The organism is Corallococcus exiguus (genome assembly GCF_009909105.1).
GTDB lineage: Bacteria > Myxococcota > Myxococcia > Myxococcales > Myxococcaceae > Corallococcus > Corallococcus exiguus.
In genome coordinates this window covers 112,035-226,369 of the sequence record NZ_JAAAPK010000003.1, presented here as the reverse complement: position 1 = coordinate 226,369, position 114,335 = coordinate 112,035, and the positions used below count along the sequence as shown (strand labels likewise).

The 114,335-nt window shown below is 70.1% G+C and carries 98 protein-coding genes (2 of these 98 cut by a window edge); 59 read left to right on the top strand and 39 right to left on the bottom strand.

What is annotated here, in order from left to right; all coding sequences use genetic code 11:
* The 7 genes in view from sctQ to GTZ93_RS12395 are tightly spaced (at most 4 nt apart) and all read left to right on the top strand, a layout consistent with a single transcriptional unit that may run on beyond the window.
* Positions 1-919: the 3' portion of a type III secretion system cytoplasmic ring protein SctQ gene (gene sctQ, locus GTZ93_RS12425; protein ID WP_261778308.1), read on the top strand. Its footprint begins 188 nt before the window's first position; only the last 919 of its 1,107 coding nucleotides appear in the window; its start codon lies off the left edge, out of view; the stop codon is at positions 917-919.
* Positions 916-1,401 (top strand): flagellar biosynthetic protein FliO, encoded by a 486-nt coding sequence (locus tag GTZ93_RS12420; protein ID WP_257979293.1) that lies wholly within the window; start codon positions 916-918, stop codon positions 1,399-1,401. Before sctQ ends, GTZ93_RS12420 begins: the two co-directional genes overlap by 4 nt.
* Entirely contained in the window at positions 1,398-2,123 is a 726-nt protein-coding gene (gene sctR / locus GTZ93_RS12415; protein WP_139919704.1) for a type III secretion system export apparatus subunit SctR, read from the top strand. Before GTZ93_RS12420 ends, sctR begins: the two co-directional genes overlap by 4 nt.
* 4 nt (positions 2,124-2,127) lie before the next feature.
* Complete coding sequence (locus tag GTZ93_RS12410) at positions 2,128-2,397, top strand: flagellar biosynthetic protein FliQ (protein ID WP_120579524.1); 270 nt, start codon at positions 2,128-2,130, stop codon at positions 2,395-2,397.
* Complete coding sequence (locus tag GTZ93_RS12405) at positions 2,394-3,188, top strand: EscT/YscT/HrcT family type III secretion system export apparatus protein (RefSeq protein WP_139919703.1); 795 nt, start codon at positions 2,394-2,396, stop codon at positions 3,186-3,188. The genes GTZ93_RS12410 and GTZ93_RS12405 overlap by 4 nt, the downstream gene beginning before the upstream one ends.
* On the top strand, positions 3,185-4,231 hold the full coding sequence (locus GTZ93_RS12400; RefSeq protein ID WP_139919702.1) for an EscU/YscU/HrcU family type III secretion system export apparatus switch protein: 1,047 nt from the start codon (positions 3,185-3,187) through the stop codon (positions 4,229-4,231). Before GTZ93_RS12405 ends, GTZ93_RS12400 begins: the two co-directional genes overlap by 4 nt.
* Positions 4,231-6,306, top strand: coding sequence for a flagellar biosynthesis protein FlhA (locus GTZ93_RS12395; protein WP_139919701.1), 2,076 nt, complete (start codon positions 4,231-4,233; stop codon positions 6,304-6,306). Before GTZ93_RS12400 ends, GTZ93_RS12395 begins: the two co-directional genes overlap by 1 nt.
* Before the next feature lie 3 nt (positions 6,307-6,309).
* Here the strand turns inward: GTZ93_RS12395 and GTZ93_RS12390 are convergent, their stop codons facing one another.
* From GTZ93_RS12390 to ligA, 6 genes are all read right to left on the bottom strand, one after another.
* Positions 6,310-6,660 carry an HU family DNA-binding protein gene (locus GTZ93_RS12390; protein ID WP_043321998.1) on the bottom strand — a complete coding sequence of 117 codons (351 nt, stop codon included), beginning with the start codon at positions 6,658-6,660 and terminating at the stop codon, positions 6,310-6,312.
* 125 nt (positions 6,661-6,785) lie between these two features.
* Positions 6,786-8,150 (bottom strand): YhjD/YihY/BrkB family envelope integrity protein, encoded by a 1,365-nt coding sequence (locus GTZ93_RS12385; RefSeq protein WP_167548094.1) that lies wholly within the window; start codon positions 8,148-8,150, stop codon positions 6,786-6,788.
* A gap of 389 nt (positions 8,151-8,539) precedes the next feature.
* A complete protein-coding gene (locus GTZ93_RS12380; RefSeq protein ID WP_139915250.1) occupies positions 8,540-11,239 on the bottom strand; it encodes an Rne/Rng family ribonuclease in 2,700 nt (899 codons plus the stop codon).
* Positions 11,240-11,814: 575 nt separating this feature from the next.
* Positions 11,815-12,258: a DUF3052 family protein gene (locus GTZ93_RS12375; protein WP_014398919.1), complete on the bottom strand. Its 444-nt coding sequence runs from the start codon at positions 12,256-12,258 to the stop codon at positions 11,815-11,817.
* Positions 12,255-12,542, bottom strand: coding sequence for an acylphosphatase (locus tag GTZ93_RS12370; protein WP_120575454.1), 288 nt, complete (start codon positions 12,540-12,542; stop codon positions 12,255-12,257). The genes GTZ93_RS12375 and GTZ93_RS12370 overlap by 4 nt, the downstream gene beginning before the upstream one ends.
* A gap of 10 nt (positions 12,543-12,552) precedes the next feature.
* Positions 12,553-14,577: an NAD-dependent DNA ligase LigA gene (ligA, locus tag GTZ93_RS12365; RefSeq protein WP_139915249.1), complete on the bottom strand. Its 2,025-nt coding sequence runs from the start codon at positions 14,575-14,577 to the stop codon at positions 12,553-12,555.
* 497 nt (positions 14,578-15,074) lie between these two features.
* Between ligA and rho the strand changes: the two genes are divergently transcribed.
* Together rho and GTZ93_RS12355 are read left to right on the top strand one after the other, a co-directional pair.
* Complete coding sequence (gene rho, locus GTZ93_RS12360; RefSeq protein ID WP_139915248.1) at positions 15,075-16,688, top strand: transcription termination factor Rho; 1,614 nt, start codon at positions 15,075-15,077, stop codon at positions 16,686-16,688.
* Between the two features lie 26 nt (positions 16,689-16,714).
* A complete protein-coding gene (locus GTZ93_RS12355) occupies positions 16,715-17,035 on the top strand; it encodes a hypothetical protein (RefSeq protein WP_139915247.1) in 321 nt (106 codons plus the stop codon).
* A gap of 22 nt (positions 17,036-17,057) precedes the next feature.
* On the opposite strand, the gene GTZ93_RS12350 is transcribed toward GTZ93_RS12355, so the two are convergent.
* From GTZ93_RS12350 to GTZ93_RS12330, 5 genes are all read right to left on the bottom strand, one after another.
* Positions 17,058-19,625: an ATP-binding protein gene (locus GTZ93_RS12350; RefSeq protein WP_139915246.1), complete on the bottom strand. Its 2,568-nt coding sequence runs from the start codon at positions 19,623-19,625 to the stop codon at positions 17,058-17,060.
* Between the two features lie 120 nt (positions 19,626-19,745).
* Positions 19,746-20,963 carry an AI-2E family transporter gene (locus GTZ93_RS12345; RefSeq protein WP_139915245.1) on the bottom strand — a complete coding sequence of 406 codons (1,218 nt, stop codon included), beginning with the start codon at positions 20,961-20,963 and terminating at the stop codon, positions 19,746-19,748.
* 154 nt (positions 20,964-21,117) lie between these two features.
* Positions 21,118-21,579, bottom strand: coding sequence for a hypothetical protein (locus GTZ93_RS12340; protein WP_126933191.1), 462 nt, complete (start codon positions 21,577-21,579; stop codon positions 21,118-21,120).
* 3 nt (positions 21,580-21,582) lie between these two features.
* Positions 21,583-22,413: an esterase/lipase family protein gene (locus GTZ93_RS12335; RefSeq protein WP_139915244.1), complete on the bottom strand. Its 831-nt coding sequence runs from the start codon at positions 22,411-22,413 to the stop codon at positions 21,583-21,585.
* 148 nt (positions 22,414-22,561) lie between these two features.
* A complete protein-coding gene (locus tag GTZ93_RS12330; RefSeq protein ID WP_180945988.1) occupies positions 22,562-23,320 on the bottom strand; it encodes a glutamine amidotransferase in 759 nt (252 codons plus the stop codon).
* Between the two features lie 88 nt (positions 23,321-23,408).
* Between GTZ93_RS12330 and GTZ93_RS12325 the strand changes: the two genes are divergently transcribed.
* From GTZ93_RS12325 to GTZ93_RS12310, 4 genes are all read left to right on the top strand, one after another.
* Positions 23,409-24,896 carry an aldehyde dehydrogenase family protein gene (locus GTZ93_RS12325; protein ID WP_139915243.1) on the top strand — a complete coding sequence of 496 codons (1,488 nt, stop codon included), beginning with the start codon at positions 23,409-23,411 and terminating at the stop codon, positions 24,894-24,896.
* A gap of 67 nt (positions 24,897-24,963) precedes the next feature.
* Positions 24,964-26,427: a glutamine synthetase family protein gene (locus tag GTZ93_RS12320; protein WP_180945987.1), complete on the top strand. Its 1,464-nt coding sequence runs from the start codon at positions 24,964-24,966 to the stop codon at positions 26,425-26,427.
* Positions 26,428-26,440: 13 nt separating this feature from the next.
* Positions 26,441-27,625, top strand: a complete 1,185-nt coding sequence (locus GTZ93_RS12315; protein WP_139915242.1) for an iron-containing alcohol dehydrogenase — start codon at positions 26,441-26,443, stop codon at positions 27,623-27,625.
* A 160-nt stretch (positions 27,626-27,785) separates the two neighbouring features.
* A complete protein-coding gene (locus tag GTZ93_RS12310; RefSeq protein ID WP_139915241.1) occupies positions 27,786-28,202 on the top strand; it encodes an ATP-dependent DNA helicase in 417 nt (138 codons plus the stop codon).
* Between the two features lie 80 nt (positions 28,203-28,282).
* On the opposite strand, the gene GTZ93_RS12305 is transcribed toward GTZ93_RS12310, so the two are convergent.
* Positions 28,283-28,807, bottom strand: coding sequence for a hypothetical protein (locus tag GTZ93_RS12305; protein WP_233596732.1), 525 nt, complete (start codon positions 28,805-28,807; stop codon positions 28,283-28,285).
* 190 nt (positions 28,808-28,997) lie between these two features.
* On the opposite strand from GTZ93_RS12305, the gene GTZ93_RS12300 reads away from it, so the two are divergent.
* On the top strand, positions 28,998-29,402 hold the full coding sequence (locus GTZ93_RS12300; protein ID WP_139915240.1) for an ATP-dependent DNA helicase: 405 nt from the start codon (positions 28,998-29,000) through the stop codon (positions 29,400-29,402).
* Between the two features lie 80 nt (positions 29,403-29,482).
* Here the strand turns inward: GTZ93_RS12300 and GTZ93_RS12295 are convergent, their stop codons facing one another.
* The 7 genes from GTZ93_RS12295 to GTZ93_RS12265 all read right to left on the bottom strand — a co-directional run bounded on the left by GTZ93_RS12295 (position 29,483) and on the right by GTZ93_RS12265 (position 37,152).
* Entirely contained in the window at positions 29,483-30,049 is a 567-nt protein-coding gene (locus GTZ93_RS12295; protein WP_120575441.1) for a hypothetical protein, read from the bottom strand.
* Between the two features lie 148 nt (positions 30,050-30,197).
* Complete coding sequence (locus GTZ93_RS12290) at positions 30,198-32,036, bottom strand: ArnT family glycosyltransferase (RefSeq protein ID WP_139915239.1); 1,839 nt, start codon at positions 32,034-32,036, stop codon at positions 30,198-30,200.
* Positions 32,037-32,056: 20 nt separating this feature from the next.
* Positions 32,057-33,007, bottom strand: coding sequence for a hypothetical protein (locus GTZ93_RS12285; protein ID WP_139915238.1), 951 nt, complete (start codon positions 33,005-33,007; stop codon positions 32,057-32,059).
* On the bottom strand, positions 32,994-33,506 hold the full coding sequence (locus GTZ93_RS12280; protein WP_139915237.1) for a zinc metalloprotease: 513 nt from the start codon (positions 33,504-33,506) through the stop codon (positions 32,994-32,996). The genes GTZ93_RS12285 and GTZ93_RS12280 overlap by 14 nt, the downstream gene beginning before the upstream one ends.
* Positions 33,507-33,589: 83 nt before the next feature.
* Positions 33,590-34,549 (bottom strand): CarD family transcriptional regulator, encoded by a 960-nt coding sequence (locus tag GTZ93_RS12275; protein ID WP_139915236.1) that lies wholly within the window; start codon positions 34,547-34,549, stop codon positions 33,590-33,592.
* A 78-nt stretch (positions 34,550-34,627) separates the two neighbouring features.
* A complete protein-coding gene (locus GTZ93_RS12270) occupies positions 34,628-34,843 on the bottom strand; it encodes a hypothetical protein (protein WP_120575436.1) in 216 nt (71 codons plus the stop codon).
* 95 nt (positions 34,844-34,938) lie between these two features.
* A complete protein-coding gene (locus GTZ93_RS12265) occupies positions 34,939-37,152 on the bottom strand; it encodes a serine/threonine-protein kinase (RefSeq protein ID WP_139915235.1) in 2,214 nt (737 codons plus the stop codon).
* Positions 37,153-37,375: 223 nt separating this feature from the next.
* Between GTZ93_RS12265 and GTZ93_RS12260 the strand changes: the two genes are divergently transcribed.
* Complete coding sequence (locus GTZ93_RS12260; protein ID WP_139915234.1) at positions 37,376-38,098, top strand: hypothetical protein; 723 nt, start codon at positions 37,376-37,378, stop codon at positions 38,096-38,098.
* Positions 38,099-38,278: 180 nt separating this feature from the next.
* Positions 38,279-40,087 carry an acyl-CoA dehydrogenase family protein gene (locus GTZ93_RS12255; protein WP_139915233.1) on the top strand — a complete coding sequence of 603 codons (1,809 nt, stop codon included), beginning with the start codon at positions 38,279-38,281 and terminating at the stop codon, positions 40,085-40,087.
* A 33-nt stretch (positions 40,088-40,120) separates the two neighbouring features.
* Here the strand turns inward: GTZ93_RS12255 and GTZ93_RS12250 are convergent, their stop codons facing one another.
* Complete coding sequence (locus tag GTZ93_RS12250) at positions 40,121-40,831, bottom strand: PilZ domain-containing protein (RefSeq protein WP_139915232.1); 711 nt, start codon at positions 40,829-40,831, stop codon at positions 40,121-40,123.
* A 238-nt stretch (positions 40,832-41,069) separates the two neighbouring features.
* Here GTZ93_RS12250 and mraZ point away from each other — a divergent pair, with 238 nt between their 5' ends.
* The 18 genes from mraZ to ftsZ all read left to right on the top strand — a co-directional run bounded on the left by mraZ (position 41,070) and on the right by ftsZ (position 68,609).
* Positions 41,070-41,522, top strand: coding sequence for a division/cell wall cluster transcriptional repressor MraZ (gene mraZ / locus GTZ93_RS12245; RefSeq protein ID WP_120566798.1), 453 nt, complete (start codon positions 41,070-41,072; stop codon positions 41,520-41,522).
* Positions 41,523-41,570: 48 nt separating this feature from the next.
* Positions 41,571-41,954: an STAS domain-containing protein gene (locus GTZ93_RS12240; protein ID WP_139915231.1), complete on the top strand. Its 384-nt coding sequence runs from the start codon at positions 41,571-41,573 to the stop codon at positions 41,952-41,954.
* Positions 41,955-41,977: 23 nt separating this feature from the next.
* Complete coding sequence (gene rsmH, locus GTZ93_RS12235) at positions 41,978-42,883, top strand: 16S rRNA (cytosine(1402)-N(4))-methyltransferase RsmH (protein WP_139915230.1); 906 nt, start codon at positions 41,978-41,980, stop codon at positions 42,881-42,883.
* Positions 42,880-43,272: a cell division protein FtsL gene (locus GTZ93_RS12230; RefSeq protein WP_120575430.1), complete on the top strand. Its 393-nt coding sequence runs from the start codon at positions 42,880-42,882 to the stop codon at positions 43,270-43,272. Before rsmH ends, GTZ93_RS12230 begins: the two co-directional genes overlap by 4 nt.
* Positions 43,269-45,290, top strand: coding sequence for a penicillin-binding protein (locus GTZ93_RS12225; RefSeq protein ID WP_139915229.1), 2,022 nt, complete (start codon positions 43,269-43,271; stop codon positions 45,288-45,290). The genes GTZ93_RS12230 and GTZ93_RS12225 overlap by 4 nt, the downstream gene beginning before the upstream one ends.
* A gap of 49 nt (positions 45,291-45,339) precedes the next feature.
* The gene (locus GTZ93_RS12220) at positions 45,340-46,878 is read left to right on the top strand and encodes a UDP-N-acetylmuramoyl-L-alanyl-D-glutamate--2,6-diaminopimelate ligase (RefSeq protein ID WP_120575428.1); all 1,539 of its coding nucleotides are present in this window, start codon (positions 45,340-45,342) and stop codon (positions 46,876-46,878) included.
* A gap of 25 nt (positions 46,879-46,903) precedes the next feature.
* Positions 46,904-48,304, top strand: a complete 1,401-nt coding sequence (locus GTZ93_RS12215) for a UDP-N-acetylmuramoyl-tripeptide--D-alanyl-D-alanine ligase (protein WP_139915228.1) — start codon at positions 46,904-46,906, stop codon at positions 48,302-48,304.
* The gene (mraY, locus tag GTZ93_RS12210) at positions 48,304-49,482 is read left to right on the top strand and encodes a phospho-N-acetylmuramoyl-pentapeptide-transferase (RefSeq protein WP_120575426.1); all 1,179 of its coding nucleotides are present in this window, start codon (positions 48,304-48,306) and stop codon (positions 49,480-49,482) included. The genes GTZ93_RS12215 and mraY overlap by 1 nt, the downstream gene beginning before the upstream one ends.
* 32 nt (positions 49,483-49,514) lie before the next feature.
* Entirely contained in the window at positions 49,515-50,885 is a 1,371-nt protein-coding gene (murD, locus tag GTZ93_RS12205) for a UDP-N-acetylmuramoyl-L-alanine--D-glutamate ligase (protein WP_139915227.1), read from the top strand.
* Positions 50,886-50,890: 5 nt separating this feature from the next.
* On the top strand, positions 50,891-52,054 hold the full coding sequence (gene ftsW / locus GTZ93_RS12200; protein WP_139915226.1) for a putative lipid II flippase FtsW: 1,164 nt from the start codon (positions 50,891-50,893) through the stop codon (positions 52,052-52,054).
* Positions 52,051-53,202 (top strand): undecaprenyldiphospho-muramoylpentapeptide beta-N-acetylglucosaminyltransferase, encoded by a 1,152-nt coding sequence (gene murG, locus GTZ93_RS12195; RefSeq protein ID WP_139915225.1) that lies wholly within the window; start codon positions 52,051-52,053, stop codon positions 53,200-53,202. The genes ftsW and murG overlap by 4 nt, the downstream gene beginning before the upstream one ends.
* Entirely contained in the window at positions 53,199-54,623 is a 1,425-nt protein-coding gene (gene murC, locus GTZ93_RS12190) for a UDP-N-acetylmuramate--L-alanine ligase (RefSeq protein WP_139915224.1), read from the top strand. Before murG ends, murC begins: the two co-directional genes overlap by 4 nt.
* Positions 54,624-54,626: 3 nt before the next feature.
* Positions 54,627-55,559 carry a UDP-N-acetylmuramate dehydrogenase gene (gene murB, locus GTZ93_RS12185; RefSeq protein WP_139915223.1) on the top strand — a complete coding sequence of 311 codons (933 nt, stop codon included), beginning with the start codon at positions 54,627-54,629 and terminating at the stop codon, positions 55,557-55,559.
* The gene (locus GTZ93_RS12180; RefSeq protein WP_120575420.1) at positions 55,556-56,512 is read left to right on the top strand and encodes a D-alanine--D-alanine ligase; all 957 of its coding nucleotides are present in this window, start codon (positions 55,556-55,558) and stop codon (positions 56,510-56,512) included. Before murB ends, GTZ93_RS12180 begins: the two co-directional genes overlap by 4 nt.
* Before the next feature lie 134 nt (positions 56,513-56,646).
* On the top strand, positions 56,647-57,504 hold the full coding sequence (locus GTZ93_RS12175) for a cell division protein FtsQ/DivIB (RefSeq protein WP_120575419.1): 858 nt from the start codon (positions 56,647-56,649) through the stop codon (positions 57,502-57,504).
* A gap of 41 nt (positions 57,505-57,545) precedes the next feature.
* Positions 57,546-58,781, top strand: a complete 1,236-nt coding sequence (gene ftsA / locus GTZ93_RS12170) for a cell division protein FtsA (protein ID WP_120566811.1) — start codon at positions 57,546-57,548, stop codon at positions 58,779-58,781.
* 341 nt (positions 58,782-59,122) lie between these two features.
* Complete coding sequence (gene agmC / locus GTZ93_RS12165; protein WP_306464173.1) at positions 59,123-67,036, top strand: adventurous gliding motility protein AgmC; 7,914 nt, start codon at positions 59,123-59,125, stop codon at positions 67,034-67,036.
* 340 nt (positions 67,037-67,376) lie between these two features.
* Positions 67,377-68,609 carry a cell division protein FtsZ gene (gene ftsZ, locus GTZ93_RS12160; RefSeq protein ID WP_120580454.1) on the top strand — a complete coding sequence of 411 codons (1,233 nt, stop codon included), beginning with the start codon at positions 67,377-67,379 and terminating at the stop codon, positions 68,607-68,609.
* A gap of 16 nt (positions 68,610-68,625) precedes the next feature.
* On the opposite strand, the gene GTZ93_RS12155 is transcribed toward ftsZ, so the two are convergent.
* On the bottom strand, positions 68,626-68,970 hold the full coding sequence (locus GTZ93_RS12155) for a hypothetical protein (protein ID WP_233601545.1): 345 nt from the start codon (positions 68,968-68,970) through the stop codon (positions 68,626-68,628).
* 173 nt (positions 68,971-69,143) lie between these two features.
* On the opposite strand from GTZ93_RS12155, the gene GTZ93_RS12150 reads away from it, so the two are divergent.
* The 3 genes from GTZ93_RS12150 to GTZ93_RS12140 are packed head-to-tail and all read left to right on the top strand — an operon-like array spanning position 69,144 to position 71,510.
* Positions 69,144-70,493, top strand: a complete 1,350-nt coding sequence (locus tag GTZ93_RS12150) for an acetyl-CoA carboxylase biotin carboxylase subunit (RefSeq protein WP_139915222.1) — start codon at positions 69,144-69,146, stop codon at positions 70,491-70,493.
* Between the two features lie 27 nt (positions 70,494-70,520).
* On the top strand, positions 70,521-70,733 hold the full coding sequence (locus GTZ93_RS42725; protein ID WP_014398873.1) for a biotin/lipoyl-binding carrier protein: 213 nt from the start codon (positions 70,521-70,523) through the stop codon (positions 70,731-70,733).
* Between the two features lie 12 nt (positions 70,734-70,745).
* Positions 70,746-71,510 (top strand): enoyl-CoA hydratase/isomerase family protein, encoded by a 765-nt coding sequence (locus GTZ93_RS12140; RefSeq protein WP_139915221.1) that lies wholly within the window; start codon positions 70,746-70,748, stop codon positions 71,508-71,510.
* Here the strand turns inward: GTZ93_RS12140 and GTZ93_RS12135 are convergent.
* On the bottom strand, positions 71,507-72,100 hold the full coding sequence (locus GTZ93_RS12135; RefSeq protein ID WP_014398871.1) for a response regulator: 594 nt from the start codon (positions 72,098-72,100) through the stop codon (positions 71,507-71,509). The two genes, GTZ93_RS12140 and GTZ93_RS12135, sit on opposite strands and share 4 nt — an antisense overlap.
* Before the next feature lie 71 nt (positions 72,101-72,171).
* Positions 72,172-74,049 carry an FHA domain-containing protein gene (locus tag GTZ93_RS12130; protein WP_139915220.1) on the bottom strand — a complete coding sequence of 626 codons (1,878 nt, stop codon included), beginning with the start codon at positions 74,047-74,049 and terminating at the stop codon, positions 72,172-72,174.
* Positions 74,050-74,277: 228 nt separating this feature from the next.
* On the opposite strand from GTZ93_RS12130, the gene GTZ93_RS12125 reads away from it, so the two are divergent.
* Positions 74,278-75,729 (top strand): rhomboid family intramembrane serine protease, encoded by a 1,452-nt coding sequence (locus GTZ93_RS12125; RefSeq protein WP_315967322.1) that lies wholly within the window; start codon positions 74,278-74,280, stop codon positions 75,727-75,729.
* A gap of 9 nt (positions 75,730-75,738) precedes the next feature.
* On the opposite strand, the gene GTZ93_RS12120 is transcribed toward GTZ93_RS12125, so the two are convergent.
* Entirely contained in the window at positions 75,739-76,596 is an 858-nt protein-coding gene (locus GTZ93_RS12120; RefSeq protein ID WP_139921521.1) for a hypothetical protein, read from the bottom strand.
* A 7-nt stretch (positions 76,597-76,603) separates the two neighbouring features.
* On the bottom strand, positions 76,604-77,908 hold the full coding sequence (locus tag GTZ93_RS12115) for a hypothetical protein (protein ID WP_139921523.1): 1,305 nt from the start codon (positions 77,906-77,908) through the stop codon (positions 76,604-76,606).
* 297 nt (positions 77,909-78,205) lie between these two features.
* Here GTZ93_RS12115 and GTZ93_RS12110 point away from each other — a divergent pair, with 297 nt between their 5' ends.
* The 4 genes from GTZ93_RS12110 (at position 78,206) to GTZ93_RS12095 (ending at position 83,516) form a co-directional block, all read left to right on the top strand.
* A complete protein-coding gene (locus GTZ93_RS12110) occupies positions 78,206-80,518 on the top strand; it encodes an ArnT family glycosyltransferase (protein WP_139921524.1) in 2,313 nt (770 codons plus the stop codon).
* Positions 80,515-81,474 carry an ABC transporter ATP-binding protein gene (locus tag GTZ93_RS12105; RefSeq protein ID WP_126934216.1) on the top strand — a complete coding sequence of 320 codons (960 nt, stop codon included), beginning with the start codon at positions 80,515-80,517 and terminating at the stop codon, positions 81,472-81,474. Before GTZ93_RS12110 ends, GTZ93_RS12105 begins: the two co-directional genes overlap by 4 nt.
* Positions 81,475-81,476: 2 nt before the next feature.
* On the top strand, positions 81,477-82,277 hold the full coding sequence (locus GTZ93_RS12100; protein ID WP_120579436.1) for an ABC transporter permease subunit: 801 nt from the start codon (positions 81,477-81,479) through the stop codon (positions 82,275-82,277).
* Positions 82,278-82,472: 195 nt separating this feature from the next.
* The gene (locus GTZ93_RS12095) at positions 82,473-83,516 is read left to right on the top strand and encodes an SPFH domain-containing protein (protein ID WP_139921526.1); all 1,044 of its coding nucleotides are present in this window, start codon (positions 82,473-82,475) and stop codon (positions 83,514-83,516) included.
* 68 nt (positions 83,517-83,584) lie between these two features.
* On the opposite strand, the gene GTZ93_RS12090 is transcribed toward GTZ93_RS12095, so the two are convergent.
* Both GTZ93_RS12090 and GTZ93_RS12085 read right to left on the bottom strand, forming a co-directional pair.
* Positions 83,585-84,127 (bottom strand): FHA domain-containing protein, encoded by a 543-nt coding sequence (locus GTZ93_RS12090; RefSeq protein ID WP_139921527.1) that lies wholly within the window; start codon positions 84,125-84,127, stop codon positions 83,585-83,587.
* Between the two features lie 64 nt (positions 84,128-84,191).
* Positions 84,192-85,925 carry a chromosome segregation protein SMC gene (locus GTZ93_RS12085; RefSeq protein WP_139921529.1) on the bottom strand — a complete coding sequence of 578 codons (1,734 nt, stop codon included), beginning with the start codon at positions 85,923-85,925 and terminating at the stop codon, positions 84,192-84,194.
* Positions 85,926-85,954: 29 nt separating this feature from the next.
* Here GTZ93_RS12085 and epmA point away from each other — a divergent pair, with 29 nt between their 5' ends.
* From epmA to GTZ93_RS12070, 3 genes are read left to right on the top strand one after another with little or no spacing between them, the layout of a single operon-like run.
* Positions 85,955-86,968 carry an EF-P lysine aminoacylase EpmA gene (epmA, locus tag GTZ93_RS12080; RefSeq protein WP_139921531.1) on the top strand — a complete coding sequence of 338 codons (1,014 nt, stop codon included), beginning with the start codon at positions 85,955-85,957 and terminating at the stop codon, positions 86,966-86,968.
* A complete protein-coding gene (locus GTZ93_RS12075) occupies positions 86,968-87,705 on the top strand; it encodes a lysophospholipid acyltransferase family protein (RefSeq protein ID WP_233597283.1) in 738 nt (245 codons plus the stop codon). The genes epmA and GTZ93_RS12075 overlap by 1 nt, the downstream gene beginning before the upstream one ends.
* A complete protein-coding gene (locus tag GTZ93_RS12070; RefSeq protein ID WP_139923958.1) occupies positions 87,702-88,427 on the top strand; it encodes an inorganic pyrophosphatase in 726 nt (241 codons plus the stop codon). The genes GTZ93_RS12075 and GTZ93_RS12070 overlap by 4 nt, the downstream gene beginning before the upstream one ends.
* An 84-nt stretch (positions 88,428-88,511) precedes the next feature.
* Here the strand turns inward: GTZ93_RS12070 and GTZ93_RS12065 are convergent, their stop codons facing one another.
* Positions 88,512-89,174 (bottom strand): MmcQ/YjbR family DNA-binding protein, encoded by a 663-nt coding sequence (locus GTZ93_RS12065; RefSeq protein ID WP_139923960.1) that lies wholly within the window; start codon positions 89,172-89,174, stop codon positions 88,512-88,514.
* A 199-nt stretch (positions 89,175-89,373) separates the two neighbouring features.
* On the opposite strand from GTZ93_RS12065, the gene GTZ93_RS12060 reads away from it, so the two are divergent.
* Positions 89,374-90,819 carry a nicotinate phosphoribosyltransferase gene (locus GTZ93_RS12060; RefSeq protein WP_120579429.1) on the top strand — a complete coding sequence of 482 codons (1,446 nt, stop codon included), beginning with the start codon at positions 89,374-89,376 and terminating at the stop codon, positions 90,817-90,819.
* Between the two features lie 42 nt (positions 90,820-90,861).
* The gene (locus tag GTZ93_RS12055; protein WP_139923764.1) at positions 90,862-91,830 is read left to right on the top strand and encodes a cysteine hydrolase family protein; all 969 of its coding nucleotides are present in this window, start codon (positions 90,862-90,864) and stop codon (positions 91,828-91,830) included.
* Positions 91,831-91,843: 13 nt separating this feature from the next.
* On the opposite strand, the gene GTZ93_RS12050 is transcribed toward GTZ93_RS12055, so the two are convergent.
* The 3 genes from GTZ93_RS12050 to GTZ93_RS12040 all read right to left on the bottom strand — a co-directional run bounded on the left by GTZ93_RS12050 (position 91,844) and on the right by GTZ93_RS12040 (position 94,935).
* Positions 91,844-92,959 carry a glycerate kinase gene (locus GTZ93_RS12050; protein WP_139923766.1) on the bottom strand — a complete coding sequence of 372 codons (1,116 nt, stop codon included), beginning with the start codon at positions 92,957-92,959 and terminating at the stop codon, positions 91,844-91,846.
* Positions 92,960-93,041: 82 nt separating this feature from the next.
* Positions 93,042-93,536, bottom strand: coding sequence for a YkgJ family cysteine cluster protein (locus tag GTZ93_RS12045; protein WP_139923768.1), 495 nt, complete (start codon positions 93,534-93,536; stop codon positions 93,042-93,044).
* A 64-nt stretch (positions 93,537-93,600) separates the two neighbouring features.
* Positions 93,601-94,935 (bottom strand): class I SAM-dependent rRNA methyltransferase, encoded by a 1,335-nt coding sequence (locus GTZ93_RS12040; protein ID WP_186820049.1) that lies wholly within the window; start codon positions 94,933-94,935, stop codon positions 93,601-93,603.
* A gap of 110 nt (positions 94,936-95,045) precedes the next feature.
* Between GTZ93_RS12040 and GTZ93_RS12035 the strand changes: the two genes are divergently transcribed.
* Together GTZ93_RS12035 and GTZ93_RS12030 are read left to right on the top strand one after the other, a co-directional pair.
* On the top strand, positions 95,046-95,546 hold the full coding sequence (locus GTZ93_RS12035) for a hypothetical protein (protein WP_139919715.1): 501 nt from the start codon (positions 95,046-95,048) through the stop codon (positions 95,544-95,546).
* A 92-nt stretch (positions 95,547-95,638) separates the two neighbouring features.
* Positions 95,639-96,205: an FxsA family protein gene (locus GTZ93_RS12030; RefSeq protein ID WP_139919716.1), complete on the top strand. Its 567-nt coding sequence runs from the start codon at positions 95,639-95,641 to the stop codon at positions 96,203-96,205.
* Here the strand turns inward: GTZ93_RS12030 and GTZ93_RS12025 are convergent.
* Positions 96,177-98,165: a FecR domain-containing protein gene (locus GTZ93_RS12025; protein WP_139919717.1), complete on the bottom strand. Its 1,989-nt coding sequence runs from the start codon at positions 98,163-98,165 to the stop codon at positions 96,177-96,179. The genes GTZ93_RS12030 and GTZ93_RS12025 overlap by 29 nt on opposite strands.
* Positions 98,152-98,820 (bottom strand): RNA polymerase sigma factor, encoded by a 669-nt coding sequence (locus tag GTZ93_RS12020; RefSeq protein ID WP_121754983.1) that lies wholly within the window; start codon positions 98,818-98,820, stop codon positions 98,152-98,154. The genes GTZ93_RS12025 and GTZ93_RS12020 overlap by 14 nt, the downstream gene beginning before the upstream one ends.
* 235 nt (positions 98,821-99,055) lie before the next feature.
* On the opposite strand from GTZ93_RS12020, the gene GTZ93_RS12015 reads away from it, so the two are divergent.
* Positions 99,056-100,264 (top strand): Dickkopf N-terminal cysteine-rich domain-containing protein, encoded by a 1,209-nt coding sequence (locus GTZ93_RS12015; protein WP_139919718.1) that lies wholly within the window; start codon positions 99,056-99,058, stop codon positions 100,262-100,264.
* Positions 100,265-100,281: 17 nt separating this feature from the next.
* Here the strand turns inward: GTZ93_RS12015 and GTZ93_RS12010 are convergent, their stop codons facing one another.
* A complete protein-coding gene (locus tag GTZ93_RS12010) occupies positions 100,282-101,268 on the bottom strand; it encodes a class I SAM-dependent methyltransferase (protein ID WP_121780931.1) in 987 nt (328 codons plus the stop codon).
* Positions 101,269-101,319: 51 nt separating this feature from the next.
* On the opposite strand from GTZ93_RS12010, the gene GTZ93_RS12005 reads away from it, so the two are divergent.
* The 4 genes from GTZ93_RS12005 to GTZ93_RS11990 all read left to right on the top strand — a co-directional run bounded on the left by GTZ93_RS12005 (position 101,320) and on the right by GTZ93_RS11990 (position 105,727).
* Positions 101,320-102,081 carry a crotonase/enoyl-CoA hydratase family protein gene (locus GTZ93_RS12005; RefSeq protein ID WP_139919719.1) on the top strand — a complete coding sequence of 254 codons (762 nt, stop codon included), beginning with the start codon at positions 101,320-101,322 and terminating at the stop codon, positions 102,079-102,081.
* A gap of 63 nt (positions 102,082-102,144) precedes the next feature.
* Positions 102,145-103,290 (top strand): cystathionine gamma-synthase, encoded by a 1,146-nt coding sequence (locus tag GTZ93_RS12000; RefSeq protein ID WP_120578610.1) that lies wholly within the window; start codon positions 102,145-102,147, stop codon positions 103,288-103,290.
* An 87-nt stretch (positions 103,291-103,377) separates the two neighbouring features.
* Positions 103,378-105,207, top strand: coding sequence for a discoidin domain-containing protein (locus GTZ93_RS11995; RefSeq protein ID WP_139919720.1), 1,830 nt, complete (start codon positions 103,378-103,380; stop codon positions 105,205-105,207).
* A gap of 70 nt (positions 105,208-105,277) precedes the next feature.
* Positions 105,278-105,727: a MaoC family dehydratase gene (locus GTZ93_RS11990; protein ID WP_120578608.1), complete on the top strand. Its 450-nt coding sequence runs from the start codon at positions 105,278-105,280 to the stop codon at positions 105,725-105,727.
* 4 nt (positions 105,728-105,731) lie between these two features.
* Here GTZ93_RS11990 and GTZ93_RS11985 read toward each other — a convergent pair whose 3' ends face one another.
* Positions 105,732-106,328, bottom strand: a complete 597-nt coding sequence (locus GTZ93_RS11985) for an FHA domain-containing protein (protein ID WP_139919721.1) — start codon at positions 106,326-106,328, stop codon at positions 105,732-105,734.
* A 51-nt stretch (positions 106,329-106,379) separates the two neighbouring features.
* On the opposite strand from GTZ93_RS11985, the gene GTZ93_RS11980 reads away from it, so the two are divergent.
* The 3 genes from GTZ93_RS11980 (at position 106,380) to GTZ93_RS11970 (ending at position 107,793) form a co-directional block, all read left to right on the top strand.
* The gene (locus tag GTZ93_RS11980) at positions 106,380-106,838 is read left to right on the top strand and encodes a hypothetical protein (protein ID WP_120578607.1); all 459 of its coding nucleotides are present in this window, start codon (positions 106,380-106,382) and stop codon (positions 106,836-106,838) included.
* A 151-nt stretch (positions 106,839-106,989) separates the two neighbouring features.
* Positions 106,990-107,388, top strand: a complete 399-nt coding sequence (locus GTZ93_RS11975; protein ID WP_120578606.1) for a hypothetical protein — start codon at positions 106,990-106,992, stop codon at positions 107,386-107,388.
* 3 nt (positions 107,389-107,391) lie between these two features.
* On the top strand, positions 107,392-107,793 hold the full coding sequence (locus tag GTZ93_RS11970; RefSeq protein WP_120578605.1) for a hypothetical protein: 402 nt from the start codon (positions 107,392-107,394) through the stop codon (positions 107,791-107,793).
* Positions 107,794-107,891: 98 nt separating this feature from the next.
* On the opposite strand, the gene GTZ93_RS11965 is transcribed toward GTZ93_RS11970, so the two are convergent.
* Positions 107,892-109,259, bottom strand: a complete 1,368-nt coding sequence (locus GTZ93_RS11965) for a pyridoxal-phosphate dependent enzyme (protein ID WP_120578604.1) — start codon at positions 109,257-109,259, stop codon at positions 107,892-107,894.
* 296 nt (positions 109,260-109,555) lie between these two features.
* Here GTZ93_RS11965 and GTZ93_RS11960 point away from each other — a divergent pair, with 296 nt between their 5' ends.
* A complete protein-coding gene (locus GTZ93_RS11960) occupies positions 109,556-110,596 on the top strand; it encodes an aminoglycoside phosphotransferase family protein (RefSeq protein WP_139919722.1) in 1,041 nt (346 codons plus the stop codon).
* Positions 110,597-110,600: 4 nt separating this feature from the next.
* Entirely contained in the window at positions 110,601-111,629 is a 1,029-nt protein-coding gene (locus GTZ93_RS11955) for a nucleotidyltransferase family protein (protein ID WP_139919723.1), read from the top strand.
* 12 nt (positions 111,630-111,641) lie between these two features.
* On the opposite strand, the gene GTZ93_RS11950 is transcribed toward GTZ93_RS11955, so the two are convergent.
* The 3 genes from GTZ93_RS11950 to GTZ93_RS11940 all read right to left on the bottom strand — a co-directional run.
* A complete protein-coding gene (locus GTZ93_RS11950) occupies positions 111,642-113,135 on the bottom strand; it encodes a hypothetical protein (protein WP_139919724.1) in 1,494 nt (497 codons plus the stop codon).
* A gap of 75 nt (positions 113,136-113,210) precedes the next feature.
* Complete coding sequence (locus tag GTZ93_RS11945; protein WP_120578600.1) at positions 113,211-113,975, bottom strand: Stp1/IreP family PP2C-type Ser/Thr phosphatase; 765 nt, start codon at positions 113,973-113,975, stop codon at positions 113,211-113,213.
* A 144-nt stretch (positions 113,976-114,119) separates the two neighbouring features.
* Positions 114,120-114,335: the 3' portion of a DUF192 domain-containing protein gene (locus GTZ93_RS11940; protein WP_139924265.1), read on the bottom strand. Its footprint extends 153 nt past the window's final position; the window shows 216 of its 369 coding nt (coding positions 154-369); its start codon lies off the right edge, out of view — the gene reads right to left on this strand; it ends in the stop codon at positions 114,120-114,122.

Sequence of the window (114,335 nt, the reverse complement as noted above, 5' to 3'; positions counted from 1 at the left end):
GCTGGCGATGGGAATGGTGTTCGCGCTGGTGGAGCTGTCCGCGGTGGGGGGCACCGCCATCGTGGAGCTGGAGGTGCCGCTGGTCTTCGCGGCGCTGGCGAGGCTGGCGGGGACGGGACCGCGGCCGGCTCCCGTGGCGGAGCTGACCCGGTTGGAAGAGTCCACGCTGGTGTATCTGCTGCTGTCCGCCCTGGCCGCGATGCGCGGGCAAGGCGAATGGGTGCGACGGCTGGGACCTCGTTTGTCCGCGGTGTCGATGCGGCGCGGTGACGTGCTGACGCGAATCGACCCGAGACAGCCCTACGTGGCGGTGTTGCTGACGGCGACAGTGGAGGGCGCGACGGTGGGAGGCCGGGTGCTCCTGCCCTCCCGAGCCGTGCAGACCGCGTTCCAGGAACTGCCTACGGAGTCAGGAGGCGCGGTGGCGCCCCAGGTGCTGGCGGCATCGGTCCCCGCGCGCTGCCTCATGGGGCGCAGTCCACTGCAGGCCTCGGCGGTGGATGCGCTGTCCGCGGGAGACGTCGTGCTCTTCGATGGCGTGCGTCTCCGGGACGGCCGGGTGGAGGGACAGGGACAGCTGATCACCCGGGGCTTCGCGCTCCGGGGCGAGTTTCTCGCGGAAGGTTTTTCGACAGGGAGCGTGCACTCGCGCGCGGCCCGACAGGAGTCGGACATGGTGGCGACGAACAAGCGGAGCGAGGCGATGCCGCCGCTCCCTGTGGATGTGGAGATCGAACTGACGCGGTTGATGTTGCCCCTGGCGGAGTTGGCCGCGCTGAAGCCGGGCACGTTGCTGCCCCTGCACGTGAACGCGAGCAGCCCCGTGCTGCTGCGCGTGGGTGACCGCGTGGTCGCGCGTGCGGAGTTGGTGGAGATCGAAGGCGAAGTGGGCGCCCGCATCCTGGCGTTGCTGCCGTGAGCGCACCCGTGAACACGCTGCTGTCCTCGTTCTCGCCACGCGGCAGGTTGCTGTTCGCGTCGGCTCTGCTCGTGGGGCTGGCGACGCTCGCGCCCCTGGGGGGCCTGTCGCTGGTGGGCACCTCGCGTCTGTTGATTGGCGCGATGGCGCTGGCCGGACTGGGCTGGGTGTTGCTCCGCAAGGGAGGCATGGCTGGGAGTGCCGATGCGGCCGCTCCGGAGCCCCTGCGCGTCGTCTCGCGGACGGGGCTTTCCCAGCGCTGTGGCCTCGCGCTCGTGGAGGCGGATGGACGGCGCTACCTCGTGGCCTACGGCGACACCTTCGCGGAGATCCATGAGACCCGGGCCATGGCGGTCATGCCCGGCGCTATGCCCAGGCCGACGGTGAAGCCCCGGTTCGACCTGGCGCCGACGGTGCTCTTTCCCCGCGCGCGGCAGGCCCAGACGGCGTGTGGCGCACTCCGGAAGCGAGGCGGGGGATGAAGGCGCTCGGATTGGGATGCGGTGTGTTCCTGCCCGCGAGTGCATTCGCCGCGGAGCAGTCCCTGTCGCAGGCCTCCTATGCCGGCAGTCCGCTGGCGATGATGGGGATGCTCGCGCTCTTGTCGCTGCTGCCGTTCGCGGTGCTGATGCTGACGAGCTTTTCGAAGATCGCCGTGGTGCTCTCCCTGGCCCGCTCGGCGATGGGCACGCAGCAGGCACCGCCGACCCTGGTGCTCACGGGGCTCGCGGTGGTGCTGACAGGGCACATCATGGCGCCGGTGATGGAGCGCATGTACGACGCGGGGCAGGCGGCGTACGACGAGGTGCATTCCGGAGCGCAGATCCTCACCGCCGCGAAGCAGGTGACGGAGCCCCTGCGAGCCTTCCTCATGAAGCATGGCGGTCCGGAAGAGCGGGCCCGCTTCGTGGACCTGGCTCGCGAGCTTCGTCCTCCAGAGGACTCCGAGCAGGTGCAGGAGACGGACCTCTTCGTCGTCATCCCGGCCTTCGTCATCACCGAGCTGAAGGAAGCCTTCCAGATTGGCTTCATCGTCTTCCTGCCCTTCCTGGTGCTCGACATGGTCATCGCCAACGTGTTGCTCGCGTTGGGCATGCAGACGTTGTCGCCGGGCCAGGTGAGCCTGCCCTTCAAGATCCTCCTCTTCGTCGCCGTGGATGGCTGGGCCCTGCTCGCGCGGGGCCTCATCCTCGGCTACCGGTGACACCATGAGCCAGGACGTCCTGCTCACCCTGGGGCGTGAGGCCCTGCTGTTGATGGTGCTCGCCTCGCTGCCGCCCATCGGCGCGAGCCTGTTGGTGGGCTTTCTGATGAGCCTCTTCCAGGCAACGACCCAGTTGCAGGAGAGCACGCTGTCGGTGGTGCCCAAGCTGTGCGCCGCGGTGTTGTCCCTGGTGCTCGCGGGGCCGTGGATCGCCGGACAGCTCACGCGCTTCACCCAGCACCTCCTCATGCTCATCGCGGAGGTGGCGCTGTGAATCCGGACGCGCTGGGCGAACAGCTCCTCGCCCTGGGACCGCACGTGGTCGCGGTGGCGCTGTGCGCGGCGAGGCTCGTGCCCATCGCGTTCCTCTGCCCATTGCTGGGAGGCCAGGCCGCGCCGACGACGGTCCGACTGGGATTGGTGCTCGCGCTCTCGCTCTTCCTGCACGTCGAGGCGGGCGTTGAGTTCAGCGGCACGGTGGAGACGCCGGTGGTGATGGCGGCGCTCGTGGTGCGAGAGCTGGCCTACGGTGTCTCCGTGGGGCTCGTGGCCGCGCTGCCCTTCGATGCGGCGAGGATGGGTGGCCGGTTCATCGACCTGTTCCGGGGAACCTCCGCGGAGGCGAGCCTGCCGCAGGCCGGGAGCCGTGAGTCGGCCACGGGCGACGCGCTGTACCACCTGCTGGTGGCGAGAGTGGTGTCGGGCGCACTGTTCCCCGTGGTGCTCTCCGCCCTGCTGCGCGGCTTCGGCGTGGTCCAACTGGGGGCCTTCGTGCCCACGGAGGCCTCGGCCCTGCACGTGGTTGTGATGGTGGGAGGCGCCATGGCCACGGGACTCGCGGTGGGCGCCCCGGTGGCGGCTGCATCGCTCGCGGTGGACTGCTTCCTGGGCATGGCGTCGAGGGCGGCGGCCCAGGTGAACCTCCAGGAGCTGGGGGCTCCGCTGCGCATCCTCGGAGGGGGCGCACTGCTGTGGTTGGGCGTGGGCCTGCTGTGTGAGCGGCTACTCGCGGGAGTGGCGTCGACGGAGGGCGCGCTGGCACTGCTGGGCGAGGTCTCCCGATGAGCGGCGAGAAGACGGAGCAGCCCACCGCGAAACGGATGCGGGAGGCCCGGCGCAAGGGCCAGCTTCCGCGCAGCCGGATGTTGACCTCCAGCGCGACAACGCTGGGCGGGCTGCTGGGCTTCATCGCGTTCGCGCCAGATGGCTTTGCTCGGCTGAGGGACTGGACCGCGCGGTTGATGCTGGAACAGACCGCCGCTGGCGCATGGGAGGAGGGGGCCTGGGTCGCCGCCCGGCTGTGTGGCCCTGCCTTGGGCGGAGCGCTTGCGGCCTCACTGGCGGTCTCCGTGGCCACCGTAGGCTTCGAACTGGACGCTCGCCATGCCGCGCCGAAGCTCGAGCGCATCAACCCCGCCGCGGGCCTCAAGCGCCTCTTCAGCGTCCGGCCATGGGTCGAGCTGGGCAAGGCGCTGATTGTGGCCGCACTGCTGGGCCTCATCGTCTGGAACGAGGTGGAGGCGGTCGGCCCCGATGCCTTGCGGACCGCGTGGCTCGAAGGAACCCGGGGAATGGAGTTCCTGCTCGGCCGGCTGGCTGCGCTGGTGACGCGGCTGGCGTGGGTGGTGCTGGGGTGCGGTGTCGTGGACTACGCGCTCGCCCGTCGCAGTCACCGGCGCGAGCTGATGATGACCCGCGAAGAGGTCAAACGGGAGCACAAGGAGAGCGAGGGCGACCCGCGCCACAAGGGCCAGCGGCGCGCCCTGCACCGCCAACTGGCGCAGGGCGGTCCGGCACGTGGAGTGCAGAAGGCCACCGCCGTGATCGTCAACCCCACGCACATCGCGGTCGCGCTCCGTTACGACGCGGGCGAATGCGACGCGCCCTACCTCGTGGCCAAGGGCCGCGAACAGGACGCGCTCGCGCTCAAGGAGGAGGCGCGCCGGCAGGGCATCCCCGTACTTCGGGACGTGCCGCTGGCCCGCAGCCTCATCCACTTCGACGTAGGGGAGTCCATCCCCGAAGAGCTGTACCAGGCGGCGGCCGTCGTGTTGCGGACCGCGATGGAGCTTCGCGAGCCGGACGACCGTCCAAGGAGACAGACGTGATGCCCCCATTCCTGAAGGTCTTGCTGAAGGCCCGTCAGTCCTCGGAAGTCGTGCTCGCGGTGGCGATGGCGGCGGTGCTGGGGGCGCTCATCATCCCGCTGCCGGCGTGGCTCCTCGACATGGGGCTCGCGGTGAATCTGGCCGCGGCGGTGGCACTGCTGGTCGCCGCGCTGAACGCGAAGGACGCGCTGCGGGTGACGTCGTTCCCCACGTTGCTGCTCTTCACCACGCTGTTCAGGTTGTCGCTCAACGTGTCGTCCACTCGGCTGGCGCTCTCCGAGGGCCACGCGGGCGAGGTCATCCAGGCCTTTGGCGAGTTCGTGGTGCGAGGCGACTACGTGGTGGGCGCGGTGGTGTTCGCCATCCTCACGTTGGTGCAGTTGCTGGTGGTGACCAAGGGCGCGGAGCGGGTCGCGGAGGTGTCCGCCCGATTCACGCTGGACGCCATGCCCGGCAAGCAGATGTCCATCGACGCGGACCTGCGCGCGGGTGCCATCGACCAGACCCAGGCCCGGCGCAGGCGGCGCGATCTGGAGCGCGAGTCCCAGATGTTCGGCGCCATGGACGGCGCGATGAAGTTCGTGAAGGGGGACGTCATCGCGGGGCTGGTCATCGTCGCGGTGAACCTGCTGGGCGGCACCCTCATCGGCGTGTTGCAGAACGGCCAGTCCTTCTCCGAGGCCGCCGCCACCTTCGCCCTCATCGCCATCGGCGACGGGCTCGTGTCCCAGGTGCCCTCGCTGTGCATCGCGGTGGCCGCGGGCCTCGTCGTCACACGGGTGGCGTCGGAGAAGGAAGAGGACTCGCTCGGGGCGGAGATCGGCTCCCAGTTCTTCGGCGACTTCCGCACCTTGCTCACCGTCGCGGGCCTGTGTGTCGCGCTGGCCTTGATGCCGGGCATGCCGCACCTGACCTTCCTCGCGCTGGCGGCAGGCCTCGGCGGGCTCGGGTATGCGCTGCGGCGCAAGGCGCAGGCGCCGGAGAAGTCACCCTCGAAGGATGGCGCCTCCTCGGAAGCCGCGGTGCCCGCCGGAGCCGCGGGCAAGCCGCCGGAGAGCGCGAAGGCACCCGTCGGGGTGACGCCGCTCACGTTGGACCTGTCCGCGCAGCTGACACCGCTCGCGGAGGCCGACGGAGGCGCCTTCGTGCACTCCGTGCTGAACGCCGTGCGTGACGAGCTGTTCTTCGAACTGGGCGTGCGCATCCCCGGCATCCGGGTGCGGACCCATGCCGCCTACCTGGGCCCGGGCGAGTACCGCATCCTCCTGGACGAAGTGCCCGCCGGTGGCGGCGTGGTGCAGCCCGGCGCCCTGTACGCGCTCGTTCCTCCCGGCGAGCTGGCCTTCCTGGAGGTCCAGGCGGAAGCGGCGGTGGAGCCCTCCAGCGGGCGCCCCATCAGCCGCGTGGGGGAGGGGGGCCGCTCCCGGTTGGAGCTGGCCCAGGTGCCGGTGCGCAAGCCCTCGGAGCTCATCGCGGACCACCTGCGGGCCGTGCTGCGCCTGCGCGCCGCCGCGCTGCTGGGACTCCAGGAGGTGCAGGGACTGCTGGAAGGGCTGGAAGCCCAGTCGCCCGTGCTGGTGAAGGAAGCGCTCCAGAAGGTGCCGCTGCCGCTGCTGGTGGACGTGCTGCGGCGGCTCGTGCAGGAGCAGGTGAGCATCCGCGACCTGCGCGCCATCCTGGAGGCGCTCGTGGCGCCCACCACGGAAGGCGACGCCACGGCCCTGGCAGAGCGCTGCCGTCAGGCCCTGCACCGCTACCTGAGCCACCAGTTCGCGCCCACGGGCCCGCTGTACGCGTACCTCGTGGACCCGGACGTGGAGGAGGTGCTGCGCGCCAGCGGTCCCCGGGGGCACGCGCCGGAGCCGGAGCGCATCATGGAGATCCTGGAAGGGGTGCGAGTCATCGCCAACGGGGGCCGGGCGGTGCTGCTCACGGCTCCGGACATCCGTCGTCCGCTGCGCAAGCTGTGCGAGGGCCCGTTCCCGGACGTGGCGGTGCTCACCTACGGTGAACTGGACGGGGACCTGCAGATTCGCCCCATCGGCCGGCTATCGCCGGTCGCCGTGGGGCGGTGAGGCCTAGAGGGTGCCGGTGCCGCTGCTGCCCTTGAACTCGGAGGAGGGCGGCAGGTCCGACTGGGCCTGCAGCGGCGCGGGGCGGTTGACCCGGTCGCGGAGTTCCTTGCCCGTGCGGAAGAGCAGGCCGCGCTTGGGCTTCACCGGGATGACCTGGCCCGTCTTCGGGTTGCGGCCCTGGTAGCCCTGGTAGTTCTTCACGTGGAAGGCGCCAAGCCCGCGGATCTCGATGTTCTCCCCGCGGCAGAGGGCGTCCTTCATCGACTCGAAGATCGTCTCGATGGTCGCCTCCGCCTGCTTCTGGGTCACGCCTCGTTTGGCAACGAGGATGTTGATCAGATCAGACTTGAGCATCGGACGCTCCCGCAAACCCCGTGACCCCTTGGTAACAGGGCTCTCTGGCCCGTTGTCGAGACCCGAATACATAACAGAACACCTCCTCCTTGCAAGCCGGGTGGGCTTCCAACCCTCTAAAAACGTTACGGATTTCCGCCGCTGGCCGCTGCCTTGGGGGCCGCGGGGGCGGGCGGGGCGACCAGCCCCGGGCGCAGCGGCGTGACCAGGTCCAGCCACCGGGTGCGGCGCAGCAGGTCGACCCCGGCACAGTCGGCCGCTTGGAACAGGGGTTCGAACTGTTCGAAGCCGGGGGCCTTGGGGCTCGTCCAGGTATCGGGGCCGCCGGTGATCATCACTCCGTGCACTGCGAGCGTGGTGTCGGCGAGCGTGATTTCCGCGGGGTCCCGCGTGGGGCGCAGGCCACCCCGCCGTCCCCGCTCCAGCAGGCGGGCATCCACCATGCGGTCCACGACCTCGTGTACCAGTGACTCCGGCACGCGCAGCCGCGTGGCCAGCTCCCGGGGCAGGGGCGGGGTGGCGCCATCCACCCAGCACAGGGTGACGTCCTGGGCGACGCGCGCGGCCACCAGCTCGTGCGCGCGCGGGTGTGTGCCGAAAGCGAAGAGCGAGTCGCGGAAGGAGACGTGCTCCACCGCGTAGGACAGCCGGGCGCCGAACAGCATCACCAGCCAGCTGACGTACACCCAGGCGAGGAACAGGGGCAGGGCGCCCAGCGACGCGTAGAGGGGGTTGTAGAGGAAGCTGCGCGCGGCGAACTCGGCGTACACCTGCTTCGCCAGCATCCAGCCCAGGCCCGAAACCAGCCCGCCCGCAAGCGCCGAGCGCACGCGCACGTGGGCGTAGGGCGTCCACAGGTACAGCAGCGTCAGGCTGCCCATGGCGATGAGCATGGTGCCCACCCCGATGAAGAACGGCGCGGAGGGGGCGTAGGTCTGCAGCAGCACGCGGACCCGGCCGGTGCCGGAGAACGAGATGGCCATGAAGATGGGGCCCAGGAGCAGCAGGCCCGCGTAGATGGACAGGCGCGTCAGCCACGGGCGCTGGCGCCGGATCCCCCACAGCTCGTTCACCGCGCCGTCGATGTGGCGCAGCAGCGAGCCCGCGGACAAAAGCACCGCGAGGAAGCCCACGCTGCCCACCGCGATGGAGTCGCCCGGGTGCAGGAACCGGTCGAGCAGGGTGGCGGACTCCTCGCTGACCCCCGGCGCGAGCACCTCGGAGATGACGAAGCGCAGCTTCCGCTGGAACTGGTCCTGGTGGAGCGTGCGCAACAGCACGATGCCCACGGTCAGCAGCGGCACCAGCGAGAACATGCTGATGTACGTGAGCGCGGCGGCGCGCAGGCGCAGGTTCTCGCCCATGAAGCCGCGCGCCACGGTGCGCCCCGCGAAGAAGATGTCCGCCGCGAAGCGGCCCGCTGACGTGGCCCCGATGGGCGCCCACACGCGGGCCGCTGTCTGGACCGCCCAGGCCCGTGCACGCACCAGCGAGCGCCGCGCGCGCCAGGACAGCTTCCGGAGCCTCACGACTCCCTCCCGGTGTGCTTCCAGCCCGGTGCGGCCGGGGCGCGGGAGTCCAGGAGCGTGCGAAGGCGCGAAGGCGAGCGGTTCATCCCAGGCGATTCAGATGGGCCAGGGACTCGACGACACCCCCGGCGTGGAAGTGCCACCGTAGCCAAACCCCGCCCCGCTGAACCAGCCCTCCCACCCCAACAGAGCGGACGTTGTCAGCACCTGCACGGGCCTCGGCCGCCTGGTCGGTCACCATGCGGGAGGCCGTATTCCAGCTCCAATGCAGAAGGCCCGGCGGGATGTACCCACCGGGCCTTCGCGGTCACTCACGGTCCGGACTCAAGGGTCCGGCGTCACTCGAGCGCTCAGCCTTCGCTGCTCCCACTGGACGGCTCGGACGAGCCCCCGCCGGACGCCGCGGGAGGCGCGCCGCCGCCATTGCCACCGTTGTGGCCTCCGCCGGAGCCTCCTCCGGACCGCTCGCCGCGCTCCCCGCCACGGCCCTCGCCACCGCCGCGACGCTCACGGTCGCCACCCCGGTTGCGGTCACCGCCGCGCTCGCCGCGCTCGGGACGGCGGCCCTCGCGACGGTCACCGCCGCCGCGCTCGCCTCCGCGTTCCCCGCCACGGCTCTCTGCGCCACGGCTCTCTGCGCCACGGCTCTCTGCGCCGCCACGGCTCTCACCGCCGCCGCGCTCACCACGGTCGCGGTCCCGGCCACCGCCACGGCGGCCCTGGTCCTGACGGCCACCGCCGTAGTTGCTCTCCGGGCGGCGCTGCTGCATCGCCAGCTCGCCGTCACCGGAGCCCGGCGACGAGGCCACCTTGTGCTCGGGGCCCGTGGCCGACCGGCCGTAGATGTCGTACTGCTCGCGGTGGTAGTTCTGCTGCGCCTTCACCTGGATGGACTTGTTGTAGCGGTCCATCAGGTGCCGCAGCTCGTTGCGCTCCTCGCCCTGCAGCAGCCGCGCGACCTCCGCGTTGCAGTTGATGACGAGCGTGGAGTCCTTGTAGCCCGGCGCCTCGCGACGGATCTCCCGGAAGATTTCGTACGCGACCGTGGTGGCCGTCTTCACGAAGCCCTTGCCGTCGCAGTACGGGCAGTCCTCGTGCAGCACGCGGCCAATGGACTCGCGCACGCGCTTGCGCGTCATCTCCACCAGGCCCAGCTCGGAGATGCGCAGCACGTTCGTCTTGGCCTTGTCCCGGCCCAGCGCCTCCTGCAGCGACTTGAAGACCTTGTCGCGGTTCTGCGCCTTCTCCATGTCGATGAAGTCGCAGATGATGATGCCGCCGATGTTGCGCAGCCGGAGCTGGTAGACGATCTCCTTGGCCGCCTCGACGTTGATCTTGGTGATAGTCTCCTCGAGGCTCTTCTTGCCGACGTAGCGTCCCGAGTTGACGTCGATGGCGGTGAGCGCCTCTGCCTGGTCGATGATCAGGTAGCCGCCGCTCTTCAGCCACACCTTGCGCTGGGTGGCGCGCTGCAGCTCCTGCTCGATGCCGTAGGCGTCGAAGACGGGCTCGTCGGTCTCGTGCAGCACCACGCGGTCGCGCAGCGCCGGGTCCTGCGCGGTGACGAAGCCCTGGATGCGCTCGTACTCCTCCGCGTCGTCCACGACCAGCTTCTCCACGTCGTGGGCGAACAGGTCGCGCGTGGCGCGCAGGATGAGGTCCAGGTCCGGGTGCAGCAGGCCCGGTCCGCCGCGCTTCTCGTTGCGGCGCACCACCTGGTTCCACACCTCGATGAGGAACCGGATGTCGCTCTCCAGCTTCTCCTGGGGAACGTTCTCCGCCACGGTGCGCACGATGAAGCCCGTGCCGGGCGGCCGCAGCCGGTCCACGATTTCACGCAGCCGGCGGCGCTCCTTCTCGTTGGAGATGCGGCGGCTGATGCCCACGTGGTCCACCGTGGGCATGAACACCAGGTGACGGCCGGGGATGGAGATGTGCGAGGTGAGCCGCGCGCCCTTCGTGCCGATGGGGTCCTTGGAAATCTGGACCACCACCTCCTGGCCCACCTTCAGCAGGTCTTCAATCTTGTCCGTCTTGCGCTGCTTGGGCTTCTCCTTCTCCTCGTCGCGCTTCTCGCGGCGGGGCGGCTCCTGGCGGCGCTTGTCCTTGTCCTTGTCCTTCTCGCGGCCTTCCCGGTTGCGCGGCTCACGGGCCTCGCGCGCCTCACGCGGCGTGCGGCGCTCGCCGGAGACCTCGGCGGGACGGGCGTCGGCGGCGGGGGAGGGGATGAGCTCGCCCAGGGCGGCCGCGTGCGGCGGCGGCTCGGCGGCGCTGCCTTCCGTCGCGGGCGCCACGCCGGACTCGGCGACGGCTGCGACGGCGGCGCTCTCCGCGGGCGTCTCCTGCACCACCGCGGGGGCTTCCACCGAAGGCGTGCTGTTCTCCGTCAGCGGCACCGCCACGGCGGCGGTGGACACCTCGACCGGGGACTCCTGCGTGGCACCTTCGGCCGGGGTCTCCACGATGACGGCCACGGATGACGCGGGCTCGGCCGGCTCGGACGAAGCCTGGGCCTCCACCGGGGCCGGCGCGGCCTCCAGCGCCGGCTTCACGGCCTCGGGCGTCGCGTCATGCGACGCTTCCGGGGACTCCACCTGGGGGGCGGCCTGGGTCTGGACGTCCAGCGCCAGCGCGCCGTCGTGCGCCAGCACCGGCTCCGGAGCGCCCGTGGGGGCTTCCGTGCCAGCGGGCAGCGCGTGCGTGGCGTCCGGGACGTTGGCGGCCGCGAACTCCACGGCGTCGGCCTCGGACTCGGTGGGGACGTCCGGGGCGTCCTCGTGCTCGCCCTCGGTCAACTCGAACTGCGCGCGAGCGAAGTCCGGGTCGTAGACGACGTCGCTGACGTACAGGAAGGCGGCCTTCTCCAACCCGATGTCCACGAAGGCCGCCTGCATGCCCGGGAGCACCCGGACGACGCGACCCTTGTAGATGTTTCCGACGACGCCCTTGTCCTTCTTACGCTCGAGGTAGAACTCCGCGATATGGCCGCCCTCGACGAGGGCGACCCGGGTCTCCCGACCCGCGGCATTGATGACGAGCACACTGCTCATGGATGAATCCTGGTAGCGCGCGCGGTAGGGGGGACCTCACCGGACGGGAGGCGGCGAGACGCCACACCTCCGAGCACGCCGCGAGGGGAGAGGCGGCCAGCAGCCCCCCGGCGTGTGGACGCCTTCCGGTAGACCCGGAGGGAGAACGCAACACCTGGGTGGGGGCCGAGGACATCGCCGCCTGCTCCTCCGAGTTCATGTCGCCCCGCATTGCGACCGGCACCGTGCCGGGCGGGGCTGCTTCTCTTCACGCGCTCGAGGCTTCCACCACGCCCGTGCCGTCCGCCCCCTCTTCCGCACCCGGTCGGTGCCCGTCATGTGGGCCACCTTGGGGGGGTGTCTGGGGGCCCCGGAGCAGCAGGGGCATCCGGAGGAAACCGGAAGCGCAACCCGTCGAAATTCCTGCCTGGGCCTGATGTCCCGCCAACGCGGGGCGTCACACAACCACCCAGAAACACGGAGAGTTTTCCACGCCCCTCCAGGTGTGTAAAGGCCCGATGCACCCGTTCATCCACTGTCGGGCAGATGGAGGGCGGGCCCGCCCGCCGGGTGCACGGGCGCTCGGAAACGGACGTTCAGGCCTGGGCGGGGGCCTGCTTGCGCCCTTCCGGCTTGTCCAGCTTCCCTCGCGGACGCCGCACCAGCCGCAGGCCGGTCCAGGTCTCGTCGATGATGCAGATCTTGTTGTCGACGAGGCCGATGTCGAGCGCCGCCTGGCGCACGAAGTCCTCGGACAGGCGCGTCTTCACGCCCTCGCCAGCGGGCCAGCAGACCCAGATGCCGCCGTTGAGGGTGGTGGCGCGCGACAGCGCGGGCAGCCGCTGTACCAGCTCCGTGGCGTCGGAGGTGAAGAAGAGGATGACGTCCAGCCCCGTCTGGGCCGTGACGAGGAACTCCACCCCGTCCGGCAGCGGGTTGAGCTTCTGCACGAAGCCCCGCGGGGGGTTGATGACGGAAACCTTGGTGCCGGACCGGATGCCCAGCATGGCCGGCAGGGAAGCCAGCGCGTAGGGCGTCATGATGTGCGCTCCACGGTGAAGGTGCGGAATTCGCCAGAGGCCTGCCCGTCCGTGCGCGCCACGTCCGTGACGCGCGCCATGCGGGGACCCGAGTGACACCAGCGGATGAAGTCTTCCAGCGCGCCCGGTTCGCCTTCCACCGTGGCCTCCACGGAGCTGTCGCTCCGGTTTCGCACCCAGCCAGACAGGCCGAGGCGCAGCGCCTCCTGGCGGGCGCTCTCCCGATAGGAGACGCCCTGGACCATGCCCTGGATGCGCAGGGTCACCCGGCGCTGCGTGCTCATGCCTCTGGCCTCATGCTCTGGCATCCCCTTCTAGCAGCTTCAGGAACGCCTGCTCATCCAGGATTCTTACGCCCAATTCCTGAGCCTTCTTCAGCTTGGTACCCGCGTCCTCGCCGGCGACGACGAAATCGGTCTTGCGCGAGACACTTCCGGAGACCTTACCGCCGCGCCGTTCGATTTCCTCCTTGGCCTGCTCGCGCGCAAGCCGCTCCATGGTGCCGGTGAGCACCACCGTCTTGCCCACGAAGGGGCCGCCCGTGGCGACCGCCGGGGGGGCCGGGTGGACTCCCGCGTCCAGGAGGGCCTGGATGGCGGCCTGGTTCTGGGGCTCCTGGAAGAAGGTGTGGATGACCTGCGCCATCACCGGGCCCACGTCCTTCACCCGGCTGATGTCCTCCAGGCTGGCCGTGAAGAGCGACCTCACCTCCGGGAAGGACTCCGCCAGGGCGCGCGCCGTGGAGTCGCCCACGTGGCGGATGCCCAGCGAATACAGGAAGCGGCGCTGGGTGGTGTCCTTGCTGCCCGCGATGGAGGCCAGCAGGTTGTCCGCGCTCTTCTCCCCCATGCGCTCCAGCTTGAGCAGCGAGTCCCGGGTGAGCGCGAACAGGTCCGCGAACGCCTTCACCTGCCCGGACGTCACCAGCTGCATGGCCAGCTTGTCCCCCAGGCCTTCAATGTCCAGGGCGAGGCGGCTGGCGAAGTGGCGCACCTTCTCCACCAGCTGCGCGGGGCAGGACGCGCCCGTGCAGCGGATGATGGCGCCGTCCTCGTCCTTGGCGGCCACCGCGCCGCACACCGGGCAGTGGGTGGGGAAGGTGAAGGGCTGGGAGTCCTCCGGGCGCTTGGACAGCACCACGGAGACGATCTCCGGAATCACGTCACCCGCGCGGCGCACGAAGACGGTGTCGCCCTTGCGCACGTTCTTGCGGCGCAGCTCGTCCTCGTTGTGCAGCGTGGCGCGCGACACCGTCACGCCGCCCACCTTCACCGGCTTCAGGTGCGCCACCGGCGTGAGCGCGCCCGTGCGGCCCACCTGGATGCCGATGTCGTCCACCGTGGTGGACTCCTCCTCCGGCGGGAACTTGTAGGCCACCGCCCAGCGCGGGCTCTTGGACACCTGGCCCAGGCGGCGGCGCAGGTCCTCGTCGTCCACCTTCACCACCATGCCGTCGACTTCGAAGGGCAGGGCGTGGCGGCCCTTCAGGGACTCGTCGTAGCGCTGGCGCACGCCGTCCGCCCCGTCCGCGTGCTGGTAGCGGTTGATGGGCAGGCCCAGCGTCTTCAGGTACTCCAGCTTCTCCGTGTGCGTCTTGAAGGCGGGCACGCCGTCGCCGGGCACGCACTCGTACAGGTAGACGGACAGGGGCCGGGCGGCGGTCTCCTTGGGGTCCAGCTGGCGCAGGCTGCCCGCGGCGGCGTTGCGCGGGTTGGCGAAGAGCGACTCGCCCGCCTCTTCGCGCTTCTCGTTGAGCTTGCGGAAGTCCTCCTTGCGGATGAAGACCTCACCGCGGACCTCCAACCGCCTGGGCACCTTCACGCCGTCCTGGGGGAACAGCTCCAGGGGCAGGCTCTTGATGGTGCGCAGGTTGCCCGTGACGTCCTCGCCGGTGGTGCCGTCGCCGCGCGTGGCGCCCTGCACGAAGCGGCCGTCCTCGAAGCGCAGGGAGATGGCCAGGCCGTCCAGCTTGGGCTCGCACACGTAGCCCACCTGCGACAGGCCCGTCAGCTTGCGGACGCGGTCGTCGAACTCCGTCAGCCCGGCGTCATCGAAGATGTTCGCCAGCGACAGCATCTGCGTGGTGTGCACCACCTGCCCGAAGTCGTCCACCGCCGCGCCGCCCACGCGCTGGGTGGGCGAGTCCGGCGTCATCAGCTGGGGGTACTGCTCCTCCAGCCCCTGGAGTTCACGCATCAGCGTGTCGTATTGGGCGTCGCTGATTTCCGGCGCGTCCAGCACGTAGTAGCGGTGGTTGTGGTGGGCCAGCTCCTGACGGAGCGCTCGGGCGCGGGCTTCGGCTTTCGGGAAGGTGTCCACGGGGTGTGTCCTTACCCCAATTCAGGGGCGCGGCCAGTTGCGCACGCCCCGCGTTGGAGGAGGAGCACTCTACCGGCACCACCTGACAGGGCCGCCTCACGCACTCGGGAAGGGGAACCCGGGGACGCGTGTTCACGGCAAGAGAGCGCATCCGCCGCCCCAGTAGGCCCGAATTTCAGCTACATAGCGGATTCCCTGTTCGCAATACCCCCACCCTCCAGTGCAACCCCCTGAAAAACGGGACAGAGCCAGGCACGGATGCCTTGACAGCTCTGGAGTCGGTCAATAGTTTCCAGCGCGGTTCCTGGCGCAGGGGTTCCCCCGGCGCCGTCTCTTCCCAACCACAGGCCCACGCGCCCTCCGGTCCGCTCCCAGGACTTGGGTGGTGCTGCCCCCTGGAAGGTGCTTCCGAGCGCCGCGCGGACGGATCGCCGTCCCGCGTACAGCCTGCCCGAGCCTTCGGGCGCTTCCCCCCCTACTTCCGTACGCAGACCGTCATGGCCAAAGCCCGTTCCCCCCGAGAGAAGGTAGTCCAGCCGGTGTTCACCGAGGAGAAGCCCCGGCGCAAGCGCGCGGCGGCGAAGGAGGCGGAGAAGCCCGCTCCCCGGACGCGTCGTGCGCCGGCTCGTCGTGAAGAGGCTCCCGCCGAGGAGGCCGAGGCCCCCGAGGTCGCCGCGGAAGCGCCCCGTCCGGTGCTCACTCCCATCTCCCGTCCCGTGCGCGACGACGAACTCCAGGAGCTGCGCGGCACGGAGGAGGAGACGCCCGCCGAGGAGGCCGCTCCGGCCGCCCCGCAGGAGTCCGCCGAGTCCCCCGCCATCACGGAGGTCGAGCGCGACGGCACCCCGATGCAGGTCATCAAGCTCAATGACCTGAAGCGGATGAAGATCGTCGACCTGGCGAAGATGGCCCACGACACGGGCATCGAGGGCTACCAGGGTCTGAAGAAGCAGGACCTCATCTTCGCGCTGCTGGGCGGCATCGCCGACAAGCGCTTCGAGGTCCACGCGGAAGGCGTGCTGGAGCTCCTGAGCGACGGCTTCGGCTTCCTGCGCAGCGCGGACAGCGACTACCAGCCGTCCCCGGACGACATTTACGTGTCTCCGTCGCAGGTGCGCCGCTTCAACCTGCGGCCCGGCGATACCGTGACGGGCCCCATCCGCCAGCCCCGCGAGGGCGAGCGCTTCTTCGCGCTCCAGAAGGTGGACAAGGTCAACTTCGCGGACCCCATGTCGGACGCGGCGCGCGAGCGCATCCTGTTCGACAACCTCACGCCGCTCTATCCGACGCGCAAGCTCAAGCTGGAGCACGAGTCGTCGGAGATGACCACGCGCATCATCGACATGTTCTGCCCCATTGGCCTGGGCCAGCGCTGTCTCATCGTGGCGCCTCCGAAGGCCGGCAAGACGGTGCTGCTGCAGAACATCGCGCACGCCATCAGCCGCAACCACCCGGACGTCTACCTCATCGTGCTGCTCGTGGACGAGCGCCCGGAGGAAGTGACGGACATGGAGCGCAGCGTGCGCGGCGAAGTGGTGTCCTCCACCTTCGACGAGCCCGCCACGCGCCACGTGCAGGTGGCGGAGATGGTCATCGACAAGGCCAAGCGCCTGGTCGAGCAGAAGTACGACGTCTGCATCCTGCTGGACTCCATCACCCGTCTGGCGCGCGCCTACAACACGGTGGTGCCCGCGTCCGGTAAGATCCTCTCCGGCGGCGTGGACGCCAACGCGCTCCACAAGCCCAAGCGCTTCTTCGGCGCGGCCCGCAACATCGAAGAGGGCGGCAGCCTCACCATCATCGGCACGGCGCTCATCGACACCGGCAGCCGCATGGACGAGGTGATTTTCGAGGAGTTCAAGGGCACGGGTAACTCCGAAATCGTCCTGGACCGGAAGTTGATGGAGAAGCGCATCTTCCCAACGCTCGACATCAACAAATCCGGCACCCGCAAGGAGGAGCTCCTCTTGTCTCAGGCGGACCTGGTGCGCATTACGGCGTTGCGCCAGGTGCTCCACCCCTTCACCCCCATCGACGCGATGGAGTTCGTGCTCAAGCACATGCGTCCGACGGCGGCGAACGCGGAGTTCCTGGGCTCGATGAACCGGTAGTTCCCTTCCGGCCCAAGGAGCCCCCCATGCGTCGTGCCCGCCTCCCTCCTCTTGTCGCCCGCGCTGTCGCGGGCCTCACCCTGGGGCTGTTGGCGGGCTGCGACCTGGGGGTAGAGGACCTGCCCATTGGAGACACCCCACCGGTGCTCTCCAGCCAGGTCTGCTACGACGACTCGGACTGCGTCGCGAACGCGTGCTGCGGTGAGGGCACCGCCATCACCCACCGCGACGTGGGACCGGACTGCACGAACGTGCGGTGCGACGGGACGTGTACTCCCAACAGCGTGGACTGCGGCCGGTGCATCCCCACGTGCCGCAACGCGCGCTGCGCCGCCGCCTGCCAGTAGCGGGCGGCCGCACGTCCGGATTTCAGCTGGCCAGCCCGGTGGCCACGTCCACCGGCGGGTCCCTCAAGGGCAGCGTCACGCGGAAGGTGGTGCCGCCGCCCGGCGTGTCCTCCACGTCGATGCGGCCCTGGTGCGCTTCCACCACCTGACGCGACACCCAGAGCCCCAGGCCCAGGCCGCCGTAGTGGTGCGTGGACACTGCGCGCTCGAAGCGGTCGAAGATGCGCTCGCGGTCCTCCGGCTTGATGCCGATGCCGTGGTCCACCACGGACAGGCGCACGACCTCTCCATCCGGCTGCAGCGTCACGTCCACCGGACGGCCCCGGCCGAACTTCAGCGCGTTGGCGACCAGGTTGTGCACCACCTGCGAGATGCGTGACGGGTCGAAGGTGCCCATCACCGGGCCCTTCACGTCCACGGTGAGCGGCGTGCCGTCACGGCGCGCTTCTTCTTCCGCGAAGCGCGTCACCTCCACCAGCAGGTCACCCAGGTCCACGTCCGTGCGGGTGATTTTCAGCCGGCCGCTGGTGATGAGCGACACGTCCATCAGCACGTCCACGAGCATCGCCAGCCGGCGGATGAAGGACCGCGCCTGCTTCAGGCGCTCCAGCGCCTTGGGCGGAGCATCCTTGCCCAGGCCGCGCTCCACCAGCTCCAGGTGCAGCTGGAAGGCCGCCAGCGGCGTGCGCAGCTCGTGCGCCGCCACGGAGAGGAAGTCGTCGCGGGCGCGCAGGGCTTCCGTCAGGTTCTCCGCGCGGACGCGCTCGTTGGCCATCTCTCCGCGCATCCTCGCGAGCTTCAGGTTGGAGGCGATGCGCGCGAGCAGCTCACCCGCGGAGAAGGGCTTCACCAGGTAGTCGTCCGCGCCAGACGTCAGGCCCTGCACCGTGGCCTCTTCTCCGGCCTTCGCGGACAACAGCAGGATGGGCAGCTCGCGGGTGGTGGGCGCGGCGCGCAGGGCCCTCAACAGGCCCATGCCGTCCAGCTTCGGCATCATCACGTCCGACAGCACCAGGTCCGGTGGCCGGATCAGCGCGGCCTCCAGGCCTCTCTCGCCGTCCGTCGCCACCTCCACGTCGTACTCGGTGGAGAGCACGCGCTGGATGTAGTCGCGCATGTCCCGGTTGTCGTCCACCAGCAGGATGCGCGCGCGGGGCGCCGGGGCCACCGCGAGGCCGTCCGCGGACGCCGGGTGCTGGTGGTGCGAGGACTGCGTGCGGTCCTTGGGCTTCGCGCTGCCCCACAGCAGCGCCTCCTCGACGTAGGCCGACGTGGCCTCGCGCGCCGCGGAGCGCTGCCGGGCGGTGGTGCGGATGCGCTCCTGCGGCAGGTGCGCATGGCCCAGGGGCAGCTCCACGCGGAAGGTGCTGCCTTCGCCCTCCGTGCTGCTCGCGGACACGGTGCCGCCGTGCAGCCTGGCGAACTCCTGCACCAACGCGAGCCCGATGCCGCTGCCCTCCACCGTGCGCGATGGCGAGCCCGTCACGCGGTGGAAGCGCTCGAAGAGGCGGGGCAGTTCGTGCGTGGGGATGCCCGAGCCGGTGTCCTCCACCTCCAGCGACACCCGCTGCCCGTGCTCGCGCAGGCGCAGCGTGACGCCGCCCTGGAGCGTGAACTTGAACGCGTTGGAGACCAGGTTGAGGACGATCTGCTCCCACAGGTCCGGCGCCACGTAGACGGGCTGGGACAGGGGAGGGCAGTCCACCGTGAGCTTGAGGCCCGCGCGCTCCATGGCGGAGCGGAAGCTGGACGCCGCGTCCTTCGTCAGCGCGGCCAGGTCCGTGGGCGCGAAGCGCTCCTCCTTGGGGCCCGCCTCCAGCTTCGACAGGTCCAGCAGCGCGTTCACCAGCTTGAGCAGGCGCCCGGCGTTGCGGTGCACCCGCTCCATCTCCTTGCGGACCTCGTCCGACAGCGGGCCCGCTCGCCCGGCGAGCAGATCCTCCGTGGGGCCCAGCATCAGCGTCAGCGGCGTGCGGAACTCGTGGCTGACGTTGGCGAAGAACTCCGACTTGAGCCGGTCCAGCTCGCCCAGTTGCTCGTTCGCCACGCGCAGCTGCTGGTTGGCCTCTTGAATCTGCTGGGCGCGCCGGAAGATTTCGCCCTCCATCTCGTCCGCGCGGGCGCGGAGCTCGGCGTGCTGGCGGCTCTGCTCCTCGTCCAGGTGCTTCAGGCGGATGAAGTCGGTGACGTCCTCCACGCGGTGGATGACGTAGCGCACCGCGCCATCCTCGCCGCACACCGGGGTGTTCAGCGGGCTCCAGTAGCGCAGCTCGAACCCACCGCCTGCCTGCTCGGGCCGGGGAATGTCGTACTTCTGGACCGCCATCGCGTCCGGAGTGTGCGTCTTCACCGCGCGCTCCAGCGACGCGCGCAGGTTGGTCACCCCGCTGGCCCGTGGGTCCCGCGGGTTGTCCGGGAAGACATCGAAGATGTTGCGGCCCAGGATGTCCTCGCGCCGCGTCCGCGTGGCGCGCAGGTACGTGTCCGTCACCGCGATGATGACGAACTCCGGTGTCAGCACCAGGTACGGGTTGGGTGCGGCTTCGAACAGGCTCCGGTAGTCCGGGGCCGGTGAGGGGCTCGGGGGCATCACACGTCCTCAGAGGCGGAGGCGTGCCTGGAATTAGTCATTCGCCCCTGGGATGACCAGGGGGGAAGTGGGAGACAGCCCCAGGTTTTCCACCGGTGGACGCTTGGGGACGCCCGTCGTTCAAGCCGCGGGGGCGGCGTCCGTGGAGGCGACCGCCTGCTGGGTCGTCGCGGCCACCAGCGGAGGCGGCTGCGCCTTGAGGCGCGCGTAGTCGAAGCAGGCCACCGCGATGGAGGCCACCGGCACCGCGAACAGCGCGCCCCAGAGGCCGAAGAGCTTCTCGCCCGCGATGAGGGAGAAGGCCACCACCACGGGGTGGATGCGCGCGGCCTCGCCCATGATTTTCGGGTTGAGGAAGTACGCCTCCAGCGCGTGGATGCCGATGATCCACAGCAGGAGCGCGACGCCCTTCTGGAAGCCGTCCGCCAGCGCGATGAGGACGATGGGCACCGAGCTGATGATGGTGCCGAAGATGGGGATGAGGCTGAAGAGCGTGGCGATGGTGGCCAGCAGGAACGCGAACTTCACGCCGAACAGGAGCAGGCCCACCAGCGTGAGGCCGCCGTTCACCAGGCAGATGGTGACCTGCCCGCGCACCACGCCGGACAGCGACTTGTCGATGCGCGCCACCAGCGTCTTCGCGTCCGGCAGGAACTCCGCGGGGACGAGCGTGCCGAAGTAGCGGCGGATGGCCTGCGCGTCGATGGAGAAGAACGCGGCGACCATCAGGATGAAGAACAGCATGAAGACGCCGGTCAGCACCTCCGTGACGATGTGGCGCGACACGTTGACGATGTCCGCCAGGTTCTCCTTCGCGAGCGACGTCACGCGCGCCACCGTGTCCGTGAGCATCTGCTCCAGGTCCAGCGCCAGGCTGAAGCCGCCGGAGGACCCCGCCGCGCCCTCCATGGCCCGGTCCGACAGGGCCACGGGGATGCCGTACGTGTTGAGCCACTCCTCCGCGCGCTGCGCGAGCCCCTGCACGTGCTCCGGCGTGAGCGCGCTGGCGAAGGTGGCCATCTCGCGGCTGATGCGCGCCACCTCGCGGTAGAGCTGCGGCACCAGCGCGACGAAGAAGAGATACACCGCGAGGAAGAACCCCGCGTAGATGAGCAGGATGGCCACCCAGCGCGGCACGTAGCGGCCGGCCACCTTCAGCCGGGTGATGCGCGCCACCAGCGGCTGTACCAGGTACGCGATGAGCGCCGCGCCCGCGAAGGGCATCACCACCGAGCGCAGGGCGAAGAGCGTCACCGCGATGGCCACCCACAACCCGGCGAGGAGGAGCAGGCGCTTGCGGCGTTCGTCGGGGGCGGTGGCTTCCACGGGCTGCGACATGCACCCGGGCTTAAGGCAGCGGCCTCCCTTCTGACAAGTTCCCGGCGGAAAGCTTCCGGCGGGCCCGGGCTCCTATGCCCCCCAAGGGTCCGGAACCCCTCTCCGGAACCCCTCTGGGGAAAGGCAGCCAGCCGGCCCGGGGCATGCCCGGGCTTCAGGCCTGGGGCATCCGGGACCGGTCGCCCAGCCGGGGCTCCAGGCGGTCCAGGCACTCGCGCATCAGGGGGCGCTTGATGCGGCCCTGGGTGGCCTCTCCCAGGCCCAGCATCTGTTCGGTGAGCCAGCGGGTGAGGAAGAGCAGGGGGACGCGGTCCTCGGGGACCAGGCCCCGCTCCAGGTAGCGCTTGTTGCGCACGTAGTCGTCGAAGGCGTCGAACTCGCGGGCCAGGTCCCACTTCGCCAGCCGCAGGGCCTCCGTGTAGACGGCCGGGTCGGGGCGCCGGGTGGCCTCCTGGAACAGCGGGGCGAACTCGCCCAGGGTGGCGGGGTCCAGGTCCTGGACGGGTGGGGGCCAGGACTCCAGGTCCTTGGCGAGCAGCCGCGCCACCTCGTTCAGCAGGTGGTCCATGAGGGCGACGGGCTTGAGGTCGAAGAGGTGGTCCCAGCGCGAGGGCATGTGTCAGGGGCTGGCGGCGGCGGGCAGGGCCACCGGAAGGGGAGGGAGCGGAAGCGCGGCGACGGGTGCTGCCACGAGTCTGTCAGCATAGCCCAGGGCCAGCTCGCGCTGGATGACCTCCCACACGGCCCTGCGCGTGAGCAGCTCGCCGTGGGGTACCACGCCCGACAGCTCCACGTTGAAGACGTTGGGCTGGCCGTCCACGTCCAGCACGGAGGACGGGTAGGGCGCGATGACGTCGTCGCGCGAGTAGATGGAGGTGAGCCGCACGTGGCGTGGGAAGGCGCCCACGCCCAGGCCCTTGATGAATCGCGACGTCGGCGTGAGCTGCCACATGCTGCGGCTGAACCAGCCGAGCGTCGCGCAGCCCAGGTAGGCCATGCGCGTGCCCCGGTGCGGCGTGCCCAGGGTGATGAGGCTCTTCACGCGCGTGTCCCCGCCCAGCCGCTTCACGTAGTACGTGCCGATGAGGCCGCCCTTGGAGTGGCCGATGATGGTGAGCGGCCCCATGCCCGGGTGGCGCTCGTAGAGCCGGTCCACCTTGCCCTGGACCTTGCGCGCCAGCTCGTCGATGCGGTGCGTATTGAAGCGGTCCATGGTGCCGCCCAGGTGGATGGACCAGACGCAGTAGCCCTCGCGGCGCAGGCGGTGCTCCAGCACCTCCAGGACTCGGCGCGTGCTGAAGAAGCCGTGCAAGAGGAGCACCGGCCTCTGGCAGCGCTTGAAGTCCGTGCGGCGCACGACCTGGTTGCCGCGTGGATCCAGATCCACGTAGCTGGCCAGGTACTTCAGCTGGCACTTCAGCTTCCGGTACTGCATCACGAACGGATTCATCCCCAGCCCCCGCCCCTCCTGGACGGTGCGTGGACCGCCGTCCTGGAACACGGAGCAAAGCTAGGGAGCGCGTCAGGGCTCGGCCCGGATCAGCGCCCGGCCTCTGTCCGCTTTCACTCGTCTGGAGGCCCGAACCCGGAAGGTCCGGTCAGGTGAAGTGTTCGAGGAAGTTCATCAGCACCCGGTGCGCGTGCGGCGTCGGGGTGATGCCGGACAACAGCCGGGGGACGTACTCGCCCTCGGGGATGCCCTTCTCCCGCCCGAGCGACTCCAGCGTGTCCTCGCGAGCGAGGATGATCGCGCGCATGGCGTCCGTGGGCATCTCCGGGTGGAACTGCACGCCGCGCACGTTGGGCCGGAACGCGAGCGCCTGGTTCGCAGTGTTGGCGTTGCCCGCGAGCACCATGGCGCCTTCCGGCAGGCGGGAGACGATGTCCTCGTGGGTCTGCTGCACGGTGAAGCGCTCCGGCAGGCCGGTGAACAGCGGATCCGCGCGCCCTTGGGGTGAGAGCGTCACCTCCACGGTGCCCGTCTCGCGGCCGTTGGGGTTGCGCGACACCTTGCCGCCGTAGGCCTCCGCGAGCAGCTGTTGACCAAAGCACACGCCGAGCACGGGGATGCCCTGCTCGCCCGCCTCCACCATGAAGGCGCCCGCGCGCTCCATCCACGGCTCGCGCTGCGTCACCGACAGGGGCGAGCCCGTCATCATCACCGCGTCGTAGCCCTTCGCGTCCTTCGGCAGGGGCGCGCCCTTGTGCACGGGAAGGATGTCGAAGCGCTGACCGGACAGTCCAATGGTTTGCAGAAACCACCGCTCATAGTCGCCCACGGAGAGCTGGACGGAGGTCGCCGCGTCGCCGGCTTTCAGCAGGAGGACGTTCTTCATGGGGGCAGGTTGCCGCGTCATGTCCCCATTCCTACCGTGTCCAGCCGTCCGTGTCCGGTGCCCGCCACTCCCAGGTCGCTCGCGCGCCGTGCTCACCCGAGGCCTCGCCATGACCGACGCTCGTTCGCTCACTCCCAAGCTCCCTGTGCTCAAGCTGCTCATCGACGGGCAGCAGGTGGACCCCATCGAAGGGGGCACCTTCGCGGTGGTGAATCCCGCCACCGGCCAGAAGATCGCGGACGTGCCCGCGGGCACCGCCGCGGACGTGGACCGCGCGGTGAAGGCCGCGCGCCGCGCCTTCGAATCCGGGCCGTGGGGGAAGATGACCGGCCGCGAGCGCGGCAAGCTCATCCGCAAGCTGGCGGACCTGCTCTACGAGCGCCGCGAGGAGTTCGCGCTCGTCGAGTCGCTGAACAACGGCAAGACGTTCAAGGACGCCATCCGGGGTGACGTGGCGCCGGCCTCCGCGACGCTCGCGAACTTCGCGGACATGGCCAGCACCATCACGGGCGAGGTGCTGCCCGTGGACGGCCCCTTCCACACCTACGCGCTCAAGGAGCCGGTGGGCGTGGTGGGCGCCATCGTGCCGTGGAACTACCCCACGTGCATGCTGGGCTGGAAGCTGGGGCCCGCGCTGGCCGCCGGCTGCACGGTGGTGGTGAAGCCATCCGAGTACACGCCGCTCACCGCGCTGAAGCTGGGCGCGCTGGCGCTGGAGGCGGGCTTCCCGCCCGGCGTCATCAACATCATCACCGGCCTGGGTGACCCCGCGGGTGAAGCCATCGCCCGGCACCCGGACGTGGACAAGATTTCGTTCACCGGCTCTGGCCGCACCGCGCGCCGGCTGCTCCAGGCGTCCGCCGCGAGCAACCTGAAGAAGCTGACGCTGGAGCTGGGCGGCAAGAGCCCGCAGATCATCTTCCCGGACGCGGACTTCGCCCGCGCGGTGGAGGCGTGCTTCTGGGGCATCTTCGGCAACAAGGGTGAGACCTGCAACGCGGGCAGCCGCGTGCTGGTGCACCAGGACGCCTACGAGGCCTTCGTCGCGAAGCTCGCGGAGAAGGCGCGCACGATGAAGGTGGGCGACCCGCTGGACGTGTCCACGGAGATGGGCGCGCTGGTGAGCCAGAAGCAGATGGACGTGGTGCTGGGCTACATCGAGAGCGGCAAGCAGCAGGGCGCGAAGCTGCTCGCGGGCGGTGGCCGCGACACGGAGGGCTTCAAGGCGAAGGGCTGCTTCGTGAAGCCCACCATCTTCGGCGACGTGAAGCCGGACATGAAGATTGCCCAGGAGGAGATTTTCGGCCCGGTGCTCAGCTGCCTGCGCTTCCGCGACGACGCGGAGGCCATCGCGATGGCGAACAGCACGCAGTACGGCCTGGCCGCGTCCATCTGGACGGGCGATGTCGCGAAGGCCCACGCGCTGGCGAAGCAGGTGAAGAGCGGCGTGGTGTGGATCAACTGCTTCAACGAGTTCGACGACGCGGCGCCCTTCGGTGGCTACAAGGAGTCCGGTTGGGGCAAGGACCTGGGCCACCACGCGCTGGATGGTTACCTCCAGACCAAGGCCGTGTGGACGAAGTTGCCGTCTCCCTGACGCACCCCGCGCGCTCCACTCCATTCCATCGCTTCACCGCCGCATGACGAAGAAAAGGAAGGTCCGCATGCCGTCGCGTCCCAAGGCCAAGGTGCTCACCCATCCGGCGATGGCCCGCCGGGCTCGCGCGAAGGAGCGGAGCGAGGGAGGGCCGCGAGCGGTGCCCGGACAGCAGGGGGACATGGACTCCCTGCGCCGGTGGATGGACGAGAAGGGCGTCCGCAAGGTGAAGGTGGGCGCCATCGACATGGATGGCGTCTGGCGCGGCAAGTACATCTCGCTGGAGAAGTTCTACAGCGCCGCGAAGAGTGGCCTGGGCTTCTGCGACGTCGTCTTCGGCTGGGACCTGGGCGACGAGCTGTTGGACAACACGAAGGTGACGGGCTGGCACACGGGCTACCCGGACACGCCCGCGAAGGTGGACCTGTCCACCGCGCGCATCATCCCGTGGGAGCCGGACACCGCGGCGTTCCTGCTGGACTTCGTGAACCCGGACGGCACGCCCTTCGAGGCGAGCCCGCGCCAGCTGCTCCAGAAGATGGGCCAGCGTGCGCGCAAGCTGGGCTTCCTGCCCAAGTTCGGCGCGGAGTACGAGTTCTTCCTCTTCAAGGAAGGCCCTCAGAGCCTGCATGAGAAGGGCTTCAAGAACCTCACGCCGCTGACGCCGGGCATGTTCGGCTACTCGTGGCTGCGCACGTCCATGAACGCGCCGCTGGTGCACGCGCTCATCGACGGGTGCAACGCGTACGGGCTCAACATCGAGGGCTTCCACACGGAGACGGGCCCCGGCGTCTTCGAGGCCGCCATCCGCTACGACACGCTGGAGCTGGCGGCGGACCGCGCGGCGCTCTTCAAGACGGTGGTGAAGGAGATCTGCGCGAAGCACGGCGTGTCCGCGTGCTTCATGGCGAAGGTGGATCCGAAGCTGCCGGGCTGCTCCGGCCACGTGCACCAGTCGCTGTGGAACCTGAAGGAGGAGGAGAACCTCTTCCACGACCCGTCGCAGAAGCACGGGATGAGCAAGCTGATGCGGCACTACATCGGCGGGCAGGTGGCGCTGATGCCGGAGCTGACGGCGCTCTACTGGCCCACCATCAACAGCTACAAGCGCAGCGTGGAGAACACCTGGGCGCCCACCACCGCGACGTGGGGCCTGGAGAACCGCACCTGCGCCATCCGCGTCATCGGTGACAGCGGCAAGTCCATGCGCATCGAGTACCGCCAGCTGGGCGCGGACATGAACGCGTACATCGGCATGGCGGTGAGCCTGGCCGCGGGCCTGTGGGGCATCGAGAACGAAATCGAGCCGCCCGCGCCCGTGCTGTCCAATGCCTACGAGGCGAAGAACACGAAGCCGCTGCCCCGCACCCTGAAGGACGCGGTGGCCCTCTTGAAAAACAGCGAGCGAGCCCACGAAATCCTGGGCGAGGGCTTCGTGGATCATTTCGTGCGCACCCGCGAGTGGGAGGTGCGCCAGTACGAGCGGGCGGTCACCTCCTGGGAACTGGAGCGCTACCTTGAGCTCATCTGAAGGAGGACCTTCCATGAAACCTTTCGACATTCCCTCCGAGCCGCGTGTCACGGAGATGGCGTGGCCCACGCGCATCGTGTTCGGCGCGGGCGCGCTCCAGAAGCTGCCCGCGCACGCGGCGCGGTTGAACATGAAGCGCCCGTTGCTGGTGACGGACGCGGGTGTGGTGAAGGCGGGCCTCGCCGCGCGCGTGGCGGACGTGCTCAAGGGCGCGGGCCTGGAGTGCGCGGTGTTCGACCGCGTGGAGCCCAACCCGACGGAGCGCGACGTGTTCGCGGGCCTGGAGGCGTACCGCGCGCACAAGGCGGATGGCATCGTCGCCCTGGGCGGTGGCAGCGCGCTGGACGCGGGCAAGCTGGTGCAACTGCTCACCACGCACGAGCCGCCGCTCAGCCGCTACGACGACGCGAAGGGCGGCGACCAGTACGTGCGCGACGACCTGCCTCCGCTCATCGCCATTCCGACGACGGCGGGCACGGGCTCTGAAGTCGGGCGCTCGGGCGTGGTGACGCTGGCGGACACGGGCCGCAAGACGGTCATCTTCAGCCCGCACCTGCTGCCGAAGGCGGCCGTCATCGACCCGGAGCTGACGCTGGGCCTGCCCCCGTCCGTCACGGCGGCCACGGGCATGGACGCGCTCACCCACTGCATCGAGGCGTATGTCGCCAATGGCTTCCATCCGCTCGCGGACGCGGTGGCCATCGACGGGGTGATGCGCGTGGGGCGCTCGCTGGTGACGGCGGTGAGGGAGGGCCGCGACCTGGCTGCGCGCACGGACATGATGGTGGCCGCGATGGAGGGCGCCATGGCCTTCCAGAAGGGCCTGGGCGCGAGCCACGCGCTGGCGCACGCGCTCACGCCCATCTCCAACGTGCCGCACGGTCTGGCGAACGCCATCGTCCTGCCCGCGGTGATGGAGTTCAACCGCGCGGCCTGCACGGCGCGGCTGGCGCGCATCGCCACGGCGCTGGGGGACACGTCCAACGCGCGCGAGGAGGTGCTCGCGGCGAACGCCATCGACCGCGTGCGCAAGCTGGCGGCGTCCGTGGGGATTCCGACGCGGCTGCGCGAAGCGGGCGTGCAGGAGAAGGACCTGGAGCACATCGCGCAGAAGGCCTTCCAGGACGCATCCCACCAGGGGAATCCGCGCACCGTGACGGAGGCGGATCTGCTGGCCATGGCCCGCGAGGCGTACTGAAAAGCGGCTTCACTCCGACTTGATTTCAGAGTGTTTCAGCGGGGCCTCTTCCGAGGGAAACGGGAGGGGCCCCGTGCCTTTGGTGCGCTTGAATCAAGCAGGGCCTCCCCCGTCAGAAGGTTCAGAACGCAGCAACAACGCGGCTCAACGGAGGCAGGTCATGAAGGCGATGCTCAAGAAGATGGTGGTGGCTGTGGCGCTGGTCGCGAGCTCCCCGGTGATGGCGGCGGACTACCACGGCGCCTCCCCCTTCGTGAGCCGTCAGGACCAGGCTCGCATGGAGCGCGAACGGCACGAGCGGGAGCGGACGGCGCGGCTGGAGCGCGAACGGCAGGAGCGGGCGCGGATGGAGCGCGAGCGTCAGGCCCGGCTGGAGCGTGAGCGCAAGGAGCGAGCGCGGATGGAGCGGGAGCGTCAGGCCCGGTTGGAGCGCGAGCGGTTGGAGCGGGAACGGCAGGCTCGGATGGAGCGGGAGCGCAAGGAGCACGAGCGTCTGGCCCGGCTGGAGCGCGAGCGTCAGGAGCGGGAGCGGTTGGCGCGGCGCGACTCGCACTACCGGGGCGGCTGGGTGAACTAGGCAGCCATGGTGTTACAGCCTGAAGCAGCACGGAGGCCCGGGGGCGGATGACCACCCTCGGGCTTCTTCGCGTCTGGAGGTCAGTGGGCGGTGGACTCGATGGGCTGCGTGCGGGGTCCTGCATCCAAGGCGGTGCTGCCCGCGTCCACGACGGCGCCTGTCTCCGGCGTGAACTCCAGCGTCTCCACGAAGATGCGCCCTGGCAGCCGCAGGTCCATGGCGGTGATGTGCTCGCGGTCGCGCAACTCATAGAGTTGCCGTGCCACCCAGTTCGCCTGCACGGGTTCGTCGGAGAAGAAGACGTAGACGCGCACCTTCCCCTCCTGCACCGGCACACGGAAGCGGGTGTTGGCGACAGGCCGGTTCGCCTCGCAGCGGATGGAGCGGTTCTCCCGAGTGAGCGTGAGCTGCCGGATGATGCCCTTCTCGGACGTCGTGAAGAGCATGCAGTAGGGGAGCTGTCCCTCGACGGGGATGATCTCCATCGTCGCGGGGCCCGTCCGCTTCACCTGGGCACGCGTCACCTTCGCGGGCTTCGCGTCGTCGCAGCGCACGGAGCCCGCGCCCAACGCCATCACCGTCAACAAGCCCGTCCAGCGCGTCACGTGTTCTTCCCAGGGAAGGATGCCGACCGCGAGACTACCCCTCCTGTCCGCGTGAGAAGCGGCTTCGCTCCGGCTTCATTTCAGAGTGTTTCAACAGGGCCATCTTCCGATGGCGCGGTTGAATCAGGCAGGGCCTCCCCCGTCAGTAGGTTCAGAACGCAGCAACAACGCGGCTCAACGGAGGCAGGTCATGAAGGCGATGCTCAAGAAGATGGTGGTGGCTGTGGCGCTCGTCGCGAGCTCCCCGGTGATGGCGGCCGACTTCCACGCCGCCACCCCCCTCGTGAGCCGCCAGGACCAGTCCCGCATGGAGCGCGAGCGACAGGAGCGGGAACGGCAGGAGCGCGAGCGGCAGGCGCGGCTGGAGCGGGAACGGCAGGAGCGCGAGCGTCAGGCCCGGTTGGAGCGCGAGCGGCAGGAGCGCGAGCGTCAGGCGCGGGTGGCGCGCGAGCGGCAGGAGCGGGAGCGGCAGGCGCGGCTGGAGCGGGAACGGCAGGAACGCGAGCGGCAGGCCCGGCTGGAGCGCGAGCGGCAGGAGCGGGAGCGCCTGGCCCGGCTGGAGCGCAGCCGCTACGGCGGTGGGTGGCTGAACTAGGCTGCCACGGTGTCACGGCTTGAAGCAGCACGGAGGCCCGGGGGCGGATGACCACCCTCGGGCTTCTTCGCGTCTGGCGCTCAGTTGGCCAGCGGCTCCACGGTCAGCTCGCGGGTACCGGCGTCCGGGGCCGTGCCTCCGTCGGACGTCACCACGCCGCCCGCTCCCACGATGCCGCCCGTCGCTTCCGGCTCACCCGTCTCCGGCGTGAACTCCAGCGTCTCCACGAAGATGCGCCCCGGCAGCCGCAGGTCCATGGCGGTGACGCGCTCGCGGTCGCGCAAGTCGTAGAGCTGCTGCGCCACGGAGCCCGCCGGCACGCGCTCGTCGGAGAAGAAGATGTAGACGCGCACCTTCCCCTCCTGCACCGGCACGCGGAAGCTGGTGTTCGCGACGGGGCGGCCCGGGTCGCAGCGGATGGAGCGGTTCTCGCGCGTGAGCGTGAGCTGCCGGATGACGCCCTTCTCGGACATCGTGAAGAGCATGCAGTAGGGGAGCTGTCCCTCGACGGGGATGATCTCCATCGTCGCGGGGCCCGTGCGCTTCACCTGCGCGCGCGTCACCTTCGCGGGCGGCTTCGCGTCGTCGCAACTCATGATGCCCGCGCCCAGCACCATCACCGTCAACAAGCCCGTCCAGCGCGTCATGTGTTCCTCCTCGGGAAGGTGGAATGGCCGACACCGCCAGCCTACCCCGGCCCCATGCCTTCCGGTCCTGTCCGCTTTTCGTGGACGCCCGTGAGGCCGCCGAGTGCACGGTCGTGCACATGGCCTCCTGCGTCATCCGGGCCCGGACCTACTCCGGGCGTTGGTAGACGATGACCTGCGGCGTTTCGTCCAGGTACAGCCCGGTGACCGGCGTGCGCGTGCCGAAGGCCTGCCACGTGAGGAACTCGTGCTCGCGGAACTCCTGGTGGTACTGGTACGCGACGATGTCCGCGTCGAACGGGCTGTTCACCGCTCGCACGTCCGCGCGCAGCATGCCGTTGCGCTGGTAGTCGCGGAACGAGAAGCCGTTCACCTCGTGCAGGTAGACGCGCGCGCCCTGCTTCGCGTGTTCGTTGATCCACGGCAGCACGCCGGTGACGTGGCTGGACCAGAACTGCCGCTGCATCCCCAGCGTCGCCGAGCCCGGCAGCCCGCCCGCCAGCTCCGAGTACGCCGCCGTGCCGTACGGGAACACCCGCACCAGCCCCAGCAGCGCGGGCGCCATGAGCAGCGCGAACACCGGCACCGTCACCGCCAGCGGTGACACGGAGGGCCGCCGCGCCTTCAGCACCTCCCACAGCGCGAAGCACCCGCGCGCCACCGCCGCGCCCGCGAGGATGCCCAGGAAGGGCATGGACGGGAACCAGTGCTTCACGCCGCCGAAGTGCGGCACCTGCGGGTGGCTGATGATGAGGATGGACGTCACCGCGTTGACGCCCACCAGCGCCTCCGCCGCCGTGGGCATCCGCACCCAGTCGCGCGTGCGTTCACTCACGCTGAGCAGCGCGCGGCCCACGAGCGCCACGAAGCCCGTCACCATGGGCGCGAAGAGGCTGGTGGGCACCGTCAGCGCCGTCTTCACCAGCACGTAGCTGAGCGGGAAGGGCGGCCCTCGCATCAACGTGCCCAGGTAGAACCAGGCGTAGTGGTTGTGCGTCGCGTGGAAGGCCAGGTACCACGCAGTGCGGTCCACCGGCGCGTGCCAGAGGTAGGGCCAGTGCAGGTAGAAGAGGACGGGGCCCAGCACCGCCATGGCCGCCAGCGGAACCAGCGCCTGCGTCACCGGCAGGCTGACGCGCCGCAGCTCCCTCAGCAGCACCGCGCAGCCCACCGCGAGCCCCACGAAGAACAGCGTGTGCGGGCTCAGGAGGAGGAACTTCTGCTGGAACCCGGCGGGCCCGCCCAGGAACACCACCAGCAGGCCGTACAGCACCGCCACCGCGACGAAGAGCCCCACGAAGCGGAAGAGCCGCACGCGGGCCTCGGGGTTGCCTTCGCTTGCCTGCCACGCGCGCCACAGCGCGAACGGCGACAGCACGAACGGCAGGAAGAGGGCGTTGTGCTTCGTGGCGAGGGCCAGGCCGAACGCCACGCCGCACGCGACGCCCCAGCGGGTGCTCTCCAGCGCGCGCCAGAAGCAGTACACGACGAGCAGCCACATCGCGGCCACCGGCATGTCGAAGCACGCCAGCTCCGCGTTGAAGTACTGGCGCGGCACCAGCAGGAAGGAGAGGGCGGCGAACCACCCCGCGGTGCGGCCGTACAGCGCGCTGCCCAGGAGGAAGCACAGCGCGGGCACCAGCGCCGCCATCGCGAACGCGGGCAGCCGGTAGGCCGTCGCGTCGCGCATCACGCCCAGCGTGTCGTGGAAGAGCAGGTGGCTCAACCCGAACAGCGTCTTCATCAGCGCCGGGTGCTCGTGGTTGTAGTCCCACGAGCGCACGATGGCGCTGTCCGTGAACGCCTGCGCGGGCGAGTGCAGCAGCAGCCGGAACCACTGCGAATAGCCCTCCGCCGCCGCGAAGTAGACGCTCTCGTCGCGCGTGAAGCCCACGGCGGCTTCCGTGCTCCACAGCGCCGCGAACGCCAGCACCCACAGCGCCAGGGCCGTGAACTTCTCCTCGCGCGTGGCGGGGCGTCCGGTCATCTGAAACGTCACCGGAGCTGTCATGGCTTCACCCCCACCGCGGGCTCCAGCGCCATCACGTCCAGGCACACCTGCCGCGACTCCGCGTTGTCCGCCTGCACCCAGACCTTCACTGTGCGCGGCGGCCCGGGCGGCAGCACCACCTCCGCCTTCTGCACGCCCTCGCGGCCCGGGGGAATGGGCACGTCCAACAGCCGCTCGCCCGAGGCCGCGTCATCCACGCCCAGGTACGAGGTGGACAGGCGCGGGTCCTTCGAGTGCGCGAACTCGAAGATGATGCCGCCCTCCAGCCGCAGGCCCATGCCGGACGGCACGTTGGCGAACTCCGCCACCAGCCGCTGCGCGCCTCCGGGCGCGTGCATCCACAGGCAGTGCCGGGGCTCGTAGAGGATTTCGTGCCACTCCGGCGCTACGTACAGGTGCGGCGGGCCGGGGCAGCGGTGCACACGCCCGTCGAAGGGGCAGTCCCGGCGCGAGCCGTCCGGCTGCTCCAGGTACACGTGCGCCGCGTTCGCGGACTCGCTCGCCACCCAGTGGCGCGGGCGGTAGCGGCCGTTCTCGTAGAGGCGCAGCGACAGCGGGCCCATGCGCGACTCGGGGCCCAGCGCCTTGCGGCCGGGGAGGAAGGCCGCGTCGAACGCGCCCACGTCGGAGCGGGGCAGCTCCGGCTGGCCCAGCACCCAGATTCGGGGGTGCGCGCTCAGGTCCGCGCCGTCCGACTCCAGCCACCCGTACACGGGCACGGAGGACGGCACGAAGAGACGGGCGCGCTCGGTCCACCAGGGGAACAGCAGCACCGCGTCCCCGGGGCGCGCGTCGCGGGCCAGCACGTCCGCCATGGCGCGCTCGTCCGCGTCCGTGGGCAGCCGGCCCGGAAGCCTCAGCTGGAAGACCAGGCACAAGAGCGCGACGAGCAACAGGGCCCCCAGCTCCACCAGGGGCAGGGCGCGCAGGGCCTTAGGACTTGGCAAGACGGATCTTCTGCTCGCTCTTTTCGCGGCAGAAGGTGCAGAAGATGTGGTCGCCCTGATTGAAGGACGGCGTCCAGGGCGGGTACATCGAGCAGCGCGGATCCAGGCAGTGGTGCAGCTCCCAGAGCGTGCCCAGCTGGTGCAGCGCGTGGCGCGTGATGGGCTTGAAGTCCTTCTCCAGGTCCTTGAACGGCGCGATGGAGAGAATCGCCCGGTCCTTGCCGTACCTGGCGAAGCCCGACGTGGGCGCCTTGCCGCTGGGCAGGTCCCGGTCCTTCAGCTTGCGCGAGGTGAGCAGCAGCACCTTGTCGTCCTTGTAGGCCCGGATGCCCTGCACCTCATCGAGCAGCTTCTCCGCGTCCAGGGGCTCGGACATGCCCGTGGGGACTTCCGCGGAGCCGCTGTGCTCGCTGCCCACGCCAAAGGCCGTGTAGAGCGTGCGGTTGAACTTGGCGAGCTGCTTGTCGTCGAAGGGGTCCAGCGTCACGACGCGAATCACGGGGCGTCACCTCGGCGGGAAGGCCCTCGCGGTGCCGGGCGCGCGCTTGCGGCGCGACGCGGGCGGCCGGAGGGCCGTGGGGTTCACTCGTCCTCGGGCGGCTTCGCCTTGGGAGGACGGCCACGCTTCTTTGGCGCGGCGGGCTCCGCGGGTGCGGCGCCCTCGGGTGGTTTGGCCTTGGGCGGACGGCCGCGCTTCTTCGGGGCGGCGGGCTCGGCGCCCTCCGCCACCTCGGGCTTCGGCTTGGGCGGACGGCCGCGCTTCTTCGGAGCGGCGGCCTCCTCGCCTTCGGCCGGCTTGGCCTTGGGCGGACGGCCGCGCTTCTTGGGAGCGTCCTCGCCCCCCTCCTCGCCGCCTTCCTCCTCGCCGCCTTCTTCCTCGGAGGACTCCTCTTCGGACTCGGACTGCGGCTCCTCGTCCGAGGGCAGGTCCAGCTCCCCGCCCTCCAGACCCATGAGGTCGCCGTCCAGGTCCATGTCGTCCTCGTCGCCACCGGGCCGCGCGAACTCCGCGGCGGTGCGCTTGGGACGCTCCTTCCCGGGCGGGAAGAGGACGATGTCGATGGAGTCCTCGGCGTTGGCCTCGGCGGTGCCCAGCGCGGCGGCGACCTCCGAGACCAGCAGGTGCCGGGCGTTGTCGTAGAGCTCGCGCTCCTTGGTGGGCAGCGGCCGCAGCTCGCTGAGGACCTGGAGGCCCTTGACGACCTCCGCCAGACCCAGGATGCCGCCCTGGGTCATTCGGTCCAGGTTGGTGCGCGCGCGTTGCTTCCAGTCCAGGTCCGCCTTGTCACTGTCCGAGCGGAGGAACGCGTAGATCTCCTCCACGTCAGCAGGACTGGCCACCTTGCGCACGCCGATGGAGAGGATCTTCCCCTGCGGCACCATCACGACCGCGCCGTCTTCCTCCCGGCGCATGGTGACGAAGGTGAGGCTCTGGCCCGCCACCTCCTTCACGTCGATGGCGGCAACGCGGCAGACCCCCTGGTTGGGGTAGACGACCCGGTCTCCAACCTGGAGCTGGAGTGCAGCGGACCCTTCTGGCATGGCCCCCTCGTGGGCGGGTGGGATGATCACCGAAGCGAGCGCCGGTCGTAGCACCGAGCCTCGCCGGATGCCACGAGATTACCGGGGAAGCATTGTCATCCGGTTGGCATTGCGCTGCGCTTCCAACAGCTTGGCCATGACCTCGTGCGCCTGCGAGTCCAGGACAGCGTCGATTTGGGCGTCGGTCGGCCCCTCGTCCGCCGTGCTTCCGGGCCGTGCGTCCACGCGGGTGGAAAGTCCCACCGTCGCCATCACCGCGATCCCCAGGGCCAGCACCGCCAGCAGCTTCTTCATGAGCGTCCTCCGTGGCGGCCCAGGGTAGGGGCGGCGCCCGGATGATCAATTTTTCGGCTACAGGCTGGCGGTGTCCTGTAGCGGCCGGTCGCGCGCTACTGGTGCAGCGGCGCCACGGGTGTCACCTCCAGCGTGAGGCCGCCGGAGTTGTCCTGGACGTCGTCATCCGGGAACGCGAGCCGCAGCCAGCTCGCGCCGCGCATCACCGTGGGCTGGTTGACCTCCAGCACCTCCAGCGTGCCCGGGGCCACGGCCGGGGACGGTCCCGCGCCGTGAAGCGCGAGCACGCCGTCCACCTCGCCGCCGCCGAAGCCGCGCGTGCGCGCCGGTTCCTCGGCCGAACGCACGACGACGCGGTAGGTGGTGGACGGATCCAGCTCCCGGAGCGTGAAGCCGTCGTGGGGTGACAGCGAGACGGCGTGCCGGCGCGCGTCCAGGAGCAGGGTGGTGATGGCGCCGCTCGCCTGTTCGCGCACGTGCACCTGGAGGGCGCCGCGGTTGTCGTCGGGCCGGTCGTCCCAGAGGAACACGTAGAGAACGGAGGCGTCGCGCACCAGCACCTCGTCGGCGCCCACCAGGCCGAAGCTGTCGCGCGCCGTCAGCGCCGTGCCGCCCTCCAGGAAGTACACGGCCTGGGCCACCGGCAGCGGGCCGCCCACCGACACGCGGCCCTCCACGCGCAGGCCGTAGGCGCGGGATGGATCCAACCGCATGCGCGCCGCCTGGGACGGGGGTACGCGCAGGGCATGCGCGACCGCGCTGAGCGCGAACGGGCCGCCGGAGGAGTAGCGGGCGAAGGATGCGGGCGTGTCGCCCGGACCCGCGCGGGGCAGGGCGCGCGCCGCGACCGCTTGCTTCGGCGCGAGCCGCGCATGGACCGCCAGCGTGGTGCCGCGCTCGGCGTGCACGCGCTGGCTGAAGGGCACCATGCCCGGCATCAGCACCTCCAGCACATGGTCGCGGTCCGACGGCAGCTGGGTGATGAGCGTGGGCGTCGTCTCCGCCAGCGTCCGGCCGTCCACGCGGATGGTGGCGCCCGCGGGTGAGGAGCTGAGCTCCACCGCGAACGTGTTGGAGCCGCCCATCACCAGGCCCAGCCACATGGCCACGAGCGCCGCCACCGCCACCGGCGCGCCGCGCACCGCCCAGCCGCGCAGGGAGCGGTGCCACGCGGGCGGCGGCTCCGGAGGCATCGCCTGCGGGGGCAGGGGCTGCGTCGTCAAATCGCCTCGGGGCTCACCCCCGGGCTCGGAGTCGTGGAGGGGGACCTCCGGAGGCGTGGCGATGGGCGGCGGTTCGGCGACGCCGCTCCAGCGGCCCACCCGTGCGACGAACTCGCGCGGCAGCTGCACCGGGCGGCCGGACTCCACGAGCTCCGGCTCGAAGAGGTAGCCCATGAAGTGGCCCAGGTCGCTGGCGGACACGTCCGGCGCGGTGACGTGGAGCTGTCGCGCCAGCGCCTCCGCGAAGGCCTGCGCGGTGGGGTAGCGCTGCTCCGGGCTCGTGGCCATCGCGGTGAGCAGGATGCGCTCCAGCGCGGCCGGGATGTTCGGCGTCCACTCGCGCGGGCGGGGGAAGTCGCCCTGGGAAATCTTGCGCAGCACGTCCTGGAGCGAGCCCTCGAAGGGGCGCCGTCCGCAGAGCATCTCGTAGAGGACCGTGCCCGCGGCGAACACGTCCGTGCGCGCGTCCAGCGCCTCGCCGCGCGCCTGCTCCGGCGCGAAGTAGACGTACTTGCCCTTCGCGGGGTCCGCCTTCGTGTCGGAGCGCCCGGCGAGCCGCGCCCGCGCGATGCCGAAGTCCACCAGCTTCACCTGCCCCTCGAAGGAGAGGAGCACGTTCTGCGGGCTCACGTCCCGGTGGACGATGTGCAGCGGGCGGCCGTTGTCATCCAGCCGCGTGTGCGCGTACGCCAGCCCCCGCAGCATGTCGATGGCCACCAGCACCGCCAGCGGCGGCGGCAGCGCGGGCAGCCCCTTCTCCCGCGCCCGGCGAAGCACGTGCGAGAGCGGATGGCCGTCCACCCACTCCATCGCGAGGAAGTACTCGCCCTCCACCTCGCCGAAGTCGAAGATCTGCGCGATGTTGCCGTGCGACAGCCCCAGCGCGATGCGCGCCTCGTTGATGAACATGGACACGAACGCGCTGTCGTCCGCGTAGCCCGGGAGGATCTTCTTGATGACCACCGGCTTCGTCACGCCCGCCACCGCCGTCATCCGGGCGCGGTAGATCTCCGCCATGCCGCCCGTCGCGATGCGCTCGAGCAGTTTGTACTTGCCGAACTGGAAGCCGGCGGAAGGCGGCGGCACGTTCGAATCGGCTCCGGTGGAGGGGAGTCCTTCGCAAAAACCGCGAGAAGCTATCATGAGGCCATTCAGACGCTCCGGGTGGAATATTCCGCTACGCTCGCCAGCCTGTTCCCGTAACCGTGCATTCTTCCTCCTGGTGTGGAGCACCCTCACATGGGGTGGCTGCCGGGAGCCTGCTCCCGCCGAACCGACACGCACGGTAGCTCCTGAGCCAGCACTCCGCGTGGATCCGGATTCCCCTCCACCCGCTCCCGCGGACGCGGGCACCTGGGCGGATGCGACCGTCACGCCCGTGTCCGCGCCCGTCTGGGGCGAGCCTCTCCCGGACGACGTCCTCCGGCTGGAGCTGTCGGGAGATCAGGTGCGCCTGGGCGCGGAGACCTTCACGCCAGCCCGCGCCCGGGACGCGGCCAGGCTCGCGGAGCGGGTTCGGGGCAAGGACGTGCTGGTCGCCGTGGAGGACGCGGACACGTTCCTCGCGCAGGTTTCGGACGCGCTGGCGGTGCTCCGCGCGCAGGCGGCGGAGGTGTGGCTTCAGCACCCGGACGCGCCGGTGGCCTACCGGTTGGTGCTGCGCGACGAGCAGGGCTTCCGGGCGTGGCTGGAGGAGGTGGCTCCCGGCAAGCTGCGCATCATCCAGCGCGCGGACGGCTTCGAGCTGAGCACCAGCGTGGGCAAGCTGCCGGGGCCGGACCGCAACGGCCCATCCGTGCCGGTGCGCGGCGGGCGCCAGGACATCGCGACGCTGCGGCGGGAGCTGGCCCGGCTGAAGACGCGCTTCACCACGTCGGACGACCTGTGCCTCGTGCCGTCGTTCGGTACGGAGGTGGGGCAGGTGGCGCGGGCGCTCGGCGGCACGTACGTCGCGCCGGAAGAGGGGCTCTTCGACACGCTCTGCCTCGTGTACCCCACGCCCCGGTCCGCTCCGGACGCGGGTTCCCCGTAAGACAGGGCCACGAAGTCTCCCTCCTGGCGGGCGGGCACACACCCCGCGTGGAGTCCCACGAGGCATTGAGGCGGTGGGGCCGCGCCGCTACTACCCGTGGCGGTCCGCGCGCCCTAATGTCCCGCGCGCCTTTTCCCCTGAAGGCTTCGGAGGGCAATGCTCCCTCCCCGGAGGTCGTTGATGGTCGCCGCAACCGAGCCCGCTTCCCGTCCCCAGGATGTTCTCGCCGGGGCCACCTTCCTCTTCCAGGAGGTGGGCTCCACCCGCATCCTCACGCCGGAGGGGTTCTCCGAGGAGCAGCGGCTCTTCTTCAAGACGGCGCTCCAGTTCTGCCGTGAGCAGGTGCTGCCCCAGGCCGCGCGCATCGAGGGCAAGGACAACGCGCTGCTGCGCGACCTCCTGCGCCGCGCGGGCGAGCTGGGCCTCTTGAGCGTGGACATCGCGGAGACCTACGGCGGCACGGGTCTGGACAAGACGACGTCGCTGCTGCTCGCGGAGGCCATGAGCCTGTTGGGCTCGTGGTCGGTGACGTCCAGCGCGCACACCGGCATCGGGTCGCTGCCCATCGTGTGGTTCGGCAACGAGGCGCAGAAGGCGAAGTACCTGCCCAAGCTCGCCACGGGTGAGTGGGTGGCGGCGTACGCGCTGACGGAGCAGGGCAGCGGCAGCGACGCGCGCGGGGCGAAGACGAAGGCGGTGAAGTCCGCGGACGGCAAGCACTACATCCTCAACGGCTCCAAGCTCTACATCACCAACGCGGCCTTCGCGGACGTGTTCGTCGTCTTCGCGCAGGTGGACGGCGACAAGTTCACCGGCTTCATCGTGGAGAAGGACACCCCGGGCCTCACCGTGGGCCCGGAGGAGCACAAGATGGGCATCCGCGGCTCGTCCACGTGCCCGCTCTACTTCGAGGACGCGCAGGTGCCCGTGGAGAACCTGCTGGGCGAGCTGGGCAAGGGCCACCGCATCGCCTTCAACATCCTCAACTACGGCCGCCTGAAGCTGGGCGCGGGCGTCATCGGGAGCATGAAGCTGCAGCTGCAGAGCGCGCTGAAGTTCGCGCAGGAGCGCAAGCAGTTCAAGGCGCCCATCGCCACGTTCCCGCTCATCCGCGAGAAGCTCGCGCGCATGGCCACGCTCGTCTACGCGGTGGAGAGCATGACGTACCGCACGGCGGGCCTGGTGGACGGGCGGCTCGCGTCCAAGGAGCGCTCGGACGCGGACTACGACGCGCACGTCATCGCCGCGATGGAGGAGTTCGCCACCGAGGCCTCCATCATGAAGGTCTTCGGCTCGGAGGCCCTCGGCTTCCTGGTGGACGACGCGGTGCAGGTGCACGGCGGCGCCGGCTACATCGAGGAGTACCCGGTGGAGCGCGCCTACCGCGACGCGCGCATCAACCGCATCTTCGAGGGCACCAATGAAATCAACCGGATGCTGATCACCGGCATGCTGCTCAAGCGCGCCGTGAAGGGCGACCTGCCGCTGTTCGCGCAGGCGCGCTCCGTGGCGGAGGAGCTGGGCCGCGGCGAGCGTCCCCGCGCGGGCCGCCAGGACGCGCTGGCCAACGAGGAGATCGCCGCCGAGTGCGCCAAGCACCTGGCCATCCACGGCATGCGCCTGGCCGCGGAGACCTTCGGCACGGAGCTGGACAAGCACCAGGAGGTCATGGCCGCGCTGGCGGACGTGGTGATGGACGCGTACGCGCTGGACTCCATGGTGACGCGCACCCGTCAGGCGGCCACCGGTGGCGTGCAGGACCCCGTGCGCGTGGCGCTGGTGCGGCTGTACGCGATGGAGTCCACCACGCGCGCCTTCGAGCGCACCCGCCGCGCGCTCTGCGCCACGCTCAAGGGTGACGCGCTCACGCTGGAGTTGAAGCGCCTGTCCGCGCTGGACGCCTTCACGCCGTACGACCCGGCGGAGCTGCGCGAGACCATCGTCGCGGGCCTGGAGGAGGCCGACGGCTACCCGTACAACCCGCTGTAACGGATGAAGCGCGCGGGTGCCCTGGTCGCAGCGTCAGGGCATCCGCGACACGGCATCCAGGCCGAAGCTGACCCGGGCCCGCCAGGGCGCGGGCGGCAGGTGCTCCAGCGCCATCAGGGCCTCCAGCCGCTGGAGCATGTCCGGCCGCAGCCGGCCGAACGTCGCGCCGAAGCCCGGCGTCACCGCCTGCGCCACGCCCTTGCGCGGTACGGACGACGTCCACGCCACCTCGCCGTGGAGCAGCAGCGGCCCCTCCTTCATGTCCATCTCCATGAAGAAGGGCGTGCCCACCTGCACCTCGCGGGGCAGGGCGGGGGCGTCCACCTCCAGGCCCACGCCGCCGCGGGAGATGTCGCGCACGTAGAAGAACGGCGCCCGGGGGTCGGCTTCCCGCGCGCGCAGGTGCAGCGGCAGGCGCGGGAAGCGGCGCAGGCCGTTCTGCTCCTCCTGGGCGAAGATGAAATGGAGCACCGCGTCCAGCGCGCTGCGATCCTCCGCGCCGTCGTAGCGCACGGTGAGCATGAAGCGCTCGCCGGGGCGCGGCTCCACCTTGACGACCTCGCCCAGCACCTCCACCGGACGCGGCATGCCGCCCGCGTGCAGTTCAAAGGTGAAGCGGGTGCCCAGGGGCAGGGCCTTGCGCGTCTCCAGGGTGACGCCGCCCTGACCCACGCTGCGGGTGTACTCACCGACCAGCGACTGTGGCGTTTTGTAGGCCACCTTCAGTCGAACGTTCGTGTTCACGCGCCCGCCAGTCTCAGCCTGGGAGCGAAAGAACTCAAGTTTACCCCACCCCCAAAGGTAGGCCGTCCGGCATGTGCCCCAGCGGATGTCCGCCGGCGGGCGAGCGGTGTTCCAGCCTGTTGCGCGCTTTCTTGACCCCCCTGGGGGGGGCGCGTATGTATGCCGGCCGCAGAGGGGTAAGAAGTGGGAAGGAGTGGTGGTCCGTCCCGTGCTGGGCTGAAAAGGTGGATCGTCCCGCGTGTTCCGAGGCGTCTATGAGCACCAGATCGACGCGAAGGGGCGCACCAGCCTCCCGGCGAAGCTTCGGGAGACGTTGGTGGGCGCCTACGACGAGCGGCTCATCGTCACCACGGCCCTGGACCCCTGCCTCCACGCCTATCCGGTGCGGGAGTGGGAGGCGTTGGAGACCGCGCTCGCCCGGCGCAACCCCATGGAGCCGGGGGTCAAGACGTTGATGCGGCTGTACGTGGCCAGCGCGCAGGAGTGCCCGCTGGACAAGCTGGGCCGGTTGCTCATCCCGCCGTCGCTCAGGGCGTACGCGAAGTTGGAGAAGGAAGTGGTGTGGGCGGGGATGGTGAAGGTGATTGAGCTTTGGAGCCAGGAAGGCTGGGCGAAGGCGCAGGAGGACGCGCGCCAGGAAGCCACCTCCCCGGACGTGTTGCGGGTGCTGGGCGAGCTGCGCCAGCCATAGCCAGGAAGTCGACAGTCTTAGTTTCGCGAGAGAAGGGTGGGCAGGCGCATGGACCAGGTTCAGGAGGTTCGTCGGACCAGGGCGGCGGTGGCGGCGTCCGAGCGCGTGGAGACGCTGATGCTGGAGGGCGAGCTGGAGGAGGCGGACCTGCTCAAGCTGTGCGAGGACCTGATGCACCGCCTGCACCGGGGCACCCGTCAGGTCGTCCTCGACTTCGCGGACGTGTCGCACCTGAACTACCGCGGCGTGCGCCCGCTGATGGCCCGCACGGACGCGTTCCGCCGCTCCGGTGGTGACGTGAAGCTGTCCGGGCTGTCGCCGTACCTGGCCGCCATCTTCCGCGCGGCCGGCGCCCATGACGCCTTCGAGCTGTACCCGCACATGAACGATGCCCGGGCCGCCTTCCAGCTCGCGCGCGCTCCCTTCGTCTGACCCTGCACCCAAGGCCCCCTCCCGTGGACTTCCAGCACCAGACCGTCCTGCTCCACGAGACGGTGGAGCTGCTGAACCCGGCGGAGGGCAAGGTCATCCTTGACGGCACGCTTGGTGGCGGAGGCCACACGCAGGCGCTGCTCGCCCGGGGCGCCACGGTGGTGGGCGTGGACCGGGACCCCGTGGCGCTGGCCGCGGCCACCACCCGCATGGGCGTCAACGCGCGCTTCCAGGCCCGGCAGGGCAACTTCGCGGACCTTCTCAGCGTCGCGCAGGACCTGCTGCCCGTGGACGGCGTGCTGGTGGACCTGGGCGTGTCCTCGCCCCAGCTGGATGTGGCCGAGCGCGGCTTCTCCTTCATGAAGGAGGGCCCGCTGGACATGCGCATGGGCGACAGCGGCATCACCGCCGCGGAGCTCATCGCCGAAACGGACGAGCGCGACCTGGCGAAGCTGCTCAAGGACTACGGGGAAGAGCCCTTCGCGCGGCCCATCGCGCGGGAGCTGAAGAAGGCGCTGCCCCAGCGCACGCTGGAGGCCGCGGAGGTGGTGAAGCGCGCCGTGCCTCGCAAGGCGTGGCCGGACCGCATCCACGTGGCCACCCGCACCTTCCAGGCGCTGCGCATGGCGGTGAACGGGGAGCTGGAGGCGCTGGACTCGCTGCTCGCCGCGCTGCCCTCGCTGCTCAAGGTGGGCGGCCGCGCCGCGGTCATCTCCTTCCACTCCCTGGAGGACCGGAAGGTGAAGGAAGCCTTCCGTGCCCTGGTGGGCGGGTGCACCTGTCCGCCGGGCTTCCCGGTGTGCGTGTGCAACAGCCAGGGTGACTTCGTCCTCGTGTCCAAGAAGGCCGTCGCGGCTTCCGAAGCGGAAGTCGAGGCCAACCCCCGCTCTCGCAGCGCGCACCTGCGCGCGGTGGAGAAAATCCGATGAGCAAGGCCCTCTCGCGTCCCTCCGTGTCCGTGGCCGGCGTGCTGATGCACCTGCTGCCCGCCGTCATGCTCTTCACCCTGTTCGCGGCCGTGGGCATCCTCCACGTCACCAGCCGCGTCCTGGTGGTGGACATGGGCTACCGCCTGTCCAACGCGGAGGGCGAGAGCCGCTCGCTCACCCGGGAGAACGACCGGCTCAAGCTGGAGCTGGCCACGCTCAAGGCGCCGGGCCGGTTGGAGCGCGTGGCCCGTGAGCAGCTGGGCATGGCCATGCCCAAGGGCGGCGCGGTGGTGTCCCTGGCGGACGAGCGCGTGAAGGGCTCCGGCACCGCGCAGGCCCGTTCCGCGGCCCCGGCCGTCCGCGTGGCGGAGCGGGGGACCCAGCGGTGAGGGACCTGAAGAGCGCGCGGATTCCGGAGTCGAACACGAAGGGGCTCAGGCTGCGGGTCCAGCTCTTGTTCGGGCTGTTCCTCGCGCTCTTGGGCACGGCGTTCGGCCGCGCGGTCTACCTCCAGGTCTTCCAGCAGGAGAAGCTGCGGGGCCTCGCGCAGGACCAGTACGTCCGGCAGATCGACATCCCGGCCCGGCGCGGAGACATCTTCGACCGGCGCGGCACGCCGCTGGCGCAGAGCGTGGAGGTGGACTCCATCTGGGTGGACCCGTCCCTGCTCCCCGACGTGCCGCAGGCGGCCCGTCAGCTCGCCCGCGCCGTGCACCTGGACAGTGGCGACCTGACCGCGCGCCTGTCGCGCGCCAAGCGCTTCGCGTGGGTGAAGCGCCAGGCGAAGCCCCAGGAGGTGGAGGCGGTGAAGGCGCTGGGCCTGCCCGGCCTGGGCTTCACCAAGGAGCCCAAGCGCTTCTATCCCCAGCGTGAGCTGGGCGCGCACATCGTGGGCATGGTGGGCACCGACGGCCACGGCCTGGAGGGCCTGGAGCTGGCCTTCGAGGACGAGCTGTCCGGGCAGAACTCGCGCACCTCCGGCTTCCGCGACGCCAAGGGCCGCAAGCTGATGGTCCAGGGCGCCATGGATCCGCTGGAGCGCCAGGGCGCCGCCGTCACCCTCACGCTGGACCGCCACCTCCAGTACGTAGCGGAGAAGGCGCTGGCCAAGGCGGTGGACGACGCCAAGGCGGCGGCGGGCATGGCGGTGGTCTTGGATCCGCGCACCGGGGAGATTCTCGCGCTGGCGAACAACCCGCGCTTCAACCCCAACACGCCGGAAGACGGCGTGAAGAACGCCATCCGCAACCGCGCCGCGCTGGACTCCTTCGAGCCCGGCTCCACGATGAAGGCCTTCGTGGTGGCCGCCGCGCTGGAGCAGAAGGCCATCACCGCGGACCAGCTGTTCTTCTGTGAGAACGGCTCCCTGCGCATCGGCCGTCACACCATCCGGGACACCCACCCGCACGGCTGGCTCAACGCGCAGGGCATCCTCCAGGTGTCCTCCAACATCTGCGCCGCGAAGGTCGCCGAGGCCCTGGGCCGCGAGAAGTTCGTCGCCGGCTACCACGCCTTCGGCTTCGCGGAGCGCACCGGTCTGGCGCTCACCGGCGAGAGCCGCGGCGTCATCCCGTTTCCGAAATCGGACATCTCCCTGGCCACCCAATCCTTCGGCCAGGGCATGACCTCCACCGCCGTCCAGCTGACGGCGGCCTACGGCGCGCTGGCCAACGACGGCGTGCTGATGCGCCCGTTCCTGGTCTCCAAGGTGGTGGACCCGGACGGCGTGGTACTGCTGGAGAACCAGCCCACGGAGCTGCGGCGGGTGGTTTCCCAGAGGGTGGCGCGCCAGGTCGTGGGCATGCTCGAGAGCGTGGTGGTCAAGGGAGGAACCGCGCCCAAGGCCGCCATGGACGACTACCGGGTGGCCGGTAAGACGGGTACCGCACAGAAGGCGGACCCCGTGGCACGGGGGTATTCCGACAAACGCATCGCGTCGTTCGCGGGCATGGTACCGGCCGAGGCCCCGCGCGCCGTGATTCTCGTGGTGGTGGACGAACCCAAGACAGACGTATACGGGGGGAACGTGGCTGCCCCTGCCTTCAAGGAAATCGCTACCGCTGCCATGGCCCACCTGGCCGTGCCCCCGTCCCGGACGGTGGCACCCGCCGAGGTGGCCGCGGCCGCCGCGCCCGTGGTGCCCCCTCCGGCACCAAAGGCGTTGGCGAAGGTCGTGCCCGTTCGGGCCGGCCTGGAGGATGCGGTGACCGAGACTCCGGAGCCCGGCACGGTGCGTGTGCCGGACGTCCAGGGTCAGGCGGGACGGGAAGCCGTGGTGAAGTTGCTCGCCGCGGCGTTGGAGCCACAGCTGCAAGGTAGTGGACGAGTCGTATCTCAGACCCCCCCCGCCGGTGCGCTGGTGGAGAAGGGGGCCCGGGTGACGCTGGAACTGGCGACGCGGCAATGAGGCCGTGTCCTTTCCAGGCCCCGCAAGCAATGCGTGTGAAGGGGAAGAGATGAAGCTGACGGATGTCCTCGCAGGGTGTGGAGCCGAGCAGACCTCGGGCGGCCGTTCCGCGGTCGACGTCACGGGAGTGACGCAGGATTCGCGGCGCGTGAAGCCGGGGGATCTCTTCATTGCCGTGCCGGGCCTGAAGGAAGACGGGGCCCAGTTCATTGGTGAAGCCGTGTCGCGCGGCGCTGTCGCCGTGGTGTCGGAGAAGCAGGGCCAGTCGTCGCAGGTGCCGTTCTTCAAGGTGAGCAGCGCGCGCAAGGCGCTGGCCCTCATCGCGGCCAACTTCCACGGCCGTCCCGCGGACAAGCTGACGCTCCTGGGCGTCACCGGCACCAACGGGAAGACGACCACCACGTACCTGCTGGAGGCCATCCTCGCCACGGCCGCCATGTACACCGGCTCTCCGGCGCCGGGCGTCATCGGCACGCTGGGCTACAAGTTCGGTGGCAAGACGACGGAGCTGGCCAACACCACGCCGGACCCGCTGGAACTGCACCGCATCTTCCGAGAGATGGTGGATGCGGGCGTGGAGACGGTGGTGATGGAGGTCTCCAGCCACGCGCTCGCGCAGGAGCGCGTGCACGGGCTCACCTTCAAGGCCGCCGGCTTCAGCAACCTGTCGCGCGACCACCTGGACTACCACAAGGACCTGGAGGAGTACTTCCAGGTGAAGCGCAAGCTCTTCCTGGAGAACCTGGGCGCCTCCGGCACCGCGGTCGTCAACGCGGACGACGCCTTCGCCAGCCGCCTCTACACGGAGCTGCGCAACCAGAAGCGCATGGCGTGGAAGTTCAGCCGCACGGGCGCGGGTGAAATCTCCGCCGCGGATGCCGCCTATTCGCTCAAGGGCATCGAGGCCACCCTGAAGACGCCCGCGGGCGACATCAAGGTGAAGAGCAAGCTCCTGGGGCCCCACAACCTGGAGAACATCATGCTCGCCGCCGGCATCGCGCTGGGCGCGGGCATCAGCCGCTCGGACGTGAAGAGCGGCATCGAGCTCGTCACGGGCGTGGCTGGCCGCATGGACCGCGCGGAGAACCACCGCGGCGGCCCGGCGCCGGCGGTGCTGGTGGACTACGCGCACACGGATGACGCGCTCAAGCGCTCCCTCGAAGCGGCGCGCGCGCTGGCCAAGGGCCGCGTCATCGTCGTCTTCGGCTGCGGCGGCGACCGCGACAAGGGCAAGCGCCCGCTGATGGGCGCGGTGGCCGCGGAGGGCGCGGACCTGGTGATGGTGACCAGCGACAACCCGCGCACGGAGGATCCGGAGACCATCATCTCCGAGGTGACGCCGGGCCTGGAGAAGGGCGGCCTGCGCCGCATCTCCGAGGGCAAGGCGAAGGTCGGGGAGAAGGGCTACCTGGTGGACGCGGACCGCCGCGCCGCCATCGAGCAGGTCATCAACCTGGCCAAGGACGACGACGTCGTCCTCATCGCCGGCAAGGGCCACGAGACCTACCAGACGGTAGGCACCGAGAAGCTCGCCTTCGACGACCGCGAAGTCGCCGCGCGCGCGCTGGCCAACCGCATCCCGGGCTGAACCTTCTCAAGGCCACCCCCCCTCCATGGCCGTTCGATTCTCCGATGACGAGGTGGTGCAGGCGACGGGTGCGACCCGGCGCGGGGGGCCCGTGGAAGCGGGCTTTCCCGCCGTCTGCACCGACACGCGGTCGCTCACCCCCGGGTGCCTCTTCGTGGCGCTGCAGGGCGAGCGCTTCGACGCCCACGACTTCGTGGACGGTGCCCAGCGCCAGGGAGCGGCCGGGGCGGTGGTGAAGCGGGGGAGGGCGTTGCCGGCCCTGCCCCCGGGCTTCGCCTTGTACGAAGTGGATGACACCCTGGCCGCGCTGGGCGGCCTGGGCGCGCTGCACCGCCGCCGCTTCCAGATTCCGGTCGCGGCGGTGGGGGGCTCCAACGGGAAGACGACCACCAAGGAGATGGTGGGCGCCATCCTGGCCACTCGGGGCCCGGCGCTGAAGACGGAGGGCAACTTCAACAACGAGGTGGGCGTCCCGCTCACGCTCTTCCGGCTGGAGCCGTCCCACGTGGCGGCCGTCATCGAAGTGGGGATGAACCAGCCGGGCGAAATCGAACGGCTCACCCGAAAGGTCCAGCCGGACGCCGGTGTCATCACCGTCGTCCAGCCGGAGCACCTGGAGGGGCTGGGCAGCCTGGAGGGCGTGGCGGAGGCGGAAGGGGAGATGTTCCGCGAACTGCTGCCCCAGGCCACTGCTGTCGTGAACGTGGACGACGCGCTCATCGTGCGCCAGGCCGCGCGCAGCGTCGCGAAGCACCTGACGTTCGGCCGGGCGGAAGGGGCGGACGTGCGCCTCACGGCGGTCCACACGCTGGGCCGCGACGGCATGGTGGCCACCGTGCGCTACCAGGGGAAGGACTGGCCGGTGCGCCTGCACTTCGTGGGGCCGCACAACGCGCAGAACGCGACGGCGGCGTTCGCGACGGCGCTGGCCCTGGGCTACTCCCCCGAGGAGTGCGTGAAGGGCCTGGAGTCCGCGCGTCCGTACGCGCGCAGGCTCAACATCGTGGATGGCAGGAACGGCATCACGGTGGTGGACGACTGCTACAACGCCAACCCGGCCTCCATGGAGGCCGCGCTCGTCACGCTGGGCACGCTGGTGCCGGAAGGCGGCCGGGCGGTGGCGGTGCTGGGCGACATGCTGGAGCTGGGCGCGGGCGAGGCGGAGGAGCATGCCCGGCTGGGCGAGCTCGTCGCGCGGCACGCGAAGCTGGTAGCGTTCTTCGGCCCCCGGTCCTCGGGCGGTCTGGGCAGCGCGGACATGGGAGATTCCGCCGCCCATTTCACCGAAGTGGAGCCATTGGTGGCGTGGTTGACGCCCCGGCTTTCGCCCGGTGACGTGGTGCTGGTGAAGGCCAGTCGCGGCATGCGATTGGAGCGCGTGGTGGCGGCCCTGACGGGCGCGGCACCCCCCGGAGGGAGTCACTAGTGCTGTACCTTCTGTACGAGCTCATCCAGAACACCGAGGCCGGGCGCGTCCTCAACTTCCTGCGCTACCCGACCTTCCGCATCATCGCCGCGGGCGTCTTCGCCCTGCTCCTGGGGATGCTCATCGGCCCGCGCCTCATCGCGCGGCTGCGCTTGAAGCAGCACGGGCAGAGCAACGTGCGCGAGGACACCCCGGACAGCCACCAGAAGAAGAAGGGCACGCCCACCATGGGTGGCGCGCTCATCCTCATCAGCATCGCGGCGGGCACGCTGTTGTTCGCGGACCTGAAGTCCCGTGGCGTCTGGGTGATGATCCTCCTCACCTTCAGCTACGGCTTCATCGGCTTCCTGGACGACTGGCTCAAGCTGTCCAAGCGCAACTCCAAGGGCCTGGCCGGGCGCAAGAAGATGGCGCTGCAGACGCTCTTCTTCCTCATCGCCATCTTCGGCCTGATGTGCACGTGGACGAAGGCGGACGGCTCCTTCGGGCCCACGCTGCTCATCGACACGCGGCTGACGCTGCCGTTCGTGCCGTCCCATTGGTTCAACCCGGACCTGGGCTGGTTCTACGTGGTGTTCGCGTGGGTCGTCATCGTGGGCACGTCCAACGCGGTGAACCTCACGGACGGCCTGGACGGCCTGGCCATCGTCCCCACCATCGTGTCGGCGGTGACCTTCTGCGTGCTCTGCTACGTGGCGGGCACCACGCTGCACATCGCGGACACGGAGACGGTGAACGGCGTCACGCGGCTGACCGCCACGCCGCTGTACCGCTACCTGGGCATCCTCCAGGTGCCGGGCGGCGCGGAGCTGGCCGTCTTCTGCGCGAGCATCGTGGGCGCGGGCATCTCCTTCCTCTGGTTCAACACCTACCCCGCGTCCGTGTTCATGGGCGACATCGGCTCGCTGGCCCTGGGCGGCGCGCTGGGCGGGCTGGCCGTGTTCTCCAAGAACGAAGTGGTGTCCGCCATCATCCACGGCATCTTCTTCGCGGAGGCGCTCTCCGTGATGATCCAGGTGACGTCCTTCAAGATGACGGGCAAGCGCGTCTTCAAGATGGCGCCCGTGCACCACCACTTCGAGCTCAAGGGCATGGCCGAGCCGAAGATCATCGTGCGTTTCTGGATTGTCGCCATCCTCTGTGGTGGCGTGGCCCTGCTGTCCCTGAAACTGCGCTAGTCGCTTTGCCCCCATCGAGGTCGGCCCACCCCATGAATCCCTCGCTGTCCGGTCGGAATGTCGCGGTGTTCGGGCTGGCCAAGAGCGGCGTCGCGGCGCTGCGGCTTTTGGTCCAGCAAGGCGCGAAGGTGACGGCGCTGGACGCGCGCTCCGAGGACGCGCTCGGCGACGTCGCGAAGGAGCTGCACGCGAAGGGCGTGAGGCTCGTCACCGGCGCCACGCCCCCGGGGCTGCTCACCCGCCAGGACCTGGTGGTGGTGAGCCCGGGCGTGCCGCTGTCCCTGCCGGAGCTGGAGGCCGCGCGCACGTCGGGCGTCCCGGTGTGGGGCGAGATTGAACTCGCGGGCCGCCTCCTCACGGGCACCCGCTTCCTGGGCATCACCGGCACCAACGGCAAGAGCACCACCACGGCGCTCACCGGCGAGCTGTACGCGAAGGCGGGCCTGCGCACCTTCGTGGGCGGCAACCTGGGGCGCCCGTTGGCCGAGGCCGCCATGTCCCCCGGGGACTGGGACGCGCTGGTGGTGGAGCTGTCCAGCTTCCAACTGGAGGGCATCCACCAGCTCAAGCCAACGGGCGCGGCCATCCTCAATCTCACGCCGGACCACCTGGACCGCTACGCCAACCACGCCGTGTACGGCGCGGCCAAGGCGCGCATCTTCATGAACCAGGACGGCGCCAGCGACTTCGCCGTGGTGAACGCGGACGACGCGGCGGTGATGGGGCTGGCCGCCTCCGCGCGCGTGCCCGTGTACGGCTTCAGCCTCACGGGCCGCCCGGTGGTGGACGCGCCGAAGCTGGCGGGGCTGGCCATCGCGCGGCCCGGCGGCTTCGAGCTGGAGTTCGCGGGCGAGTCCTACACGCTCACCAACCGCTCACTCCGGGGCGCGCACAACGCGCAGAACGCGATGGCGGCGGCGCTGCTGGCCCGGCTGGGCGGCGTGGCGAAGGACGCGGTGCAGGCGGGGCTGGACAGCTACCTGGGCCTGGCGCACCGGCTGGAGAGCGTGCGCGTGCTGGACGGCGTGGAGTGGGTGAACGACTCCAAGGCCACCAACGTGGACTCCGTGCTGGTGGCGCTCAAGGCCTTCGCTGGCGACGTGTGGCTCATCGCGGGCGGCAAGGGCAAGGGCGCGCCGTACGCGCCCATGGTGGAGGCGGGGCAGGGCAAGGTGAAGGGCGTGCTCACCATTGGCCAGGACGCGGACGCGCTGGCGCGGGCGTACGCGAACGACGCGCCGGTGCACGCGTGCGGCACCTTGGACGCGGCGGTGGCGAAGGCGCGTGAGGTGGCCAGGGCGGGGGACACGGTCCTGCTGTCCCCGGCGTGCGCATCGTACGACCAGTTCAAGAACTTCGAGGACCGGGGCGACACGTTCAAGCGCCTCGTCGGGGCGCTCTGACCGTGATGAAGACCTCTCCTCCGACCGCCCCCGTGCGGTTCGATCCGATTCTTCTCTGCGCGGTGCTGGCGCTCGTGACGCTGGGCCTGGTGATGACGTACTCGGCGAGCGCCGTGCTCGCGCAGGACAAGCTGGGCGACAGCCTCTACTTCCTCAAGCGCCAGCTGTCCGCGGCGGGCCTGGGGCTGGTGGGCATGGCGGTGGCCATGAAGCTGGGGTGGCGGAAGCTGGCGCGGCTGGCGTACCCGCTGCTGCTCGTCGCCATCGTGCTGCTCATCGCGGTGGCCATCCCCGGTATCGGCACCACGGCGGGCGGCGCGCGGCGGTGGATCCGCCTGCCGGGCTTCAGCCTGCAGCCGGCCGAAATCGCCAAGTTCGCGTGGCTCGTCTACCTGTCCTATTCGCTGGCGAAGAAGCGGGAGAAGGTGGCCACGTTCTCCATCGGCTTCCTGCCGCATCTGGCCCTGTGCGGCATCCTGGTGTTCTTGTGCATGCTCCAGCCGGACTTCGGCAGCAGCGTGCTGCTGGTGTTCATGCTCTTCGTGCTGCTGTTCGCGGCGGGCACGAAGCTGTCGTACCTGGTGGGCTCCATCCTGCTCGCGCTGCCGCTGGCCTTCGTCGCCATCGCGACCAGCCCCTACCGCATGAAGCGCATCCTCGCGTTCCTGGACCCGTGGGCCCACCGGCACGACGTGGGCTACCAGGTGGCGGAGTCGCTGATGTCCATCGGTTCTGGCGGCATCACCGGCCTGGGCCTGGGGGACGGCCGGCAGAAGCTGTTCTTCCTGCCGGAGGCGCACACGGACTTCATCTTCTCCATCCTCGGTGAGGAGCTGGGGCTCATCGGCGTGGGGCTGCTGGTGGTGCTGTACGCCATCGTCCTGTGGCGCGGCATCCGCGCGGCCCTGGCAGCGGGGGAGACGTTCGGCACGTACCTGGGCCTGGGCATCAGCTCCATCATCGCGTTCCAGGCCACGGTGAACATGTGCGTGGCCATGGGCCTGCTGCCCACGAAGGGCCTGACGCTGCCGTTCGTGTCCTACGGCGGCACGTCGCTGGTGGTGCTGATGGGCTCCGCGGGCGTGCTGCTGTCGCTCAGCGCGAACACCCAGGGCGCGTCGCGGCCGGTGCGCGCGGGCTCGTCGGACCTGCGGGAGGTGACGGCGTGAAGGTGCTCATCGCGGGCGGCGGCACCGGCGGCCATCTGTTCCCGGGCATCGCGCTGGCGGAGGAGGTCGTCACTCGCCACCCCGCCAACGAAGTGGTGTTCGTGGGCACGGAGAAGGGCCTGGAGGCGCGCGTGGTGCCCAAGGAGGGCTACCCGCTGGAGCTGGTGAAGGTGCAGGGGCTCAAGGGCAAGGGATTCATCGGCCTGCTCAAGGGGCTCATCGCGCTGCCCATGGCATTCCTCGCGTCGTTCCGCATCCTGTCGCGCCACAAGCCGGACGTGGTGGTGGGCGTGGGCGGCTACGCGAGCGGCCCGGTGGTGCTGGCCGCGTGGCTGATGGGCATCCCCACGGCCATCCAGGAGCAGAACGCACTGCCCGGGCTCACCAACAAGGTGCTGGGCCGCATCGTGAAGGTCGTCTTCACCTCCTTCGAGGAAGCGCGCAACCACTTCCCCGAAGCCAAGGTGCAGATGATTGGCAACCCCATCCGCAAGAAGCTGATGGACAACTACCTGCGCAGCAGCTCCGCGCACGAGAAGTTCTCCGTCCTCATCTTCGGCGGCAGCCTGGGCGCGCGCGGCCTCAACAACCGCGTGCTGGACGCGCTGGACTCGCTGGGCGACGTGAAGGGGCAGCTCGACATCGTCCACCAGACGGGGAAGCTGGACCTGGAGAACGTGACGAAGGGCTACGCGGACAAGGGCTTCGCGGACGTGGCGCAGGTGGTGGAGTTCATCGACGACATGTCCTCCGCCTACGCGAAGGCGGACCTGGTCATCTGCCGCGCGGGCGCCACGTCCCTGGCGGAGCTGACGGTGTGCAAGAAGCCCAGCATCCTGGTGCCCTTCCCGCACGCCACGGACAACCACCAGGAAGTGAACGCCCGAGCGCTGGTGGACGCGGGCGCGGCCATCATGTTCCGCGAGTCGGAGCTCACCGGGCAGAAGCTGGCGGAAACGCTGCGCGGCCTGATGACGGACCCCGCGAAGCTCAAGCAGATGGCGAAGAAGGCGGGCATCTTCGGCCGCCCCGCCGCGGCGAAGGAGCTGGCGGACGTGTGCGTGGACCTGACCACCCAGGCCTGGGGCCCGGGCGGACGGGACCGCGGACAGAAGGACGTGAAGAAGGCACCCGGGAGCAAGGCATGAGCAGCAAGACCGTCAGCAACAAGCCCGGCAGCCTCTTCAAGACGCGCCACGCGGCAAACGTGCACTTCGTGGGCGTGGGCGGCATCGGCATGAGCGGCATCGCGGAGGTGCTGCTCAACCTGGGCTACCGCGTCTCCGGTTCGGACCTGCGCGAGAGCGACATCACCCGCCGCCTGGCGAAGCTGGGCGCCACGCTCTACGAGGGCCACAAGGCGTCCAACCTGGTGCACGCGGACGTGGTGGTCATCTCCTCCGCGGTGCGCAAGGACAACCCGGAGGTGGTGACGGCGCGCCAGCGCAAGATTCCCGTCATCCCTCGCGCGGAGATGCTCGCGGAGTTGATGCGCCTGAAGTACGCGGTCGCCGTCGCCGGCAGCCACGGCAAGACGACGACGACGTCCATGGTGGCCACGGTGCTGTCCGCGGCGGGCCTGGACCCCACGGCGGTGGTGGGCGGCAAGGTGAACGTGCTCGACTCCAACGCCAAGCTGGGCAAGAGCGAGCTGATGGTGGTGGAGGCGGACGAGTCCGACGGCAGCTTCCTCAAGCTGCACCCGTCCATCGCGGTCGTCACCAACATCGACCCGGAGCACATGGACCACTACGGCGACCTGGAGACACTCCAGTCCGCCTTCGTGGAGTTCTGCAACCGCGTTCCCTTCTACGGCCTCAACGTGCTGTGCCTGGACAACCCCAACGTCCAGGCCCTGCTGCCGCGCATCGAGAAGCGCTTCGTCACGTACGGCAGCTCGCACATGGCGGACTACCGGCTGGAGGGCATCTCGCTGGACGGCTTCACCACCACCTTCCGCGCCTTCCGCCGGGACGAGGACCTGGGTGAGTTCCGCGTGCGCATGGTGGGCGCGCACAACGCCTTCAACGCGCTGGCGGTGGTGGCCATCGCGGAGGAGATGGACATCCCGCTGGAGACAGTGCGCTCCGCGCTGGCGGAGTTCGGCGGCGTGCAGCGCCGCTTCACCGTGCGCGGCGAGGTGGGCGGCGTCACCGTGGTGGACGACTACGGGCACCACCCCACGGAGGTCATGGCCACGCTGTCCGGCGCGCGCCGCGCCTTCGGCCGCCGGGTGGTGGCCGCCTTCCAGCCGCACCGCTACACGCGAACGCACGACCTGATGAAGGAGTTCGCCACCTCGTTCAACGACGCGGACGTGCTCTTCGTCACCAGCGTCTACGCGGCGGGCGAGGAGCCGATTCCCGGCGCCACCGGCGACGCGCTGGCGGAGGCCATCCGCGCGCACGGCCACCGCGACGTGACGTTCGTGGAGAAGCGCGCGGACGTGGCGAAGGCGCTCCACGAGCGCGTGCTCGAGGGCGACCTGGTCCTGACGCTCGGCGCGGGCGACATCACCCAGGTGGGCCCCGACCTGCTCAACCTGATGGGCGCGGCGAAGGGCGGGTAGGGGATGCAGGCGGGCGAGGTGACACCTCTGGCGGCGCGCGTGGCGCGGCTGCCGGGCCTGGACGTGAAGCCGGGCGAGCCCCTGGCGCCGCTCATCAGCGTGCGCGTAGGCGGCCCCGCGGAGGCGCTGGTGCGTCCGCGCTCTCCGGACGCGCTGGTGGAACTGCTGCGCCTGTCCCGCGACGAGGGCATCCCCGTGACGGTGCTGGGCGGCGGGGCCAACACGCTGGTGGGCGACGGCGGCGTGCCGGGGCTCACCGTGAAGCTGCCCCCGGATTTGTTCCCGGAAGGACTGGACGTGGGCCCGGACGACGGCCGGGTGACGCTGGGCACGGGCGCGGCCATTGCCCGGCTGGTCAACGTGATGCGCGCGCAGGGCCTGGTGGGCGCGGAGTTCCTCGCGGGCATCCCCGGCACCCTGGGCGGCGCGGTCACCATGAACGCCGGCACCAAGAACGGCGAGTGCTTCCGCGTGGTGGAGGCCATTGAGGTCGCCACCGCGGACGGGGTGGGGTGGCTGGACAAAGCGCAGGTGCCTCACACCTACCGTCACGCCACGCTGCCCGCGGGAGGTATCGTCACCCGCGTGCGCTTCCATCTTCCCAAGGGCGATGTCGTGGCCAGCAAGGCGGCCATGGACGCGGACCTGGGCTACCGCAAGCGCACGCAGCCCTTGAGTCAGCCCAACTTCGGCAGCGTGTTCACCAACCCGCCGGGCGACCACGCCGGGCGGCTCATTGAACTCGTGGGCCTGAAGGGGCACACCCTGGGGCGCGCGCAGGTGTCCACCCTGCACGCGAACTGGATCGTCAACCTGGGCGGCGCGGCCGCTCGGGACGTGCGGGGCCTCATCACCCTGATGCAGGAGCGGGTGAAGGAAGCCACCGGCGTCGTCATGCACCCCGAAGTCAAATTCGTCGGAGTCTTCCTTCCATGAGCATCGGTCCCCGAGGCTTCACCCCCGCTGAGTTGAAGGCGAAGCGCGTCGGCGTGCTGTACGGCGGCCTCTCCAGCGAGCGCGAGGTGTCCCTGCGCACGGGCGCCGCGGTGACGGGCGCCCTCAAGGGGCTGGGCTACGACGTGGTGGAAATCGACGTGGGCAAGGACCTGCCCGCGCGCCTCATCGCGGAGAAGGTGGACGTGGCGTGGCTCGCGCTGCACGGCCGCTTCGGCGAGGACGGCTGCATCCAGGGCCTGCTGGAGGCCATGTTCATCCCCTACACCGGCAGCGGCGTGATGGCCTCCGCCGTGGGCATGGACAAGGTGTACGCGAAGGAGATCTTCGTCGCGCGCGGCATCCCCACGCCCCCCTACCGCGCCTTCGACTCGGCGGAAGCCGCGCTCGCGGAAGGTGACCGGCTGCCGTTCCCCTTCCCGGTGGTGGTGAAGCCCAGCCGCGAGGGCAGCAGCGTGGGCGTGCACATCTGCAAGACGCGCGAGGACTACACCGCCGCCGTCCAGGACGCCTCGAAGCACGCGGGCACGCTCCTGGTGGAGCAGTTCATCAAGGGCCGTGAGGTCCAGGGCGGGGTCCTGGACAACGAGGCCCTGGGCGTCATCGAAGTGAAGGCCGCCCGCGAGTTCTACGACTACGAAGCGAAGTACAAGGCCGGCAGCGGTACTCAGTATCTCTTCCCCGCGCCGCTGCCCCCGGACCTGTACGCGCGCGTCAACGAGGTCTCCCTGGGCGCGCACAAGGCGCTGGGGTGTTCCGGCGGCTCGCGCTCGGACGTCATCGTCACGGAAGGTGGCGACGTCTTCCTGCTGGAAATCAACACGCTGCCCGGAATGACGGCCTCCAGCCTCCTGCCCAAAATCGCGGCGGGGCGGGGCATCGACTTCCCGGCCCTCTGTGAGCGGCTGCTCCAGGGCGCTTCGCTCAAGGCTTGAGCCGCTCCGCGTTCTTTCCTGGAGTTCCGGTCTCTTGCAGGCCGGGGTTGTCCCCCCACGCCGCTACAGCGACGTGCCTGTAGCCAAAAACTGGCGTGGTTCGACGTCCGCACGCAGCATGCGCCTCCCTAGTCATGGCCTTCGGAAAATCCAAGAATCGCCGCCGCCTGGACGCCGCACCGCGCAATGACGCGGTGACGGGCGCGGTCCGTTCGCACGGGCCGTCGGTGGCGAAGGCGCTGGGGTTGGCGGTGGCGACGGCGGGGCTCATCTGGGGCGGCATCGAGCTGCGCGCCTGGGCGGTGGTGTCGCCGCGCTTCGCGCTGGAGTCGGTGAACTTCTCCGGCCTGGAGCGCGCGTCGCGCCCGGAGCTCCTGAAGCTGTCCGGGCTGACGGCGGGGCAGAACCTGTGGACGCTGGACCCGGCCGCGCTGGCGCGGTCCATGGGGCAGCACCCCTGGGTGCGCACGGTGGAGGTGACGCGGCGGTTTCCGCGCGGCGTGTCCGTGGAGGTGACGGAGCACGCACCCGCGGCGCTGGCGGTGCTGGGCGACCTGTACGTGCTGGACGAGGAGGGCGAGCCCTTCAAGCGCGTCACCCCGGGGGACGGGCTGGACTTACCGCTCGTCACGGGCATGGAGCGCGACGCGTACGTGGCGGACCCGGACGCGGTGCGTTCGAAGTTCCGCGACGCGCTGGATGTAACCCGTGCTTATGCGCGGTTGTTGCCCGGGCGATCCGAGCGGCTTTCTGAAGTGCGCCTGGAGAACACCGGGCTTGCGCTGGTGACGGCGACGGGGCAGGAGGTTCGCCTCGGTGCTGGCGATACGGAAGTCAAGCTCCAGCGGCTGGCGCGCGTTCGACGCGAGCTCAGCACAAGGGGGCTTGCGGCCGCGATCATTCGCCTGGATAACCGTGCCCGACCGGGTTGGGTGGCGGTGAGGCTTTCGAGTGGGTCCGACTCCGTGCGGAGCGGGGACTCGACGCAGTGAGGATGCTTCCTTCACGAAAGTGAGGGAGCCTGGGAGGATTCATGGCGAAGCAGAAGTCGGGGGAGATCATCGTCGGCCTCGACATCGGCACGACGAAGATCTGCGCCATCGTCGGCGAGCTGACCGATAGCGGTATCGACATCATCGGTATCGGCACGCATCCGTCGAAGGGATTGCGCAAGGGCGTCGTGGTCAACATCGAGGCCACGGTGTCGTCCATCCGGCGCGCCGTGGAGGAAGCCGAGCTGATGGCCGGGGCGGAGATCTCCCACGTCTACACGGGGATCGCCGGCGGCCACATCAAGGGCTTCAACTCCCAGGGCATCGTCGCGGTGAAGGACAAGGAGGTCCGCGACGCGGACATCGCGCGCGTCATCGACGCGGCGAAGGCGGTGGCCATCCCGTTGGACCGGGAGGTCATCCACGTCCTGCCGCAGGAGTTCATCATCGACGACCAGGGCGGCATCAAGGAGCCCCTGGGCATGGCCGGCGTGCGCCTGGAGGCCAAGGTGCACATCGTCACGGGTGCCGTCTCCAGCGCGCAGAACATCGTCAAGTGCGCCAACCGCACGGGCCTGAACGTCTCCGACATCGTGCTCCAGCCGCTGGCCTCCGCCGAGGCGGTGCTGAGCGAGGACGAAAAGGAGCTGGGCGTGTGCCTCGTCGACATCGGCGGCGGCACCACGGACATCGCCATCTTTTCCGGCGGCGCCATCGTCCACACGGCCGTCATCGCCCTGGGCGGCAACAACCTGACGAGCGACATCGCCATCGGCCTGCGCACCCCCGCGCACGAGGCCGAGCGCATCAAGCAGAAGTACGGCTGCGCGCTCGCGTCCATGATCAACAAGGACGAGACGATTGAGGTCCCCAGCGTGGGCGGCCGTCAGCCGCGCGTCCTGGGCCGGCAGATCCTCTCGGAGATCCTGGAGCCGCGCGTGGAGGAGATCTTCCAGCTGGTGCACCGGGAGATCCAGAAGTGCGGCTACGAGGACCTGCTCGCGTCCGGCATCGTCATCACGGGCGGCAGCACGCTGCTCGCGGGCATGCCGGAGCTGGCGGAAGAGGTGCTGGGACTGCCGGTGCGCCGGGGCATGCCGCGCGGCATTGGCGGCCTGGTGGACGTGGTGAAGAGCCCCATGTACGCCACGGGCGTGGGCCTGGTCGTCTACGGCGCCAAGCACATGGACCGCCGCATGTTCCGCATCCGCGAGGACGGCAACGTCTACAAGAAGGTGAAGGGCCGGATGCGCGAGTGGCTGGAAGAGATTTTCTAGTCCGGTTTCCGGCGTCCACAATGCGCTGAGTCAAGGGGTCCCTTCGGGGGCCCTTTCGCGTTTCTGGGGGCTGTGTCCGGGAACTGGATTGACGTGTCAGAGGGGAACGCTGACGCGTCCGTCCTGGACGCGGACATTTTCCAGATTCCGGAATCTGGATCCTGCTTCCGGACTCTCGCCCTAGGTACGGGCAGCCAATCGTGCAAGTTCCAGGATTTGGACGGTTTGGGAATTCGACAGAGGATGGCTTCCAGCTTGCTATGGGAGCCCGTGGCTCCCGGAACGGATTTCTCCGTTCCTGGTGAGCCTCTGACCTTATGACTCCACAAAAGACTTCGCGGTTGCTGACGCCCCTCACGGGACTTCGCCGCTCGGCCGCGGGCCTGTTGGCCCTGCTGTGTGCCGTGCTGATGGCGCCACCCGCGTTCGCTGAACCCGACCCCTTCGGTCTGGGCGACGGCTCGGATGGCGCGCTAACGGTCAACGCGGCCAACACGGTCGTCAACACGTACGCGCGACTGACGGCGATCGCGCCAGTAGGCCAGACGTTCGTGACCGTCACGGACACGACGGGCTTCTCCGAGGGCGACCTGGTGATGCTCTACCAGTCCTCCGGCTTCTCGGGCACGGTCACTTCCGGTGCGGCGGGCCCGTTCGATTTCACCGCGAACGCGGTGGGCAACTGGCAGTTCGTGCGTGTGACGGCGCTGACGGGCACGCGGCTGACCTTCACCGGCACGCCGCTCACGGCGGCGTTCTCGGGCGGCACGAACCCGACGGCCACCCGCACCTCGGCGCAGGCCATCCGGGTGCCGGAGTACACGACCGTGACCATCAACGCGGGCGCGAGCATCGTCGCCCGGCCATGGTCCAGCGCTGATATCAACGACACAGTGGGTGGCGTCGCCATCTTCTTCGCGACGGGGACGGTGACGAACAACGGCACCATCTCCGCCACGGGAGCGGGCTTCCGCGGCGCGGAGTACTTCAACAGCAGCGGAGACAACTGCCCCGCGACCTCCTACGACCTGTCGCAACCCAATGGCGGCGCCATGAAGGGTGAAGGGCTCGTGCCCGCCCGCTACAAGCCGCCCACGGTGTTCTTGCAGACCGCGCCGATCTCGGGCCGCGGAAACATCCTCAACGCGGGTGGTGGCGGCATCTGCCATAACTCCGGTGGTGGTGGCGGTGGCAACGGCGGCGCGGGTGGTATCGGCGGTCGGACGTGGACCGGTGACACCGCTCCGGCGCGTCCGGTGGGCGGCCTCCCCGGTGGTCAGATGCTGTTCAGCCCGGCGACCCGCGTCCTGTTCGGCGGCGGTGGTGGCTCGGGTCACGGCAATGACGAAGCGGGAACCGGCGGCGGAAACGCGGGCGGCATCGTCTTCGTGCGCGGCGCGGCGCTCGGGGGAGCGGGCAGCATCACTGCGGACGGCGTCGCGGCCTTGGACTCTCAGAACGACGCGGCGGGTGGCGGTGGTGCGGGCGGTACCATCTCCCTGCGGTTCACGGGCGCCCTGGCCTGCACCGGTACGGGCGCGCTGTCCGCGAAGGGCGGCAACGGCGGCAACAGCACCTTCGTGGCTTCGCCGCACGGCACGGGTGGTGGCGGTGGCGGCGGCAACATCCATATGCAGGCCAGCGGCTATTCCTGCCCCGCGTCGGTCGCGGGAGGCGCGGCGGGCACCCAGCCCACGACCACTGCTCCGGATGGTGCGTCCTACGGCTCGGTGCCGGGCAACCCGGGTGTCATCACCCAGGGCCCGGCTCCCACCGTCCTCACCCCGGCCAATGGTTCGTCCACGTCGAACACCACGCCCCCCATCACGGGCACGACGCCGAGCCCGAATCAAACCGTCCGCATCTACATCGACGGCCAGCCCCAGCCCATTACGGTGACGTCCGACGCGTTGGGCAACTTCACCTTCACGCCGGCGGTGCCCCTGAGCGTGGCCGCGCACACCGTCTACGCGGTCACGGTGACCGCTGGCGTCGAGAGCGCCCCGAGCAATACCAACACCTTCACCATCACCGCTGCGGCGACGCCGACGGTGGCCATCACCACGCCGGCCAACGGCTCGACGGTGACGAACCCCACCAACGTGGTGGTGTCCGGCACGGCGGCGAACGCGACGTCCGTCACGTTCACGCTGGGCGGGCAGAGCTACGGCCCCGTCACGGTGACGGGCGGTAACTGGACGTACACGGTGCCCGGCCCGCTGGCCAATGGCTCACAGACGGTGTCGGCGGTGTCCACGAACGGCACGACCAACAGCACGGCCGCGACCAGCACCTTCACGGTGGCCGGTCCGACGGTGGCCATCACCACGCCGGCCAACGGCTCGACGGTGACGAACCCCACCAACGTGGTGGTGTCTGGCACGGCGGCGAACGCGACGTCCGTCACGTTTACGCTGGGTGGGCAGAGCTATGGCCCCGTCACGGTGACGGGCGGCAACTGGACGTACACGGTGCCCGGCCCGCTGGCCAATGGCTCGCAGACGGTGTCGGCGGTGTCCACCAACGGCACCACGAACAGCACGGCCGCGACCAGCACCTTCACGGTGGCCGGTCCGACGGTGGCCATCACCGCGCCGGCCAATGGTTCGACGGTGACGAACCCGACCAACGTGGTGGTGTCTGGCACGGCGGCGAACGCGACGTCCGTCACGTTCACGCTGGGCGGGCAGAGCTACGGCCCCGTCACGGTGACGGGCGGCAACTGGACGTCCACGGTGCCGGGCCCGCTGGCCAATGGCTCACAGACGGTGTCGGCGGTGTCCACGAACGGCACGACCAACAGCGCCACGGCGACCTCCACCTTCACGGTGGCGGGTCCGACGGTGGCCATCACCGCGCCGGCCAACGGCTCGACGGTGACGAACCCCACCAATGTGGTGGTGTCCGGCACGGCGGCGAACGCGACGTCCGTCACGTTTACGCTGGATGGGCAGAGCTACGGCCCCGTCACGGTGACGGGTGGTAACTGGACGTCCACGGTGCCGGGCCCGCTGGCCAACGGTACGTACACCGTGACCGCGGTCTCCACGAACGGCACGACCAACAGCACCCAGGCCTCCTCCACCTTCACGGTATCGGCTGCGGCGCCGACGGTGGCCATCACCGCGCCGGCCAATGGCTCGACGGTGACAAACCCGAACGTGACGGTGACCGGTACGGCCGCGAACGCGACCACGGTGACGGTCACCTTCCAGGGCACGAACTACGGTCCCATCACGGTGACCGGCGGTAACTGGAGCCAGGCGCTGCCCGGCCCGCTGGCGGACGGCACGTACACCGTGACTGCCGTGTCCACGAACGCCCAGGGCACGAACAGCTCGACGGCGACCACCACCTTCACGGTGGACCAGACGCCTCCGGTGGTGGCCATCAGCACGCCGATCGATGGCGCCGTCCTCAACACCCCCAACGTGACGGTGACGGGCACGTCCACGGACGCGGCGTTCGTGACGCTCACCTTCGACGGTGCCAGCTACGGCCCCATCAGCGTGGACGCCTCCGGCAACTGGAGCTTCGCGCTGCCCGGCCCCCTTGCCGAGGACACGTACACCGTGACCGCGACGGCCACGGACGCGGCGGGCAACACCAGCACGCCGGACAGCTCCACCTTCACGGTGGACCTGACCGCGCCGACGGTGGCCATCAGCTCGCCGGCCGACGGCGCCATCATCGGCACCAACACGGTGACGGTGACCGGTACGTCCACGGGCGCGACCTCCGTGACGCTGACCTACGGTGGCACCAACTACGGCCCCATCCCCGTGGATGCGTCCGGCAACTGGTCCTACGCGCTGCCCGTGACCCTGCCGGAAGGCCCGAACACCGTGACCGCGGTGTCCACGGATGCGGCGGGTAACACCAGCACGACCGCGACCTCCACCTTCACGGTGGACCTGACCGTCCCCACGGTCGCCATCAGCACGCCGGGCAACGGCACCTCGGTGAACACCGCCACGGTGACGGTCACCGGTACGACGACCAACGCGACCTCCGTGACGCTCACCTTCGAAGGCGCCAGCTACGGCCCCGTCACGGTGGACGCTTCCGGCAACTGGTCCTACGCGCTGCCCGGCCCCCTGGCCGAGGGCTCGTACACCGTGACCGCGGTGTCCACGAACGGCGCGGGCACCAACAGCGCGACCGCGACCTCCACCTTCACGGTGGACCTGACCCCGCCGACCGTCGCCATCAGCACCCCGGTGGACGGCTCGACGGTCAACACCCCCAACGTGACGGTGACGGGCACGTCCACGGGCGCGACGTCCGTGACGCTGACCTACAACGGCACGAACTACGGCCCCATCCCCGTGGATGGCTCGGGCAACTGGAGCTACCCGCTGCCGGTGACCCTGCCGGAAGGCCCCATCACCGTGACCGCGGTGTCCACGGACGCGGCGGGCAACACCAGCACGCCGGACGACATCACCTTCACGGTGGACCTGACGGATCCGGAAGTCGAAATCACCGCGCCGGTGGATGGCACGACGGTGGCCTCCAACACGGTGACCGTCACCGGTACCTCCGTGGGCGCTACCTTCGTGACGATCACCTTCGAGGGCAATGACTACGGCCCCATCGCGGTCGACGCTTCCGGTAACTGGAGCTACGCGCTGCCCGGCCCGCTGGCGGACGGCACGTACACCGTGACCGCGGTGGCCACGGACGCGGCCGGCAACGAGAGCGCGCCCGACTCCGTCACCTTCACGGTGGACCAGACCGCGCCGACGGTGGCCATCACCACGCCGGCCAACGGCTCCACGGTGGGCGCCAACGTGACGGTCACCGGTACGACCACGGGCGGCGCGACGAGCGTGACCGTGACGTTCCAGGGCACGGACTACGGCCCCATCGCAGTGGATGCTTCCGGCAACTGGAGCCAGGCGCTGCCCGGCCCGCTGGCCAACGGCACCTACACGGTGACGGCGGTGGCGGTGGACGCGGCGGGCAACACCAGCACGACCGCGACCTCCACCTTCACGGTGAACACGGCCGCCCCGACGGTGGCCATCACCGTCCCGGCCAACGGCGCCACGGTGGTGGTCCCCAACGTGACGGTGTCGGGCACGTCCGCGAACGCCACGTCCGTGACGGTGACGTTCCAGGGCACCAGCTACGGTCCCATCACGGTGAACGCCTCCGGCAACTGGAGCCAGGCGCTGCCCGGCCCGCTGGCGGACGGCACGTACACTGTCACGGCGGTGTCCACGAACGGCGCGGGCACGAACAGCACCACCGCGACCACCACCTTCACCGTCAACCAGGCGGGGACGGTGGACTCGGACAACGACGGCCTGACGGACGCCGAGGAGATCCTCGCGGGCACCGACCCGAACAACCCGGACACCGACGGCGACGGCATCCCCGACGGCATCGAGGTCAAGGTGGGCGGCACGGATCCGCTCGACAGCGACTCGGATGACGACGGCATCCTCGACGGCAACGAGGACAAGGACCACGACGGCATCGTCGACGCCGACGAGACCGACCCGAACAACCCGGACACCGACGGCGACGGCCTGACCGACGGCGTGGAGCTGGGCCTGACCGAGCCCCAGGGCGACGACACCGACCCGTCCAAGTTCGTGGCGGACAAGGACCCGTCGACGAAGACCAACCCCCTGGACGACGACTCGGATGACGACGGCCTCACTGACGGCAACGAGGACGCCAACCACGACGGCAAGGTGGACCCGACCGAGACGGATCCGAACAAGAGCGACACGGATGGCGACGGCCTGACGGACGGCCTGGAGCTGGGCCTCACCCAGCCCCAGGGCGCGGACACCGACCCGACGAAGTTCGTCGCGGATCAGGACCCCGACACCAAGACCAACCCGCTCGACCCCGACACCGACAAGGGCGGCGTGCTCGACGGCGTCGAGGACCGCAACCACAACGGCCGCGTGGACGTGCAGGAGTCCGACCCGCTCAACCCGGCAGACGACCAGGACGCGGATGGCGACGGCGTGGACAACGCCACGGAGCTGGAGCTCGGGATGGATCCGTTCGACGCCGACTCCGACGACGACGGCGTGCCGGACGGCATCGACGGGATTACCGACACGGACGGTGACGGCCTCATCGACGCGCTCGACCCGGACAGCGACAACGACGGCCTCAACGACGGCACGGAGATGGGCGTCACGCTGGAGACCGCTCCGCCGGGCACCGACACGTCGTCCCCGAACTTCAAGCCGGACGCGGATCCGTCGACGAAGACGGACCCGAAGAACCCGGACACGGACGGCGACGGCCTGAAGGACGGCGAGGAGGACCGCAACCAGGACGGTCGCCGTGACGCCACGGAGACGGATCCGAACATGAAGGACACCGACCAGGGCGGCATCGACGACGGCACGGAAGTGAACGGCGGCTCTGATCCGCTCGACGCCAACGATGACTTCCTGGTGGTGGGCCACGGCTGCAACACGGGCGGCTCCGGTTCGCTGGCGCCCTTCGCGCTGATGCTGCTGGCGCTGCCCCTGGTGGGCCGCCGCTTCCGCCGCGCCGGGGACTTCCTGGCGCGCGCGGGTGGGGCGTTGGCGGTGTTCGTCATGGCTTTGTTCGCGGGCACTTCCGCCCACGCGCAGGCCACCGCCGTGTCGCAGGCCATCGACGTGCAGCAGTACAAGCCGGGCCCGGGCATCGCGGACGTGCTCGCGGTGCACGGCGCGAAGGTGCAGCGGCACCTGGGGTGGAACGTGGGGCTGTCGGTCAACTACGCCGACAAGCCGCTCAACTTCTTCGACCCCCGCTCGGACACGTACGTCACCTCCCTGGTGAAGAGCCAGGTGGGCTTCGACTTGATGGGCGCCGTCGGCCTCTTCGACCGGTTCGAAATCGGCGTCGTGCTGCCCATCACCATCCAGGGCTCGGAGAACTCGCCGGCCGTGGATTCCTCCTTCGCCAACGGGGTGGGCGGGGGCGGCATCGGCGACCTGCGCCTCATCCCGAAGGCGCGGCTGCTGGACGGTGACGACTACGGCGTGTCCGTGGTGCTGCCCATCTCGCTGCCTACGGGTGGTGCGTCGGACTTCCTCGGCGGGTCCGGCGTGTCCGTCAACCCGCGCGTGGTGGCGGAGTACGGCAAGCGCTTCCGCATCCTCGCCAACGTGGGCGTGGACCTCCGCAAGTCGGAGCAGCTGCGCAACCTGAACGTCGGCAGCGCGCTGGCGTACGGGGTGGGCGCGGAGGTTCCGCTGGGTGACCTGCCGCTGGCCGCCCAGGCGTCGCTGGTGGGCGCGATGGGCTTCAAGCAGCAGAACGAAGAGGAGCGTCCCCTGGAGCTGCTCGCGGCCCTGAAGTACCGCGCGCCCACCGGCCTGTCCGCGCAGGTGGGCGCGGGCCCGGGCCTCACGCACGGCTACGGCACGCCGACCTTCCGCGTGCTCGCGTCCGTGGCCTACAGCGCCCCGGAGCGCGCCGCGGAGCCCCGGCCGGTGTGCCCGGAAGGCCCCGAGGACTTCGACGGCTTCCAGGACCAGGACGGCTGCGCGGACCCGGACAACGACGGCGACGGCATCCTGGACACGGCCGACCAGTGCCCCAACGAGCCGGAGACGGTGAACGGCTTCGAGGACGAGGACGGCTGCCCGGACACGAAGCCCGTGCCGCCTCCGCCCGCGCCGGTGGACAGCGACGGCGACGGCATCATGGACCCGGACGACAAGTGCCCCAACGCGCCCGAGGACAAGGACGGCTTCCAGGACGAGGACGGCTGCCCGGATCCGGACAACGACAAGGACGGCATCCCCGACGTCGCGGACAAGTGCCCCAACGAGCCGGAGACCATCAACGGCGTGGATGACGAGGACGGCTGCCCGGACAAGGGCAAGGTCAAGGTGCTCGTCGAGGGCGAGCGCATCCTCATCCTGGAGAAGGTCTACTTCGCCACGAACAAGGACGTCATCCTGCCGCGCTCGTTCCCCATCCTGAAGCAGGTGGCCGCCGTGCTGCGCGCCAACCCGCAGGTGGAGCTGCTGCGCGTCGAGGGACACACCGACAGCCAGGGCAACGACGCCGCCAACCTGGACCTGTCCAAGCGCCGCGCCGCCAGCGTGAAGACGTTCCTCATGAACGAGGGCATCGCGGGCGAGCGCCTGGAGTCCGAGGGCTTCGGCGAAACGAAGCCCGTGGACACCAACAAGACGGCCGCGGGCCGTGAGAACAACCGCCGCGTGGAGTTCAACATCACGCGGATGGGCAAGGTGGAAGTGGAGAAGCCCGCCCCGTAGCACCCGCGACACGGAATGAAACACGGAAGGCCCGGTTCCCCCCGAGGGAGCCGGGCCTTTTCGTCATCCGAGCCCCGTCCTGTCACGTCACGCGTGCGCGGAGGGCGCGTACAACTGGTCACGGCGAGTCAGCGAACGCGAGTCAAGAGGGTGTTTACATCCGCGCGATGTCCGCATGGCCGCTGATGCCATTCGCGTAAGTGGGCGTCAGGACTCGGTCGCGCAGCAGGGCGCTACAGGCTGGTAGCGGAATACTTGCCAAAGCGCCCGACTTCCTGATGATTGTCGAGGGTGGGTGTTTCCGCGGACGGCGCCGCGGTGCTTCCGCCACGAGGACGACATGGACCAGTTCGAGCAGAACAAGCAGGCCGCGAAGATTCGTGTCGTGGGCGCGGGCGGGGCGGGCTGCAACGCGGTCAACACGATGATTCTGTCGAAGTTGGACCGCGTGGACTTCATCGCCGCCAACACCGATGTCCAGGCGCTCGCCGCGAGCAAGGCGCCCACCCGGCTGCAGCTGGGCCAGGCGCTCACCAAGGGCCTGGGCGCCGGCGCCAACCCGGAGATGGGCCGCGAGGCCGCCCTGGAGTCGCGCGATCAGATCGCCGCGGTGCTGGAAGGCGCCGACATGGTCTTCGTCACCGCGGGCATGGGCGGTGGCACCGGCACGGGCGCCGCGCCCATCATCGCGGACATCGCCAAGAGCCTGGGCTGCCTCACGGTGGGCGTCGTCACCAAGCCCTTCCTCTTCGAAGGCAACAAGCGCCGCAAGCAGGCCGAGCAGGGCATCGTGGAGCTCAAGGCCGCGGTGGACACGCTCATCACCATCCCCAACCAGCGCCTGCTGTCGCTCTCCAACGAGCCCATGCCGCTGCTGGAGACCTTCAAGCGCGCCGACGAGGTCCTGCTCAACGCCGTGCAGGGCATCAGCGACCTCATCCAGTACCACGGCTACATCAACGTGGACTTCGCGGACGTGAAGACCATCATGAGCGACAAGGGCCTGGCGCTCATGGGCACGGGCAACGCCTGTGGCGACCGCCGCGCCGTCACCGCCATGCAGCAGGCCATCTCCAGCCCGCTGCTGGAGGACGTCTCCATCGACGGCGCCACGGGCCTGCTCATCAACATCACCGGCGGCCGCGACATGACCCTGCAGGAGGTCAACGAGGCGCTGACGCTGGTGCACGACGCGGCGGACGGCGAGGCGGAGATCATCTTCGGGTCGCTCATCGACGAGCAGATCCAGGACGAGGTGAAGATCACCATCATCGCCACGGGCTTCGTGCATCGGGACGCGAAGGCGCGCCCCATGGCGCAGGTGGTGCAGGTGCCGCTGGTGGGCCGTCCCTCCACGCAGCCGTCCGTGCTGTCCTCCTCGCGTGAGGAGGTGGCCAGCCTGGTGCCCGCGAAGGGCAATCCGCGTCCGACCATGTCCACCGTGGAGACGCCCAAGTCGTCCATGCAGAGCGCGCGCACGGCCGTGGTGAAGGACGCGGCGCTGCCCCTGGACGAGGATCAGTTCGACATCCCCACGTTCCTGCGCCGCCAGGGCCAGACGGAGCTGCCGTAGTCAGGCAGCGGAGACGCTAACCGCGGGGGAGGCGGGCGACGCTCGCCGTGCCCCTGCCGGTGAGGCGGTCGCATTTGGTGAACAGTCCGTCCACCTCGTCGTAGAGCGCGTCGATGCGCTCCGACGCGCTGGGGGCGGGCAGCAGGCCGTCGCCGGAGAGCTCCTCCAGGCGGGTGCCGGCGCGCTGCAGCAGCTGCAGGGCCTTGAGCAGGGAGCGGCCCTGCTGCGTGCCGTCGGGCGTGAAGAGGGTGCCGCCCTCGTAGAGCGTCACCAGATTGGAGCGGGTGTCCTGCTGCCGCTGGTTGAGCCGGTTCCGGTACAAGTCCAGACGGCGGGCGCGGCGGGCACCATGCAGGTCCACGACGCTGTGCGTTCCTGTTGAGGGAGGATTCACGTCGGGCAAGGTACGCCAGGGGCTCGCAAGCCCGCAAATTTACGGGACTGTACGGACCTGTTGCGCGACTGCCCGGACGCTTGTCAGTCAAGGGGGTGGGGGTTAGTTTGGCCGCCCTTCGCAACGCCAGGGTGCCTGCCATGTTCCAGAAGCTGCTCATCGCCAACCGGGGTGAAATCGCGCGTCGCATCGGGGCGGTGGCCCGGGGCATGGGCGTGAAGACGGTGGCGGTGCACTCGGACGCGGACGTGAACCTGCCCTTCGTGAGGGAGGCGGACGAGGCCGTGCGCATCGGCCCCGCGCCCGCGAAGGACAGCTACCTGAGCATCCCCGCCATCCTGGAGGCCGCGAAGAAGACGGGCGCCCAGGCGGTGCACCCGGGCTACGGCTTCCTGTCGGAGAACGGCGACTTCGCCCAGGCGTGCGCGGACGCGGGGCTGACCTTCGTGGGCCCGCCGCCGGAGGCCATGGCGCGGATGAAGGACAAGAGCCAGGCGCGCAAGCTGGTGTCCGCCGCGGGCGTGCCGGTGGTTCCGGGCAGCGACGGCGTGCTGCCGGACGTGCAGAGCGCCCTGGAGGCCGCGGAGCGCATTGGCTACCCGGTGCTGTGCAAGGCCGCGAGCGGCGGTGGCGGCATCGGCATGGCGGCGGCGAACAACCCCGCGGAGCTGGAGAAGGTCTACCGCCAGTGCACGGACCGCGCGAAGGCCGCCTTCGGCCGCGAGGGCGTGTACCTGGAGCGCTACTTCCCGGCGCCCCGCCACATCGAGGTCCAGATTCTGGGCGACACCCACGGCCACCTCATCCACGGCCTGGAGCGCGAGTGCTCCATCCAGCGCCGGCACCAGAAGGTGGTGGAGGAGGCCCCGTCGGTGCTGTTCGCCAACGGACGGAACGCGGCGCTGGCGGACACGCTCTTCACGGCGGCCGTGAAGGCGGCGAAGGCGTTCGGCTACGCCAACGCGGGCACGGTGGAGTTCCTGTACTCCGACGGTCAGGTGTACTTCATCGAGATGAACGCCCGGCTCCAGGTGGAGCACCCGGTGACGGAGCTGACCACCGGCCTGGACCTCATCGGCTGGCAGCTGCGCATCGCCGCGGGTGAGAAGCTGACGGTGAAGCAGGAGGACGTGAAGCGCAAAGGGGCGGCGCTGGAGTTCCGCATCTACGCGGAGGATCCGGTGAAGTACTTCCCGTCCCCTGGCCCGCTGAAGGTGTTCCAGCCGCCCACGGGCGAGGGCGTGCGCCTGGACGCCGGCTACGCGGAAGGGGACGTGGTGACGCCGAACTACGACCCGATGATCGCCAAGCTCATCATCACCGGTGCCACGCGCGACGAGGCCATTGCCCGCGCGGTGAAGGCCCTGGAGTCCTTCCGCATCGAAGGCATCAAGACGAACATCCCGCTCCACCTTCGCATCCTGAAGGACCCTGCCTTCAGCGCCGGTGAGCTGGACACGCACTTCCTGGATCATCACGCGAAGCCTTAAGTATTCCCACCCGAGGAGGGACGGTTCATGGCGGACGTTGCGGCGCACATCACGGGCACGGTGTGGAAGATCGAAGTGAAGGTGGGCGACAAGGTGGATGCCGGCACCACGCTCGTCATCCTCGAGTCCATGAAGATGGAGATGCCCGTGGAGGCCGAAGAGGGCGGCACGGTGAAGGAGATCCGCTGCAAGGAAGCGCAAGCGGTCAACGAGGGTGACGTCCTCGTGGTGCTCGAGTAGCCACGGGCTTCGATGGAGCCCACGCTGGAGGTGGAGGATCGCGAGGGCGGTGTCCGGGTGCTCACCGTCTCCAACCCGTCGCGGCGCAACGCGCTGAATGACGCGTTGCTGGCCCGGCTGGACGCGGCGCTGGATCCGGCCGCCCACGTGCGCGCGCTGCTGGTGCGCGGCCAGGGCGGGCACTTCTGCGCGGGCTACGACTTGACGCACCTGGGGCCGCCGGGCGCGGACGGGCGGCTACCGGATGACCCGCTGGTGGCGTGCCTGCTGAAGCTGGAGCGGCACCCGTCGCCGTCGGTGGCGCTGGTGCAGGGCGGCGCGGTGGGCGCGGGCTTCGACCTGGCGGCCTCCTGCGACTTCCGCGTGGGCGCTTCCGACGCGTTCTTCCTCATGCCTCCGGCCCGGCTGGGCATCGTGTACTCGCCGGAGGGGCTGGCGCGGGCGGTGCGGCTGGTGGGGCTTTCACGCGCCAAGCAGCTGTTCCTCACCGCGCGCCGGCTGCCGGCGGCGGAGGCGCTCGCGTGGGGCCTGTTGGATGAGTGCCCCGAGGACGCGGAAGCGCGCGCGCTGGCGCTGTGCGCGACGCTGGCCACGGGGGCGCCGAAGGCGGTGTCGGGGATGAAGGAGGCGTTCGGGCTGCTGGCGCGCTCCGGGCTGTCCCCGGAGGACGTCGCGCACCTGCGTCAGGTGCGCGGCGAGGCGTTTGGCAGCGAGGACGCGAAGGAGGGGCGCGCGGCCTTCTTGGAGAAGCGCGCGCCCCGTTTCACCGGCCGCTAGGTGTCGCCGAACAGCTCGCCCATGCGCAGCTGCAGCGCGGAGGCGATCTTGTAGAGCGACGAGATGGACGCGGAGGACTCCGCGCGTTCAATCTGGGACAGCAGGGACACGGACAGGCCGGTGCGGCGGGCCAGCTGCTTGAGCGTGAGCTCTTGCGTCTTGCGCGCGTCGCGGATGGTGCGGCCGATGGCGCGGTGCAGGTCCGCTTCCGGGTCCTGGGACAGGCCCTTCTTCTGCAACGCGTTGCGCACGGCGGCCGTGAACTGCTCCGGCTCCATGGGCTTCTTCACGTAGTCGGACGCCTGCGCCTTGAGCGACGCGACGGCCGTGTCCACGGTGGGGTACGCCGTGGCGACGATGACCGCGATGTCCGTGTCGTACTTGCGGATCAGCTCCAGTACTTCGGTGCCGGACATCTGCGGCATCATCATGTCGAGGATGACGAGGTGGAAGTCCGAGCCACGGAGGATGTCCACCGTCTGCGTGGGGTCCGTGGTGGTGACGACCTCGTAGCCTTCACGGGTCAGCACGAGCTTGAGGTAGTCGCAGTTGTCCTGCTCGTCATCAACTACCAGGATGCGAATCTGCACAGCGTCTCCTCGCTGCAGGGTTGAGGGAATTGCTGCGGGGGGGGCTACTCGCCATTGTTGGCGGCGGGGGGTTATTGAGCCTGGGAAGCGGCTTGGACCTTGCTCAGGGCTTTGATCACCAGGTCGCGCTTGGGATAGCCGTCGGACGTGAGCAAGAGGAATTCCTTGTAAGCCTGCTCACTCGCTTTGTAGTCCTTGAGCGTGGCTTGCACCACGCCCAGCATGAGGTGGCACTCGGGAACCTTGGGCGCGAGCGACGCGCAGTCCTGGGCGATCGCCAGGGCTTCGTTGGGGTTCTCCCGGGTCATGACGCGGACAGCGTCCTGGATCTCGCCAAGCTTCTCGCCACGGAGGTCCGCCGACTTCATGTTCTGCTTCTGCATGTAGGCGGACGTCAGTTGCGGAGGCTTCTTGGATGAAGCGCTGGCGGCTTCGGTGTCCTGCGGCGGCGGCGCCTGGGCCTCGAGCCGCTGCTTCACGCCCTCGTAGCGTGAGGCGAAGACCGTCTCCGCAGGGACCTTGGCGAAGCTGGCGGCCGCCTCCTTGAACTTGCTGGCGTCCAGGGCATCCTGCGCGGCCTTGAGGTTCTTGTCGGCCGCGGTCTCCATGGCCAGCAGGTTCTCACGCGCTGTCTGCGCCTTGAGGGCCTGCGGGCCTCGGGCGGTTTCTCCCAGGCTCTTCAGGATGGCGGCCGCGACCTCGAAGTCGGCTCTCTTGAGCGCGGTGGCGAAGTCCTCTTCCGTCACCTTCTGTGCCGGAGGTTCCGGTGGCGGCTTCACCGACTCCGGAGTCTTCGGCACGTCCGGGGCCTTCGTGTCCGGCGTCGCGGGCGGGTTCGCGGCCACGGTCTCCGGGGGCTTCGTGTCCGGGGGCTTCGCCTGCGGTGGCGGCTCCGGGATGGGCTGCGGATCCGCGACGACCACGGGAGGCGTGTCGTCCGGCGGCTTGGGCAGCAGGTCCTGGCCCTTCACCACGAAGATCGCCGCGCCCGCGCCAATGGACAGGAACGCGATGACCGCGGCGACCCACATCTTCTTGGAGCCGGAGCGGCCCTGCGCGGCGATGTCGTCTTCCAGCGAGCCGGGCCCCACGAAGCGCAGCTTCACGTGGCCCATCTCGATGATGTCACCGTGGGAGAGCGTCGCCTGCGCGTAGCTCTCGCCGTTGACCGTCATCCCGTTGGCCGACTGCATGTCGATGACGCGCCACTCGCCGGTCTCCTCGCGCACGACCTTCGCGTGCGTGCGGGACAGCGAGCGGTGGTCCAGGGCCACGTCGTTCTCCGACGTGCGACCGATCCGCAGCTCCGTGCGGTTGCAGTCGTACTCCTGACCCTTGAACTCGGCGGGGGCGAGCACCATCAGCCGGGGCTGCTCGTCCTCGGGCACGCGCTCCACGCGCCGGGGCCGGTCCGCCTCCATCTGGTCCATGCGGATGATGGACGTGGCGTTGCGGCGCGCATCCGCGGACACGGGCGTGTGCTCGTGCTCGTCCTCGGAGTCCTCCTCCGCCTCGTCCTCACCATCCACCATGGTGTCGCGGGGACGGGGTCCTCCGGCGACCTCGTCGTCGTCCTCCTCCTCGGGCTCCGGCTCTGGCCGGCGGGAGGCGGGCACCTTGGCGGTGATGGCGCCAGTGGGGGCGGCAGCGTTGGCCGCGCCCTCGACCTGCAAGGCCAGATCGTAGTCGCCGATCTGGATGAGGTCGCCCTCCTTGAGAGGGAGCTGGCCTGCGACGCGTTCTCCGTTGATCCGGGTGCCGTTGTAGCTCCCCAGGTCTTCGAGCACGACGTGCCCATTGAGGCGCACGAGTCGGGCGTGTCGACGTGACACGTTCCGCTCGGTCAGGCGGATGGTGTTCCCCTCCTGACGTCCAATGGTGATTTCGTCGCGCACGAAGGGAACAACGGTCTTGCGCCCCTCGTCGTCTTCGATGATGAGCTTCAGCACGGGTCCGGTCCGAGTACAGCTATAGCAGAATGCCCTTTGCCGAGACAAGCCATGTATCCCCCGAGAACAACAGGGTTTTTCGCCCATCCCAGGGGCAGGGAGGCACTGTTGTCCATCGGTCGATTGGCCGGAAAGGGTGGGGAGGGCAGGATACCGGGGCTCACGATAGCGCTGATCGCGGCGCAGGCCATTCTGTACACCATGGTGGCGTCCGGAGGCCCACCCGGAGTGGATGCGTTGATCCACTGGGGGGCCAAGTCCGGCCCCCTGGTGACGGACGCGGGGCAGGGCTGGCGGCTTTTGACGGCCAACCTCCTGCACCGGGACGCCCTGCACCTGGGCCTCAACCTGCTGGTGTTCGCGGGGGTGGGCACGGCGGTGGAGCGCTCGTGCCGGTGGTGGGACTACGTGGCGCTGCTCGTCGTGTCCGGGCTGGCGACGATGGCGGGCTCGCTCTGGTGGTCTCCGACGGTGAGCGTGGGCGCTTCCGGATGGGTGTTCGGGTGCGTGGGGGCGCTGCTGGTGCTGGGGCGGCGCGCTCGGACCGGGGCCAAGGGGGCTCGCATGGGGTGGTTCTCCGGGGAGAACGCGCTGCCCACGGTGCTCGTCTTCCTGTGGCTCGGCTGGACGAGCGTGGGCGTGGACAACGCGGGGCACATGGGCGGGCTGATGGCGGGGCTGCTCGTGGGCGTCCTCCTGCGCTCGCGGACGTGGGGGCCGGGAGGCTTCCGGGCGATGGCGCTGGTGGGGCTCGCGGGGCTGGGCGCGGCAGTGGTGGTGACGGAGCGGTCGCGGTGGCGGGTGGAGCACGACGATGGCTTCGGGGTGTCGGTGTTGCTGCCGGACGGCTGGCGCCGCGAGGAGGACGGCCAGGAGCGGAGGGCCTTCTCCAATGGCCTGAAGGGCCTGGGGCGGGCCACGCTCACGGCGGAAGTCATCGAGGCGGGTGAGCCCGGGGATGGCTCGGCGCAGGCCCAGCACTTCCTGGATGCGTCGCTGGTGCCGGGGCGGGCGGGACCGGAGGGGCACACGGTGTCCGCGGGCGTGGTCGAGCCCGCGTCGCTGGGCGGCCGACCCGCGCAGAGGATCCGCGCGGAGCTGGATGGGGTGGGGGGACGAACGCACCTGGTGGCGTGGTTCGTGCCCCGCGGAGAGTGGGTGTACCGGCTCGTCTTCACCTGGCCACAGGCCTATCCGGCATACGCGCGGGTGGCGGAGCGGATGACGGCGGACGTGCGCTTCGAGGAACCCGCGAGCCTGCGGGTCGCCAGGGCCCGGGCGTTGCTGGTGCCGGGCGTGGCGGGGCCGCTGCGGGAGCTGGGGCATGCGCTGCGGCGGTGGGGACTGCCGGCGGATGCGGTGGAGCCCCTGGCGTCGGCGGTACGGCTGGCGCCGACCCAGGTGGACACGCGCGTGGAGTTGGCCCGCGCGTATTTCGAGTCCGGGCAGGTGGAGGCGGGCTGTCACTCGGCGGCGGAGGCCCGGGTGTACGGCCCTTCCGACACGGGCGCGCTGGAGGCGGGCGTGCGCTGCGCGCTGGCGCAGGGGGATACGGCAGAGGCCCTGCTGCGCCTGGAAGAGGCCCGCCGCGTGGACCCTCGGGATGCACGCCTGCGCGCGGCCGAGGGGGCCTTGAAGGCGGCGGTCGAGGCACCGGGGCCGGCTCCCCAGAGGCGGTGACGCGGAAGTTCAGCGCTCGCCGAACGGGCGCACCGCGAGCCCCGCGCCCAGCATCCCCTCGTCGCGCCGGTAGAGGCCCGCGTCGTTCCGCACGCCCGTGGCCGTGAGCCGCGCGAACACCGGCGCGTCGTTGACCGCGAGGAGCACGTGCTCCAGCACGACCTCTCCCCGCGCCCGGAAGTGGGAGCCGCCGTCGAAGTCGAAGCTCCAGCCGGCGAGCCCCGTCGCGCGCAGGGCCCACCTGCCATCCCGCGTCTCCCATCCCGCGTCGAGCAGCAGGGACGTGAAGGGGGACACTTCGTTGCGCGTGCCCTCCGGTGAATGTCGCAGCGCATGGCTCGCGGCGGGGCCCACGGCCAGCCAGCCCCACTCCGTGTTCGTGCGGAGCGGATCCAGCAGCAGTCCCACGCGTCCCGTCTCCAGCGTCCAGCCCGGGCCCTCCCAGACGCGCCGCTCCAGGTGCGCCGCGCGCAGGGCGAGGGCCACGTCGAACGGGAAGGGGATGTGCCGGGGCCGGCCGATGGTGACGAGCAGGGAGCCTTCCTCCACGTGCCTGCGCAGCAGGCCGTCGTACGCGGTGAAGGTCAGCCCCTTCTGCTCGCCGCTCCACGCCTCCGTCATGAGCAGCCGGTGCGAATTGATCCACAGCGAGTCCGCCTTGCTGTCGCTCGAGCGCACCGTGCGGACGAGCAACCCCGTGCGCACGGCGATGGCCTCCGCGTCGTCCTGCACGCGCAGCGCGGTGCCCAGTACCCAGCCGGTGCCGGGGTCGAAGCAGGTGGGGAACGTCTCCCCGGCCGCCGTCTGGCCCTGACAGGACAGGCCGGGCGTGGTGCCCAGGAGCAATGCCAGCGCGAGCGCCACCATCCCGGACCTAGCCCTTTCCAGGAGAGGACGTGGGCGCGGACCTTCTGGCCGGGGCCCACATCGAGAAGCGCAGGCCTGCCTGCGCGGACCACTCCCAGCCCGCTGGCGCGTTCGCCAGGTCGTCGCGCCACGTCCCGCGTCCATCCAGCGTCACGCTCACGGGCTGGTCGTTGATGGCCAGGGCGATGACCTCATAGCTCGCGCGCAGCCGCAGTCGCTCCGGACGCAGGGGCCGGCCCTCCACGGCTTGTGCGAGGAGCACCTTCTGGGCCTCGGCGCCGAAGCGCACGTGGTGGAAGCCGTCCCGGTCCAGGGTGAGGTCCCCCTCCAGCGCCGCCGCGGGAACGAGCGTGAAGAAGCCGTTCGTCCGGTCGCGCTCCAGGGCGGGACCGGCCCGCAGGCGCACGTAGGACACGAGGTCGCTCGAGTGCCACAGGTCCAGCGTCACGTCTGTCGCGGCCACGGTGAGGAAGTCCGCGTGCACGTTCTCGCGGCGCACCTGTTCGCCGTGGAGCACCTCCATCCAGAAGCCCAGGTTGGCGTAGATGTCGAAGCGCCGGGGGCGGCCGTAGAAGGTGGTCACCCGGAAGAGCGGCGCGTCATTCTGGCTGCGGAAGTCGTAGCGCAGGAGCGTGGCCTCGTAGGAGGGCGCGTCCCCCAGGTACAGCTCCGTCTCCAGCAGCGTCATCCGGTGCAGCCGGTCCGAGTCCCCCGGCCACTCCAGGTCCACGCCGAAGTCCACCCGCACGCGTTCCTCCAGGCGGTCCGTCTCGCGCATCCAGCGCGGCGCCCAGGCCCCGCCCACGTAGACGCGCCGGTGCAGGTCGAAGTTGTACTGGAGCACCCGCCCGCGCTCGTCGCGGTACCAGCCCGGCGGCGCCTCCGCGATGGCGGGCACCAGGCGGTACTGGCGCACCGTCTCCGTGGGCATCAGGTTCGGCACGCACCAGTCCACCCGCTGCAGGGGCTGGTCCTTCTCGTGGCCCTCCGAGTCCAGCTCATAGGCGGGCGACACCAGGCACTCCTTCTTCACGTCGTCGCAGTGGGCGCGCCATGCTCCAGAAGGAACGTCGGGCGTGGGCGGCAGGGCGAGGCACCGCACCTGCCCGTCGTAGGGCTGCTGGGGAGACGATGCGTTCGGGACGGCCATCTGGAAGTCCCACGGCTCCGGCTCCGCGGGAGGCTCCGGCGTCGCGGCCGGCGCTGCTTCCACTGGCGTTCCGACCGGAGCTTGCGGAGCCTCCGGTGCTTCCGGCGCCTCCACCTGCCCCAGCAGGAGGGCGCATCCCAGGGTCACCGCTGAAACCAGCATCACTGCTCCTCGTCGAAGTTGAGCGGCCCTTCGCGTTCCGGCCACGCGGTCAGGCTTGGTGATGGGGGGCCCTTACAAGGCCCGTGCCCCTGGCCGGAGCACGGCCTTTCGCGGACTTGCCCGTGCGGCTGTGCAGGCGCCTGCACAGCCCCTGTGCACGCGGAAGCGCGTGCGCTGGCGCGAGAACGACGCACCCCCTTCCAGGTCGGTCGACCGGCGGGGGTGGCGGGGATATAAGCCCCCCGGCCCCATGGGGTTCACGGTGGCCCGTCCCGGACGACGAAGGAGCACGCGCGCGTGGCAAGCGACGTCGAAAAGAACTCGCAGGGGGATTCCACCTTCACCCAGGCCATCCTCGGTGATGACACCCTGACGTCTTCATGGGGGCGGCGGTGGCTGGCCCTGTCCTTCAGCGCGCGCGTGGTCCTGGCGACCGCGGGCTTCGCGGCGCTGCTCTTCGTGCCCTACCTGGGCGCGGTCGGCCTGTGGGACCCCTGGGAGACGCACTACGGCGAAGTGGGCCGGCAGATGATCCAGCGCGCCGACTACGTCTATCCCTTCTGGGAGAACGCGTGGTTCTTCTCCAAGCCGCCGCTCACCATGTGGATGCAGGCGCTGGGGATGAACATCGTCGGCGCGCTCCGGGGCGACGGCGCCATGGGCCTCTACACGGAGTGGGGCATGCGCATGCCCTTCGCACTCCTGAGCATCACCGCCGTGGCGCTCCTGTCGCTGGCGGTGGCGCGCACCGTGAACATGCGCGCGGGTCTGGCCACGGGCTTCGTGCTGGCTACCATGCCGCTGTACTTCCTGCTCACCCGGCAGACGGTCACCGACACGCCCTTCGTCACGACCTTCGTGTGCGCCATGGCCTGCGCCATCATCGGGCAGCTGGATGACACCACGAAGCACCGCGCTGGCTGGTGGTACGCGTTCTACGTCTTCGCGGGCCTGGCCACGCTGGCCAAGGGCCTGCTGGGCGTGGGCCTGCCCGCGGTCATCCTGGTGCTGTACGCGGCCGCTGGCGTCATCCCGTGGACCCGCGAGAGCCTGGAGGCGCACCTGCGCTGGCTCACCAGCGGCGAGGTCCGCGCCCAGGTGCGCGCGGGCACGCGGACCATGCCCGTGCTGTGGGCGCAGATGTACCGGATGAAGCTGGGCACGGGCATCCTCGTGTTCGCGGCGGTGGCGGTGCCCTGGTACCTGACGCTCGTGCTCTTCGACGGCGTGGACGACGAGGGCAAGCTGTTCTGGTACCGCTTCTTCATCCACGACCACCTGAACCGCCTCACCGCGGGCGTGCACACCACCACGCCGGGCGGGTCGTTCACCTACTTCATCGAACAGGGCGGCTTCGCCATCTTCCCGTGGGTGGCGCTGCTGCCCGGCGCGTTCGCCGTCGTGTCGCGCCTCAAACTGCGCTCGCGGGACAAGGCGGACCACCTGGCGCTCATCGCCGTGCTGTGGGTGGCGTTCGCGTTCTACCTGCTGGCCTCCAGCGCGACGAAGTTCCACCACTACGTGTTCCCGGTGCTGCCAGGCCTGGCCATCCTCATCTCGCTGTTCGTGGACCGGCTGTGGAAGGACGGCGTCTCCGAGCACGCCGTGAGCCTCATCTTCGGCCTGATCCTCTTCATCCTGGTGGGCAAGGACCTGGCGGAGAACCCCAAGGACTTCACCGACCTGTTTGTCTACAACTACGACCGGCCCTATCCGCAGGACCTGGTCACCAAGCCCATCGCGTTCTTCTCCTCGCGCCCGCTGTGGATGGGCGATCTGGTGACGCTGGTGCTGCTGGCCTTCGGCGTGTACCTGGCCTTCGACGCGTTCTCCTCCAAGGCGAAGCTGGAGCGTCCGGCCGCGGCGCGCGCGGTGGCGCTGGGCCTGCTGCTCACCGGCGGGGCCACGCTGGCGGCGGTGGCCACGCAGGGGCAGGTGTCCGCGATGGGGCTGTGGGGCGTGGCGCTGGTGGCGCTCGCGGGCTTCCTCATCTGGCAGGCGTCACGGCCGGAGGAGGCGCCGGGGCGCACGGTGCTCCAGGCGGTGGGCTTCGGCCTGGCGCTGGTGGGCGTGGCGCTGGCGGTGCGCGGCTTCAAGGGCCCGCCCGCGTCGGACGCGCTGTTCAAGGCCCTGTCCGGCACCATCAACGTGAAGGTGGGCATGGGCTTCGCGTTCGGCGTGGCCGGCGTGCTGGCGGCGGTGGCCGCGCTGCAGCGCTCGCGCGTGCTGCTGTTCAGCACCTTCTGGGGCCTGGCCGCGGCGTTCGCGCTCTGGTTCAACTGGGGCCACTGGGTGGACCTGTCCCACCACTGGACGCAGCGCGACCTGTTCTGGCGCTACTACGACCAGCGCAAGGCGGGCGAGCCCATCGCCGCGTACATGATGAACTGGCGCGGTGAGACGTTCTACTCGCGCAACACGGTGGAGCAGTTCCGCGCCAACGACGCCAACACGCGCATGCGCCAGTACGCGGCGCGGCCCGGCCGCGAGTGGGCGCTGGTGGAGCACAACCGCGTGAACCTGCTGCGCACCGCGGTGGGCTCCGACAAGACCGTCACCCTCGTCGACCGCGACATCAACAACAAGTTCGTCCTGGTGACCATCGAGTGAGCATCCTCGTCCCGCCCCCGCTCGCGGAGGCCCCCGCGAAGGGAGGCCTGCGCGTCCGCGGTCTGGCGAAGCGCTTCGGCGAGCGCACCGCCGTGGAGGACCTCACCTTCGACGTGCGGCCCGGCGAGGTGTTCGGCCTGCTGGGCCCCAACGGCGCGGGCAAGACGACGACGGTGCGCATGCTGACGGGGCTGCTCAGGCCCTCCAGCGGCGACGCGGAGGTGTGGGGCCACTCCGTCACGCGCGACGGCGAGTCGCTGCGCAAGGTGGTGGGCCTGCTCACCGAACAGCCCGGGCTCTACGACCGGCTCACCGCCCGGGAGAACCTGCGCTTCTTCATGAAGCTGCATGAGCTGGACGAGTCCGTCGCGTGGCCCCGGGCGAAGCACTACCTGGATCGCTTCGGGCTGGGCGGCCGCGAGGACGACCCGTGCGGCGGCTTCAGCAAGGGCATGCGCCAGAAGCTGGCCATCGTGCGCACGCTGGTGCACGACCCGCGCGTCATCTTCCTGGATGAGCCCACCAGCGGCCTGGACCCGGAGTCCGCGCGCACCGTGCGCGACGCGGTGGCGGAGCTGGCCTCCGAGGGGCGCACCATCGTGCTGTGCTCGCACAACCTGGCGGAGGTGGAGCGGCTGTGCGAGCGCGTGGCCGTGGTGCGCCGCCGCCTGCTGGCGCTGGGCCCGGTGCGTGAGATGCGCCGCGCGGGCCAGTCGCTGGACGTGCGCGTGGAGGGCGACGCGCAGGGCTTCGTCACCGCGCTGGCGGCGCTGCCCTTCCGGCCCAACGTGCTGGTGGAGGGCGGCCGCCTGCGGGTGATGCTGGCGGATGAAGCCCAGGCGCCGGACGTGGTGGCGTGCCTGGTGCGTGCGGGGGCTCGCGTGCACAGCGTGGTGCCCGCGCAGCGGCCGTTGGAAGAGGTGTACCTGGACCTGCTGCGGGAAGAGGGGACGTGAGCATGGCCTTCCGGCCGCGACGCGCGTTGGCGGTGTTCTGGAAGGACTGGCTGGACCTGCGCAAGAACGTGGGCCTGCTCGTGTCCATGGCGGTGCTGCCGCTGGTGATGGTGACGGTGCCCATCGGCGTGGTGTGGACGTACGTGCGGCAGCCGGACCACTCGGACCTGCGCACGGTGGCGCTCTTCTACGACCCCACGCTGCCCCTGGGTGCGAGCGCGGCGCGCTTCCTCGTCGACAAGTCGCTCACCGACTGGTTCGGCATGTTCCTGGTGATGCCCGTCTTCATCCCCATCCTCATCGCGTCCCAGAGCGTGGCGGGGGAGAAGGAGCGCCGCACGCTGGAGCCGCTGCTCGCGTCGCCCGTGTCCGCGGCGGAGCTGGTGGCGGGCAAGTGCCTGGCCGCGCTGGTTCCCGCGGTGGTGCTGACCTGGGTCGCCTTCGCGCTGTTCTGCGTGGGCGTGGACTGGGTGGCGTGGCCGCTGGTGGGCGCGCCGCTGATGCCCAATGCGTTGTGGGGCTTTGGCGTGTTCGTGCTCGCGCCGCTGTTCGCCTTCTTTGGCAACGGCGTCGCGGTGCTCATCTCCGCCCGGGTGAGCGAGGCGCGCATGGCGCAGCAGCTGGCCGCGCTGGTGGTGCTGCCGCTGGTGGGGCTGGTGGGAGGCCAGGTGGCCGGCGTGCTCAAGGCGGGCCCGGGGTATTACGCCATCCAGGGCGCGGTGGTGCTGGTGCTGGACTTCATCCTGCTGGCGGCCAGCATCCGGTTCCTGGACCGGGAACGTCTGGTCAGCCGCTGGGGTTGAGTCACTGGCGGGTTGGAGAGTGGACTGCCAGGGGGCCGGCCGGACGGGCAGGCGCCCGTGAAGCTGTTATGTTCCGGGCAGGATGCCGGGGGAAGCGCACTGGCGCTTTCGCGTCGGCGGCCCCGCATTTAGGGGATGGGGTTACGAAGCTTTGAAGACCTGCCGCCCAGGCGGCCACGGAGGCGCTGAACAGACATGGGGATCTTCGACAGCATCAAGGGCGAGGCGCAGCGGAACTTCATCGCCCGCGCGGACAGCGCGAAGGGTGAGATCGTCTACAAGTATCCGGAGAAGAACGTCCGGATGAAGACGCAGCTCACCGTGGACGCGGATGAGGTGGCGCTGTTCGTCAAGGACGGCAAGGTGGAGGGGAAGCTGGGGCCCGGCCGCCACACCCTGGACACCAACAACATCCCGTTCCTGTCGCGCCTGCTGGAGAGCTTCACCGGCGGCAACATGTTCATGGCGGAGATCTTCTTCGTCTCCAACCGTGAGCACACGGGCGTGAAGTTCGGCGGCCCCATTGGCGACGTGCGCGACCCGGAGACGGGCCTGGGCATCGGCACCATGGTGTACGGCGACTTCTCCATCCGCGTGACGGAGCCGGAGAAGCTCGTGGTGGGCCTGGTCGGCATGGGCCGCGCCACCAACGAGGAGTTCCTGGGCTGGTTCAAGGGCCAGGTGCTCAAGGTGACGCGCGACCGCACCGCCGAGCTGCTGGTGAAGAAGAAGTGGCCGCTGCTGGACGTGACGAGCGGCGCCTACGTGGAGGAGATGGAGCAGGAGATCCTCGCCGGCCTGAAGCCGCACGTGGACTCCTACGGCCTCACCATCGTCCGCATGGGCAACTTCGTCGTCAGCATCAAGCCCGAGGACGAAGTCACCCTGAAGAAGCTGTCCAAGGACGTCGCGTACTCGCGGCTGGCGGGCGGCTTCCAGCAGTACGCGCAGGGCCAGGCGATGCTCGGCGCGTCCGAGGGCATGGCCAAGGGCGGTGGCGGATCCGACGGCGCCATGCAGGGCATGGGCATGGGCATGGGGTTCGGCATGGCGCAGATGTTCGCCAACCAGCAGAACAACCAGCAGCAGCGCCCCGCGGAGCCCGCGCAGGCGGCCGCTCCCGCGGACACGCGCAGCCCGGCTCAGCGGCTCAAGGAGATCAAGGAGCTGAAGGACGCGGGTGTGCTTTCCGACGAGGAGTACGCCGCCAAGCGCGCGGAGTTGATGAAGCTGCTGTAGTCCCGCTGCTTTCGCGCTGACGCATGAGGGCCCTGTCTCCTGCTTGGGAGGCGGGGCCTTCGCGCGTTTCAGGGGGCGGGCGTGCCCGGCACTGCGAGGCGCAGCTGTTCGTGCAGCGTCTCCGCGCGCAGGTAGAGGAACTGCACGTCGCCGAAGGCCAGCGTGGCGCCGTCGTGGAGCATCACCTGGGCCTTGAAGCCCAGGGGCGCGCCGTTGATGAAGGTGCCGTTCATGGACTGGGCGTCGCGCACGGAGAAGTCCCCGGCGCCCGCGTTCCAGCGCAGGGTGGCGTGGTGCTGGGAGACGGAGGGATCCGGCACCATCAGGTCGCACGCGTCGGTGCGGCCCACGGTGAACTCCTCGCCGTCCTGGTTCGGCTGGAGGAAGTGCACCTCCAGGTTGTCGAAGTCGCGCAGCATGGCGAGCAGCCGCTCCTCCATGCGCGAGCGGTGCGCCATCCCCACCGTGCGCATGCCCACCATGCCCGGGGCCACCACGGCCTTGAAGGCGGCGTCCACGGGCTGCTGGATGAGGGCGATAGCGCCGGACGCGGCCCGGAAGGACTCCAGCGAGGCGCCCGCGAAGGGACGGAGCTGATTCACGGACACCATGGCCCTGGACCCTACGTGCAACCGGCGGGGACGGGAAGGGCCCGGTGGGGCGTGGAGGCCATGCCTACGAGGCCAGCGGCGTGGCCTGGGCCCGGGGCATCTGGGGCACCGGGGCCGGCGCCGGTGCCGGCGGTGGGGCCGGCTGCGCGGGCGTGTCGTCCAACCGGCGCAGGTCCAGCTTCATGGGCACCTGGAGCGTGGTGCTCAGCCGCAAGAGCAGCACGTCCGGCGCGAGGCCGTTCTCGCCAATCGCCTGCGTCACCTCGCGCGCGGAGGGCGCGGTGCCCCGGGCCCAGAGCTCCTTGAGGAACGCGCCCGCCTCCGGTGCGTGCCACCACGCCGGGCCGAAGCGCGCCTTCAGCTGCCCCTGGAGCTGCCCCGCCAGGAACCACGCCCGGAAGCTGTCCGCGGACTGGTAGAAATCCTCCTGGTCCACGAGGTAGCGCTCCACGTCGTCCGCGGTCATGGGCATGGCGCCCGTGCGCGCCATCAGCGCGCGGTACAGCTCGCGCGGATCCACGTCCGTGCGGCGGTGCAGCTCCAACTGGTAGAGCAGCCGGCCCGCCGCGTGGCGGATGAGGTACAGCTTGTGCGCGCTGGAGGTCGCCAGGTACTGGGCGCGCTTGTCGGCATCCCCCAGCACTCCCGCGTTCTCCTCCAACCACACCGGGTCCTCCAGCAGGTCCTCGAAGAGCGCGGAGTACGCCTCGCCCACGGTGGGGTTCCCCAGCCGCGCGAGCTCGAAGCGCTGCTCCTGCGTGAAGGCCATGTGCAAGAGGTGCCCCACCTCATGCAGCACGCGGCCCTGGTGCAGCACGCCCGTGCCCGGCTTGAAGGACAGCCTCACGTCGGACGGCACCTTCACCGACAGCGCCAGCGGGCGCGGGTTCTTCCGCGGCAGGTCGCGCGCGTCCACCTTCACGTTGGGCAGCGCGTTCAGGTCGATGCCCAGCCCCGCCACCGTGGCCTGCGCCTTCGCCAGCGACTCGCCCTTGGGGAACGCGTCCTCCACCTCGCGCGAGCGGAACAGGCGCGGGATGTCCGCGCGGGTGATTTGCGCGAAGGGCAGCCCCAGCTCGCGCTGGGAGAGCCGCTCCATCACCAGCCGGTACGGCTCCTGCGTGGCCTGGAGCACTTCTTCCGCCAGCTGCGCCAGCCGCTCCAGGTCCGCCTGCCGCAGCTCGCTGCCGAAGGCCTCGTAGGACTCGAAGCCCATCTGCTGCACCAGCTCGCGGGTGCGTGACTCGCGGCGCAGCAGCGTCTGGTTGAGGCGGGTGAGCGCGGGCGTGGCCGCCGCGTAGAGTGCCTTGCGCCTGAGGGCGCTCTTCTCGTTGGCGAGCAGCCGCTCCAGGTCGTGGTAGCGCACCTCGCGCCCGTCCACGTTCATCTTGAGGGACGCTTCCAGGTTGGCGGAGGCGTCGTTGTGCTCGGCCAGCTCGCGCGACAGGAACTCACCGGCGAAGTGCCCGTGGAGCGCGGTGAGGGCGCGCAGCTCGCGCGGGTCCTTGGTCAGGTGCCGCAGCCGGTCGATGCGCCGCAGGTTCTCCAGGCTGAAGAGCGCCTGCTTGCCGCTGTAGGTGGCGGCGATGTCCACCGGTTTGCCCTCCGTCCAGAAGTCCCAGACGAGCCGGTGCTGCTCCTCCAGGAGGAGGGCGGCCTCCGTGGACAGGGCGTTCACTTCGCCGGTCAGCAGTTCTTCCTCGCTGGGAGGGGGGACCACCACCGGGGGCGGCGCCTTGTGACAGGCGCTCAGCAAACACATGGCGGCGGCGAGGAGGGACGGAATCCTTGGGGACATGGGCCGCCCATGTTACTTCCGACCCGCCGATGCCCAACGTAAACCCATGGCGAGCGGCCCGAGGGCGCCAGGGCCTCTACTCCGCCCTGCGACAGTTCTTCGCTGGCCAGGGTTACCTGGAAGTGGAGACGCCGTTGCTCGTGCCCACTCCCGGCATGGAGCCGTACATCTCCGCCTTCGAGACGCCCTTCGTCCCGGAGACGGACCTGGGCAAGGCCCGCACGCTCTACCTGCACACCAGCCCCGAGTACGCGATGAAGCGCCTGCTCGCGCAGGGCGCGGGGCCGCTGTTCCAGATCTGCAAGGTGTTCCGGAACGGCGAGGTATCCCAGACGCACAACCCGGAGTTCACGCTGCTGGAGTTCTACCGGCCGCACGCGGACTACCACGCCATCATGGACGACCTGGAGGGCGCGCTGGCGGCGGCGGGCCGGGTGGCGGCGGACGCGAAGGAGGGTGAGCCCGGCGCGGACCCCGCCTTCTTCACGCGCACGCCGTACGAGCGCGTGACGGTGCGGGACGCGGTGCTGCGCGCCACGGGCGTGGACATCCACGTGCACTCGGATGGCGCGTCGCTCAAGCGGGCCGCGGACGCCGTGGGCGTACACACCGGGAGCTCCACGTCCTTCGACGACGTCTTCTTCCACCTCTTCCTGGAGCGGGTGGAGCGGGGGCTCGGCCACGAGCGGCCCACCTTCCTCATCGAGTACCCCGCGTCCATGGCGGCGCTGTCCCGGCTGAAGCCCGGCGACGGCCGCGTGGCGGAGCGGGTGGAGCTGTACGCGAAGGGGCTGGAGCTGGCGAACGGCTTCTCCGAATTGACGGACGCGGTGGAGCAGCGCGCGCGGCTGGTGGAAGAGCAGGAGCTGCGCCGCAAGCTGGGCCGCGCCGTGTATCCCCTGGACGAGCGCTTCCTGGAGGCGGTGGGCCGCATGCCGCCGTCCGCGGGCATCGCCGTGGGGCTCGACCGAATCCTGATGCTGCTGCTCGGGGTCCAGCGCATCGAGGACGTCCTCCTGTTCCCCGCACACGGGTTCGTCTGATGCTCAAGGTGCTCCAGACGGTGTTCGCTGGCACGGCCACGGTGGGTCTCACGGGCGTGACGTCCGCGGCGGTGACGCTGCTGTCCGGGTTGGATCAGCACCCGGCGGCGGACAAGGTGCTGCGCGCGTGGGCCCTCTCGGGGCTGGCGTCCGCGGGGGTGCGGCATGAGGCCTTCGGCCTGGAGAACGTCCCCCGCGAAGGCAACGTCGTCTTCGTGAGCAACCACCAGTCGCACTTCGACGCGATGGTGAACTTCGCGCACATCGACAAGCACACGCGCTATGTCGCCAAGGCGGAGCTCTTCAAGGTGCCGGTGTTCGGCCGGGCCTTGCGCGTCGCGGGCAACATCCCCGTGCAGCGCACCGGCGGCGCGAATGACCGGGCCCGGCTCCAGGAGGCCGTGACGGCGCTGCGCGAGCGGGTCAGCGTGCTGTTCTACGCGGAGGGCACGCGCAGCCCGGACGGCGAGCTGAGGCCCTTCAAGAAGGGCGCCGCCACGCTGGCCATCCAGGCGCAGGTCCCCGTCGTCCCCATGGCCGTCGCCGGCACCCGGCTCATCCTCCCCAAGGGCGGGCGGGCCATCCAGTGGGGCCAGCGGGTCGCGTTGGTGGTGGGCAAGCCCGTGCCCACCGAAGGGCTGACGTTGGATGACCGGGATACCCTTACCCGCCGCCTGGAAGAGGCGGTGGCAGGGCTGTACGCCGAGGCGCGCGAGCGCTCGGGAGACCTTTCATGAAGAAGAGCACCCAGACCCAGTCGCAGGCCCACCCCTGGCATGGCATCTCGCCCGGGCCGGAGGCTCCTGAAGTCGTCACCGCGTACATCGAGATCGTCCCCACGGACGCCGTGAAGTACGAGATGGACAAGGAGTCCGGCATCCTGATGCTGGACCGGCCCCAGCGCTTCAGCAGCCAGTGCCCCACGCTCTACGGCTTCATCCCGCGCACGTACTGCGGCGAGCAGGTGGCGAAGCGCTGCGCGGAGCGCACCGGCCACAAGGACATCACCGGCGACGGGGACCCCATCGACATCTGCGTGCTGACGGAGAAGGTCGTCTCCAACGGCAACCTGCTGGTGCACGCGGTGCCCGTGGGCGGCTTCCGCATGGTCGACGGCAACGAGGCCGACGACAAGATCATCGCGGTGCTGGAGTCGGACCTCGTGTACGGCGAGCTCCAGTACATCGCGCAGCTGCCGCGCCCGCTGCTGGATCGCCTGAAGCACTACTTCCTCACCTACAAGCAGATTCCGGGCGAGGGAAAGCGCAGCGTGGAGATCGCGGAGGTCTACGACCGGCAGGAGGCGCTGGAGGTCATCCGCCGCAGCATGCGCGACTACGACAAGCTCTTCGTGGAGCCGGAGGCGAAGCCCGCGAAGAAGTCCGCGCCGGCCGCGCGCCGCAAGATGTCCGTGGCGAAGGCGGCGGCCAAGGGCCGCGGCAACCGGAGCGGGAAGTAGCCGCTTCCTGAAGTCACGACGCGCGGGAAGGGCAGGGCCCCGAAGGGCCCTCTTCCTTTCACGCGTGGGCCGTGTGGGGCCCGCCTACGAGCGGCGGGCGCGCTTGGGCGCGGAGCTGGCGGCGCGCTTGCCCCGGGCCGGAGCGGGGGCCTTGCGAGCCGTCTTGGCCTTGGCGGCGGAGGCCGTCTTCGCCACCTTCTTGGAAGCCTTCTTCGCCACGGTCTTCACGCGGGCGGCGGCCTTCTTGGCCACGGCCTTCACCTTGCTCACGACCTTCTTCGCGGCCTTCTTCGCCGGGGCCACGGCCTGGCGTACGGAGGGCTTCTTGCCCGCGGCGGCCTTCTTGGCCGGCTTCGAGGCGGGGCCGGGGACGGCGGTGCCCCGGGCGGGGAGCTGGTCCACGAGCTTCTTCGGCGCGATGGCGCGGTAGCTCTCGTCGATCCACGCCTTGATGACGGGCACCGGCACCTGCGAGGCCTCGTCGAAGTGGGCGGTCACCCAGCCGCTCTTTCCCAGGCCGTACTCGGTGGGCTCGGTGAAGGGCAGCGTGAGCGCGGCGTCCTTGGAGTCGGGCAGCTTGGCGGAGAGGTTCAGCTTCTCGCCGTCGACGGTCATGAAGAGGAAGGTCTTGTCATTGACCTTCATCGCGCGGTGGCCCCAGGGGAAGTCCTCGTGGGCGCCGGGGTAGCTCATCGCATGTTCGCGCAGTACCGCTTCGACCTTCTGCGTCTCGTTCTCTGCGGGCATGGGCACCTGGCTTCGTTGTGGGTCGTGACAGCTTAACCGCACCTGTCGCATCCAGCGTATTCCCCAATGTGTCGGTTGCTGACGGAAAGACGGGTGACGGGTCACCCGTGGTTTCCCGCATCCGTCGGAGCCCTTGGTCCTAGGTACGGGGTGGGGGGCACGCATAGTCTCGCGGTCAACGATAAGGAGTCGCTTCCCGATGCCCCAGTCCCTGCTCGCCACGGATGGCTACAAGTTCAGCATGGCGGAGGCCGGCTGGCCCCTGCGGAAGGAAACGTTCTACTACTCGCATCGCAAGGGCGGGCCCCAGGTGATGCCGCTGGACCTGGCGGCCTGGGTGAAGAACCTCCTGCCGGAGCCGCAGCCGGACGACTACGCGTTCCTCGCCCGCCACGACTACGAGATGGGCGTGGGCTTCAAGGCGGCCATCCTGCGCAAGGCGCAGCTGTCCGTGCGAGCCATTCCGCGGGGCGCGCTGTTCCTGCCGCGCGAGCCCATCCTCACCATCACGGGGCCCTCCGCGCTGGTGTCCTGGCTGGAGCCGATGCTGTTGCAGCTCAACTACCGCGTCCAGGTGGCCACGCAGGCGCTGCAGGACCGCGAGGCGCTGGCCCGGACGCTGGCCACGGTGACGTGCGAGGAGGAGAAGCGCATCGCCCTGGAGACGCTGGACCAGGTGGGTGTGCGGGCCGTGTCCATCCAGGTGGACCCGGAAGGTTACGTGCGGCGGGTGCGGGCGCAGGTGCAGGAGCTGGTGGACGTCGTCGAGGACCCTTCGCGCATCTTCGAGGTGGGCCTGCGCGCGGCGACCTGTCTGGAGCAGCACGAGCTGGCCCTGCGCGCGTGCCAGGAGGCGGGCGTGCAGCGCACGAGCAACGTGGAGGGCGCGCGCGTGCTGGGCATGATTCCCGTGGGCACCATGGGCCACGAGCACGTGCAGCGCTACGGCTCCGACGACGCGGCCTACCGCGCGATGCACGAGCGCCGGCCGCAGCGCTCCAGCTACCTGCTGGACACCTTCGACACGCTGACGTCGGGCATCCCCGCGGCGTTCAAGCTCATCGCGGAGGAGCCGCAGGGCGGGGACTCCATCCGGTTCGACTCCGGGAACAAGAAGCTCCAGTACCTGTACGCGGTGACGCGCGCGCGCGACCTGGGCATCAAGCCGGTCATCATCCTGGAGGACGGCCTGGACGCGCAGATGACGCGCGAGTTCGAGGAGCTGCGCAAGCAGGTGGGCTGGGAGCCGACGACGCAGTTCTACGGCTACGGCGGCCACATCGTGGCGCGCACCATGTTCCATGCGCTGACGCGCGACCGGGTGGCGGCCATCTACAAGCTGTCGTGCTCGGGCGCGACGCCGGTGATGAAGTTCGGCAACGAGCTGGCGGAGGGCAAGCAGAGCGTGCCCGGGACGCCCATCGTCTTCCGCCGCCGCACGGGCACGGGGCCGCTGGGGCTGGTGGGGCAGGCGGGGGAGGCGACGCCCCAGGGCTACTTCCCGCTGATGGAGGCGGCCCCGTCCATGCCGACGCTGGTGGGGACCGAAGGCCTGACGCCGGAGGAACAGCGCATCGGCTACACTGCCACCACGCAGGCGCTGGTGGAGTCCATCACCCGGCGCCACTTCCCGCAGGGCCGCTGACGCCAAGGGCGCGGCGGCGCTGACGGGCCTGGAGAGCACGTCATGCCGCTGCCGCTTCCCCGGTTCCACGACGACGCACGTGTCGGCCAGCTCTACCTGGAGCGCGTGGCGGAGGTCTCCCAGGAGGCCGGGCGCTACGCCGCCGAGCACCGCGTGCGTCCGGCCCGGGAGGACAAGGTCCGCATCGCCGCGTTCGGCATCGACGCGCAGGTGGGCTTCTGCACCCCGGGCGCGAGCCTCTTCGTCCCGGGCGCGGTGGAGGACACGCAGCGCACGCTGCGCTGGCTGTACGCGCACCTGGACCGGCTGACGGGGCTCGTCTTCTCGCTGGACACGCACCGCGCCTTTCAAATCTTCCATCCGGCCTGGTGGAAGGACGCGGAAGGGCGTCCGCCCGCGCCCATGACGGTCATCACCGTGAAGGACGTGCGGGAGGGCCGCTGGCGTGCGACGCGCCATCCGGAAGAGAGCCTGGCGTACTGCGAGGGGCTGGAGGCGAGCGGCCGGTACGTGCTGACCATCTGGCCGTACCACGCGCTGCTGGGCGGGCAGAGCCACGCGCTGGTGCCCGCGATGTACGAGGCGAGCCTCTTCCACGCGCTGGTGCGGGACACGCCCACGCACTTCGAGCTGAAGGGCGAGCACCCGCTGACGGAGAACTACTCCGTGATGGCGCCGGAGGTGACGGAGGTGAAGGGCCAGCGCGTGGGCGAGTTCAACGCGCGGCTGATGGAGCACCTGCTGACGTTCGACCGCGTGTACGTCTTCGGGCAGGCCAGCTCGCACTGCGTGCTGTCCACGCTGCGCGACCTGCGGCAGTACCTGGAGCGCACGGACCGCTCGAAGCTTGGGAACATCTACATCCTGGAGGACGCGATGAGCCCCGTGCCCGCGCCTCCGTTGGAGCCACTGCCTCCGGCGCTGGACTTCCCGCGCCTGGCGAAGGAAGCGCTGGCGGGCTTCAAGGCCGCCGGGATGCAGGTGGTGCGGACGACGGATCCGATTCCGTAGAGCTGCGCTGTCGCTACCGGCCCAGGTGCGCGAGCGCCCACTTCGCGGTGGCGTCGCGCAGCGTCTCCCTGGCGGTGGCGCCGGGGCGGGCCTGTCCGTTCAGCTCCACCACGTCGCGGAAGAGGGACAGCTCCGGTCCGTTGTCCCGCTGCACGACACCCGCGAAGAGCACCACGTGCGTGCCCTGCGCGCGCGCCAGCCTGGCGAGCGCCACGGGGCCCTTGCCCATGGACGTCTGCCGGTCGAAGCGGCCTTCGCCCGTGAGCACCAGGTCCGCGAGCAGCACGCGCCGCTCCATCCCCAGCGCCCGCGCCACCAGGTCATACCCGGACGTGAGCTTCCCGCCTCCGAGCGCCGCGAGTCCGTAGCCCAGGCCGCCCGCCGCGCCCGCGCCCGGGAGGTTCGCGGCGTCCTCGTCCACGATGCGGCAGAACGTGGCCAGCGCCGTCTCCAACTCCTCCACCGCCGCCGCGTCCGCGCCCTTCTGCGGACCGAAGAGGCGCGCGGAGCCGTCCGCGCCCAGCAGCGGCGTCGTCACGTCCGTGGCGATGAGCAGCTCCACCTGCTCCAGGCGCGGGTGCTTGCCGCTCGCGTCCACGCGCGAAAGCCTGGCGAGGCTCGCGCCCCCCGGCGGAAGCGGCGCTCCGTCCGCGTCCAGGAAGCGGAAGCCCAGCGCCTCCAGCGCGCCCTTGCCGCCATCCGTGGTGGCGCTGCCGCCCAGTCCGACGATGAGCCGCTCGCATCCCGAGTCCAGCGCCGCGCGCAACAACTCCCCCGTGCCGTGCGTGCACGCGGCCCGCGCGTCCCGTTGGCTCTGCGGCACCAGCGCGAGCCCCGAGGCCTGCGCCATCTCCACCACCGCCGTGCGCCCGTCATCCAGCCACGCCCAGCAGGCGTCCACCGGCGCGCCCATGGGGCCGCGCACGATGAGCTTGCGGCGCTCGGCCCGAGGCGTGCCCACGAGCAGCGCGTCCAGCGTGCCCGGGCCTCCGTCCGCGAGCGGCGCCACGTCCAGCACCACGTCCAGCGAGGCCTGCCGCAGCCCCTCCGCCATGGCGTCCGCGGCTTCGGCCGCGCTCAAGGTGCCCTTGAACTCCTGGGGCGCAAGCAGCCAGCGAGGGGGAATCATGCTCGGGCACCTACGGGCTTGGACCGCGCGGACACGGGGGGACTCCGGTGGGCGCTCCGCCACCGCGTCTGCAGCATGGACGTCATCGTTCCTCCCGGGCCGGGGCGGTACTGACCCCGGCATACCATTCCAGGAGGGGACGTGGCCCCTGCAGCGACGGCATCACGCGTTGTGAAATCCGCTCCAACCGCAGGAGGAGCTTGGACACCTCGTCCGACGGCTGCCGGACGGGGCCCTGGATGCGCTGACAGAAGAACGTGCGGCACCCGAACGGCCGGTCCGCGTACACGGTGCAGCGCAGGCCCGCGGCGTCCAGATAGGGGCAGGCGCCGTCGGCGCGAGGGGACGGGAGGGGCTTGCTGCGCTTGAGCAGCTCCCACTCCGGGAGCCACAGCCAGGGCTGGCGCTTCGTGACGGCCAGCTGGCAGCACTCACCGCTCGCGGGGCACGAATACGGGGCATACGCCTCGTCCGCCTGGCGGTAGACGGTGCGTGTCTCCTGGAGGGCGCGCTCCAACGCCCGCGTCCCGGACGCGGGGGTCTCGTCGTCTGCGTCGTCCCAATCCCGGCGCGCCATGACTGAACCGTTCCCGCACGTCGGGGTCCGCTCGATGGACCCCTTGGATGGGTCCTACCCTATCTCACAACATGCGCAGGACGAAACATTTGAGGTAGCGCGTCTCGCGCAGGTTGAGGAGGACGGGGTGGTCGCGGCCGGCGCCGCGGCGCTCGATGATCTGCACCCGGCGCTTCGCGTCCGAGGCCGCGGAGGCGAGCATCTCCTCGAAGCCCTGCTCATCCACGTGGTACGTGCAGCTCGCGGTCACCAGGATGCCGCCGGGGCGCAGGAGCTGGAAGGCGCGCAGGTTGAGCTCCTTGTAGCCGCGCAACGCCGCTGGAATCGCGTCCTTGTTCTTCGCGAAGGAGGGCGGATCCAACACGATGGTGTCGTAGCGCTTGCCCTCGTCCACCGCGTCGCGCAGGAAGTCGAACGCGTTGGCCGTCACGACCTCCAGGTTGGAGAGCTTGTTGGACTGGGCGTTGTCGCGCAGCTGCGCGGAGGCGGACTCCGAAATCTCCACCGCCGTGACGTGCTTGGCGCGCGTGGCCAGCTGGAGCGCGAACCCGCCCACGTAGCTGAAGCAGTCCAGCGCCTCGCCGAAGGCGTAATGCGCCGCCATCACGTGGTTCTCACGCTGGTCCAGGAACGCGCCCGTCTTCTGCCCTTCCAGCAGGTCCGCGCGCATGCGCACCAGGCCCTCGTCGAAGGACACGGGGCCCGGCGGCAGCGCGCCGCGCAGCAGGCCCTTCTCCGGGAGGAGGCCCTCCAGGTGGCGTACGCTCACGTCGGAGCGGTTGACCATGCCCTTCGGGTGGAACTGCTCCTCCAGCAGGTCCGCGATGAGCGCCTTGCGCTGCTCCATGGCGGGGACCAGGAACTGCACGCTCAGGTAGTCGCCGTAGCGGTCCACCACGAGCCCGGGCAGGCCGTCCGCCTCGCCGTGCACCAGCCGGTACGTCGTCTCGCCGGGAAGCGCCAGCTTGCGCAGCGCTTCGGCGGACTGGAGACGCTGACGGAAGAAGTCCACGTCCACCGCGACGTCGTCGTTGGTGAGCCAGCGCAGCGAAATCTTGGACTGCTTCGAATAGAAGGCCTTGCCCATGAACCAGCCGCGGCCGTCCACCACGCGCACGACTTCACCGCCCTGGAGGCCGGGGTCGCCGTTGAGGTCCGCGCGGTAGATCCACGGCGGGCCCGCGAGCCACCGGTCGGAGCCGCGGCGCAGGAGCATCACCTGGGGCGTGCCGTCCGGGCCCAGCTCTGGCGACGTGCGGTCCGGCCGGAGCTTCTCCGGGCGATGGCCGTGCTTCTCCGGGCGCTGGCCGGGCTTCTCCGGGCGCTGGCCGGGGTTGCCGCCGCGTCCGGGGGGAGGGGAGCCGGGCCGGCCAGAGCGGGGGGGAGAGGTGGGCTTCATCGAGGCGTCTCGGGGGGAAAGAGGCGGGAGCAACCGCGCGGCGTATACTCGCAACCCACGTGAGTTACGAGTTGGTCCTTCAGGCGCGGACCCAAGGCGCCCCCTTCGACATGGCCCGGGTGGACGCCCTGCTGGCGGCACGCCCGGGGACCGACCGCCCGGACGGTGTGCGCGAGTGGGAGCTGGGGGTGGGCACCGTGGAGGTGCTGCCCCTGCGCGACGGCAAGCGGGTGGTGGGCGCGGAGCTGCGCGTGCCGCTGGTGGACGGTGAAGAGCTCATCCGCGAGGTCCTCACGGAGGCCGCCGGGCTGGCCCACCAGGCTCAGCTCCGGCTATTCGACCCGCAGCTGGGAGAGGTCCTCACGGGCTCCGCCACGGAGCGGGTGGTCGAGCAGTACCTGCGCACGGAGCACTACCGGCGCACCGCGAAGCCCATGGAGATTACCCCCGGCCTGGCGGAGGCAATGGACCGGGCCGAGCGGGTGCAGTCGCTGGGCCTGCCGTCCGAGCGCATGTCGCTATCGTCGCGGCTGGTGCTCTTCGCGGTGGGCGGCTTCGCGCTCCTCTTCTTCGTGATGCGCTTCCTGATGGAGAAGCTCAACGGGGAGTGAGCCGGGGGGCGCCGGGGACCCTGGAGGGAGGAAGACACGGTGTGTCCTGCCGGCAATGAGCGCTGGAGTGAATCTGGCGTTAACGTGCCAGCGTGCTCAAGGCCCTCGTCATCGTCTGCATCCTGTTGCCCCTGGCGGAGCTGTACCTGCTGATTACCCTGGGGCATCACATCGGGTTGGGGTCCACGCTCGCGCTGCTGGCGGTCTCCGCCGTGCTGGGGAGCCTCATCGCCCGGAGGCAGGGCGAGAAGGTATTCCGCAACTGGCGCGAGGCCATGGCCGGCGGCGGCGTGCCCGAGGAGGGCCTGCTCAACGGCGTGCTGGTGATGGTGGGCGGCGCGCTGCTCATCGCGCCTGGGTTCATCTCGGACCTGATGGGGCTCTCGCTGATGGTGCCGCCGGTGCGCCGCTGGGTGACGGCGCGGGTGCGGCGCTCGCTGGAGAAGACGCTGCGGTCGGGCACCGTGCGGTTCACGCAGGTCGGGCCTGTTCCGGGAGTGGATCCGTTCGAGGAAGCCCGGCGCTTCGACGAGCAGGAGACGCCCGCGAAGGTGGAGCCCTCGCCCTCGGAGGAAGGCCCCACCGCCTTCCGCCGCCCCCGGAGCGAAGGGGGCGAGGTGGACGCGGAGTTCACCAGCGACGAGGAACCCCGGGGCTGACGGGCACGCGCTGGGGTGAGCCGTTCCAGCGAGGTGTCACGGGCGTGGGAGCCGGCATGGGCGCGGGGGTCTTCGCGGGGGCGCCGGGCTCGGGTTCGGCGGACATGCCCAGGGCGATGCGGGCCTCGGTGGCGTAGCGGCCGTTGGGGAACTCGCGGAGGTACTGGCGGAACTCGTCCTCCGCGTCCGCGGGCAGGTGCTGCCTGTTGAGGCAGCGGCCGCGCAGGATGCGGGCCTGTTCGCGGTGGTTCGTGCGAGGGCTGGCGGCGGCGATCTCCCCCAGTCCCACGAGGAACTGCCCGCACGTGGTGGGGGCCGTCTGCACCTTGGCGTAGCCGAGGAAGCGCTCGTCGGAGTCGTCCGACATCAGTCCGCCCGGAACGAGCGCCCCCAGCGTCTTGCGCTTGCGCGGCTCCGTGGGCGTGGCCGGAGCCATGGAGGGAGCCTGCACGGCGCCCGGCACGGGCGCGGAGGACGCGAGCGAACCCGCTGAAGCGCCAGGGTAGGGCGCGAAGTCGTCGGACGGGGTGGGCTCGCGCGGATGCACGGCCTGGGGAATCTCCGTGTTGGGCGCGTGCGCCTGGGCCAGGGCCTCGCCAGGCGAGGGCACCGCGGGGGCCTGGGCGACGGCGGTGCGAGGCGCCTCGGGAGCCGGAGCATCAGGCGTCTTCTGGGCGACGGCCTGCGACGGCGCGGCGTTGTTCTCCCCGGGCTGAGCCTCGGGCGCCTTCTGCGCGACGGCCTGCGACGGCGAGGCCTTGTTCTCCCCGGGCGGGGTGCCGGGCGTGTTCTGGGCGACGGCCTGCGACGGCGCGGCGTTGTTCTCCTCGGACGGAGTGCCGGCCGCGGGCGTGCGCGCCTCCGAGGGCGTGTCGCGGGTGGCAACGGACGGGCTCACTTCGACGCGCGACGGTCCCTTCTTCGCGGGCACGACGCTTGCGACCACGGCACCGGGCTCCGCGGCCCGCAGGTCCCGGAACGCCTGCCGGTCTCCGGCGGAGAGCGCGCGAGGCTTCAACGTTTTACCCGTGCCCGCGAGTTCCACGCGCTCGCCCGCGTCCACGAAGCGCGGAGGCTGACCCTCCGCGTCCACGCGCACGCGCCCTTCGAGCACCGCCACCGCGGCTCCGGCCGCCGTGCGCTCCACGGAGAAGACCGTCCCCACGACGGACACCCGCAGGCCCGCCGACTCCACGAGGAACGCGTCGCGCCGCGCATGCGAGGCATTCACGGACAGCCGTCCCTGCTGGACGGTCAGGTGCACGGCGTTCGACTCCGCGCGGGCAAACACCACGTCCGAGCCCGCCGACAGACGCACGCGGCTCTCATCCGGAAGCCGCAGCACGGCCGACGCCTTCGGAGGCGTCCGCACCGCCATGCCCGAGCGCAGCCGCATCCCGGCCGCCAGCGCATGTTCCGCACCGGTGGCCTCCCGCACCACCGCGCCGGTGACACGCTCCGCCTCCGTGGTGGACGCAGCCTCCGAATGAGCCGCGACCGCTTCCTGCTTCGCGGGCGCCACCTCTGGACGGGCCGCGACCGCTTCCTCCGTCGGAGCGTGGGAAGCCCCCGTGCCGGCAACCGCCTCCGAAGGAGGCGTCCGCACCGCGACGGGCGTCGTGTCCCCGTCCTGCTTCCAGCGCGCCCCACCCAGCCACACCACCAGCGCGACGGCGCAGGCCCCCGCGAGCGTCATCGCCCAGGGCGACATGAACCGCCGCTCGGGCACCGCCATCCGCTTCGCCGCGGCCGCCTTCAGCTTCGCCCCCGTCTCCTCCCACCGCACGGAGGGCTCCTCGGAGCGCGCCGTGTGCAGCATCGCCCGGGCCTCCACCACGCGCTTCCACTCCGCCTCGCACGCGGCGCACTCCGCCACGTGCGCCTCCACCCGGGCCTTGCCGGCGGCATCCAGCTCGCCCGCGGCCAGCGCCCATAGGGCCTGTGTCTCATGACCGGCCATGGGAACCTCCCACCGGCCGGGCGACGACCAGACGCTGCATGGCTTCGGTGAACTCCAATCTCGCGTGGTGCAGGCGGCTGCGCACGGTGTTGGGAGAGCTTCCCACGGCGAGGGCAATCTCGTCCGGGCTCATGCCGCACAGCTCGGCGTAGACGAAGACGATGCGCTTCTTGGGCTTGAGCTTCTCCAGCGCCGCCTCCACCAGCCGGGCGGCCTGACGACGCTCCGCGGCGCGCTCCGGGTCCTCCCCCGTCGCCACCATCTCCGGCGGGTCCGCGAAGGAGTCCTCCGGCCGGCGCCGCTTCCACCTCAGATGGCTGAGCGCCACGTTGGCGCACACCCGATAGAGGAACGTCTTGAAGCGAGACTCCCCCCGGAAGCCCTTCACCGCCGTGAGCAGCCGCAGGTAGGTTTCCTGAAGGAGGTCATCCACCTCCACGCGGTTTCCCACCAGGTGGCGCAGGGTGCGCGCCGCGTCCAGCTTGGTGGCCTCGTAGAGCTGCTCGAAGGCGGTCAGGTCCCCCTGCTGGACCCGCTGGACCAGGAGCCGCAGGCGGGCCTCGTCCGCGGAAGCCGGGCCACGCGCGTCCGCCACGTCCACGCCGGACTCCGGCGGGACCGCGGACGCCCACGTGCGCGCTCCTCGGCTGAACACCAGGCCTTCTCCTTCAGGGCGACGCCGGACGTCCCCTTCCTCCAGGAACGCCCTCCAGTCTGTAGTGGTGGTCCAGACGAGCACACTGCCTCCGTGCCCCTGGGTCTCCGGAGAGACGAAAAAAGATCAAAATTATTTGATCAATCTGGCCCCCTCTTGCGTCGAAGGCTCTCGAAATCGGATGACCCCCCCGGTGGCCGGTCCGGACCCATCCCCTTATTTGGAGCCCCCACTCATGAGGAACATCACGCTTCGCGGCACATTGGTCGTGCCGTTCCTTGCGCTGTTAGGCCTGCTGTCGGGTTGCATCCTGGAGACGAACGGCGGCGGGTACTGGCCCGACGACGACTACGACTCCAGCTACGGCTGCTCCACCACGTCCGACTGCGGCTCGAACCAGTACTGTCACTCCGGTAGCTGCTGGGACCTGAACTCCGACTCCAAGAACTGCGTCTACTCCAGCGAGTGTCCCGGCACGCAGATGTGCATCAACGGCTGGTGCGCCCAGTCGTGCTACCGCGACTCGGAATGTGGCGCGGGCGGCCGCTGCAAGGACAACTTCTGTACCTCCTCCGGCACCAAGCCGGACGCGGGCACCACGGACGGCGGCACCAAGCCGGATGCCGGCACCAAGCCGGACGCGGGCTCGGACGGCGGCACCAAGCCGGACGCGGGCTCGGACGGCGGCACCAAGCCGGACGCGGGCTCCGACGCCGGCACCGCGGTCTGCCGGGTCAACTCTGACTGCGGCGCGGACCACTACTGCATCAACGGCGCGTGCCGTCAGCAGTGCGACAGGGACGACAAGTGCGGCCCGGGTGGCCTGTGCGTCCAGGGCCTGTGCCAGAAGCCGCCGACGGACCCGAACGCGTGCACCACGGAGGCCCAGTGCCCCTCGGGCCGCGACTGCGTGAACGGCCAGTGCCGCGCGCCGTGCTCCTCCACGACGGAGTGCTCGGCGGACACCAAGTGCGAAGTGGGCTACTGCCTGCCCATTCCGTCCGGCGGCCAGTGCACGGCGAACTGCGAGTGCCCGGCGGGCCAGGTCTGCAACAGCGGCCAGTGCAAGTCGCCGCAGCCGGACCCGGGCCAGGCGTGCCTCGCCAACTGCGACTGCCCCTCCGGTCAGGTGTGCACGAGCGGCTACTGCAAGGCGCCGGTGCCGGACGCGGGCTCGGGCAGCAACTGGTCCTGCACGGTGAACTGCGAGTGCCCGTCCGGTGAGGTCTGCACCAGCGGCAAGTGCAAGCTGCCTCCGCCGCAGCCGTCGAACGACGCGGGGACGTCCGGCACCGTGTGCCGCGCCAACTGCGAGTGCCCGGCGGGCCAGGCCTGCAACAGCGGCCAGTGCAAGCCGGTGAACCACGGCTCCGGCAAGGTCTGCCAGGCCAACTGCGAGTGCCCGTCCGGCGAGCGCTGCCAGGACAACGTCTGCTGGCTGTAGCCGTCAGCGGCTGAAGCTCACCGCGAGGGGGCCACCATGCGCCAGCATCGGTGGATCTCCTTGCGGTGGAAGTCCTCGGGGATGGAGCGGGGGGTGATTTCCTCCACCTGCGCCATGTCCCGGGTCGCGGAGTCCTTCAGTTCGAAGCCCAGGAAGTTGGTGGAGAAGTAGAGGACGCCTCCGGGGGCCATGAGCGCCCGGAGGTGTTCCATCATCCGCACGTGGTCGCGCTGCACGTCGAAGTTCCCCGACATCTTCTTCGACGTGGAGAACGACGGCGGGTCGCAGACGATGAGGTCGTACTTGTCGTCCCCGTGCTTCGCCTGGTCCTCCAGCCACGCCTTCGCGTCCGCGCGGATGAGCACGTGGCGCGGATCCGCCAGGCCGTTGAGGACCAGATTGTCCTCCGCCCAGTCCAGGTACGTGTTGGACAGGTCCACGCTCACGCTGCCCGCCGCGCCGCCCGCCGCCGCGTACACGGTGAACGCGCCGGTGTACGCGAAGAGGTTGAGGAAGTGCTTCCCCTTGGCCTCGCTGCGCACGCGAGCGCGGGTGTTGCGGTGGTCCATGAAGAGGCCGGTGTCCAGGTAGTCGCCCAGGTTCACCCAGAACTTGAGGCCCTGCTCCTCCACCACCAGCCGTTCGCTGCCCTCTCCCACGCGGCCGTACTGTGAGCGGCCCCAGGGCTGGGGCGTGTGCGTCTTCACGGACGTACGCTCGGGCGGCACGCCCAGCACGGCGGTGACGGCGGCGAGCACTTCCGCGCGGTCCGCGTCCGCGTTCGCGCCCTTCGCGTGGGCCTTGCGGCGCGGGAACTCCACGACGTGGGCGTGGTCGCCGTAGAGGTCCACGGCGTAGGAGTACTCGGGGATGTCCCTGTCGTAGACGCGGAAGGCGGTGAGCCCCTGCGCGCGGGCCCACTTGCGCAGGCGCTTCGCGTTCTTGCGCAGGCGGTTCTCGAACATGCCCGCGCCCTGCGTCTCCTGATTGCCTTCGTCCGCCATGGCTCCCCTCATATTGCAGGCCGCCCCGGGGGCGGGGGAAAACCACGGCCCATGAGCGTGCGCGTCGAGAAGAACGGCCCCGTCACCACCGTCATCCTCCACCGGCCGGAGGTCCGCAACGCGGTGGATGCCGACACGGCGCGCGAGCTGGCGGACGCCTTCCGTGCCTTCGACGCGGACCCCGACGCGCGCGTGAGCGTCCTGTACGGCGACGCGGGCACCTTCTGCGCGGGCGCGGACCTGAAGGCCGTGTCGGAAGGGCGCCTGCTGCGCCTGGAGCCGGACGGCGACGGGCCCATGGGGCCTTCGCGCATGCGCCTGTCCAAGCCCGTGGTGGCGGCCATCAGCGGCCACGCGGTGGCGGGTGGCCTGGAGCTGGCGCTGTGGTGCGACCTGCGCGTGGCGGAGGAGGACGCGGTGCTGGGCGTCTTCTGCCGGCGCTGGGGCGTGCCCCTCATCGACGGAGGCACCGTGCGCCTGCCCCGGCTGATTGGCCTGTCTCGCGCCCTGGACCTCATCCTCACCGGCCGCCCCGTGTCGTCTGCCGAGGCGCTGGGCATGGGCCTGGTCAACCGCGTGGTGCCGAAGGGCGAGGCCCGGAGCTCCGCGGAAGCGCTGGCCGCTCAAATCGCCGCCTTCCCGCAGGCCTGCATGAACGCGGACCGGGCTTCCGCCTACGCCCAGGGCGACCTGGCCTTCGAAGACGCGATGCGCCAGGAGTTCCAGGGCGGGGTGCAGGTGCTCCAGTCGGAGTCCATCCCGGGGGCCACGCGCTTCGCGAAAGGCGCGGGCCGGCACGGCCGCTTCGAGTAGGACGACTCCGGAGCAGGCTGGGAACGCTGCGCGGCCGGTGGGACTGTGTTAGTTCGCGAAGCCATGCGCTTCGACACGCTCGCCATCCACGCCGGCCAGGAGCCGGATCCCACCACCGGCGCCATCATGACGCCCGTGTACCTGACCTCCACCTACGTCCAGGACGGACCGGGGGAGCACAAGGGCTACGAGTACAGCCGCACGCAGAACCCCACGCGCAAGGCGCTGCAGGACTGCCTGGCCGCGCTGGAAGGCGCGAAGTACGGCGCCGCGTTCGCGTCCGGCCTCGCCGGCACGGACATGCTGATGCACATGCTGGAGGCCGGTGACCACGTCATCGTCTCCGACGACGTGTACGGCGGCACCTTCCGCATCTTCGACAAGGTGTTCAAGCGCTCCGGCCTGAACTTCTCCTTCGTGGACCTCTCCAAGCCGGAGAACTTCGAGGCGGCCATCACCCCGAAGACGAAGATGGTCTGGGTGGAGACGCCGACGAACCCGATGCTCAAGCTCATCGACCTGGCGCGCATCGCCGAGGTCGCCAAGAAGCGCGGCATCATCTCCGTCGCGGACAACACGTTCATGACGCCGTACTTCCAGAAGCCGCTCGACCTGGGCTTCGACGTCGTGGCGCACTCCACGACGAAGTACCTGAACGGCCACAGCGACGTGGTGGGCGGCTTCGTCTGCACCAGCCGCGATGACATCGCCGAGCGGATGTACTTCCTGCAGAACGCCGTGGGCGGCGTGTCCGGCGCCTTCGACAGCTTCCTGGTGCTGCGCGGCGTGAAGACGCTGCACGTGCGCATGGACCGCCACGCGCAGAACGCGATGAAGGTGGCCCAGTACCTGTCCACGCACAAGCAGGTGAAGAAGGTCACCTACCCGGGCCTGGAGACGCATCCGCAGTACGCGCTCGCCAAGCAGCAGATGACCGGCTTCGGCGGCATGCTGACGTTCGACATCCACGGCGGCCTGGAGGCGGCGCGCACCTTCCTCAAGACGGTGAAGGTCTTCGCCTGCGCCGAGTCCCTGGGCGGCGTCGAGTCCCTCATCGAGCACCCCGCCATCATGACCCACGCCTCCGTCCCCAAGGAGATGCGCGAGAAGCTGGGCATCCTGGACGGCTTCATCCGCCTGTCCGTCGGCATCGAGGACGCGCAGGACCTCATCGACGACCTCGCGCAGGCGCTCGACCGCGTGAAGTAGTCCCCGGCGCTCGCTCGCGCTCCAGGCAGCCTGGCCTGCCCTCCGGGGCAGGGGGAATGTTGGTTGGTACACAACGTTTCCGGCGCGATGCGTAACCGACTGCTTGGCCCCACCTGCCTCCTGGGCGCGTGGCTCGCGACTGGCTGCGAGTCTCCGCCCGTTCCCACTGACTCCGACGTTCCTCCGGCCGCGCTGCCGGAGTCGCTCTCCGCGTCCAACTGCAATCAGCTCGTCACGAAGACGGTGACGGCCAGCGGTGACGACGGCAACGTTCCCGGCAACACGCAGGACGACAACCTCTCCACGCGCTGGAGCGCGCAGGGGACGGGCGTCTGGCTCCAGATGGACCTGGGCTCGGCGCAGACGCTCACGGGCACCACCATCGCGTGGCACCGGGGTAACGAGCGCCAGAACCACTTCGTCGTCTCCACGTCCACCGATGGCGGCACCTTCACCCAGGCGTACGCGGGTGACAGCGCGCTCAATGCGTCCGCGCAGACGGTGGCGTTCTCCTCGCGCAGCGCGCGCTACGTGCGCATCACCGTCAACGGCAACACGGTGAACGACTGGAATTCCATCGCGGAGGTCCGTGCGTGCGCGGCCAGTGCGCCGCCGTCCACCAGCGACTCCGGCCCCACGCTGCCGCGCCTGCCATACCTCCAGAGCGTGAAGCAGACGTCCGCCATCGTGGCCTTCCGCACCGCGAGCACCTGCAACCCCACGGTGCGCTACGGCGAGGGCACCAGCCTCACGTCCTCCGTCAGCGCGGGCATGTCCGGCACGCGCCACGCGGTGAAGCTGGACGGTCTGTCCGCGGGCCGCACCTACGGTTACGTGGTGGAGGCCTGCGGCAGCAAGACGGGCCTGCGCGGGTTCCAGACGTCCACGACGTCCTCGGCCACCAAGGCGCACTTCACCGCGATGGGTGACTTCGGCACTGGCGGCAGCATGCAGGCGAAGGTGATGGCGGTGATGAACACGCCGCAGTGGCGCTCGGAGCTGCTGCTGGCCCTGGGCGACAACGCGTACCCGAACGGCACGGACGCGGAGTTCCAGGAGCACCTCTTCAAGCCCATGGCCGGGCTGCTGCGCGAAGTGCCCATGTTCGCCACTCCCGGCAACCACGAGTACGTGACGAACCAGGCGCAGCCCTACCTGGACAACATGTACCTGCCGGCCAACAACCCGCAGGGCTCCGAGCGCTACTACTCCTTCGACTGGGGCCCGGTGCACTTCATCTCCCTGGACTCCAACTGCGCGGTGGGCCTGGCGTCCGCGGACCGGTGCACGCTGGCGGCGCAGAAGGCGTGGGCGGAGTCGGACCTGGCCGCGAACACGCGTCCGTGGACGGTGGCCTTCTTCCACCACCCGTCGTGGTCCAGCGGCGAGCACGGTTCGCAGCTCACCATGCGCCGCCAGTTCGGCCCGTTGTTCGAGAAGTACGGCGTGGACCTGGTGCTCACCGGACATGACCACGACTACGAGCGCAGCAAGCCCATGTACGGAGACAACGTGGCCTCCAGCACCCAGCGCGGCATCCCATACCTCGTGGTGGGCAGCGGAGGCGCCACGCTGCGTCCGTTCGCCACCAGCCAGCCCGCGTGGACCGCGCTGCGCGACAACCAGGCCTACGGCTTCCTGGACGTGACGGTGGACGGCGGCACGCTCACCGCGCGGCTGATCACCTCCAGCAACACCGTGCGCGACACGCTGACGCTCAAGAAGACGTTGGCCAAGGCTTCGGTCCGCGGCGTCCAGGCCAGCGCGCTGGAGGCGGATGAAGCCGCGGCGGAGGAGGCGCACGACACGCCGCCGGGCCCCTCGGACGACCGCGCCGAGCCGACCTTGCGTGGCCCCATTCCGCCCGCGGACACGCCGGAGTCCGTGGCCGACCCTGAAGAGCCGCTTCCGCAGTAGCCGCGAGACCCGCCGGAGGGTAGGGAAGGGCTGAACCGCCGGCGGGCCCGGCACCCACAGAAGGGACACCATGCGCTACTTCGAGGACTTCCCCGTCGGCGAAATCATGGAGCGGGGGCCGTACGTGGTGACGCGCGAGGAGATCATCGCGTTCGCGCGCCAGTTCGACCCCCAGCCCTTCCACATCGACGAGGACGCCGCCGGCAAGAGCATCTACGGCGGCATCATCGCCAGCGGTTGGCACACCGCCGCCATCTGCCACAAGCTCATGGTGGAGGGCCTGCTGGGCCAGGCCGCCGGCATGGGTTCGCCGGGCCTGGACGAGCTGCGCTGGAAGAAGCCGGTGCGCCCCGGTGACTCGCTGCGGATCCGCATCGAGACGCTGGAGGCGAAGCCCTCCACGAGCAAGCCGGACCGCGGCGCGCTCAAGCTGCGCCTGGAGGTCGTGAACCAGAATGGCGAGGTGGTGATGACGGAGGTGGCCAACGCCCTCTTCGCCCGCCGCCCTCCGTCCCCCTGACGGTTCAGCCAATCTCCACGGTGCAGTCCCCCAGCTCCAGCAGCAGGGGCTGCCGAGCGGGGACGCGCCACGTCTCGCCGGGCGTTGAAGACGTGGTGCCCCCGGCGGTCGTGGTGCCCTCCACCACCGTCACGACGTAGCAGGGGTGGTGGCCGCCGCCCACGGTCACCCGCACGTGGTGGGGCGCCACGCCGGGCCGGTCCACGACGACGGTGTTGGTGGGGGCGCTCCCCACGGTGAGCCCCGGCCTCCAGACCTCGCGCCGGCCTCCGAGCAGCAGCTCCGCGAGCACCGTCCCGTCCTTCGTGCGCACGGTCACGGGCACCCGGTACCGCTCCACGCGCCAGTACACGATGGACGGGCTGAACGGCCGCGCGTCCCCCCACGCGAGCGTGCCCGTGTCCGCGTCCAGTCTGACCGTCGCGAAGTTCTCGGGCACACGCAGCCACTCGCGCATGTCCGGGGTGAGGTCCGGAACGCGCGAGAGGTCCCAGTCGAAGAGGCAGGGCTCGAGGCTGGCCTCGCCTTCCATTCCGTCACTGAAGCGGATCCGAACAGTGAAGGGCGCGACACAGCGGGCTTCGAGAATCGTGGCGGCCATTTTGAGTTCCGGGGCTGACCTGGGTTACCAATACGCCCAAAGGAGAAGCCCATGTCCAACACCAATGAGGTCGTTCCTCCTCCGGCGCCCAGCCGGCTGAAGCGTCCCGTGGAAGTGGTGCGCGCGGAGCTGCTGGCGGATGCCGACGTGCAGCAGCAGGCGGAGATGCTGAAGATCCCCGTCGCGCAGTACGTGGAGAAGATCCTCGACTACGCCATCCACCCGGACAAGCCGCCCCAGCTGGAGATCATCCCCGACGAGGAGCTGAAGGCGCGCGACCCGAAGATCCCCACGGTGGAGGAGATCGGCACCCACCTGCAGAAGATCATCGACGGGGAGATCGCCATCAGCCCCGCCCAGCAGCGCGACGGCTTCAGCAGCGACAAGAGCCACGAGCAGCGCTACAGCGCCGCGCTGGGTGCCACCGCCAAGCCCGGCCAGACCGTGGCCCCCAAGCCCGGGACCGCCGTGGATCCCGCGGAAGCCAAGAAGGGCCCCATCCGGGGCTGAGACGTTCTCCCAAGGTCCTGCAATCACAGGGCTTTGGGGTGGGTCACTCGGATAATCCCGGAACCGGAAACTTCTCCGGCGTTCCTCCGAGAATCCCACTGTCAGTCTCACTTCGAGGGCCCGCGCGGTCCTCCACGAAAAGGATCAGACCATGGGTGGCATCGGCAAGGCTCTCGGCAAGGTGATGGACATCGTCAAGCCGTTCGTGTCGGCGGTGAACCCGCTGCTCGGCGCGGCGATGGGCTTCGCCAGCGGTCTGATGCAGGGCAAGAACCCCCTCCAGGCGCTGCTGGGCGCGGCCACCGACCTCATCCCGGGCGGCGGCGTGCTCAAGAACGCGCTGGGGGCCTTCGCCGGCTCCGGCCTGATGGACGGCGCGGGCGGCAACAGCCTGCTGTCCGGCGCGCTGAACCTGGCGAAGGGCAAGAGCAAGGTCACCGACATCGTCGGCGACCTGTTCAAGGCCACCAAGAGCAACCCGCTCACCAACCTGGGCATGAACAACGCGACCGAGCTCGCCGCCCAGAAGATGTCCACGTTCCTGTCCTAGTCCATGAAGCCCGTCCGCTTCGACCCCAAGGTCCACCACGAACTGCTCAACCTGTGGCGCAAGCCGTGGGATGAGACGATGACGCCGGAGGCCCTGCCGGAATACGGCTTCGTGGTGCCGGAGAAGGCGGCGGGCTTCCTGTACCGCACGGACAGCTCGGTGGCGCTGATTGAAGGCATCATCGCCGCGCCCGGGCTGACCAAGGAGGACCGCAACGAAGCCGTCAACGCCATCGTCGCCGCCGTCCGCGACGAGGCCCGGAAACAGGGCTTCAAGCTGCTCCTGGGCTACTCGCAGCTGGACGCCATCAAGAACCGCGCGGAGCGCTTCGGCTTCATGCACGTGGGGCCGGGCTACCACATGGTGGCCCTGGACCTGACGAAGCCGGACCCCGCGGGACTCTGAAGGACCCGTAGCACCGCTCAAGAAACACGACGGGCCCGAAGGGAGGATGTCCTCCTCCTTCCGGGCCCGCGGTGTTTCAGGCGCTCGCGCCCGCGGCCTTAAGCGGCGGTGCGGTGCAGGTGGTCGATGAGGTCGATCTTCGTGACGATGGCGATGACGGTCTCGCCGTCCTTCACCACGGCCACGTTGTCGCGCGCGAAGATTTCACGCAGCCGGTCGATGCTGGCGTCGGCGGACACGGCGCCCTGGAGCGGGGCGACGATGGGGTCGATGGCGTCCTGGAACTTCACCTTGTTGGCGACCAGGGCGTTGAGCAGGTCGTACTCGTGCACCATGCCCACGGCGCGCCCGTCGTCGGACACCACGGGCATCTGGCTGATGCCATTGCTGCGCATGGTCTCCACCACGTGGTCCACGCGGTCACCGCGCTTGGCCGTCTTCAGGTCGCGGGGCTTCGCGCCGATGATGTCGCGCACCGTGCCGGCGCCCTTCTCCTGCATGAAGCCGTTGTCGCGCATCCACTCGTCGGAGTGGAACTTGCTGATGTAGCTGCTGCCGGAGTCCGGGAGGACGACCACGATGGTCTTCCCCTTGCCGACCTCCTTCGCCAGCTGCACCGCCACGTGCACCGCCGCGCCGGACGAGCCGCCCGCGAAGATGCCCTCTTCGCGCGCGAGGCGGCGAGCGGCGTTGAAGCACATGCGGTCATCGACCTGGCGCACGTCGTCCACGACCTTGAAGTCCATGGCGCCGCAGAGCATGTCCTCGCCAATGCCCTCGACCTTGTAGACGTGCGGCTCGGTGAGCTTGCCCGTCTTGAAGTAGCCCTCGTAGACGGAGCCTTCCGGATCCACGCCGACGTTCTTCAGGCCGGGGATCTTCTCCTTGAGGTACTTGCCGGCGCCGCTCATGGTGCCGCCGGTGCCCAGGCCGGACACGAAGTAGTCGAACTTGCCTTCGGTCTGCTGGAAGATCTCCGGACCCGTCGTGTGGTAGTGCGCCTCGATGTTGTCCGGGTTGTGGTACTGGTTCAGCATGAACGCGCCCGGCGTCTCCTTGGCCAGGCGCTTGGACGTCTCGTAGTAGCTGCGAGGGTCCTCCGCCGGAACGTTCGTCGGCGTGACGACGACCTGGGCGCCCATGGCCTTCAGGCGGTTGATCTTCTCCAGGGACATCTTGTCCGGCATGGTGAAGATGCACTTGTAGCCCTTCACCGCCGCGGCCAGCGCCACGCCCATGCCGGTGTTGCCGGACGTGTTCTCCACGATGGTGCCGCCGGGCTTGAGCTTCCCCTCCCGCTCGGCCTTTTCGATGATGTAGAGCGCCATGCGGTCCTTGATGGACGCGCCGGGGTTCATGAACTCGCACTTCACGAGCACGGTGGCGTCGTTCGGACCGACGAGCTTGTTGAGCTTCACCAGCGGCGTGTGGCCAATGGCGGTGAGGATGTTCTGTTGGATGTCCATCGTGCGTGGCTTCCCGAAAAAAGTGAGGGTCGGGGCCTTATATGTGCTCCGCCCTGTCAGGGGGAACATGCCGCGAAGGCGGGCCCCTTCCTGACGCAGGATGCCGCGACCGGGTGGGCGTTTCCCTGGCCTCTCCAGGGCATGTCCCCCTGGATGTAGGGCCAAGGCTCCTCGTCGCGTAGGCGACAGGGCAGGCGTCCGCCGGGCGTGTGGCCCACGCGGGCTTTGACCCGTCGCGCCGTGCCTCCGATACTCGCGGGCGTCTTTCCCTTCCCCCTCTGGAGTACCCGCCCCCCATGGAACTTGAGGCCGCCCTTCGCGACCAGGTGGGACAGGCCATTGGCCGTCCCGTCCCCGATGCCCCCATCAAGAAGTTGAAGGGCGACGCGAGCAACCGCTCCTACTACCGCGTCGGCACGCCCCCGGAGAGCTGGGTGCTGATGGTGATGCCGCCGGACGCGACGAAGAAGAGCGAGGAGGCCACCAAGGGCGAGCCCCCGAAGGAGCTGCCCTTCGTCAACGTGCACCGCTACCTGGAGAAGCTGGGTGTGCGCGTGCCGCGAATCCTCCGCTACGACGAGCCCGCCGGCATCATGGTGCTGGAGGACCTGAGCGACATCACCTTCGAGTCCGCGCTGGAGGGGGGCCGTCACAACCAGGCGCTCTACACGCGCGCGGTGGACCTGCTGGCGAAGCTGCGCGTGCAGGCGGAGAAGCAGCGCGACCCGGAGTGCCTGGCCTTCACGCGCGCCTTCGACGAGGACCTGTACGACTGGGAGCTGCACCACTTCCGCGAGTGGGGCCTGGAGGCCTGGAGCGGCAAGCTGCCCACGGACGCGGAGCGCGCGGAACTGGACGCCACGTTCCGTGACATCGCGAAGCAGCTGGCCGCCGCGCCGCGAGGCTTCACGCACCGCGACTACCAGAGCCGCAACATCATGGTGAAGGAGGGCGAGCTGGTGGTCATCGACTTCCAGGACGCGCTCCAGGGCCCGCGCCAGTACGACCTGGTGGCGCTGCTGCGTGACAGCTATGTGGAGCTGGACCGCGACTTCGTGGACACGATGCTGGACCGCTACATCGCCACGTTCGAGCAGGAGAGCGGGGAGAAGATTGACGCCAGGGAGTTCAAGGCGTTCTTCGACCTGCTCACCATCCAGCGCAAGCTGAAGGACGCGGGGCGCTTCGAGTTCATCAACCGCGTGAAGGGCAACCCGGGCTTCCTGGTGTCCATCCCGGCGTCGCTGCGCTACGTGAAGGCCGCGTTCGCGCGCCGGCCGGAGCTGGCGGGGCTGCAGAAGCTGATTGCGAAGTACGTGCCCGAGCTGGCGGCCTGAAGACATGAAAGCGATGGTCCTCTGCGCGGGTCTGGGCACGCGCCTGCGCCCGCTCACGGAGCGCTGGCCCAAGCCAGCCATGCCGTTCCTCGGGCAGCCGCTGCTGCGCTACCACCTGGCGGTGTTGAAGGCGGCGGGTGTGACGGCGGTGGGCATCAACACGCACCACCTGCCGGACATGATGGCGGCGGTGGCTCGCGCGGAGTGTGAGCGCGCGGGGCTGCCGCTGCACGTGGTGCACGAGCCGGTCATCCAGGGCACGGGCGGAGGCATCCGCGGCCTGCGCGACTTCCTCTCCGGCGAGGACTTCCTCGTGTTCAACGGGGATATCCTCTTCCCGGTGGACCTGAAGCCCGTGGTCGCGGCGCACCGCGAGTCCGGCGCGGTGGCGACGATGGTGCTGCTGCCCATGCCGGAAGGGGAGAAGTACGCGGCGGTGGAGGCGGACGCGGGCGGCCAGGTGCGCCGCATCGCGGGGTACGGGCCGGGCGGCGACGGCCTGCGTCCGTGGCACTTCACGGGCGTGCACGTGATGTCCCCCAGCGTGTTCGACTTCATGACGGCCGAAGGCCCCGAGGACATCAACCGCGAGGTCTACGTGCGGGTGATGCAGGCGGGGCTCCAGGTGCGGGGCCACGCGGTGGACGCGTACTGGTCCGACCTGGGCATGCCGTCGCGCTACCTGGCCACGGTGCGGGACGTGCTCGAAGGGCGCGTGCCGTTGCAGGCGCTGGGGAAGGACTCACCGCTCGCCGGGCTGAAGGCCGAGGCTGATGGAGCCTGGGTGCACCCGGAAGCCCGCGTGGCAGGGACGGTGCGCGGGCCCGCGTACGTAGGTGCGGGCAGCGTGGTGGATGCGGGAGCCACCGTGGGCCCGGGCGTGTCGGTGGGCCCGGGAGCGCGGGTGGGGCAGGGCGCGAAGCTGGAGCGCTGCGCCGTGTTCGAGGAGACGCAGGTGTCGCCCGGTGAGGCACTCACCGAGGTGCTCGCGTGGGGCCCGCATCGGGTGCCCGCGCCGCTCGCGGGGCGCTGAGTCCACAAGGGCTCAGGGTCTGGCGGCGACCTTGTCCACCTTCACGTTGGAGCCATCCTGTTTCCAGGTGGCTTCCAGCGTGAGGCGGGGACCAAACGTCACGCGCAGCTTCTGTCCCTGCGTGGCCCAGGTGATCTTCGGGGCGTCGTCCGTGCCGTCCTCCGGGCGCTCCGCCACGACCTGCTCCTTCGCATCTGTGATGCCGCTGTCGCAGTCGCTCCAGGACAGCAGGACCGCGCTCTTGGGCCCCTGCTTCTCCATGCGCACCAGCCGCAGCGTGACCGTCGTCGCGCCACCGCAGGCCCCGCTGGTGTAGCGGCCCATCATCGGCTCCTCGCTCTTCTCCACGAGCCCGGGCGTGCCGTCCTTGAACCGGAACATCTCCACGACATCGTTGGACACGACAGCGCGCAGGTCGCCCGGTGCTCGGGTGAGGTACAGCGTCGTTGGGGCGCCCGCGGCCTTCACCGGGACGCGCGAGGTGCCTTCGCCCACGAACGCGGCGGGCGCACCGAAGACGCTGGCCTGCGGGCGGTACTCGGTGACGGCGTCGAGCGTCACGGCGCAGATGCGCGACTGGTAGCTCTCGGGAGAAGCGCGCAACACCCGCACTCCGGTCCACGTCTTGCCGGTGCGCAGGAAGTAGGGCGGAAGTTCGTCGAATGCCTGCTTCGCGCCCGGGCCCACGGACGCGGGCTGGCCCAGTTCCGGGACGCCCTCCACCAACTGCACGGTGAGCGGCTTCGCGAGCTTCACGGTCCGCAGTGTCTCCGCGTCGCCCCACTTGGGGGCCGGGTGCGTGGAGCGCAGTGCCTCCTTCGTGCCCGCTGCGCCCGCGTCGATGGCATCCACCCGGACGCGCAACGTGCGCACGCCGTCCTTCGGAACGAAGAGCAGCGCTCCAGGCTGGAGCACCGCGCGCACGTGATAGCCCGTGGCGGTCTTCCGGGCTTCGTAGCGCACGTCGCCTTCGCCCAGGGCCGGGGACAGGCCCGGGTAGCGCTCCAGGTCGTAGAGCACGGGGGCGCGGCCGTCCGGGAAGAAGCCCAGGTGCGCCAGTCCCGTCAGGACCCGGGTCCGTTTGGGCGACGTGCCCAGCGACTCGCGCGCGGCCCGGTTGTCCTCGTCGCAGCCCTCGTTCACCATGCCGGAGCCGTCCAGGGTGCCCGGGGCCTTGCCCTCGAGGATGGCGGCCAGCGCCTTCGGGTCGTCCTTGCCGCGCACCGTGAAGAGCTTCCCTGCCGGCGACGTGGTGACGACTCGCGAAGGCATCAGCGCGTCGGGCGCCTCCAGCCCGAACCACACCTCCACATGGTCCGAGTGCACGTCGTCCGTCGCGGCCGACGGCGTCGTGTCCACCACGTCCACGTCCAGCACCAGCTGCTGCCCGTCCGAGACGAGCGTCGCGACCGACGCGGGGGCCTTTCCACCAGAGCCTCCCATCGGCTGGGAGAAGTCAGGCGGGGCCGCCATCAACAGCAGGCCGGTCATCAGGTTCCAGGACATGGGGACTCCTCAAGACGAAGGCCCGCGCTCCTTGAGGGAGCACGGGCCTTCACGCGTCCGGAAGGGACGGGTGCCTCAGGCGGCGTGGTAGCGCGCGAGCACGCAGGTGACGTTGTCGTTGCCGCCCGCCGCGTTGGCCAGGTCGATGAGCTGGCCGCACGCCTTCTCCAGCTCCGGCGTGCGCGACAGGATGTCCTGCATCTGCGCGTCGGTGATCATGCCGCTCAGGCCGTCCGAGCACAGCAGGAAGACGTCGTTCTCCAGCGGATCCACGCGGGTGACGTCCACCTGCACCTGCTCCTTCATCCCCAGCGCGCGGACAATCACGTTCTTGTGGGGGAAGTTCTCGATCTCCTCCGGCGTGAGCTTCTTCGCCTTGAGGTAGTCGTTGAGCAGCGAGTGGTCCTCCGTCACCTGCTGGAGCATCCCGCCGCGGAAGAAGTACACGCGGCTGTCGCCCACGTGGCCCACGTAGACGCCGTTCTCCGCGAAGTGCACGGACACGATGGTGGTGCCCATGCCCTTGTACTTGGTGTCCACCGTGGCGCGCTCGAAGATGCGCGCGTTCGCCAGCTTGATGCCGGTGGCCAGGCGGTTCTCGTCGTAGTTGCGCTGCTTGTCCATCTTGAAGGGCCAGGTGGCGTCCTGGTCCTTGGACGTGAGGCGGAAGAACTCACCCAGCTCGTCCACCGCGATGCGGCTGGCGATCTCCCCGGACGAGTGACCGCCCATGCCGTCCGCCACGACCATGAGGTTCTCCTCGGGGAGCACGAGGTAGTTGTCCTCGTTGTGGTTCCGCTTCATCCCGACGTGGGTGCTGCCAGCGACCTCGATGCGCATGCGAAGGGACTCTTCCGGGGAGAGGCGTGAAAATCGCGGCGCGACGTTAACAAAGCGCTCCAAAAGGGGTCAAAAACCTCTCGTCTGTCCCAGCATTCCCCCCTGCGGGTACGGGTGGGTGGGACGGCACGAGCCCCCGGCCCCCTAGGCGCCCGGGGGCTCTCCGTGGCCGAAAACCAGGCGGTCGCCCTCCTGGGTGCCGCTGGCCAGGAGGACCCCGGCGGGCAGCTCCAGGACGGAGCGGGCCTTGAAGTAGATGGACGAGGTCCGCCAGGGAGGCATGGCGGACAGTTGCTTGACGATGCGCCCTTCCGCGTCCAGGAAGGCGACGTCGATGGGGATGCGCATGAAGAAGGTGTG

Bases quoted from the DNA above. Each gene is read 5' to 3' on its own strand.
- sctR (WP_139919704.1), top strand. From the start codon at position 1,398: ATGAAGGCGCTCGGATTGGGATGCGGTGTGTTCCTGCCCGCGAGTGCA.
- GTZ93_RS12410 (WP_120579524.1), top strand. From the start codon at position 2,128: ATGAGCCAGGACGTCCTGCTCACCCTGGGGCGTGAGGCCCTGCTGTTG.
- GTZ93_RS12400 (WP_139919702.1), top strand. From the start codon at position 3,185: ATGAGCGGCGAGAAGACGGAGCAGCCCACCGCGAAACGGATGCGGGAG.
- GTZ93_RS12395 (WP_139919701.1), top strand. From the start codon at position 4,231: ATGCCCCCATTCCTGAAGGTCTTGCTGAAGGCCCGTCAGTCCTCGGAA.
- GTZ93_RS12390 (WP_043321998.1), bottom strand. From the start codon at position 6,660: ATGCTCAAGTCTGATCTGATCAACATCCTCGTTGCCAAACGAGGCGTG.
- GTZ93_RS12380 (WP_139915250.1), bottom strand. From the start codon at position 11,239: ATGAGCAGTGTGCTCGTCATCAATGCCGCGGGTCGGGAGACCCGGGTC.
- GTZ93_RS12375 (WP_014398919.1), bottom strand. From the start codon at position 12,258: ATGACGCCCTACGCGCTGGCTTCCCTGCCGGCCATGCTGGGCATCCGG.
- GTZ93_RS12370 (WP_120575454.1), bottom strand. From the start codon at position 12,542: ATGAGCACGCAGCGCCGGGTGACCCTGCGCATCCAGGGCATGGTCCAG.
- rho (WP_139915248.1), top strand. From the start codon at position 15,075: ATGGCCAAAGCCCGTTCCCCCCGAGAGAAGGTAGTCCAGCCGGTGTTC.
- GTZ93_RS12355 (WP_139915247.1), top strand. From the start codon at position 16,715: ATGCGTCGTGCCCGCCTCCCTCCTCTTGTCGCCCGCGCTGTCGCGGGC.
- GTZ93_RS12350 (WP_139915246.1), bottom strand. From the start codon at position 19,625: ATGCCCCCGAGCCCCTCACCGGCCCCGGACTACCGGAGCCTGTTCGAA.
- GTZ93_RS12345 (WP_139915245.1), bottom strand. From the start codon at position 20,963: ATGTCGCAGCCCGTGGAAGCCACCGCCCCCGACGAACGCCGCAAGCGC.
- GTZ93_RS12340 (WP_126933191.1), bottom strand. From the start codon at position 21,579: ATGCCCTCGCGCTGGGACCACCTCTTCGACCTCAAGCCCGTCGCCCTC.
- GTZ93_RS12335 (WP_139915244.1), bottom strand. From the start codon at position 22,413: ATGAATCCGTTCGTGATGCAGTACCGGAAGCTGAAGTGCCAGCTGAAG.
- GTZ93_RS12330 (WP_180945988.1), bottom strand. From the start codon at position 23,320: ATGACGCGGCAACCTGCCCCCATGAAGAACGTCCTCCTGCTGAAAGCC.
- GTZ93_RS12325 (WP_139915243.1), top strand. From the start codon at position 23,409: ATGACCGACGCTCGTTCGCTCACTCCCAAGCTCCCTGTGCTCAAGCTG.
- GTZ93_RS12320 (WP_180945987.1), top strand. From the start codon at position 24,964: ATGCCGTCGCGTCCCAAGGCCAAGGTGCTCACCCATCCGGCGATGGCC.
- GTZ93_RS12315 (WP_139915242.1), top strand. From the start codon at position 26,441: ATGAAACCTTTCGACATTCCCTCCGAGCCGCGTGTCACGGAGATGGCG.
- GTZ93_RS12310 (WP_139915241.1), top strand. From the start codon at position 27,786: ATGAAGGCGATGCTCAAGAAGATGGTGGTGGCTGTGGCGCTGGTCGCG.
- GTZ93_RS12300 (WP_139915240.1), top strand. From the start codon at position 28,998: ATGAAGGCGATGCTCAAGAAGATGGTGGTGGCTGTGGCGCTCGTCGCG.
- GTZ93_RS12295 (WP_120575441.1), bottom strand. From the start codon at position 30,049: ATGACGCGCTGGACGGGCTTGTTGACGGTGATGGTGCTGGGCGCGGGC.
- GTZ93_RS12290 (WP_139915239.1), bottom strand. From the start codon at position 32,036: ATGACCGGACGCCCCGCCACGCGCGAGGAGAAGTTCACGGCCCTGGCG.
- GTZ93_RS12275 (WP_139915236.1), bottom strand. From the start codon at position 34,549: ATGCCAGAAGGGTCCGCTGCACTCCAGCTCCAGGTTGGAGACCGGGTC.
- GTZ93_RS12270 (WP_120575436.1), bottom strand. From the start codon at position 34,843: ATGAAGAAGCTGCTGGCGGTGCTGGCCCTGGGGATCGCGGTGATGGCG.
- GTZ93_RS12255 (WP_139915233.1), top strand. From the start codon at position 38,279: ATGGTCGCCGCAACCGAGCCCGCTTCCCGTCCCCAGGATGTTCTCGCC.
- GTZ93_RS12240 (WP_139915231.1), top strand. From the start codon at position 41,571: ATGGACCAGGTTCAGGAGGTTCGTCGGACCAGGGCGGCGGTGGCGGCG.
- GTZ93_RS12230 (WP_120575430.1), top strand. From the start codon at position 42,880: ATGAGCAAGGCCCTCTCGCGTCCCTCCGTGTCCGTGGCCGGCGTGCTG.
- GTZ93_RS12220 (WP_120575428.1), top strand. From the start codon at position 45,340: ATGAAGCTGACGGATGTCCTCGCAGGGTGTGGAGCCGAGCAGACCTCG.
- GTZ93_RS12215 (WP_139915228.1), top strand. From the start codon at position 46,904: ATGGCCGTTCGATTCTCCGATGACGAGGTGGTGCAGGCGACGGGTGCG.
- murD (WP_139915227.1), top strand. From the start codon at position 49,515: ATGAATCCCTCGCTGTCCGGTCGGAATGTCGCGGTGTTCGGGCTGGCC.
- ftsW (WP_139915226.1), top strand. From the start codon at position 50,891: ATGAAGACCTCTCCTCCGACCGCCCCCGTGCGGTTCGATCCGATTCTT.
- murC (WP_139915224.1), top strand. From the start codon at position 53,199: ATGAGCAGCAAGACCGTCAGCAACAAGCCCGGCAGCCTCTTCAAGACG.
- murB (WP_139915223.1), top strand. From the start codon at position 54,627: ATGCAGGCGGGCGAGGTGACACCTCTGGCGGCGCGCGTGGCGCGGCTG.
- GTZ93_RS12180 (WP_120575420.1), top strand. From the start codon at position 55,556: ATGAGCATCGGTCCCCGAGGCTTCACCCCCGCTGAGTTGAAGGCGAAG.
- GTZ93_RS12175 (WP_120575419.1), top strand. From the start codon at position 56,647: ATGGCCTTCGGAAAATCCAAGAATCGCCGCCGCCTGGACGCCGCACCG.
- ftsA (WP_120566811.1), top strand. From the start codon at position 57,546: ATGGCGAAGCAGAAGTCGGGGGAGATCATCGTCGGCCTCGACATCGGC.
- ftsZ (WP_120580454.1), top strand. From the start codon at position 67,377: ATGGACCAGTTCGAGCAGAACAAGCAGGCCGCGAAGATTCGTGTCGTG.
- GTZ93_RS12150 (WP_139915222.1), top strand. From the start codon at position 69,144: ATGTTCCAGAAGCTGCTCATCGCCAACCGGGGTGAAATCGCGCGTCGC.
- GTZ93_RS42725 (WP_014398873.1), top strand. From the start codon at position 70,521: ATGGCGGACGTTGCGGCGCACATCACGGGCACGGTGTGGAAGATCGAA.
- GTZ93_RS12140 (WP_139915221.1), top strand. From the start codon at position 70,746: ATGGAGCCCACGCTGGAGGTGGAGGATCGCGAGGGCGGTGTCCGGGTG.
- GTZ93_RS12120 (WP_139921521.1), bottom strand. From the start codon at position 76,596: ATGGTGGCGCTCGCGCTGGCATTGCTCCTGGGCACCACGCCCGGCCTG.
- GTZ93_RS12115 (WP_139921523.1), bottom strand. From the start codon at position 77,908: ATGCTGGTTTCAGCGGTGACCCTGGGATGCGCCCTCCTGCTGGGGCAG.
- GTZ93_RS12100 (WP_120579436.1), top strand. From the start codon at position 81,477: ATGGCCTTCCGGCCGCGACGCGCGTTGGCGGTGTTCTGGAAGGACTGG.
- GTZ93_RS12095 (WP_139921526.1), top strand. From the start codon at position 82,473: ATGGGGATCTTCGACAGCATCAAGGGCGAGGCGCAGCGGAACTTCATC.
- GTZ93_RS12090 (WP_139921527.1), bottom strand. From the start codon at position 84,127: ATGGTGTCCGTGAATCAGCTCCGTCCCTTCGCGGGCGCCTCGCTGGAG.
- GTZ93_RS12085 (WP_139921529.1), bottom strand. From the start codon at position 85,925: ATGTCCCCAAGGATTCCGTCCCTCCTCGCCGCCGCCATGTGTTTGCTG.
- epmA (WP_139921531.1), top strand. From the start codon at position 85,955: ATGCCCAACGTAAACCCATGGCGAGCGGCCCGAGGGCGCCAGGGCCTC.
- GTZ93_RS12075 (WP_233597283.1), top strand. From the start codon at position 86,968: ATGCTCAAGGTGCTCCAGACGGTGTTCGCTGGCACGGCCACGGTGGGT.
- GTZ93_RS12070 (WP_139923958.1), top strand. From the start codon at position 87,702: ATGAAGAAGAGCACCCAGACCCAGTCGCAGGCCCACCCCTGGCATGGC.
- GTZ93_RS12065 (WP_139923960.1), bottom strand. From the start codon at position 89,174: ATGCCCGCAGAGAACGAGACGCAGAAGGTCGAAGCGGTACTGCGCGAA.
- GTZ93_RS12060 (WP_120579429.1), top strand. From the start codon at position 89,374: ATGCCCCAGTCCCTGCTCGCCACGGATGGCTACAAGTTCAGCATGGCG.
- GTZ93_RS12055 (WP_139923764.1), top strand. From the start codon at position 90,862: ATGCCGCTGCCGCTTCCCCGGTTCCACGACGACGCACGTGTCGGCCAG.
- GTZ93_RS12050 (WP_139923766.1), bottom strand. From the start codon at position 92,959: ATGATTCCCCCTCGCTGGCTGCTTGCGCCCCAGGAGTTCAAGGGCACC.
- GTZ93_RS12045 (WP_139923768.1), bottom strand. From the start codon at position 93,536: ATGGCGCGCCGGGATTGGGACGACGCAGACGACGAGACCCCCGCGTCC.
- GTZ93_RS12040 (WP_186820049.1), bottom strand. From the start codon at position 94,935: ATGAAGCCCACCTCTCCCCCCCGCTCTGGCCGGCCCGGCTCCCCTCCC.
- GTZ93_RS12035 (WP_139919715.1), top strand. From the start codon at position 95,046: ATGGCCCGGGTGGACGCCCTGCTGGCGGCACGCCCGGGGACCGACCGC.
- GTZ93_RS12025 (WP_139919717.1), bottom strand. From the start codon at position 98,165: ATGGCCGGTCATGAGACACAGGCCCTATGGGCGCTGGCCGCGGGCGAG.
- GTZ93_RS12015 (WP_139919718.1), top strand. From the start codon at position 99,056: ATGAGGAACATCACGCTTCGCGGCACATTGGTCGTGCCGTTCCTTGCG.
- GTZ93_RS12010 (WP_121780931.1), bottom strand. From the start codon at position 101,268: ATGGCGGACGAAGGCAATCAGGAGACGCAGGGCGCGGGCATGTTCGAG.
- GTZ93_RS12005 (WP_139919719.1), top strand. From the start codon at position 101,320: ATGAGCGTGCGCGTCGAGAAGAACGGCCCCGTCACCACCGTCATCCTC.
- GTZ93_RS12000 (WP_120578610.1), top strand. From the start codon at position 102,145: ATGCGCTTCGACACGCTCGCCATCCACGCCGGCCAGGAGCCGGATCCC.
- GTZ93_RS11995 (WP_139919720.1), top strand. From the start codon at position 103,378: ATGCGTAACCGACTGCTTGGCCCCACCTGCCTCCTGGGCGCGTGGCTC.
- GTZ93_RS11990 (WP_120578608.1), top strand. From the start codon at position 105,278: ATGCGCTACTTCGAGGACTTCCCCGTCGGCGAAATCATGGAGCGGGGG.
- GTZ93_RS11985 (WP_139919721.1), bottom strand. From the start codon at position 106,328: ATGGCCGCCACGATTCTCGAAGCCCGCTGTGTCGCGCCCTTCACTGTT.
- GTZ93_RS11980 (WP_120578607.1), top strand. From the start codon at position 106,380: ATGTCCAACACCAATGAGGTCGTTCCTCCTCCGGCGCCCAGCCGGCTG.
- GTZ93_RS11975 (WP_120578606.1), top strand. From the start codon at position 106,990: ATGGGTGGCATCGGCAAGGCTCTCGGCAAGGTGATGGACATCGTCAAG.
- GTZ93_RS11970 (WP_120578605.1), top strand. From the start codon at position 107,392: ATGAAGCCCGTCCGCTTCGACCCCAAGGTCCACCACGAACTGCTCAAC.
- GTZ93_RS11965 (WP_120578604.1), bottom strand. From the start codon at position 109,259: ATGGACATCCAACAGAACATCCTCACCGCCATTGGCCACACGCCGCTG.
- GTZ93_RS11960 (WP_139919722.1), top strand. From the start codon at position 109,556: ATGGAACTTGAGGCCGCCCTTCGCGACCAGGTGGGACAGGCCATTGGC.
- GTZ93_RS11955 (WP_139919723.1), top strand. From the start codon at position 110,601: ATGAAAGCGATGGTCCTCTGCGCGGGTCTGGGCACGCGCCTGCGCCCG.
- GTZ93_RS11950 (WP_139919724.1), bottom strand. From the start codon at position 113,135: ATGTCCTGGAACCTGATGACCGGCCTGCTGTTGATGGCGGCCCCGCCT.
- GTZ93_RS11945 (WP_120578600.1), bottom strand. From the start codon at position 113,975: ATGCGCATCGAGGTCGCTGGCAGCACCCACGTCGGGATGAAGCGGAAC.